Source organism: Burkholderia sp. HI2761 (genome assembly GCF_002223355.1).
In the GTDB taxonomy this organism is placed as follows: domain Bacteria; phylum Pseudomonadota; class Gammaproteobacteria; order Burkholderiales; family Burkholderiaceae; genus Burkholderia.
The window spans coordinates 1-113608 of sequence record NZ_NKFN01000002.1 but is presented as its reverse complement, the minus strand read 5'-3'; the positions used below and the strand labels follow the sequence as shown (position 1 = coordinate 113608).

At 66.6% G+C, this 113608-nt stretch carries 106 protein-coding genes, 1 tRNA gene and 1 rRNA gene (1 of these 108 cut by a window edge); 52 read left to right on the top strand and 56 right to left on the bottom strand.

Annotated features, from left to right (window positions below; genetic code table 11):
• Window positions 1-6 carry the start of a TetR/AcrR family transcriptional regulator gene (locus tag CFB46_RS04710; RefSeq protein ID WP_089499384.1) on the bottom strand. Its footprint begins 663 nt before the window's first position, so the window shows 6 of its 669 coding nt (coding positions 1-6); its start codon is at window positions 4-6; the stop codon falls past the left edge of the window.
• 119 nt (window positions 7-125) lie between these two features.
• On the opposite strand from CFB46_RS04710, the gene CFB46_RS04705 reads away from it, so the two are divergent.
• Together CFB46_RS04705 and CFB46_RS04700 are read left to right on the top strand one after the other, a co-directional pair.
• On the top strand, window positions 126-1778 hold the full coding sequence (locus CFB46_RS04705; RefSeq protein WP_089499383.1) for an acyl-CoA dehydrogenase family protein: 1653 nt from the start codon (window positions 126-128) through the stop codon (window positions 1776-1778).
• 52 nt (window positions 1779-1830) lie between these two features.
• The gene (locus CFB46_RS04700; protein ID WP_089499382.1) at window positions 1831-3339 is read left to right on the top strand and encodes a class I adenylate-forming enzyme family protein; all 1509 of its coding nucleotides are present in this window, start codon (window positions 1831-1833) and stop codon (window positions 3337-3339) included.
• 123 nt (window positions 3340-3462) lie between these two features.
• Here CFB46_RS04700 and CFB46_RS04695 read toward each other — a convergent pair whose 3' ends face one another.
• The 4 genes from CFB46_RS04695 to hemE form a co-directional block, all read right to left on the bottom strand.
• Window positions 3463-4602, bottom strand: a complete 1140-nt coding sequence (locus CFB46_RS04695; protein WP_027783174.1) for a branched-chain amino acid ABC transporter substrate-binding protein — start codon at window positions 4600-4602, stop codon at window positions 3463-3465.
• Window positions 4603-4686: 84 nt separating this feature from the next.
• Window positions 4687-8619 carry a trifunctional transcriptional regulator/proline dehydrogenase/L-glutamate gamma-semialdehyde dehydrogenase gene (gene putA / locus CFB46_RS04690; RefSeq protein WP_089499381.1) on the bottom strand — a complete coding sequence of 1311 codons (3933 nt, stop codon included), beginning with the start codon at window positions 8617-8619 and terminating at the stop codon, window positions 4687-4689.
• Between the two features lie 451 nt (window positions 8620-9070).
• Window positions 9071-11332 carry a primosomal protein N' gene (locus CFB46_RS04685; protein WP_089499458.1) on the bottom strand — a complete coding sequence of 754 codons (2262 nt, stop codon included), beginning with the start codon at window positions 11330-11332 and terminating at the stop codon, window positions 9071-9073.
• A gap of 452 nt (window positions 11333-11784) precedes the next feature.
• Window positions 11785-12879 carry a uroporphyrinogen decarboxylase gene (gene hemE / locus CFB46_RS04680; RefSeq protein WP_306427300.1) on the bottom strand — a complete coding sequence of 365 codons (1095 nt, stop codon included), beginning with the start codon at window positions 12877-12879 and terminating at the stop codon, window positions 11785-11787.
• A 149-nt stretch (window positions 12880-13028) separates the two neighbouring features.
• On the opposite strand from hemE, the gene CFB46_RS04675 reads away from it, so the two are divergent.
• Window positions 13029-13829 carry a transporter substrate-binding domain-containing protein gene (locus CFB46_RS04675; RefSeq protein WP_089499379.1) on the top strand — a complete coding sequence of 267 codons (801 nt, stop codon included), beginning with the start codon at window positions 13029-13031 and terminating at the stop codon, window positions 13827-13829.
• Window positions 13830-14560: 731 nt separating this feature from the next.
• Here the strand turns inward: CFB46_RS04675 and CFB46_RS04660 are convergent.
• The 26 genes from CFB46_RS04660 to CFB46_RS04530 form a co-directional block, all read right to left on the bottom strand.
• Window positions 14561-16288, bottom strand: a complete 1728-nt coding sequence (locus CFB46_RS04660) for an AMP-binding protein (protein WP_089499377.1) — start codon at window positions 16286-16288, stop codon at window positions 14561-14563.
• 255 nt (window positions 16289-16543) lie between these two features.
• On the bottom strand, window positions 16544-16969 hold the full coding sequence (locus tag CFB46_RS04655; RefSeq protein ID WP_027783168.1) for a F0F1 ATP synthase subunit epsilon: 426 nt from the start codon (window positions 16967-16969) through the stop codon (window positions 16544-16546).
• Between the two features lie 216 nt (window positions 16970-17185).
• Window positions 17186-18580 (bottom strand): F0F1 ATP synthase subunit beta, encoded by a 1395-nt coding sequence (gene atpD, locus CFB46_RS04650; RefSeq protein ID WP_027783167.1) that lies wholly within the window; start codon window positions 18578-18580, stop codon window positions 17186-17188.
• Window positions 18581-18655: 75 nt separating this feature from the next.
• Window positions 18656-19531, bottom strand: a complete 876-nt coding sequence (gene atpG, locus CFB46_RS04645) for a F0F1 ATP synthase subunit gamma (RefSeq protein WP_027783166.1) — start codon at window positions 19529-19531, stop codon at window positions 18656-18658.
• A 71-nt stretch (window positions 19532-19602) separates the two neighbouring features.
• On the bottom strand, window positions 19603-21144 hold the full coding sequence (atpA, locus tag CFB46_RS04640; protein ID WP_027783165.1) for a F0F1 ATP synthase subunit alpha: 1542 nt from the start codon (window positions 21142-21144) through the stop codon (window positions 19603-19605).
• Window positions 21145-21188: 44 nt separating this feature from the next.
• A complete protein-coding gene (locus CFB46_RS04635) occupies window positions 21189-21728 on the bottom strand; it encodes a F0F1 ATP synthase subunit delta (RefSeq protein WP_027783164.1) in 540 nt (179 codons plus the stop codon).
• A 2-nt stretch (window positions 21729-21730) separates the two neighbouring features.
• Window positions 21731-22201, bottom strand: a complete 471-nt coding sequence (locus tag CFB46_RS04630; RefSeq protein ID WP_027783163.1) for a F0F1 ATP synthase subunit B — start codon at window positions 22199-22201, stop codon at window positions 21731-21733.
• A gap of 127 nt (window positions 22202-22328) precedes the next feature.
• Entirely contained in the window at window positions 22329-22598 is a 270-nt protein-coding gene (atpE, locus tag CFB46_RS04625) for a F0F1 ATP synthase subunit C (protein ID WP_025990054.1), read from the bottom strand.
• Between the two features lie 75 nt (window positions 22599-22673).
• Window positions 22674-23525 (bottom strand): F0F1 ATP synthase subunit A, encoded by an 852-nt coding sequence (gene atpB / locus CFB46_RS04620; protein ID WP_027783162.1) that lies wholly within the window; start codon window positions 23523-23525, stop codon window positions 22674-22676.
• 111 nt (window positions 23526-23636) lie between these two features.
• Complete coding sequence (locus tag CFB46_RS04615; RefSeq protein ID WP_027783161.1) at window positions 23637-24164, bottom strand: ATP synthase subunit I; 528 nt, start codon at window positions 24162-24164, stop codon at window positions 23637-23639.
• 562 nt (window positions 24165-24726) lie between these two features.
• Window positions 24727-25857: an SLC13 family permease gene (locus CFB46_RS04605; RefSeq protein ID WP_027783160.1), complete on the bottom strand. Its 1131-nt coding sequence runs from the start codon at window positions 25855-25857 to the stop codon at window positions 24727-24729.
• Window positions 25858-25867: 10 nt separating this feature from the next.
• Window positions 25868-26761, bottom strand: a complete 894-nt coding sequence (locus CFB46_RS04600; RefSeq protein ID WP_027783159.1) for a ParB/RepB/Spo0J family partition protein — start codon at window positions 26759-26761, stop codon at window positions 25868-25870.
• A 31-nt stretch (window positions 26762-26792) separates the two neighbouring features.
• Window positions 26793-27572, bottom strand: a complete 780-nt coding sequence (locus tag CFB46_RS04595) for a ParA family protein (protein WP_027783158.1) — start codon at window positions 27570-27572, stop codon at window positions 26793-26795.
• Between the two features lie 51 nt (window positions 27573-27623).
• Complete coding sequence (rsmG, locus tag CFB46_RS04590; RefSeq protein ID WP_027783157.1) at window positions 27624-28310, bottom strand: 16S rRNA (guanine(527)-N(7))-methyltransferase RsmG; 687 nt, start codon at window positions 28308-28310, stop codon at window positions 27624-27626.
• Window positions 28307-30277: a tRNA uridine-5-carboxymethylaminomethyl(34) synthesis enzyme MnmG gene (mnmG, locus tag CFB46_RS04585; RefSeq protein WP_027783156.1), complete on the bottom strand. Its 1971-nt coding sequence runs from the start codon at window positions 30275-30277 to the stop codon at window positions 28307-28309. Before mnmG ends, rsmG begins: the two co-directional genes overlap by 4 nt.
• A gap of 537 nt (window positions 30278-30814) precedes the next feature.
• Window positions 30815-31570: an ABC transporter ATP-binding protein gene (locus CFB46_RS04580; RefSeq protein WP_089499376.1), complete on the bottom strand. Its 756-nt coding sequence runs from the start codon at window positions 31568-31570 to the stop codon at window positions 30815-30817.
• On the bottom strand, window positions 31570-33354 hold the full coding sequence (locus CFB46_RS04575; protein WP_051421375.1) for a branched-chain amino acid ABC transporter ATP-binding protein/permease: 1785 nt from the start codon (window positions 33352-33354) through the stop codon (window positions 31570-31572). The genes CFB46_RS04580 and CFB46_RS04575 overlap by 1 nt, the downstream gene beginning before the upstream one ends.
• Window positions 33355-33358: 4 nt before the next feature.
• Window positions 33359-34408, bottom strand: a complete 1050-nt coding sequence (locus CFB46_RS04570; protein ID WP_027783153.1) for a branched-chain amino acid ABC transporter permease — start codon at window positions 34406-34408, stop codon at window positions 33359-33361.
• 205 nt (window positions 34409-34613) lie between these two features.
• Window positions 34614-35771 carry an ABC transporter substrate-binding protein gene (locus tag CFB46_RS04565; protein ID WP_027783152.1) on the bottom strand — a complete coding sequence of 386 codons (1158 nt, stop codon included), beginning with the start codon at window positions 35769-35771 and terminating at the stop codon, window positions 34614-34616.
• Window positions 35772-35849: 78 nt separating this feature from the next.
• Window positions 35850-36419, bottom strand: coding sequence for a hypothetical protein (locus CFB46_RS35810; protein ID WP_152777878.1), 570 nt, complete (start codon window positions 36417-36419; stop codon window positions 35850-35852).
• Window positions 36420-36845: 426 nt separating this feature from the next.
• Window positions 36846-37823: a branched-chain amino acid ABC transporter permease gene (locus tag CFB46_RS04555; RefSeq protein WP_027783151.1), complete on the bottom strand. Its 978-nt coding sequence runs from the start codon at window positions 37821-37823 to the stop codon at window positions 36846-36848.
• On the bottom strand, window positions 37823-38707 hold the full coding sequence (locus CFB46_RS04550; protein ID WP_027783150.1) for a branched-chain amino acid ABC transporter permease: 885 nt from the start codon (window positions 38705-38707) through the stop codon (window positions 37823-37825). The genes CFB46_RS04555 and CFB46_RS04550 overlap by 1 nt, the downstream gene beginning before the upstream one ends.
• 128 nt (window positions 38708-38835) lie before the next feature.
• Window positions 38836-40035: an ABC transporter substrate-binding protein gene (locus CFB46_RS04545; RefSeq protein ID WP_027783149.1), complete on the bottom strand. Its 1200-nt coding sequence runs from the start codon at window positions 40033-40035 to the stop codon at window positions 38836-38838.
• Window positions 40036-40112: 77 nt separating this feature from the next.
• Complete coding sequence (locus CFB46_RS04540; RefSeq protein WP_027783148.1) at window positions 40113-40868, bottom strand: ABC transporter ATP-binding protein; 756 nt, start codon at window positions 40866-40868, stop codon at window positions 40113-40115.
• Window positions 40865-41644: an ABC transporter ATP-binding protein gene (locus CFB46_RS04535; protein ID WP_027783147.1), complete on the bottom strand. Its 780-nt coding sequence runs from the start codon at window positions 41642-41644 to the stop codon at window positions 40865-40867. Before CFB46_RS04535 ends, CFB46_RS04540 begins: the two co-directional genes overlap by 4 nt.
• A gap of 430 nt (window positions 41645-42074) precedes the next feature.
• Window positions 42075-43760 (bottom strand): GMC family oxidoreductase, encoded by a 1686-nt coding sequence (locus CFB46_RS04530; RefSeq protein WP_089499374.1) that lies wholly within the window; start codon window positions 43758-43760, stop codon window positions 42075-42077.
• 413 nt (window positions 43761-44173) lie between these two features.
• On the opposite strand from CFB46_RS04530, the gene CFB46_RS04525 reads away from it, so the two are divergent.
• Window positions 44174-45073: a LysR family transcriptional regulator gene (locus CFB46_RS04525; RefSeq protein ID WP_027783145.1), complete on the top strand. Its 900-nt coding sequence runs from the start codon at window positions 44174-44176 to the stop codon at window positions 45071-45073.
• A 196-nt stretch (window positions 45074-45269) separates the two neighbouring features.
• The gene (locus CFB46_RS04520) at window positions 45270-45803 is read left to right on the top strand and encodes a class IV adenylate cyclase (protein ID WP_027783144.1); all 534 of its coding nucleotides are present in this window, start codon (window positions 45270-45272) and stop codon (window positions 45801-45803) included.
• Between the two features lie 64 nt (window positions 45804-45867).
• Here the strand turns inward: CFB46_RS04520 and CFB46_RS04515 are convergent, their stop codons facing one another.
• A complete protein-coding gene (locus CFB46_RS04515) occupies window positions 45868-46353 on the bottom strand; it encodes an Lrp/AsnC family transcriptional regulator (protein WP_006408082.1) in 486 nt (161 codons plus the stop codon).
• Window positions 46354-46491: 138 nt separating this feature from the next.
• Here CFB46_RS04515 and phhA point away from each other — a divergent pair, with 138 nt between their 5' ends.
• Both phhA and CFB46_RS04505 read left to right on the top strand, forming a co-directional pair.
• On the top strand, window positions 46492-47382 hold the full coding sequence (gene phhA / locus CFB46_RS04510) for a phenylalanine 4-monooxygenase (protein ID WP_027783143.1): 891 nt from the start codon (window positions 46492-46494) through the stop codon (window positions 47380-47382).
• 61 nt (window positions 47383-47443) lie between these two features.
• Window positions 47444-47821 carry a 4a-hydroxytetrahydrobiopterin dehydratase gene (locus tag CFB46_RS04505; RefSeq protein ID WP_256980638.1) on the top strand — a complete coding sequence of 126 codons (378 nt, stop codon included), beginning with the start codon at window positions 47444-47446 and terminating at the stop codon, window positions 47819-47821.
• Window positions 47822-47914: 93 nt separating this feature from the next.
• Here CFB46_RS04505 and CFB46_RS04500 read toward each other — a convergent pair whose 3' ends face one another.
• Window positions 47915-48145, bottom strand: coding sequence for a DUF3717 domain-containing protein (locus CFB46_RS04500; RefSeq protein WP_027783141.1), 231 nt, complete (start codon window positions 48143-48145; stop codon window positions 47915-47917).
• A gap of 122 nt (window positions 48146-48267) precedes the next feature.
• Here CFB46_RS04500 and CFB46_RS04495 point away from each other — a divergent pair, with 122 nt between their 5' ends.
• Together CFB46_RS04495 and CFB46_RS04490 are read left to right on the top strand one after the other, a co-directional pair.
• Complete coding sequence (locus CFB46_RS04495; protein WP_006401494.1) at window positions 48268-48960, top strand: response regulator; 693 nt, start codon at window positions 48268-48270, stop codon at window positions 48958-48960.
• Between the two features lie 120 nt (window positions 48961-49080).
• Window positions 49081-50565 carry a sensor histidine kinase gene (locus CFB46_RS04490; protein WP_027783140.1) on the top strand — a complete coding sequence of 495 codons (1485 nt, stop codon included), beginning with the start codon at window positions 49081-49083 and terminating at the stop codon, window positions 50563-50565.
• Between the two features lie 135 nt (window positions 50566-50700).
• On the opposite strand, the gene CFB46_RS04485 is transcribed toward CFB46_RS04490, so the two are convergent.
• The 7 genes from CFB46_RS04485 to mnmC all read right to left on the bottom strand — a co-directional run bounded on the left by CFB46_RS04485 (window position 50701) and on the right by mnmC (window position 59574).
• Window positions 50701-51243 carry an SET domain-containing protein gene (locus tag CFB46_RS04485; RefSeq protein WP_027783139.1) on the bottom strand — a complete coding sequence of 181 codons (543 nt, stop codon included), beginning with the start codon at window positions 51241-51243 and terminating at the stop codon, window positions 50701-50703.
• A 177-nt stretch (window positions 51244-51420) separates the two neighbouring features.
• The gene (locus tag CFB46_RS04480; RefSeq protein ID WP_089499372.1) at window positions 51421-52533 is read right to left on the bottom strand and encodes an NADH:flavin oxidoreductase/NADH oxidase; all 1113 of its coding nucleotides are present in this window, start codon (window positions 52531-52533) and stop codon (window positions 51421-51423) included.
• 209 nt (window positions 52534-52742) lie between these two features.
• Window positions 52743-53453 carry a glutamine amidotransferase gene (locus CFB46_RS04475; RefSeq protein WP_027783137.1) on the bottom strand — a complete coding sequence of 237 codons (711 nt, stop codon included), beginning with the start codon at window positions 53451-53453 and terminating at the stop codon, window positions 52743-52745.
• A gap of 28 nt (window positions 53454-53481) precedes the next feature.
• The gene (locus CFB46_RS04470; RefSeq protein ID WP_027783136.1) at window positions 53482-54120 is read right to left on the bottom strand and encodes a MarR family winged helix-turn-helix transcriptional regulator; all 639 of its coding nucleotides are present in this window, start codon (window positions 54118-54120) and stop codon (window positions 53482-53484) included.
• A 507-nt stretch (window positions 54121-54627) separates the two neighbouring features.
• The gene (locus CFB46_RS04465; RefSeq protein WP_027783135.1) at window positions 54628-55743 is read right to left on the bottom strand and encodes a YbdK family carboxylate-amine ligase; all 1116 of its coding nucleotides are present in this window, start codon (window positions 55741-55743) and stop codon (window positions 54628-54630) included.
• A 14-nt stretch (window positions 55744-55757) separates the two neighbouring features.
• Complete coding sequence (locus tag CFB46_RS04460; RefSeq protein ID WP_027783134.1) at window positions 55758-56972, bottom strand: cation:proton antiporter; 1215 nt, start codon at window positions 56970-56972, stop codon at window positions 55758-55760.
• Window positions 56973-57642: 670 nt separating this feature from the next.
• Complete coding sequence (gene mnmC, locus CFB46_RS04445) at window positions 57643-59574, bottom strand: bifunctional tRNA (5-methylaminomethyl-2-thiouridine)(34)-methyltransferase MnmD/FAD-dependent 5-carboxymethylaminomethyl-2-thiouridine(34) oxidoreductase MnmC (protein ID WP_027783133.1); 1932 nt, start codon at window positions 59572-59574, stop codon at window positions 57643-57645.
• Window positions 59575-59962: 388 nt separating this feature from the next.
• Between mnmC and CFB46_RS04440 the strand changes: the two genes are divergently transcribed.
• Window positions 59963-60241 (top strand): HU family DNA-binding protein, encoded by a 279-nt coding sequence (locus CFB46_RS04440; RefSeq protein WP_006401505.1) that lies wholly within the window; start codon window positions 59963-59965, stop codon window positions 60239-60241.
• A gap of 129 nt (window positions 60242-60370) precedes the next feature.
• On the opposite strand, the gene CFB46_RS04435 is transcribed toward CFB46_RS04440, so the two are convergent.
• Entirely contained in the window at window positions 60371-61684 is a 1314-nt protein-coding gene (locus CFB46_RS04435) for a GTP-binding protein (RefSeq protein ID WP_027783132.1), read from the bottom strand.
• A gap of 154 nt (window positions 61685-61838) precedes the next feature.
• Complete coding sequence (locus tag CFB46_RS04430; RefSeq protein WP_027783131.1) at window positions 61839-62330, bottom strand: lytic transglycosylase domain-containing protein; 492 nt, start codon at window positions 62328-62330, stop codon at window positions 61839-61841.
• A gap of 382 nt (window positions 62331-62712) precedes the next feature.
• Here CFB46_RS04430 and gspD point away from each other — a divergent pair, with 382 nt between their 5' ends.
• From gspD to gspF, 3 genes are read left to right on the top strand one after another with little or no spacing between them, the layout of a single operon-like run.
• A complete protein-coding gene (gspD, locus tag CFB46_RS04425) occupies window positions 62713-65055 on the top strand; it encodes a type II secretion system secretin GspD (RefSeq protein ID WP_089499371.1) in 2343 nt (780 codons plus the stop codon).
• A 5-nt stretch (window positions 65056-65060) separates the two neighbouring features.
• The gene (gene gspE, locus CFB46_RS04420) at window positions 65061-66551 is read left to right on the top strand and encodes a type II secretion system ATPase GspE (protein WP_306427301.1); all 1491 of its coding nucleotides are present in this window, start codon (window positions 65061-65063) and stop codon (window positions 66549-66551) included.
• 4 nt (window positions 66552-66555) lie between these two features.
• Window positions 66556-67773, top strand: coding sequence for a type II secretion system inner membrane protein GspF (gene gspF / locus CFB46_RS04415; protein ID WP_027783128.1), 1218 nt, complete (start codon window positions 66556-66558; stop codon window positions 67771-67773).
• A gap of 31 nt (window positions 67774-67804) precedes the next feature.
• Here gspF and CFB46_RS04410 read toward each other — a convergent pair whose 3' ends face one another.
• The gene (locus tag CFB46_RS04410; protein WP_027783127.1) at window positions 67805-68215 is read right to left on the bottom strand and encodes a type II secretion system protein N; all 411 of its coding nucleotides are present in this window, start codon (window positions 68213-68215) and stop codon (window positions 67805-67807) included.
• Between the two features lie 175 nt (window positions 68216-68390).
• On the opposite strand from CFB46_RS04410, the gene gspG reads away from it, so the two are divergent.
• The 8 genes from gspG to CFB46_RS04370 are packed head-to-tail and all read left to right on the top strand — an operon-like array spanning window position 68391 to window position 74387.
• Window positions 68391-68843, top strand: coding sequence for a type II secretion system major pseudopilin GspG (gene gspG / locus CFB46_RS04405; protein WP_027783126.1), 453 nt, complete (start codon window positions 68391-68393; stop codon window positions 68841-68843).
• A 39-nt stretch (window positions 68844-68882) separates the two neighbouring features.
• Window positions 68883-69452, top strand: a complete 570-nt coding sequence (locus tag CFB46_RS04400) for a GspH/FimT family pseudopilin (RefSeq protein ID WP_089499370.1) — start codon at window positions 68883-68885, stop codon at window positions 69450-69452.
• Between the two features lie 2 nt (window positions 69453-69454).
• Complete coding sequence (gspI, locus tag CFB46_RS04395; RefSeq protein ID WP_027783124.1) at window positions 69455-69856, top strand: type II secretion system minor pseudopilin GspI; 402 nt, start codon at window positions 69455-69457, stop codon at window positions 69854-69856.
• 7 nt (window positions 69857-69863) lie between these two features.
• Complete coding sequence (locus CFB46_RS04390; RefSeq protein ID WP_027783123.1) at window positions 69864-70541, top strand: PulJ/GspJ family protein; 678 nt, start codon at window positions 69864-69866, stop codon at window positions 70539-70541.
• A gap of 2 nt (window positions 70542-70543) precedes the next feature.
• Window positions 70544-71653 (top strand): type II secretion system minor pseudopilin GspK, encoded by a 1110-nt coding sequence (gene gspK / locus CFB46_RS04385; RefSeq protein WP_027783122.1) that lies wholly within the window; start codon window positions 70544-70546, stop codon window positions 71651-71653.
• A 26-nt stretch (window positions 71654-71679) separates the two neighbouring features.
• Window positions 71680-73059: a type II secretion system protein GspL gene (gene gspL / locus CFB46_RS04380; protein WP_089499369.1), complete on the top strand. Its 1380-nt coding sequence runs from the start codon at window positions 71680-71682 to the stop codon at window positions 73057-73059.
• The gene (gene gspM / locus CFB46_RS04375) at window positions 73056-73562 is read left to right on the top strand and encodes a type II secretion system protein GspM (protein WP_027783121.1); all 507 of its coding nucleotides are present in this window, start codon (window positions 73056-73058) and stop codon (window positions 73560-73562) included. Before gspL ends, gspM begins: the two co-directional genes overlap by 4 nt.
• A gap of 36 nt (window positions 73563-73598) precedes the next feature.
• On the top strand, window positions 73599-74387 hold the full coding sequence (locus CFB46_RS04370; RefSeq protein ID WP_027783120.1) for a type II secretion system protein N: 789 nt from the start codon (window positions 73599-73601) through the stop codon (window positions 74385-74387).
• A 25-nt stretch (window positions 74388-74412) separates the two neighbouring features.
• Here the strand turns inward: CFB46_RS04370 and CFB46_RS04365 are convergent, their stop codons facing one another.
• A complete protein-coding gene (locus CFB46_RS04365; RefSeq protein WP_027783119.1) occupies window positions 74413-75984 on the bottom strand; it encodes an efflux transporter outer membrane subunit in 1572 nt (523 codons plus the stop codon).
• A 281-nt stretch (window positions 75985-76265) separates the two neighbouring features.
• The gene (locus tag CFB46_RS04360) at window positions 76266-76547 is read right to left on the bottom strand and encodes a multidrug ABC transporter ATPase (protein WP_089499457.1); all 282 of its coding nucleotides are present in this window, start codon (window positions 76545-76547) and stop codon (window positions 76266-76268) included.
• 174 nt (window positions 76548-76721) lie between these two features.
• Here CFB46_RS04360 and CFB46_RS04355 point away from each other — a divergent pair, with 174 nt between their 5' ends.
• The 4 genes from CFB46_RS04355 to CFB46_RS04340 all read left to right on the top strand — a co-directional run bounded on the left by CFB46_RS04355 (window position 76722) and on the right by CFB46_RS04340 (window position 79691).
• A complete protein-coding gene (locus CFB46_RS04355; RefSeq protein WP_089499368.1) occupies window positions 76722-77210 on the top strand; it encodes a MarR family winged helix-turn-helix transcriptional regulator in 489 nt (162 codons plus the stop codon).
• 179 nt (window positions 77211-77389) lie between these two features.
• On the top strand, window positions 77390-78952 hold the full coding sequence (locus CFB46_RS04350) for a DHA2 family efflux MFS transporter permease subunit (protein WP_027783116.1): 1563 nt from the start codon (window positions 77390-77392) through the stop codon (window positions 78950-78952).
• Between the two features lie 107 nt (window positions 78953-79059).
• Window positions 79060-79308 (top strand): type II toxin-antitoxin system Phd/YefM family antitoxin, encoded by a 249-nt coding sequence (locus CFB46_RS04345; protein WP_027783115.1) that lies wholly within the window; start codon window positions 79060-79062, stop codon window positions 79306-79308.
• Entirely contained in the window at window positions 79305-79691 is a 387-nt protein-coding gene (locus tag CFB46_RS04340) for a type II toxin-antitoxin system VapC family toxin (RefSeq protein ID WP_089499367.1), read from the top strand. Before CFB46_RS04345 ends, CFB46_RS04340 begins: the two co-directional genes overlap by 4 nt.
• 25 nt (window positions 79692-79716) lie before the next feature.
• On the opposite strand, the gene CFB46_RS04335 is transcribed toward CFB46_RS04340, so the two are convergent.
• The gene (locus CFB46_RS04335; protein WP_089499366.1) at window positions 79717-80643 is read right to left on the bottom strand and encodes a LysR family transcriptional regulator; all 927 of its coding nucleotides are present in this window, start codon (window positions 80641-80643) and stop codon (window positions 79717-79719) included.
• Between the two features lie 141 nt (window positions 80644-80784).
• Between CFB46_RS04335 and CFB46_RS04330 the strand changes: the two genes are divergently transcribed.
• The 17 genes from CFB46_RS04330 (at window position 80785) to CFB46_RS04250 (ending at window position 98658) form a co-directional block, all read left to right on the top strand.
• Window positions 80785-81258, top strand: coding sequence for a CidA/LrgA family protein (locus CFB46_RS04330; RefSeq protein WP_089499456.1), 474 nt, complete (start codon window positions 80785-80787; stop codon window positions 81256-81258).
• A 13-nt stretch (window positions 81259-81271) separates the two neighbouring features.
• Entirely contained in the window at window positions 81272-81994 is a 723-nt protein-coding gene (locus CFB46_RS04325; protein WP_179235040.1) for an LrgB family protein, read from the top strand.
• A 250-nt stretch (window positions 81995-82244) separates the two neighbouring features.
• Window positions 82245-82745 carry a flagellar basal body-associated protein FliL gene (fliL, locus tag CFB46_RS04320; protein ID WP_179235038.1) on the top strand — a complete coding sequence of 167 codons (501 nt, stop codon included), beginning with the start codon at window positions 82245-82247 and terminating at the stop codon, window positions 82743-82745.
• A gap of 22 nt (window positions 82746-82767) precedes the next feature.
• Window positions 82768-83766 carry a flagellar motor switch protein FliM gene (fliM, locus tag CFB46_RS04315; protein ID WP_027783109.1) on the top strand — a complete coding sequence of 333 codons (999 nt, stop codon included), beginning with the start codon at window positions 82768-82770 and terminating at the stop codon, window positions 83764-83766.
• Complete coding sequence (fliN, locus tag CFB46_RS04310) at window positions 83759-84247, top strand: flagellar motor switch protein FliN (protein ID WP_089499363.1); 489 nt, start codon at window positions 83759-83761, stop codon at window positions 84245-84247. The genes fliM and fliN overlap by 8 nt, the downstream gene beginning before the upstream one ends.
• Window positions 84244-84822, top strand: a complete 579-nt coding sequence (gene fliO, locus CFB46_RS04305; RefSeq protein ID WP_089499362.1) for a flagellar biosynthetic protein FliO — start codon at window positions 84244-84246, stop codon at window positions 84820-84822. The genes fliN and fliO overlap by 4 nt, the downstream gene beginning before the upstream one ends.
• A gap of 36 nt (window positions 84823-84858) precedes the next feature.
• Window positions 84859-85620 (top strand): flagellar type III secretion system pore protein FliP, encoded by a 762-nt coding sequence (gene fliP / locus CFB46_RS04300; RefSeq protein ID WP_027783106.1) that lies wholly within the window; start codon window positions 84859-84861, stop codon window positions 85618-85620.
• Window positions 85621-85637: 17 nt separating this feature from the next.
• Window positions 85638-85910: a flagellar biosynthesis protein FliQ gene (fliQ, locus tag CFB46_RS04295; RefSeq protein ID WP_006401718.1), complete on the top strand. Its 273-nt coding sequence runs from the start codon at window positions 85638-85640 to the stop codon at window positions 85908-85910.
• Between the two features lie 23 nt (window positions 85911-85933).
• Window positions 85934-86716, top strand: a complete 783-nt coding sequence (fliR, locus tag CFB46_RS04290; protein ID WP_089499361.1) for a flagellar biosynthetic protein FliR — start codon at window positions 85934-85936, stop codon at window positions 86714-86716.
• Between the two features lie 183 nt (window positions 86717-86899).
• Window positions 86900-87904 carry an ABC transporter substrate-binding protein gene (locus CFB46_RS04285; protein ID WP_027783103.1) on the top strand — a complete coding sequence of 335 codons (1005 nt, stop codon included), beginning with the start codon at window positions 86900-86902 and terminating at the stop codon, window positions 87902-87904.
• A 114-nt stretch (window positions 87905-88018) separates the two neighbouring features.
• Window positions 88019-88816 (top strand): ABC transporter ATP-binding protein, encoded by a 798-nt coding sequence (locus CFB46_RS04280; RefSeq protein ID WP_027783102.1) that lies wholly within the window; start codon window positions 88019-88021, stop codon window positions 88814-88816.
• 47 nt (window positions 88817-88863) lie between these two features.
• Window positions 88864-89712 (top strand): ABC transporter permease, encoded by an 849-nt coding sequence (locus tag CFB46_RS04275; protein ID WP_179235036.1) that lies wholly within the window; start codon window positions 88864-88866, stop codon window positions 89710-89712.
• 88 nt (window positions 89713-89800) lie between these two features.
• Entirely contained in the window at window positions 89801-91168 is a 1368-nt protein-coding gene (locus CFB46_RS04270) for a sensor histidine kinase (protein ID WP_089499359.1), read from the top strand.
• A gap of 13 nt (window positions 91169-91181) precedes the next feature.
• Entirely contained in the window at window positions 91182-91859 is a 678-nt protein-coding gene (locus CFB46_RS04265) for a response regulator (protein WP_089499358.1), read from the top strand.
• Between the two features lie 281 nt (window positions 91860-92140).
• Window positions 92141-93268 (top strand): porin, encoded by a 1128-nt coding sequence (locus CFB46_RS04260; protein ID WP_089499357.1) that lies wholly within the window; start codon window positions 92141-92143, stop codon window positions 93266-93268.
• A gap of 345 nt (window positions 93269-93613) precedes the next feature.
• Complete coding sequence (locus tag CFB46_RS04255; RefSeq protein WP_089499356.1) at window positions 93614-95632, top strand: site-specific DNA-methyltransferase; 2019 nt, start codon at window positions 93614-93616, stop codon at window positions 95630-95632.
• The gene (locus CFB46_RS04250; protein WP_089499355.1) at window positions 95632-98658 is read left to right on the top strand and encodes a type III restriction-modification system endonuclease; all 3027 of its coding nucleotides are present in this window, start codon (window positions 95632-95634) and stop codon (window positions 98656-98658) included. The genes CFB46_RS04255 and CFB46_RS04250 overlap by 1 nt, the downstream gene beginning before the upstream one ends.
• 246 nt (window positions 98659-98904) lie before the next feature.
• Here CFB46_RS04250 and CFB46_RS04245 read toward each other — a convergent pair whose 3' ends face one another.
• The 5 genes from CFB46_RS04245 to egtB form a co-directional block, all read right to left on the bottom strand.
• Window positions 98905-99273, bottom strand: a complete 369-nt coding sequence (locus CFB46_RS04245) for a hypothetical protein (protein ID WP_089499354.1) — start codon at window positions 99271-99273, stop codon at window positions 98905-98907.
• A 186-nt stretch (window positions 99274-99459) separates the two neighbouring features.
• Entirely contained in the window at window positions 99460-99714 is a 255-nt protein-coding gene (locus CFB46_RS04240; protein ID WP_089499353.1) for a hypothetical protein, read from the bottom strand.
• Window positions 99715-99750: 36 nt separating this feature from the next.
• Window positions 99751-100056 carry a hypothetical protein gene (locus tag CFB46_RS04235; RefSeq protein WP_089499352.1) on the bottom strand — a complete coding sequence of 102 codons (306 nt, stop codon included), beginning with the start codon at window positions 100054-100056 and terminating at the stop codon, window positions 99751-99753.
• A 292-nt stretch (window positions 100057-100348) separates the two neighbouring features.
• Window positions 100349-101362 carry an L-histidine N(alpha)-methyltransferase gene (egtD, locus tag CFB46_RS04230; protein WP_089499351.1) on the bottom strand — a complete coding sequence of 338 codons (1014 nt, stop codon included), beginning with the start codon at window positions 101360-101362 and terminating at the stop codon, window positions 100349-100351.
• Entirely contained in the window at window positions 101346-102572 is a 1227-nt protein-coding gene (egtB, locus tag CFB46_RS04225; RefSeq protein WP_089499350.1) for an ergothioneine biosynthesis protein EgtB, read from the bottom strand. Before egtB ends, egtD begins: the two co-directional genes overlap by 17 nt.
• A 580-nt stretch (window positions 102573-103152) precedes the next feature.
• On the opposite strand from egtB, the gene CFB46_RS04220 reads away from it, so the two are divergent.
• A complete protein-coding gene (locus CFB46_RS04220) occupies window positions 103153-103629 on the top strand; it encodes a carboxymuconolactone decarboxylase family protein (protein ID WP_089499349.1) in 477 nt (158 codons plus the stop codon).
• Window positions 103629-104510 carry a sigma-70 family RNA polymerase sigma factor gene (locus tag CFB46_RS04215; RefSeq protein WP_089499348.1) on the top strand — a complete coding sequence of 294 codons (882 nt, stop codon included), beginning with the start codon at window positions 103629-103631 and terminating at the stop codon, window positions 104508-104510. The genes CFB46_RS04220 and CFB46_RS04215 overlap by 1 nt, the downstream gene beginning before the upstream one ends.
• 102 nt (window positions 104511-104612) lie before the next feature.
• Here the strand turns inward: CFB46_RS04215 and CFB46_RS04210 are convergent, their stop codons facing one another.
• Together CFB46_RS04210 and CFB46_RS04205 are read right to left on the bottom strand one after the other, a co-directional pair.
• Complete coding sequence (locus tag CFB46_RS04210) at window positions 104613-105125, bottom strand: DUF2628 domain-containing protein (protein ID WP_089499347.1); 513 nt, start codon at window positions 105123-105125, stop codon at window positions 104613-104615.
• A gap of 309 nt (window positions 105126-105434) precedes the next feature.
• A tRNA-Val gene (locus CFB46_RS04205) sits at window positions 105435-105511 on the bottom strand.
• Window positions 105512-106097: 586 nt separating this feature from the next.
• Between CFB46_RS04205 and CFB46_RS36305 the strand changes: the two genes are divergently transcribed.
• Window positions 106098-106238 carry a hypothetical protein gene (locus tag CFB46_RS36305; RefSeq protein ID WP_227789693.1) on the top strand — a complete coding sequence of 47 codons (141 nt, stop codon included), beginning with the start codon at window positions 106098-106100 and terminating at the stop codon, window positions 106236-106238.
• Window positions 106239-106566: 328 nt separating this feature from the next.
• Here the strand turns inward: CFB46_RS36305 and CFB46_RS35080 are convergent, their stop codons facing one another.
• On the bottom strand, window positions 106567-106785 hold the full coding sequence (locus CFB46_RS35080; protein WP_143751584.1) for a hypothetical protein: 219 nt from the start codon (window positions 106783-106785) through the stop codon (window positions 106567-106569).
• Here CFB46_RS35080 and CFB46_RS04200 point away from each other — a divergent pair, their 5' ends adjacent.
• From CFB46_RS04200 to CFB46_RS04185, 4 genes are all read left to right on the top strand, one after another.
• Entirely contained in the window at window positions 106786-107289 is a 504-nt protein-coding gene (locus tag CFB46_RS04200; protein ID WP_143751583.1) for a hypothetical protein, read from the top strand.
• Window positions 107290-107305: 16 nt separating this feature from the next.
• The gene (locus CFB46_RS04195; protein ID WP_089499345.1) at window positions 107306-108205 is read left to right on the top strand and encodes an Imm72 family immunity protein; all 900 of its coding nucleotides are present in this window, start codon (window positions 107306-107308) and stop codon (window positions 108203-108205) included.
• Between the two features lie 15 nt (window positions 108206-108220).
• On the top strand, window positions 108221-108538 hold the full coding sequence (locus tag CFB46_RS04190) for a hypothetical protein (protein ID WP_089499344.1): 318 nt from the start codon (window positions 108221-108223) through the stop codon (window positions 108536-108538).
• Window positions 108539-108679: 141 nt separating this feature from the next.
• Window positions 108680-109267: a hypothetical protein gene (locus CFB46_RS04185; RefSeq protein WP_089499343.1), complete on the top strand. Its 588-nt coding sequence runs from the start codon at window positions 108680-108682 to the stop codon at window positions 109265-109267.
• A 403-nt stretch (window positions 109268-109670) separates the two neighbouring features.
• On the opposite strand, the gene CFB46_RS04175 is transcribed toward CFB46_RS04185, so the two are convergent.
• Both CFB46_RS04175 and CFB46_RS04170 read right to left on the bottom strand, forming a co-directional pair.
• Window positions 109671-110429, bottom strand: a complete 759-nt coding sequence (locus CFB46_RS04175; protein WP_089499341.1) for an anti-sigma factor family protein — start codon at window positions 110427-110429, stop codon at window positions 109671-109673.
• Entirely contained in the window at window positions 110426-110947 is a 522-nt protein-coding gene (locus CFB46_RS04170) for a sigma-70 family RNA polymerase sigma factor (protein WP_089499340.1), read from the bottom strand. Before CFB46_RS04170 ends, CFB46_RS04175 begins: the two co-directional genes overlap by 4 nt.
• A gap of 158 nt (window positions 110948-111105) precedes the next feature.
• On the opposite strand from CFB46_RS04170, the gene CFB46_RS04165 reads away from it, so the two are divergent.
• From CFB46_RS04165 to CFB46_RS04150, 3 genes are all read left to right on the top strand, one after another.
• Complete coding sequence (locus CFB46_RS04165) at window positions 111106-112194, top strand: catalase family peroxidase (protein WP_089499339.1); 1089 nt, start codon at window positions 111106-111108, stop codon at window positions 112192-112194.
• Window positions 112191-112724, top strand: coding sequence for a cytochrome b (locus CFB46_RS04160; protein ID WP_089499338.1), 534 nt, complete (start codon window positions 112191-112193; stop codon window positions 112722-112724). The genes CFB46_RS04165 and CFB46_RS04160 overlap by 4 nt, the downstream gene beginning before the upstream one ends.
• Window positions 112725-113296: 572 nt before the next feature.
• Window positions 113297-113608 (top strand): 16S ribosomal RNA (locus CFB46_RS04150); the annotation flags it as partial.

Here is a 113608-nt window from a genome sequence, read left to right as displayed (position 1 = left end):
CGGCATATTTGCTACTCTGAATTCAGCAGGGCATCCGTTTACCGGAAGCCGGAACCCGCGCCGAAGCGCTCTCCGCGCGGCACGACGCCGGCTGACCGCGAAGCATGAGACCGGAGACAACCGCGATGACCGACTCGACTCACGCCGTCACGAACCAGTTCGACGAACTCGTCGACTATAACCTCTTCGCGACGGATCTCGCGCTGCGCGGCGCGCTCGCCCGGGCGGGCGCCGACTGGGCCGTGCCGCAGCTCGACGCGTACGGCGCGCGGCTCGGGAGCGCCGACACCGCGCGGCTCGCCGACGAAGCGAACCGCCACACGCCCGAACTGAACGCGTTCGACCGGCGCGGCCGGCGCATCGACCGCGTCGACTTCCATCCCGCATGGCACGCACTGCTCGGCCAGTATCGCCACGAAGGCTTCGTGTCGCTCGCGTTCCGCGACGCGCGCCGCGGCCGCTGGGCCGCGACGGCCGCCGGCTTCTACCTGCACGGCCAGATCGAGGCCGGCACGCTGTGCCCCGCGACGATGACGCAGGCCGCGATTCCCGTGCTGCAGAAGGAGCCGGCGCTGTGGGACCTGCTGCGCGACAAGCTCTACAGCGACGACTACGACCCGCGCGACGTGCCGGTCGCCGACAAGCGCGCGATCTGGTTCGGCATGGGCATGACCGAGAAACAGGGCGGCTCCGACGTACGCGCGAACACGACGCTCGCCACGCCGGTCGGCGCGGGCGGGCGCGGCGGCGAATACCGGCTGCGCGGCCACAAGTGGTTCTTCTCCGCGCCGATGTGCGACGCGCACCTCGTCGTCGCGCACACCGAAGCCGGCGGCCCGTCGTGCTTCTACGTGCCGCGCTGGCGGCCGGACGGCACGAAGAACGCAGTCGAGATCCAGCGGCTGAAGAACAAGGTCGGCAACCGCAGCAACTCGAGCAGCGAGGTCGAGCTGAACGATGCGTGGGGGATCATGCTCGGCGACGAAGGCCGCGGCATTCCGACCATCATCGAGATGGCCACCACCACGCGGCTGAACTGCGTGCTCGGCAGCGCGGCGATGCTGCGCCAGGGCGTCGTGCAGGCGATCGCCTACACGCGCCAGCGCCATGCATTCGGCCGCGCGCTCGCCGAGCAGCCGCTGATGCGCACCGTGCTCGCCGATCTCGCGCTCGAAAGCGAGGCGGCGCTGTCGCTCGCGATGCGCCTTGCCGATGCGTTCGAACGCGACGACTCGCCGCGCGAACGCGCATGGAAGCGGATCGTCACGCCCGCCGCGAAATTCTGGATCTGCAAGCGCGCGGTCGAGCTGACCGGCGAGGTGATGGAAGTGTTCGGCGGCAACGGCTACGTCGACGACGGCCCGATCGCGCGCCTCTTCCGCGAGGCGCCCGTCAACTCGATCTGGGAAGGCTCGGGTAACGTGATGTGTCTCGACGTGCTGCGCGCCGTGTCGCGCGAGCCCGACGCGGCCGCCGCGCTGTTCGACGAATTGGCCGACCTCGGCGCGGGCGAACCGCGCATTCGCGCGGCGCTCGACGCGTTGCGCGCGATGCTCGCCGCCCCGGCCGACACGCTCGAGGCGTCGGGCCGCGTGTTCGCGCAGCGGCTCGCGATCGTCGCGCAGGCGTGCCTGCTGCGCCGCGATGCGCCGGCGGCCGTCGCCGACGCGTTCGTCGCGACGCGGCTCGCCGCGCCCGACTGGGGCCGCATCGCGGGCGGCTTCGAGCCGCACGCGATCGACGTCGCCGCACTGCTGCAGCGCGCGTACCCGGCCTGACGCCGGCCCGTTCACCCGAATTCGCAGTCGTTCGCCCCGCCCCGGAGCCTCGATGAACCTCGTCGCCGCCCTCGACCGCGCCGCCCGTGCGACGCCCGACAAGCCGTTCCTCGTCAACGAATCCGCGACGATCACGTATGCGGCCGCACGCGAGCGTTCGCACCGCGCGGCGGCCGTGCTGAGCGCGCTCGGCGTCGCGGCCGGCGACCGCGTCGCCGCGATGTGCCTCAACACGCCGGCCTTCGTCGACCTGATGTTCGGCGCATGGCGCCTCGGCGCGGCATTCGTGCCGGTCAACCACAAGCTGCAGGCGCCGGAGGTCGACTACGTGCTCGAACACAGCGGCAGCAAGGCGCTGCTGTTCGACGTGACGCTCGCGCCGGTGGTCGAGCGCATCGTGCATCCGGCGCGGCGGCTCGTCACCGAGGGGGAACTCGACGGCGTGCCGAACTTCGACGCGATGTGCGCGACGATGGACGGCCTCGCGGGCATCGAGCCGGCCGACGACGACATCGCGCAGATCCTCTACACGTCCGGCACGACCGGCCGCCCGAAGGGGTGCGTGCACAGTCATCGCACCGTGACGCTCGCGGCGATGCAGGCGGCGCTCGCGACCGGGATCGGCCGCGACGAGCGCACGCTGATGGCGATGCCGATCTGGCATTCGTCGCCGCTGAACAACTGGTTCGGCGGCACGCTGTACGCGGGCGGCACCGTCGTGCTGCTGCGCGAATACCATCCGCTGCGCTTTCTGCAGACCGTCGAGCGCGAGCGCGTGACGCTGTATTTCGGCGCGCCGGTATCGTATACGCTGCCGCTCGACACGATCGACGGCTTCGCGGCATTCGACCTGTCGAGCGTGCGCGCGTGGCTGTACGGCGGCGGCCCGATCGGCGCCGCGCAGGCCGAACGGCTCGCCCACGCGTACCGCAGCCACGCGTTCTTCCACGTGTACGGGATGACCGAAACCGGGCCGGCCGGCACGACGCTGTATCCGGACGAGCAGATCGCGAAGGCGGGCTCCATCGGCCGCCAGGGCGGCCCGGGCGTCGACCTGCGGGTCGTACGGATGGACGGCGTCGATGCGCGGCCGGGCGAAACCGGCGAGATCTGGCTGAAGGCCGACTGCATGATGCTCGGCTATCTCGACGACGCGGCCGCGACGCGCGCCGCGTTCGCGCCGCACGGCTGGTATCGCACCGGCGACCTCGCGCGGATCGATCAGGATGGCTACCTGTTCATCGTCGACCGGCTGAAGGACATGATCGTCACCGGCGGCGAGAACGTCTATTCGAAGGAAGTGGAGGACGTGCTCGGCGCGCACCCGGACATCGCCGAGGCGGCCGTCGTCGGCGTCCCGCATCCGGACTGGGGCGAGACGGTCGTCGCGCACGTCGTGACGCGGGCGAACGCGGCGCTCGATGCGGATGCGCTGCGCACGTTCTGCGGCGAGCGGCTCGCCGCGTACAAGATCCCGCGCGAATTCACGTTCGTGCAGGCGCTGCCGCGCACGCCGACCGGCAAGCTGCAGAAGTTCCTGCTGCGCGTGCGCGGGGAGTAGCCTCCGCTCACGCCGATAAAAAAAGCCACCGAGCTCGACGGCCCGGTGGCTTTTTTACATGCATGAGCGGCCGGGCAGCGACCTTCGCCGCCGCCCGCGCTTCAGAACATCACGACCGGCTGCTTACTTGCCGCCGATGCTCTTCAGCGGCTTCCACTCGCCCTTCTCGACCTTGTACATCGTGATGCCGCCGTTCTTCAGGTCGCCCTTCGCGTCATACGCGACGTGCGTCGACGTGACGCCGGCCATGTCGGTCTTCGCGAGCACCGGCAGGTACTTCGCCGGGTCGGTCGAATCGGCCTTCTTCATCGCGTTCAGCATCGCCATCGCGCCGTCGTACGCGTACGGCGAGTACGTCTGCACGTCTTCGCCGAAGCGCTTCTTGTACTTGTCGGCGTAACCCTTGCCGCCCGGCATTTCTTCCAGCGGGAGGCCGGCCAGCGACGCGATCGTGCCTTCGGCCGCGTTGCCCGCGATCTTCAGGAACGTCGGCGTCTTCACCATTTCGCCGCTCATCAGCGGTGCGGTGATGCCGAGCGTCTTCATCTGCTTGACCATCGGCGCTGCCTGCGAATCCGCGCCGCCGTAGTAGACGAGGTCCGGCTTCGCCGCCTTCAGCTTCGTGAGAATCGCCTTGAAGTCGACGGCCTTGTCGTTCGTGAATTCACGGTCGACGATCGTCGCGCCGCCGGCCTTCGCGGCCTTCTCGAACTGGTCGGCGAGACCCTGGCCGTAGGCCGTGCGGTCGTCGACGATCGCGATCTTCTTCATGCCGAGATCCTTCGACGCGAACGTGCCGGCCACCGAGCCCTGCTGCGTGTCGGACGTCATCATGCGGAAGGTCGTCTTGTAGCCCTGCTGCGTGTATTCCGGCGCCGTCGCCATCGCGATTTCCGGAATGCCGGCGTTCGCGTAGATGCGCGAGGCCGGAATCGTCGTGCCCGAGTTGAAGTGGCCGAGCATGCCCTTGATGCCGTCGTCGACCAGCTTCTGCGCGACCGTCGTACCCGTGCGCGGGTCAGCCTGGTCGTCCTGCGTGTCGAGCACGAACTTCACGGCCTTGCCGCCGATCTTCGGGTTCGTCGCGTTGAAGTCTTCCAGCGCGAGCACGATCCCGTTCTGCATATCCTTGCCGTAGTGCGCCTGCGCGCCCGTCATCGGCCCTGCGTAACCGATCTTCACGTCATCCGCATGGGCCGTCCCCGCCAGCGACATGACCGCGACGAACGTCGCGCCTGCCACCTTTTTCATCGTGTGTTGCATAGCATCTCCTTGGTACCAGGGTAAATGGAGCGGCTTCGGGATCGCCTTGCCGCTTCCTTTGTTTGATCCGAACGGCAAGGATGATCAGCCGATCGTCATCAAATTCGCATTGCCGCCCGCCGCGGCCGTGTTCACGCTCACCGAGCGCTCCGTCAGGAGCCGCTCGAGCGCGTAGTCTTCCGCATCGCCGTTCTCGAACGCGCCCACCGACACGCCCTGCACCGACACGATCGGGCCCGGCCGCTGCGCGACGTCCTTCACGAGCGTCTGCAGCTCGTCGCTGTCGCCTTCGAACAGCACCGCGTCGAACGGCGCGTCGGCCTGCTTGCGCACGGCCGCGTGCGCCTTCAGCGACGCCGGCAGCGCGGCGACCAGCGCCTCGCCCGCCGCGCCGGCGAACAACGCGCGGTTGCCCGTCGCCAGCACCGCCGCGAACTGCGCACGTGCGCCGCCCGGCGTGGCCGCGACACACAGCACCGTGCCGCGCGGGCCGAGTGTATACGTGTTTCGCTCGCCCGTCGGGCCGGTCAGCACGGCGGTCGCGCCGGCCGGCACCTGCGCGAGATAGCCGTCGCAACGCGCGGCCAGCGCCGGCTCGCGCTGCTCGATCAGCCAGTCGCGCAGCGTCGTGAGCGCCGCCGCCGGGTTGCCGCGCGCATCGCTTTCGGTCGCGCCGTCCGCCACCAGCGACTGCGCGAGCGAGCGCGGCAGGCCCGACGGACGCGTCGCGAGCAGGCGCTGCAGGTACAGCGCGCCGCCGGCCTTCGGGCCCGTGCCCGACAGCCCTTCGCCGCCGAACGGCTGCACGCCGACCACCGCGCCGATCACGTTGCGGTTCACGTAGATGTTGCCCACGTGCGCATTCGAGATCACGTGCGCGATCGTCTCGTCGATCCGCGTGTGGATGCCGAGCGTCAGCCCGTAACCGGTCGCGCGGATCTGCTCGAGCAGCTTGTCGAGCTGGTTGCGGCGGTAGCGCACCACGTGCAGCACGGGGCCGAACACTTCACGCTTCAACTCGTCGATGCTGCCGATCTCGATCAGCGTCGGCGGCACGAACGTGCCGTACGCGCAGGTCTCGGGCATCGGCAGTTGCGTGACCGCGTGGCCCTTGTCCTTCATCGCCGCGACGTGCGTGTCGATCGTCTGCTTCGCTTCGGCGTCGATCACCGGGCCGACGTCGGTCGACAGCCGGTCGGGGTTGCCGAGCGTCAGCTCGTGCATCGCGCCCTTGAGCATCGTCAGCGTGCGGTCCGCGACGTCGTCCTGCAGACACAGAACGCGCAGCGCCGAACACCGTTGACCGGCCGAGTCGAACGACGACTGCATCACGTCCGCGACGACCTGCTCCGCGAGCGCCGACGAGTCGACGATCATCGCGTTCTGGCCGCCCGTTTCGGCGATCAGCGGAATCGGCTTGCCGTCCGGATCGAGGCGCGCGGAGAGCGTCTTGTTGATCAGGCGCGCGACTTCGGTCGAACCCGTGAACATCACCGCACGCGTGCGCGGATCGGCGACCAGCGCCGCGCCGACGGTCTCGCCGGTGCCCGGCAGCAGTTGCACCGCGCCGGCCGGCACCCCGGCCTCGCGCAGCAGACGCACGGCTTGCGCGGCGATCAGCGGTGTCTGTTCGGCGGGCTTCGCGAGCACCGTGTTGCCGGCGGCCAGCGCCGCGGCCACCTGGCCCATGAAGATCGCGAGCGGGAAGTTCCACGGGCTGATGCAGACCACGGGGCCGAGCGGACGGTGCGTGTCGTTCGAGAATTCGCCGCGGATCTGCGCCGCGTAGTAGCGCAGGAAGTCGACCGCTTCGCGGATCTCGGCGATCGCGTTCGGCAGCGACTTGCCGGCTTCGCGCACGATCAGGCCCATCAGCGTGTGCATCTGCGCTTCGAGCAGATCGGCCGCGCGCACCAGGCAATCGGCGCGCGCGTCGACCGGCGTCGCCTGCCAGATCGGCGCGGCGGCCACCGCATGCGCGAGCGCCGCGCTCACGTGCTCGGCCGTCGCTTCGCTGACCGTGCCGACCACGTCGCGCTGGTCGGCCGGGTTGCGCACGTCGCGCGCCGGTGCGTCGGCGAGCGCGTCATCGGCGAGCATCGGCGCCGCGCGCCACGGATGATGCGCGCTCGCGAGCAGCGCGGACGACAGCGACGCGAGACGGTGTTCGTTCGACAGATCGAGGCCCATCGAGTTGGGGCGCTCGTCGCCATACAGGTTGCGCGGCAGCGGGATCTTCGCGTGCGGCGCGCCGAGCGGCACGACCTTCGATGCTTCGTCGACCGGATCGGCGACCAGTTCCTTCACCGACACCGTCTTGTCGGCGATACGGTTCACGAACGACGTGTTCGCGCCGTTTTCCAGCAGACGGCGCACGAGGTACGCGAGCAGCGTCTCGTGCGTGCCGACCGGTGCGTACACGCGGCACGGACGGTTCAGCTTGTCGCGGCCCGTGACTTCCTCGTACAGCGGCTCGCCCATCCCGTGCAGGCACTGGAATTCGTACTGGCCCGGGTAGTAGTTCTGGCCCGCGAGCTGGTAGATCGCGGCCAGCGTGTACGCGTTGTGCGTCGCAAATTGCGGGTAGACGGCGTCCGGCGCCGCGAGCAGCTTCTTCGCGCACGCGAGGTACGACACGTCGGTGTAGATCTTGCGCGTGTAGACCGGATAGCCTTCGAGGCCGTCGACCTGCGCCCGCTTGATTTCGGTATCCCAGTACGCGCCCTTCACGAGGCGGATCATCAGGCGGTGACGGCTGCGGCGCGCGAGATCGATCAGGTAGTCGATGACGAACGGGCAGCGCTTCTGGTAGCCCTGCACGACGAAGCCGATGCCGTTCCAGCCCGCGAGCTCCGGATCGAAACACAGCGCCTCGAGCAGATCGAGCGACAGTTCGAGGCGGTCGGCCTCTTCCGCGTCGATGTTCAGGCCGATGTCGTAGCGGCGCGCGAGCAGCGCGAGCGCGCGCACGCGCGGCAGCAGTTCGCTCATCGTGCGGTCCTGCTGCGAGCGCGAGTAGCGCGCGTGCAGCGCCGACAGCTTGATCGAGATGCCCGGGCCTTCGTAGATGCCGCGGCCGCCGGCCGCCTTGCCGATCGCATGGATCGCCTGTTCGTACGACGCGTAGTAGCGCAGCGCATCCTCTTCGGTCGTCGCCGCTTCGCCGAGCATGTCGTACGAGTAGCGGAAGCCGCGCGCTTCGTACTTGCGGCTGTTCGCGAGCGCTTCGGAAATCGTTTCGCCGGTGACGAACTGCTCGCCCATCAGGCGCATCGCCATGTCGACGCCCTTGCGGATCAGCGGCTCGCCGCCGCGGCCGATCAGGCGCGTGAGCGCCGACGACAGGCCCGCTTCGCTGTTGGTCGTCACGAGCTTGCCGGTGATCATCAGCCCCCAGGTCGCCGCGTTCACGAACAGCGACGGCGCGTGGCCGACGTGCGAGCGCCAGTCGCCCTTGCTGATCTTGTCGCGGATCAGCGCATCGCGCGTCGCGCGATCGGGAATGCGCAGCAGCGCTTCGGCGAGACACATCAGCGCAACGCCTTCCTGGCTCGACAGCGAGAACTCGTGGATCAGCCCTTCGACGCCGCCGCCCGAGCTCTTCTCGCGCAGCGTCTCGACCAGCTTCGTCGCGAGCGCCTGCGCGTCCGCCTGCAGGTTCGCGGGCAGACGCGCCTGGCCGAGCAGGAACGGCACGCATTCCGGTTCCGGGCGGCGGTACGCGGCCGTGATCGCCGCGCGCAGCACCGATTGCGGCTGCACGTTCTGCGCGAACTCGAGGAACGGATGCGACGAGTTGTCGTCGTCGCCGTCCGCCGTCTGTCCGTCGGCGAGCTCCGTCACGCCGCTGTGGCCCGACAGCTCGGCCGGCAACTGGCCGTGCTCGATCCGCTCGAGATACGCGAAGATCGCCTGCTTGATCAGCCAGTGGGGAGTGCGCTCCAGACGCGCGGCGGCGTCCTTGAGGCGCGAGCGGAGAAGGTCGTCGACTTTGACGCCGAGAGTCGTGCTTGCCATGGTGGGTTCGTGCGCCGGTGCGAGCCCGGCAATGTGGTGTAAGAGGATGCGCGAAATCCTACGGCACGCAATAAAAAGGTGCAACCAAATTGAGAGGCAGGTTGCACCCATAAGTTAGTCAATATAATCAGACACTTATCCGGTTGCAACCTAGGGGTTGCCCGTGGTCTCGGGATCGGTGTTTTCCCTGATCGAGCCGGTTCGACGGGCGTGTGCAACCCTCGGCATGCGCGAAAGCGACCGAAAACGGGTTGCACTGGGGTGATGTGGTGCGGTGCCGGCGTCGGGCACGCGACGGCGGAAGACGGGTCGGGGCGCCCGGCGGCCCTGGCTTCCTGGCTTCCTGGCTTCCTGGCTTCCTGGCTTCCTGGCTTCCTGGCTTCCTGGCTTCCTGGCTTCCTGGCTTCCTGGCTTCCGGCAGCGGCCCGCGCCATGCGGGCGGGTACGCCGCTCAGATATCCAGCGGATCGACCTCGACGCTCCACCGCAACACGCCCTTCAGCGCGCGCAGCTCCGGCAGCCATGCGCGCAGCGCATGCTGCAGCGCCGCCCGCGACGCGCTTTCGAGCAGCAGTTGCGCGCGGTGGACGTTCGCGACCTTCACGATCGTCATCGGCACCGCGTCGTACACGGTCACACGATCGGCGCCCGGCAGCCCCGGCAACGCGGTCGCGGCCTGCAGCAGGAACGCAAGCGCCGCGTCGAGCGTGCGGCCTTCGGCGCGCAGCAGCGCCTGGTAGACGAACGGCGGCAGGTGCGCGTCGCGACGCTCGCCGAGCGTCGAATTCGCGAAGCCCACGTAGTCCTGCCGCCCGAGCGCGTGGTACAGCGCGTGACGCGGGTAGCGCGTCTGCACCATCACCTCGCCCGGCAGCCCGGCACGCCCTGCACGACCGCTCACCTGCATCAGCTGCGCGAACAGCCGCTCGCTCGCGCGGAAGTCGTGCGAGAACAGCGCGGTATCGGCATTGAGCACGCCGACGAGCGACACGCGCTGGAAATCGTGCCCCTTCGCGATCATCTGCGTGCCGACCAGGATGTCGACTTCGCCCGCGTGCACGTCCGAGAACAGTGCCTGCGCACTGCCCTTGCGGCGTGTGCTGTCCGCGTCGATCCGCAGAATCCTGGCGCCCGGCACGGCCTCGGCGAGCGCCTCCTCGATGCGCTGCGTCCCGCGTCCGAGCGGCGCGATATCGACGTTCCCGCACTCGGGGCACGACCGCGGAATGCGCGCTTCCCAGCCGCAGTGATGGCAGCGCAGCGCGTGCTCGGGCTTGTGCAGCACGACGTAGGCGCTGCAGCGCGGACAGCCGGCCACCCAGCCGCATGCGTCGCACGCGAGCTGCGGCGCGTAACCGCGCCGGTTCAGGAACACGAGGCTCTGTTCGCCGCGTTCGAGCCGCGCCTTCAGCGCCGCGACGAGCGGCCCCGACAGCCCGCCCATCGACGCGCGCCCGCGCCGCCGCTCTTCTTCTAGGTCGATCAGCCGCACGGTCGGCAGCGTCGCGTCGGCCACCGCGCGGCGCGACAGCGTGAGCCGCGTGTAGCGCCCCTGCTCGGCCTGCCACCAGGTTTCGAGCGACGGCGTGGCCGAGCCGAGCACGACCGTGATGCCGAGCTGTTTCGCGCGCCACACGGCCAGGTCGCGCGCCGAATAGCGCAGCCCTTCCTGCTGTTTGTACGCGGGCTCGTGCTCTTCGTCGACGACGATCAACGCGAGCGTCGGCATCGACGCGAGCACCGCGAGGCGCGTGCCGAGCACGATCCGCGCACGGCCCGTGTGCGCGGCGAGCCAGTTGCGCGCCCGCTCGCCTTCGGCGAGCCCGCTGTGCAGCGTGACGATCGCATCGTCGGCGAGCGTGCCCGCGAAGCGTGCGCGAAACGCGGCCTCGAACTGCGGCGTCAGGTTGATTTCGGGCACGAGCACGAGCGCCTGCGCGTCCGGCCGCGCGTCGAGCAGCGACGCGAGCGCATGCAGATAGACCTCGGTCTTGCCGCTGCCCGTCACGCCGTGCAGCAGGAACGGCGCGAACCCCTGCGCGGCGCGGAGCGCGTCGAGCGCCTCGGCCTGCTGGTCCGTCAACGCCGGCGGCACAGCGCGTCCACCGTTTGTCGACAGGTTATCCACAGGTTTGGCCACAGGCGCATCGGCCCAGCCGATCTCCTCGACGTCCACCCAGCCGCGCGCCGCCCAGTCGTCGAGCGTCGCGGCCGCCTTCGGATGCAGCGCGCGCGCGTCGGGCAGCGCCAGCGAGCCGGTATCGACGAGCGCCTGCGCGAGCCGGCGCAGCGCGGCGCCGCGCGCGGGCAACGCATCGGGCAGCGCCGCGCGGCCGGCCTCGGTCGGCCGGTAGCGTACTTCCGGCGCGAGCAGCCGCCCCCAGCGCCCGGCGTCGCGCAACGCCTGCGGCAGCGCCGGCAACGCGACTTCGCCGCGCCCGCGCTGATAGTAGTCGGCGGCGAACGACACGAGCGCGAGCCAGTCGGCCGACAACGGCGGCAGGTCGGCGCAGATCGCATCGACCGCGCGCAGCCGCGACGGCGGCACATCGGTGTGAGTGGTGACTTCGCAAACGAGCCCGACGGCCTGCCGCTTGCCGAACGGCACCTGCACGAGCGTGCCGGGCACGGGCGCCGGCTGCACATCGCAGCGGTAGTCGAACAGGGTCGCGAGCGGATGGTCGAGCGCCACGCGCAGGTAGGTGCCGCTCATCGACATGCTCCGGCAGCGGCGGCATGCGGCGGACAGACGGCTTGCATCCTCGCCCGCACCGCGACGGCGAACTTAAAGTAAAACTTCAGATTCGGCGCTAAGTTTTGGATTCGCATTAGGAATCGCCGTATACCCTGCCACAGCCTGTGGATAACTTTGTTGAGAACTCGCCGCTCAACGGCCGCAACGCGCGCGGGGCCGCGCTTTCCGCTGTTTTTCGCCGCTTGCCGCCGGGCCCCGCGAAGCCTTATTCCATAAGGCTGCTATTCAAATTACCTAACCATAGCGAGATAAATTGACCGATACGGGGCTCTACCGCGCTGCAACGTGGAAAATGTGTATAAGTCAAGTCTTGACAAGCACCGAATCGGCAACGGGAGCGGGGTTGCGTCCTGTTTAGTTTCAGAAACGAAACACCGTCATTCCGCAACGCAGCATGACGGCGCTTGCGTTCAGCTCGCCGTTCCGCTACGGATCGCGCGGCTGTGGGTATGCACTTCGTCGACGAGTTCGGCGACGTGATCGGGCGACGTGAATTGCGAAATACCGTGCCCGAGGTTGAACACGTGGCCCGGATGGTTGCCGTAGCTGTCGAGCACCGCGCGCGCCTGTTCGCGCACCGCGGCCGGCGGCGCGAACAGGATCGTCGGATCGAGGTTGCCCTGCAGCGCCACGCGCCCCGCGACACGCTCGCGCGCGGCGCCGAGATTGACCGTCCAGTCGAGCCCGACCGCGTCGACGCCGGTCGCCGCGATCTCCTCGAGCCACAGCCCGCCGCCCTTCGTGAACGTGATCACCGGCACGCGCTCGCCGTCGTGCTCGCGCTTGAGCTGCGACACCACGCGGCGGATGTAATCGAGCGAGAAGCGCTGGTACGCGCCGTCGGCCAGCGCGCCGCCCCACGTATCGAAGATCATCACGGCCTGCGCGCCCGCTTCGATCTGTGCGTTCAGGTACGCGGCCACCGCCTGCGCGTTCACGTCGAGGATCCGGTGCATCAGGTCGGGGCGCGAATACGCCATCGACTTCACCGTGCGGAAATCGTCCGAACCGCCGCCTTCGACCATGTAGCACGCGAGCGTCCACGGGCTGCCCGAGAAACCGATCAGCGGCACGCGCTGACGGCCCTGGCCGTCGGTGAGCGCGCGGCGGATCTCGCGCACGGCGCCCGTCACGTAGCCGAGCGTCTCCTCGATGTCCGGCACCGCGAGCTTCGCGACGTCGGCCTCGGTACGCACCGGATGCGCGAACTTCGGCCCTTCGCCGACCTGGAAGTCGAGGCCGAGCCCCATCGCGTCGGGAATCGTCAGGATGTCCGAGAACAGGATCGCGGCGTCGAGCGGAAAGCGCTCGAGCGGCTGCAGCGTCACTTCGGTCGCGTAGTCGGGATTCTTCGCGAGGCCGAGGAAGCTGCCGGCGCGCGCGCGCGTCGCGTTGTATTCGGGCAGGTAGCGGCCGGCCTGGCGCATCAGCCAGATCGGCGTGTAGTCGGTCGGCTCGCGCAGAAGCGCACGCAGGAAGGTGTCGTTGAGCAGGTTATGGGCCACGGTAGGAGCGACGATGCGAAGGCAAAGCGGCATTTTACCGGACAGCCGCGATCGGACTGCGCATGCCGATGCGATGGCGGCCATATGACGCGCGCGATGGCTCCGTTATGATCGGACGCTCATATCGAACCGAACGAAGGAGGAGACCGATGAAGACATTCGCCACGCTCGCCGCAGCCGCGTTGCTGTGCTGCACCGCCGCGCACGCGCAGACCGCGGCCGGCACCGCCACGACCGCGCCGGCCGCCGGCTCGCGGCTCGACGACGTGCTCGCGCGCGGCGCGCTGCGCGTGTGCACGACGGGCGACTACAAGCCGTATTCGTACTACCGGGCGGACGGCCGCTTCGAGGGCATCGACATCGACATGGCGGAATCGCTCGCGAAATCGCTCGGCGTGAAGACCGACTACGTGAAGACGAGCTGGTCGAACCTCACCAACGACTTCGTCGCGAAGTGCGACATCGCGGTGGGCGGCGTGTCGACGACGCTCGAGCGCCAGAAGCGCGTGTTTTTCACGCAGCCGTACGTGGTCGACGGCAAGACGCCGATCGTGCGCTGCGCGGATGCCGACAAGTACCAGACCGTCGCGCAGATCGACCGGCCCGAGACGCGCGTGATCGTGAATCCGGGCGGCACCAACGAGCGCTTCGCGAAGCAGTTCTTCACGCATGCGAACCTGGCCGTCTATCCGGACAACGTGACGATCTTCAAGCAGATCCTCGCGGGCAAGGCCGACGTGATGGTGACGGATGCATCCGAGACGCTGTTGCAGCAAAAGCTGAATCCGGGCCTCTGCTCGGTGCATCCGGACAAACCGTTCCAGTTCGGCGAGAAGGCGTACATGGTGCCGCGCGGCGACGTCGTGTTCCAGCAGTACGTCGACCAATGGCTGCATCTCGCGCTGTCCACCGGTGAATATCAGGCAATTTCGGACAAGTGGCTGAAGTAAGCGGGCCGATCGCGGGCACCGACCCCGCGGCCGCCGGGCGCCGTTCGCTCACGTGCGGCGGCAGCCGGCATGCCGTCGTTACATCTTCCCTTCGCGCCGCGGCGCCCGCCCTCGGCGCAAAACCCGTCGGATTGGCCGAACGGCCGACTTTCGCGCGTACCGATCACGTTTCAAAATCTTTCTGACGAATGAATCGTCATGCGCGGTATCGATCGCGCCATGCACTTTCTCGCGTGAAAATCGGCAATTCATCGCGCCCGATACACGTGAAAAACGCATCGCGCGCATACCTTGAAAACGCGGCGGAAAATATGGGTAAAAATGACCTTTTTCAGGACCCCGAAAACAGCAAAAAATCCCGGAAAGCCTTATCTGGCGGGCGTTACAACCTGAAACACTTTGTTACCGCGACGGGTCATTAATTCGCCCACAATGGGCCTCAACGGTTTCAACACGGATGCGGTCTCGTGTGCCAAGTGTGAGCGGACGCGAAGCGCTGCGAGCCAGTCGGTCACGTACCGAAGCCCTTCCGAGGGGCATCCCTGTTGGAGTCGTTTCCGGCTCCCCGCCGGACACGGTTTCATCTTTGGTCTCCTCGCGCTAACCCCGTAGCGTGTGGTTTTTAGCGGGCTAATAAGCCCGCTTTTTTTCGTCCATCGAAAACGTAGCGACCTGCATGGGCGGCCCGCAGGCCGCCATGTTTCTCCCGCATTTTCGCGCATCGTCCCGCTTCAAGCGGTCTTCTGCACGTCGAGCTTCAGCTCCTCGATCATCCGGTCGCGCATCACGAACTTCTGCACCTTGCCCGTCACCGTCATCGGCAGTTCGTCGACGAAGCGGATATAGCGCGGAATCTTGTAGTGCGCGATCTGCCCGTTGCAGAACGCGCGCACGTCGTCCTCGGTCATCTGCTCGTCCGCGCGCAGCACGATCCACGCGCACAGCTCCTCGCCGTACTTCGCATCGGGCACACCGAATACCTGTGCGCTCTGGATCTTCGGATGCCGGAACAGGAATTCCTCGATCTCGCGCGGATAGACGTTCTCGCCGCCGCGAATCACCATGTCCTTCAGGCGGCCGACGATGTTGCAGTAGCCGTCCTCGTCGAGCGTCGCGAGGTCGCCCGTATGCATCCAGCCGTCGATCAGCACCTCGCGCGTCTTTGCGTCGTCGTCCCAGTAGCCGAGCATCACCGAATAGCCCTTCGTGCACAGCTCGCCCGTCGCGCCGACCGGCACGATGTCGCCGGCCGGATCGACGATCTTCACTTCGAGATGCGGCTGGATGCGGCCGACCGTCGTCGTGCGCTTTTCCAGCGGATCGTCGGTCGAGCTCTGGAACGACACGGGGCTCGTCTCCGTCATCCCGTACGCGATCGTGATTTCGGAAAGATGCATCTGCGACACGACGCGCTTCATCGTCTCGATCGGGCACGGCGAGCCCGCCATGATCCCGGTGCGCAGCGTCGACAGGTCGAATTTCGCGAATTCCGGATGATCGAGCTCCGCAATGAACATCGTCGGCACGCCGTGCAGCGCGGTGCAGCGTTCTTCGGCCACCGCTGCGAGCGTCGCGACCGGGTCGAACGCTTCGCCGGGGAACACCATCGCGGCGCCCTTCGACACGCATGCGAGCACGGCCAGCACCATCCCGAAGCAGTGATAGAGCGGCACCGGGATGCAGAGCGAATCCTGTTCGGTGAAACGCATCGCCATCGCGATCGAGCGCGCGTTGTTGACGACGTTGCGGTGCGTGAGCGTCGCGCCTTTCGGGCTGCCGGTCGTGCCGCTCGTGAACTGGATATTGATCGGATCGTGGGCCTCGAGCGTCGCGCCGATCGCATCGAGCAGCGCAGGATCGACGGCCTGGCGCCCGCGCGCCATCACGTCCGCGAAGCGGAACATGCCGGCAGGCGCCGCCTCGCCCATCGAAACGACCGTGCGCAGGCTCGGCACGCGCGCCGCGTGCAGGTCGCCCGGCGTCGCGGTCGCGAGCTCCCGCGCGATGGTCTGCAGCATCTCGACGTAGGCGGACGTCTTGAAGCGCTCGGCCGCGATCACGGCCTTGCAGCCGACCTTGTTCAGCGCGTATTCGAGTTCCGACAGGCGGTAGGCCGGATTGATGTTGACGAGCACCGCGCCGATCCGCGCGGTCGCGAACTGCGTGAGCAACCATTCGCTGCGGTTCGGCGACCAGATGCCGACGCGGTCGCCCTTCACGATCCCGAGCGCGGCGAGCCCCGCGGCCAGCACGTCGACCTCGTTCGCGAACTCGCGCCAGGTCCAGCGCACCTGCTGCTCGCGGAACACGACGGCCGGACGATCGGGAAAGCGGCCGGCCGTGTCGAGCAGGAACCGGCTGATCGTCGCTTCGGATAGCGGCACGTCGGTTGCGCCCCGCACGTACGACAGTCCGTTTTCGGGCGCGATCAGCGCCCCCTTGCCAAGGTCTGCTGCCATCGATGTCTCCGTCCGTTTTTGTCTGATCGGCCCGCGCGTGCGCCGCGCCCGTCTCCGCGGCGACGATCGCGACGGCCGGCCTCACCGCGGATGATGACGCGCTCCGCTGACGACACTCTGACATCGAATCGCGGCGGACGGGTGAAATAGCACGACCGGACGATACGATCCGGCCCGCAAAAAGACGGACGAAAACCGCAGACGAAAAAAAAGCAGCCCGAAGGCTGCTTTCTTTCGCGGGATACGCGGCGCGGCTCAGTGCCGGCTGCGAATCTTCGCCAGACGCTGGATCGCCTCGAGCTGCGCCATCGCGGTCGCGAGCTCGGATTGCGCTTTCGCGAGGTCGAGATCCGACTTCGCGTTCTGCAGCGTTTCCTCGGCGCGCTTGCGCGCTTCCTCGGCCTTCGCCGAGTCGAGATCCTTGCCGCGGATCGCGGTATCGGCGAGCACCGTCACGGCGCCCGGCTGCACTTCGAGAATGCCGCCCGCGACGAACACGAATTCGTCGTTGCCGCCCTCGACTTCGATGCGCACCGCACCCGGACGAATCCGCGTGATCAGCGGCGTGTGGCCCGGCAGGATGCCCAGCTCACCCGCTTCGCCCGGCAGCGCGACGAATTTCGCCACGCCCGAGAAGATCTGCTCTTCCGCGCTGACGACGTCTACTTTGATGGTTGCCATATCGACTCCTGTCGATCGGTGTCGGCGCTTCAGCGCTTACTCCGATCCCATGCCGTGGTTGGCGAGAGTTGGCGCTTCAGCGCTTACTCTCGGCCCGCGGCGCTCTCATGCACGGCGGGTTGAGCATGTTGCGGCCGGCGCGTGCCGGCCGGAACCTCAGTCAACGACGACTGACATCCCGGCCGACACGCGCCAGCATGCGACTCACTCAAGCCCTTACTGGATCTTCTTGGCCTTTTCGAAGGCTTCGTCGATCGTGCCGACCATGTAGAACGCCTGTTCCGGCAGGTGGTCGCACTCGCCTTCGACGATCATCTTGAAGCCACGGATCGTTTCCTTCAGCGGCACGTACTTGCCCGGCGAGCCCGTGAACACTTCTGCAACGTGGAACGGCTGCGACAGGAAACGCTGGATCTTACGTGCGCGCGCGACCGACAGCTTGTCTTCCGGCGACAGTTCGTCCATGCCCAGAATCGCGATGATGTCGCGCAGTTCCTTGTAGCGCTGCAGCGTCTGCTGCACGCCGCGCGTGATCGAGTAGTGCTCTTCGCCGATCACGTTCGGGTCGATCTGGCGCGACGTCGAGTCGAGCGGATCGACTGCCGGGTAGATACCCAGCGAAGCGATGTCACGCGACAGAACGACGGTTGCGTCCAGGTGGCCGAAGGTGGTGGCCGGCGACGGGTCGGTCAAGTCATCCGCAGGGACGTACACGGCCTGAACCGACGTGATCGAGCCCTTCTTGGTCGACGTGATGCGCTCTTGCAGCTTGCCCATTTCTTCAGCCAGCGTCGGCTGATAGCCCACTGCCGACGGCATACGGCCGAGCAGTGCCGACACTTCGGTACCGGCCAGCGTGAAACGGTAGATGTTGTCGACGAAGAACAGCACGTCGAGGCCTTCGTCACGGAAGTGCTCGGCCATCGTCAGGCCGGTCAGCGCGACGCGCAGACGGTTGCCCGGCGGCTCGTTCATCTGGCCGTACACGAGCGCGACCTTGTCGAGAACGTTCGAGTCCTTCATTTCGTGGTAGAAGTCGTTCCCTTCACGGGTACGCTCGCCCACGCCCGCGAACACGGAGTAACCGCCGTGCTCCTTCGCGATGTTGTTGATGAGCTCCATCATGTTGACGGTCTTGCCCACGCCTGCACCACCGAACAGACCGACCTTGCCGCCCTTTGCGAACGGGCAGATCAGGTCGATGACCTTGATGCCCGTTTCGAGCAGTTCGGTCGACGGCGACAGTTCGTCGAACGCCGGCGCCTTCTGGTGGATCGAACGCGTCACGTCGCTGGCGATCGGGCCAGCCTCGTCGATCGGACGGCCGAGCACGTCCATGATCCGGCCGAGGGTCGGCTTGCCGACCGGCACCGAGATCGGCTTGCCCGTGTTCTTCACGACCAGGCCGCGGCGCAGGCCGTCGGATGCACCCAGACAGATGGTGCGGACCACGCCGTCGCCCAGCTGCTGCTGGACTTCGAGCGTCAGTTCCGAGCCATCGAGCGTCAGCGCGTCGTAGATCTTCGGCATGGTTTCGCGCGGGAATTCCACGTCGATAACGGCGCCGATGCACTGTACGATCTTGCCTTCTACCAAAGCAGCAGTACTCATCGCTTTTCCTTTAAATACCTGATTCTTTACTCGCGCAAAGGCGCAGTTTCCCGAGCGTCAAATTCCCGCGCGCGCTTAAACAGCAGCAGCGCCGCCGACGATCTCCGACAGTTCTTTCGTGATCGCGGCCTGACGGCTCTTGTTGTAAACCAATTGCAGCTCGCTGATCACCGTCTTCGCGTTATCCGAAGCAGCCTTCATCGCGACCATTCGCGCCGATTGTTCCGACGCCATGTTTTCCGCCACGGCCTGGTACACCAGCGCCTCGACGTAACGCACGAGCAACTCGTCGACCACCGCGGGCGCATCCGGTTCGTAGATGTAGTCCCACGCCGTGGACGGCGTGTCGCTGTCGCCCTCGAGACGATCCGACGACAGCGGCAACAGCTGTTCGATCACCGCTTCCTGCTTCATCGTGTTGATGAAGCGCGTGTACCCGATATAGACAGCCGACAGCTTGCCTTCCGAGTACTGATCGAGTTGCGTCTTCACTGCGCCGATCAGCTTGTCGAGATGCGGCGTATCGCCGAGATGCACGACCTGCGAGATTACCTTCGCGCCGAAACGATTCAGGAACCCGAGGCCCTTGCCGCCGATCGCGGTGGCTTCGACCTTCTGGCCCTTCTCTTCCAGCTCCTTGAACTTCTGCAGCGTGGCGCGCAGCACGTTCGTGTTCAAGCCGCCGCACAGACCCTTGTCGGTCGTGACGAGGATGATGCCGGCCGTGTTCGCGCCGTCGTTCGCCACCATGAACGGGTGGCGGTACTCCGGGTTCGCGCGGCCCATGTGCGCGGCGATGGCGCGGACCTTCTCCGCATACGGGCGGGCAGCGCGCATGCGTTCCTGCGCGCGGCGCATCTTCGATGCGGCCACCATCTCCATCGCCTTCGTGATCTTGCGCGTGTTTTGCACGCTCTTGATCTTCCCGCGAATTTCCTTCATTCCAGCCATAGCTTGCTCCTTGACCGAAGCGGCGCGGGCGCGTTATGCGGCCCGCGCCGCTTCAAGGTGTCCCTCGCGGATCAATAGGCACCGGACTTCTTGAAGGCGTCGAGCGCGGCGCGCAGCGCGCCTTCGTCGTCCTTCGACAAGTCCTTGTTGTCTTCGATGCGCTTGATGAGGTCAGCGTGGCTCGTCTTCAGGAATTCGCGCATGCCCTTCTCGAACGGCAGCACGTCCTTGACGTCGATGTCGTCGAGGTAGCCATTGTTCGCAGCGAACAGCGACACGGCCAGCTCCCACACCTGCAGCGGCTGATACTGCGGCTGCTTCAGCAGTTCCGTCACGCGGCGGCCGCGCTCGAGCTGCTTGCGGGTCGCTTCGTCGAGGTCCGACGCGAACTGTGCGAACGCGGCGAGCTCACGGTACTGCGCGAGGTCGGTACGGATACCGCCCGACAGCTTCTTGACGACCTTCGTCTGCGCAGCGCCACCGACACGCGACACCGACACGCCGGCGTTGATTGCCGGGCGGATGCCTGCGTTGAACAGGTCGGTTTCCAGGAAGATCTGGCCGTCGGTAATCGAGATCACGTTCGTCGGAACGAACGCGGTCACGTCGCCGGCCTGCGTTTCGATGACCGGCAGTGCCGTCAGCGAACCGCTCTTGCCCTTCACTTCGCCGTTCGTGAACTTCTCGACGTAGTCTTCCGACACGCGAGCCGCGCGCTCGAGCAGACGCGAGTGCAGATAGAACACGTCGCCCGGGTACGCTTCACGGCCCGGCGGGCGGCGCAGCAGCAGCGAGATCTGGCGATATGCCCATGCCTGCTTGGTCAAGTCGTCATAAATGATCAGCGCGTCCTGGCCGCGATCGCGGAAGTATTCGCCCATCGTGCAGCCCGCATACGGTGCGAGGTACTGCATCGCGGCCGAATCCGACGCCGAAGCGGCGACCACGATGGTGTACTCCATCGCGCCCGTTTCTTCGAGCTTGCGCACCACGTTCATGATCGACGAAGCCTTCTGGCCGATCGCGACGTAGATACAGATGAGGTCCTTGCCCTTCTGGTTGATGATCGCGTCGATCGCCACCGCGGTCTTGCCGCACTGACGGTCGCCGATGATCAGCTCACGCTGGCCACGGCCGATCGGCACCATCGCGTCGATCGACTTGAGGCCCGTCTGCACCGGCTGCGACACCGACTTGCGCCAGATCACGCCCGGCGCGATCTTTTCGATTGCGTCGGTCAGCTTCGCGTTGACGGGACCCTTGCCGTCGATCGGGTTGCCGAGCGCATCGACCACGCGGCCGATGAGTTCCGGGCCGACCGGGACTTCGAGAATGCGGCCCGTCGTCTTGACGATGTCGCCTTCCGAGATGTGTTCGTATTCGCCGAGAATCACCGCGCCGACCGAGTCGCGCTCGAGGTTCAGCGCGAGACCGAACGTGTTGCCCGGAAACTCGAGCATTTCGCCCTGCATCACGTCCGACAGGCCGTGGATACGCACGATACCGTCGGTCACGGAGATCACGGTGCCCTGGTTGCGAACGTCCGCGTTCGCTTCAAGGCCCTGGATCCGGCTCTTGATCAGCTCGCTGATCTCAGAGGGATTGAGTTGCATTATTCGCTCCTGATAGTCAATTCTGTTGCGTGCCGGCGTGGCGCTCAGGCGGCCAGAGCGGCCTGCATCGAAGCAAGGCGCGCGCGAACCGAGGTGTCGAGCACTTCGTCGCCGACCGTCACGCGCACGCCGCCGATCAGCGACGAATCGACTTGGACCGTCGGCTTCAGCTTGCGCTTGAACTTGCGCTCGAGGCCGGAGACGAGCCCTTCGAGCTCGGTACCGTTCAGCGGATACGCGCTGACGATGGTGGCATCGGCGGCGCCTTCACGCGCATTTTTCAACTCGTCGAACTGCGTGGCGATTTCCGGCAGCAGCGCGATACGATGATTGTCGACCAGCATCTGCACGAAGTTCTTCGCCTCGGCGCTTGCCGCGAGCGGCGACTTCTGCGTGGCGAGCAACAGCTCCACCACTTGCGCACGGGTCACCTTCGGGCTCGACGCGACGGACAACACATCGGGCAGACGCGCAACCTGGGCCAGCTCTTGCACGAGCGAGGACCAGGCGGCGATGTCACCCGCCTCGGCCACGCGGAACAGCGCTTCAGCGTAAGGGCGGGCGATGGTTGCAAGTTCGGCCATGATCAGAGCTCGGCTTTCAGTTGATTCAGCAGTTGGGCGTGGGCCGTTTGATCGACTTCGCGCATCAGGATCTGCTCGGCGCCCTTGACGGCCAGGCTGGCGACTTCGCCGCGCAGCGTTTCACGCGCCTTCACGATTTGCTGGTCGGCGTCCGCCTTCGCTTGCGCGATGATGCGGGCGGCTTCGGCGTGTGCCTGGGCCTTGATTTCGTCGGCAACGGCCTGCGCGCGCTTTTCAGCGTCGGCAATGCGTTGTTGACCGTCGTTGCGGGCCTGCACGAGTTCCTGTTCGACGCGCTTGTGCGCCGCCACGAGTTCCGCCTGCCCCTTTTCCGCAGCCGAGAGGCCGTCGGCAATTTTCTTCGAGCGCTCGTCGAGGGCGTTGATCAACGGCGGCCACACGAACTTCATCGTGAACCACGCGAGGATCAGGAACACGACCATTTGCGCAAACAGGGTTGCGTTGAGATTCACGGTGTTTCCTTATCTGCTATTCCGGAAATTGAAACGAGGAGGAGCGCGTCGAAACTGAATTCGATTGGCGCTCGTCATCCGTTCCACCCTGCGCCGGCGATGCCTGGCGCAATGCTTCCGAGGAACCTTAGCCTGCGAGCTTCGACAGGAGCGGGTTCGCGAATGCAAACAGCATTGCCACGCCGACGCCAATCAGGAACGCCGCATCGATCAGGCCAGCCAGCAGGAACATCTTCGTTTGCAGCGGGTTGATCAGCTCGGGCTGACGTGCGCATGCTTCGATGTACTTGCCACCCATCAGGCCGATACCGATACAGGCGCCGATAGCACCCAGGCCGATGATGATGCCGATACCGATAGCGGTCAGACCCTGGATGTTGGCGATGAAAGCTTGCATGATCACTCCTTTGTGAAAAGACTTGGAACTGGAATTAAAAAAACTAAAAACAAACCTGCTTGATTGCCCCGCCGCTCAGTGCGACTCGTGTGCCTGACCGAGATACACCAGCGTGAGCATCATGAAAATGAACGCCTGCAGCAAAACGATCAGGATGTGGAAGATCGCCCAGATGCTGCCCGCGAGGATGTGGCCGATGAAGCCGAGCACCGACGCGTCCGCGCCGAAGCCCCACATGCTGCCCAGCAACGCGATCAGCAGGAACAGCAGTTCGCCCGCGTACATGTTGCCGAACAGCCGCATGCCGAGCGACACGGTCTTGGCGACGTATTCGACGATGTTCAGGCCGAGGTTCGGGATCCACAGCAGCGGATGCGCACCGAACGGAGCCGACACGAGCTCATGCACGAAGCCGCCCGCGCCCTTGATCTTGATGCTGTAGTAGATCATCAGCACGAACACGCCGAGCGCGATGCCGAGCGTACCGTTGAGGTCGGCCGTCGGGACGATGCGATGGTGCGAAATCACGTCCGACAGACCGAGCGCGCCGATGATGCGGCCCGGCAGGTCGACGGGGAGGAAGTCGAGGGAGTTCATCAGCGCGACCCAGATGAACACGGTCAGCGCGAGCGGCGCGATGAAGGTACGATTGCCGTGCACGACGGCCTTCGACTGGTCTTCCACCATCTCGACGATCATCTCGATCGCGCACTGGAAGCGACCCGGCACGCCCGGCGTTGCCTTGCGGGCAGCCATGTACAGGATCAGAATCGTAGCGAGACCGCAGACGATCGACCAGAACAGCGTGTCGAGATTCCAGACGTGGATATCGAAAATCGACGTCTGATGCGCGGTGGAGAAATTCTGCAAGTGGTGCGCAATGTACTCGGACGGATCCAGAGCACGCGAGCCTTCGCTGGTTGCCATATCGTTAGTGCCACCCAAATTGTCGAAAATCGGTCGTCCGCTTCGCCGCAACACTCTATTGCGGGAACGCGCCTGCGCAGGTTCCGGTCAAACCGCGCAAGACTTCAAAGCCTATCGCCAGGCCAGCGCTATCCAGTACGTTTTCAGCACGAGCAGGTACGTAATCAGCAGGGGCACCCAGTGCACACCGGGATACCACACGGCGATCGCCACGAACATCGCGATCGTCGCACCCATCTTGACTACTTCACCGACCACCCAGCCCATCACGGTGTCGGCACCGCCTCGCCTCAAACGCGCCGCGAACAATGCGCTCGGCAGCCAGCCAATCGCTCCGCCCATGAATGCCGATTGCGCAGCGGCGCCCGGCGGCTTCGAGGAAAACAGCCACCACGCCAGCGTTGCAACCAGGGACAAGACCACTTGCGCGATCACCACCCGGTAAGGCGTGACCCGTGAGGGTCGGCTCACGTCCGGGCCGAACAGCGTCTCCGCTTCTGCCCGCGTAAGCGGAACGATTGTATTGTCTTGCTGCTCGGCATCCCATTCGTCGTCGGCGGCATGCCGCCCGTCGACCACCGGTTGAGTGCGGCGCGCGCTGTGCTTGTCGTGACCTTCGATCGGCTCCTGACTCGCCATCGCAACCTTCCGCAAATTCCCAATCCGCCCCAAACTTTCCGAAAGCTTTCGGGGGTGCCTAGCTAACAAATCCGGGCGATTGTAAGCGATAGTTGCAAGTGATTCAAGGCTTTAGACGTGATAAAAACCGGCGTAAAACGACACGTCATCATGTGGAAAAACACGCGATTCGATGACGTACGATGACAGTTGTAAGGTCAGATTGGGCACCGGTAGTTCTTGCTCGAACAAATCCGGCGACGGGCAGCATGGCGGGAAGCGATGCCCGATGGGGACCAGGAGGAAGCGGCGCGACCGCCGCCGCGAATTCGCTGCAGTGCAGCGGTCGGGAACGGCCCGGCGCGACGCGGCGGAACAAGCGGAACACCGCGCCCGGACCACCGCGCGCGACCCGCGAGATTCGACCGGAGGTTCGCGCATCGATTCGTCCAGTCAGTTGTCGCGCCGCCACAGATGTTCGACTGTGGGTTGCGGCACTTATCAACAGCCCTGATCGCCGCGAACGCCGTGCGCCCCGCTCGTCACCCGAACGGCACACCTGTGCCGCACGCACCGGCCTCGCTCAACCGTGCATGAGCAGCCACGCGCCGAGCACCGCGCTCACCAGCGCGAACGGAATCGACACGAGGTGGAACGGCAGCCACATGCGCGGCTCCTTCGCGAGACGCACCGCGATCAGGTTCGCGAGCGAACCGATCGCAAAACCGAAGCCGCCGACCGATACGCCGAATGCAAGCGCGCGCCAGTCGTGCGTGAACTCCGACAGCAGGATCGCAGCCGGCACGTTGCTGATCGCCTGCGACAGCACGGCGCCGGCGGCATAGACACGCAGCGGCGAATCGAGTTGCGCGTGCGCGATCGCGTCGTGCACGACGGGCAGCGCAGCCGCACTGCGCAACACGACGAACATCAGCACGAAGATCAGCAGCAGCAGCCAGTCGATCTTCAGGACTGCGTCGCGTTTGACGGCGAGCAGCACGATCGCGACACCGACGAGGCCCGGCAGCGGATGGTGCGCATCCGCGAGCAGCACGAACGCGGCGAACAGCACCGCCGCGATCAGCGCATGCAACCGTTGTACGGGAAAGGCGGCAGCGTCGCCGGACAGGTCGAGCGGTTTCGCGCGAAACATCAGCGCAGTCAGCACGAGCAGCAGCGCCATCAGCGCGAGGGCGAGCGGCCCGAGCGTGACCACGAAGCGGCCGAACGACACGCCGCTCAATTGCCACAGGAAAAGATTCTGCGGATTGCCGAGCGGCGTCGCGACGGACCCCGCATTGACGGCCAGCGCAACGACGATCACGAGCCGCCGGAACGGCAGCGGTGTCAGCGCGCGTAGCGACACCATCAACGGCACGACCACGAACAGCGCGACGTCGTTGGTGAGCCACATCGACAACACCGCGGCGAAGCCGACGAGCAGCAACGCGAGCCCGCGTTCGGAATGCACGTGATGCACGATGCGATGCGCGAGCCACATCAGGCAGCCGGACAGCTCGAGCGCCTTGGTCAGCATCAGCAGGCCCGCGAGCGTCGCGACCGTCTGCCAGTCGACGCGATCGGCGAGTACCGAAAATGGTTGCGGGCGCACCCATTGCAGCACGATCAGGCCAAGCGCGAGCACCGACAGCACCGGTTCCTGCGCAAGCCAGCCGAGCCACCGGCGCGGCGCCGGTGTGCCCATCTGTTCCATGGGTTGCCCGTTACTCTTCGGTCGCGACGTTGCCGCGCAGTCGCGCGAGAATGCCCTCGAGCGCGTCGAGATTGCCGAAGTCGATCAGCACCTGCCCTCGCCCGCGACGGCCGAGCTTGATCTTCACCGTCGACGCGAGCAGGTCGGACAACTCCTCTTCAAGGCGACGCGTATCGCGGCCGCCATCGTCCTTCGCACGCGCCTTCACGGCCGGCGCTTCCCTGGTCGTGTGCGCGACGAGCTTCTCGGTCTCGCGCACCGACATGCGCTTGTTGACCACCTGATGCGCGAGCGTGATCTGCGTGGCCGCATCGACGGCGAGCAGCGCGCGCGCGTGCCCCATGTCGAGATCGCCGGCCAGCAGCATCGTCTGCACCGGTGACGCGAGGTTCAGCAGGCGCAGCAGGTTCGACACCGCGCTGCGCGAACGGCCGACCGATTCGGCGGCCTGTTCGTGCGTGAAACCGAACTCGTCGAGCAGGCGCTGGATACCGTGCGCCTCTTCAAGCGGGTTCAGGTCCTCGCGCTGGATGTTCTCGATCAGCGCCATCGCGGCGGCAGCCTGATCGGATACGTCCTTCACGAGCACCGGCACTTCATCGAGGCCGGCCAGACGCGCGGCACGGAAACGCCGTTCGCCCGCGATGATCTCGTATTTGTCTGATGAAATGGGCCGTACCAGGATCGGCTGCATCACGCCCTGCGCGCGAATGCTTGCCGCGAGCTCCTGCAGGCTGCCCTCGTCCATCCGCGTGCGCGGCTGGTACTTGCCGGCTTGCAGCTTGCCGAGCGCGAGCGTGTTCGGTGCGCCTTCGATCTTCACCGCTTCGGTGATATCGGCACTGCCGCCGAGCAGCGCTTCGAGGCCACGTCCCAAGCCCTTCTTCTTTGGTACCGCGTTCATGTCTTTCTTCCTCGCTTCGCTCATGTCCGGATCACGACACCTCGAACGCGCGCACGCGCTCGATCATCTCGGCACCGAACTGGATATACGCCTGCGCACCGCGCGAATTGCGGTCGAACACGACGCCCGGCAACCCGTAACTCGGCGCTTCCGCCAGGCGCACGTTGCGCGGAATCACCGCGTCGAACACCTTGTCGCCGAAGTGCGCTTTCAGTTGATCGGAGACTTGCTGCTGCAGCGTGATGCGCGGATCGAACATCACGCGCAGCAAGCCGATGATCTTCAGGTCGCGGTTCATGTTCGCGTGAACCTGCTTGATCGTGTTGACGAGATCCGACAGCCCTTCCAGTGCGAAGTACTCGCACTGCATCGGGATCACGACGCCATGCGCCGCGCACAGCCCGTTCAGCGTCAGCAGCGACAGCGTCGGCGGGCAATCGATCAGCACGAAATCGTAGTCGTCGGCCACGCGCTCGAGCGCGGCCTTCAGGCGGCGCTCGCGGTTGTCGATACCGATCAGTTCGATCTCGGCGCCGGACAGCTCGCGGTTCGCGGGAAGCACGTCGTAAGTCACGCCTTCCGGACGCACACGTGCGTCCGTCACCGACACGCCGTCGATCAGCACTTCATACACGGTCGCTTCGCACGCGGCCTTGTCGATCCCGCTGCCCATCGTCGCGTTGCCCTGCGGGTCGAGATCGATCAACAGGACTCGTTGCTCCTGCGCTGCAAGGCTTGCGGCGAGATTGACCGATGTCGTCGTCTTGCCGACGCCCCCCTTCTGGTTCGCAACGCAGAAGATCTTTGCCATCGTTGGTGTGTTCCCTTTACCTTCAAACAAACGGCGCGCTACTGCGCGCCTTCAATTCGCGTCGTCGACGGCCACTTCGAACAGATGCCGCTCTGCATCGAGCATCGGCACCGCCAGCCGGATCGTCTGCTTCACGCGGCTGCCTTCCGGCAACCGCGCAATCTCGTCATACGGGTGAACGCCCTTCATCGCCCAGATCGACCCGCCCGGTGCAACCAGATGTCGAGCAAGTTTAACGAAGTCGGACAGGTCAGCGAAAGCGCGGGATACGATCATGTCGAATTTTTCCGGCACTTCGACACCCGGCTGCAGCGATTCGACCCGCCCGGTGACGACTGACAGGTTCGCGAGCTTCAGCTCCGCGCGCATCTGCGTCTGGAAGGCAGACTTCTTCTGCACGATATCGTTCAGCGTGACCTGCCAACCCGGCTCGACGATCGCCAGCACGATACCGGGCAGCCCGCCGCCCGAGCCGACGTCGAGCACGCGCGCCGACGTACGGCCGCGCAGATGCGGGACGATGGAAAGCGAATCGAGGATGTGCTGGATCAGCATCTGCTTCGGGTCGCGGATCGCGGTCAGGTTGTAGACCGCGTTCCACTTGCCGAGCAGCGCAACATAGTCGAGCAGTTGGTTGCGTTGTGTATCCGTCAGCGTGAGGTCGAGTGCCGCCGTACCTTCGACGAGCATCTGTTCCAGTACGTCCCGATTAACCGCCGGCGCGCGACGCACCGTCATTGTTGCGTCGGGACGCTGCCGTCCCCCTGCTCCGCGGCCTCTGCGGCCGTGCCGTTACGGCGGCCCAGGCCGCGACGCTTCAGATGCACCATGAGCAGCGAGATGGCCGCCGGCGTGACGCCCGAGATGCGCGATGCCTGCCCGATCGTTTCCGGCCGGAACTCGTTGAGCTTCTGGCTCACCTCGAATGACAGCCCGCGGACTTCGCGGTAATCGATACCGTCCGGCAGGCGCGTGTTCTCGTTCGCGTCGTTGCGCTCGATCTCGGATGCCTGACGTTCGATATAGCCCTGATACTTGATGCCGATCTCGACCTGCTCCTTGATCTGCTCCAGCAGCACCGGATCGTCCGTCAGCGGCTCCGCAGGGCCGCACTCGCCGCCCTTCAGCCCGCACACGCCGTCGTAGCCCACACCCGGGCGGCGCAGCAGCTCGGCGAGGCTGTATTCGTGATCGATCGCCTTCCCCAGCAGCGCTGTCGCCTCTTCCGCCGGCAGCGTCTTCGGCGTAACCCACGTCGACTTCAGGCGTTCGGTTTCACGTGAAACAGCGTCGCGCTTCCGGCTGAAGGCGTCCCAGCGCGCGTCGTCGACCAACCCAAGCTCGCGGCCGACCTCGGTCAGGCGCATGTCGGCGTTGTCTTCGCGCAGGCTCAGGCGGTACTCGGCCCGGCTCGTGAACATCCGGTACGGTTCGGCCACGCCGCGCGTGACGAGATCGTCGACCAGCACGCCCAGATACGCCTGGTCGCGACGCGGGCACCATGCATCCTTCTCTTGCACGTAGCGGCCCGCATTGAGGCCGGCCAACAAACCCTGCGCAGCCGCTTCCTCGTAGCCGGTCGTGCCGTTGATCTGGCCCGCAAAGAACAGCCCGTTGATTGCCTTCGTCTCGAGCGACGCCTTCAGCGCGCGCGGGTCGAAATAGTCGTATTCGATCGCGTAGCCGGGGCGCAGGATATGCGCGTTCTCGAGGCCGCGCATCGAATGCACGAGCTCGAGCTGGACATCGAACGGCAGGCTCGTCGAGATCCCGTTCGGATAGAACTCGTTGGTCGTCAGCCCTTCCGGCTCGAGGAAGATCTGGTGCGATTCCTTCGACGCGAACCGGTGGATCTTGTCCTCGATCGACGGGCAATAGCGCGGCCCCACCCCTTCGATCACGCCTGTATACATGGGCGAACGATCGAGACCGCCGCGAATGATGTCGTGCGTGCGCTCGTTCGTGTGCGTGACCCAGCACGGCAGCTGCTGCGGATGCTGCTCCGCGCGGCCCAGGAACGAGAACACGGGGATCGGATCGAAGTCGCCCGGCTGCTCGTCGAGCTTCGAGAAGTCGATCGTGCGGCCATCGATACGCGGCGGCGTACCGGTCTTCAGCCGGCCCTGCGGCAGCTTCAGCTCCTTCAGGCGCGACGACAGCGACACGGCCGCCGGATCGCCTGCGCGACCGCCCGTGTAATTGTTCAGGCCCACGTGGATCTTGCCATCGAGGAACGTACCGGCCGTCAGCACCACCGCGCGAGCGCGGAAGCGGATGCCGATCTGCGTGACGGCGCCCACCACGCGGTCGCCTTCGACCATCAGATCGTCGACGGCCTGCTGGAACAGCCACAAGTTGTGCTGATTTTCGAGCCGGTGGCGGATCGCGGCCTTGTACAGGATCCGATCGGCCTGCGCACGCGTCGCGCGCACGGCCGGACCCTTCGACGAATTGAGGATCCGGAACTGAATACCGCTTTCGTCCGTCGCGGCCGCCATTGCGCCGCCCAGCGCGTCGACTTCCTTGACCAGATGGCCCTTGCCAATGCCGCCGATCGACGGATTGCAGCTCATCTGCCCAAGCGTTTCGATGTTGTGGGTCAGCAGCAGTGTCTTTGCGCCCATACGGGCGGACGCCAGCGCGGCTTCCGTGCCGGCATGACCGCCGCCGACGACGATGACGTCAAATTCTGTGGGAAAAAGCATGGTGGATTCCGTACGCGGAGCTGCGCACGAACCTATCTGAGAAATGTATGGGCCGAATTATAGCGGGTTCGCTTTTCACCCGAAGGCCGTCCGAATGGTAGGGTCTGTGCATTTCGGCGATTTTTTAGCTGTGGAGACGGGAATTTGCCGTATCGGGCAGCTTCGGCGGTACCTGCGAGCACGTCTACGCACATCGTCGCACCTGTGCAAAATCTGGTTGATCGTCACGCCAGCATGTGTGGAATCCCTGATCTGACCGATGTCTGTGCCCAACCGGCACTCCAGACACCACAACTCTGTGCCCTAACTCCACACAGCATTTCTGGCCGGAGTCCCGCGACTTGTCCACCGAAGTGCGACGCATCGCCGACGGTGGAACAAGCCTGCGCGGCACCGCACAGTACCTCCGACTATTCCGGAGCGACTTATCCCCCACCCCCAAACGCCGATGCATCGAGCCCCCGCGCGACCTCGCAAACAAAAACGGCGTGTTTCACGTGAAACACGCCGCCCGTTTCCTACCCACCGCACCACCAATCAAGCCGTCTTCTTCGCCAATCCAAGATAGGTCTCGATTACACGCGGATTCTGCGCAAGCTCGGCCGCCGGCCCCTCCAGTACAAACTCGCCCGTCTCGAGCACATAGCCGTAGTCGGAGATCTGCAGCGCCGCCCGTGCATTCTGCTCGATCAGCAGCGTCGCAACGCCGGTACCGCGCAACGCGTTGATGATATGAAAGATCTCCTTCACGATCAGCGGCGCCAGCCCGAGGCTCGGCTCGTCGAGCATCAGCAGGTCGGGCTTGCCCATCAGCGCACGACCGACCGCCAGCATTTGCCGCTCGCCGCCCGACAGCGTGCCGGCCGCCTGCCTACGGCGCTCCTTCAGTCGCGGAAACAGCGCGAACACGTGATCGAGTTGATCGAGGAAGTTCGTTTCCCCTGCCTGCTTGCGCCGATATGCGCCCAATATGAGGTTGTCCTCGACCGTCATCGTGCTGAACAGCTCGCGCTTTTCCGGTACAAGGCACATCCCGCGCGCGACGCGCTGCTCGACCGGCAACGCGCCGACATCGTTGCCGCGATACACGACCGCGCCCGACGCGTGCCCCGTTATTGGCAGCGCGCCCATGACCGCGTTCAGCAGCGTCGATTTACCGGCCCCGTTCGGGCCGATCACGCTGACGATCTGCCCCGCCCCGACCTTGATGGCAGCACCGTGCAGCGCCTCCACCTTCCCGTACCGCACCGCCAGCCCGCGTACCTCGAGAATCGGCATCGTCGTGTCCGTCATCACTCCACCCCGCCCAGATACGCTTCGAGCACGGCCGGATCCTGCTGCACATCCTGCGGCAGCCCTTCCGCGATCCGCGTACCGAACTCCATCACCACCAGCCGGTCGGTGAGGTTCATCACGAAATCCATGTCGTGTTCCACGAGCAACACGCTCATGCCTTCGGCCTTCAGCCGCCGCAGCAGGTCGGCGAGTTGCTGCTTCTCCTGGTAACGCAGGCCGGCGGCCGGCTCGTCGAGCAGCAGCAGCGTCGGATCGCAGCACAACGCCCGTGCGATTTCGAGAATCCGCTGCTGGCCGAGCGCGAGGCTGCCCGCTTCGTCGTACATGTGCTTCTCGAGCCCGACGCGGCGGATCTGGCGCGCGGCTTCGGCCAGCAACTGCGCTTCCTCGTGCGCATTGAGCCGCGCGATGCTGCGCCACACGCCCGTATGACCGCGCAGATGCGCGCCAATCGCGACGTTCTCGAGCACCGTCATCGCCGGCAACAGCTTCACGTGCTGGAACGTGCGACCGATGCCGCGGCGGACGATCTGACGCGACGTCAGCCCGTCGATGCGCTCGCCGCGAAACGTGATCGCACCGCCGGTCGGCTTCAGCACGCCGGTCACGAGGTTGAACGTGGTCGACTTGCCCGCGCCGTTCGGGCCGATCAGCCCGACGATCTGCCCCGCTTTCACGTCGAAGCTGACGTCGTTGACCGCCACGAGCCCGCCGAACTGCTTGCGCGCGGTGTCGACCACGAGCAGCGGCTCGCCGGCCACGGGCTTCGCGCGCTGCGGCAGCGGATCGGCCTGCTCCGGCACATGCGCGCGCGGCCCGCGCGGGAACAGTCTCGCGACGAACGGCCAGACGCCCTGGCGCGCGTACTGCAGCAGCAGCACCATCAGTACGCCGAACACGATGATCTCGAAGTTGCCCTCCGAACCGAGCAGCTTCGGCAGCAGCGTCTGCAGATAGTCCTGCAGCACGGTGAGAATCGCCGCGCCGAGCACCGCGCCCCATACGTGCGACACGCCGCCCACCACCGCCATGAACAGGAATTCGATCCCGTGGTTCAGGCCGAACGGGGTCGGGTTCACAGCACGTTGCAGGTGCGCGTACAGGAAGCCGGACACGGCAGCGAGCACGGCCGCATAGACGAAGATCACCACGCGCATCCACGCGGTGTTCACGCCCATCGCCTCGGCCATCACGCCGCCGCCGCGCAACGCGCGGATCGCGCGGCCGGGCCGGCTGTTGAGCAGGTTCTGCACCGACACGATCGCGGCCAGCACCACGGCCCAGATCAGGAAATACAGGCTGCGGCCGCTTTCGAGCTGGATGCCGAACAGGTTCAGCACCGGAATCCCGTTGATCCCGTCGTACTTGCCGAGCAGTTCGAGGTTGCCGAACAGATAGAACAGCGCGAGGCCCCACGCGATCGTGCCGAGCGGCAGAAAGTGCCCGGACAGCCGCATCGTCACGGCGCCGAGCATGAGCGCGACGAGCGCCGTCAGCACGACGCCGACGATCAGCGCGAGCCACGGCGACACGCCGTACCGCGTCGTCAGGAACGCGGTCGCATACGCGCCGATGCCGACGAACGCGGCCTGCCCGAAGCTCGTCATTCCGCCGACGCCCGTCAGCAGCACGAGCCCGATCGCGACGATCGCATACAGGCCGATGTAGTTCAGCAGCGTGATCCAGTACTCGGGCACCTGCAGCGCGCCGGGCAGCACCGGCAGCGCGAACAGCACCACGAGAAACAGCCAGAAGGTCTTGTTGCGTACCATCGTCTTCATCGCGTCACTCCTCTTCCGCATGCGGCGTCACGAAGCTCCGCCACAGCAGCACCGGAATGATCAGCGTGAACACGATCACCTCCTTGTATGCGCTCGCCCAGAACGACGAATACGATTCGAGCACGCCGACCAGCAGCGAGCCGGCGGCCGCGAGCGGGTAGCTGACGAGCCCGCCGATGATCGCGCCGACGAAGCCCTTCAGGCCGATCAGGAAACCCGAGTCGTAGTAGATCGTCGTCAGCGGGCCGACGAGGATCCCCGACAGCACGCCGAGCCCTGCCGCGAGCGTAAACGCGAGCCGTCCGGCTTCGGTCGTGCCGATGCCGACGAGCCGCGCACCGAGCCGATTCACCGACGTCGCGCGCAGCGCCTTGCCGGCGATCGTGCGGCCGAAGTACACGTAGAGCGCGCCGATCAGCACGAGCGCCGTGACGACGACCAGGATGCTCTGGGCCGATACCGTCATGCTGCCGATCGCGAACGACGCGTCCGAGAATCCGTTGGTGCGCGAGCCTTCCGCACCGAACATCACGAGGCCGAGGCCGACCATCGCGAAATGGACGGCGACCGACACGATCAGCAGCAGCAGCGTCGTGCCTTCGGCGATCGGCTGGTACACGAGCCGGTAGACGAACGGCCCCATCGGCACGACGATCGCGAGTGTCAGCGCGATCTGCGCGAGCATCGGCAACGGCTGCGCGGCAAAGCCGCGCGTGACCGCGAATACCGCGAGCGGCAGCAGCACGTAGCGGCTCGCCAGCGTCGCGAGCGTGCGGCCGAGCTGATGACGGCGTTCGCGATGGCGGATCAGGCCGCCGACTTCCAGCAGGAAGCACGCGATGCCCATCACGAACAGCAGCCAGCAGGTGGCGGGGAATTTCTGCGCCTGCAACGCGGCCAGCGTCAGCACACCGTAGGCGACGAATTCGCCCTGGGGAATGAAGATCACCCGCGTGACGGAAAACACCAGCACGAGCGCCAGCGACAACAATGCATAAATGGCGCCGGTCGTGATGCCGTCTTGCGCGAGGATCGCCGCAATCGAGAGATCCATACGTTTCGTGTATCGAGAGAGAGAATGCTGCGGAGAAACGAAAGGCGAAAACGCCCGGGGCGCGCGCGAAGCGATCGGCCCGTCGCGCGCCATGCGGCGGCCCCCGGTGGTTCCAGGCGGCACGGGTGCGGCCCGTGGGGCGCGCCACCCTGCCGACGGCACACGCGGCGCCGTTCGCGCCGCGCACGCCGGTTTCACGTGATGCTTACTCGGCCTGCAACTTCCACTTGCCGTCGACGATCTGCACCATCACGCGCGCACGCGTGTCGAAGCCGTTGTGATCGGTCGCCGTCGTGTTGATCACGCCGTGCGAGACGGGCAGATCCTTCACGCTTTCGAGCGACGCGCGCAGCGCTTCGCGGAACGCCTCGGTGCCCGGCTGGCCCTTCTTCAGCGCTTCCGGGATCGCCCTCTGCAGCAGCAGCCCCGCATCCCACGCATGGCCGCCGAACGTCGACAGCGAACCCGCGCCGTAGGCCTTCTCGTACGCGGCCTTGTAGCCGAGCGCCGGCTTCTTCACCGGATTCGAATCGGGCAATTGATCGGTCACGAGCACGGGGCCGGCCGGCAGGATCTCGCCTTCGCAATCCTTGCCGCACACGCGCAGGAAATCGTTGTTCGCGACGCCGTGCGTCTGGTACACCTTGCCCTTGTAGCCGCGCTCCTTCAGCGTCTTGGCCGGCAGCGCCGCCGGCGTGCCGGAGCCCGCGATCAGCACCGCATCGGGGTTCGAGCCCAGCAGCTTCAGCACCTGCCCCATCACCGACGAGTCGGTCCGGTTGTAGCGCTCGTTCGACACCAGCTTCAGCCCGTTCTTCGCGGCCGCCGCGTCGAACGTCTTGTACCAGCTGTCGCCGTACGCATCGGCGAAGCCGATGAAGCCGACCGTCTTCACGCCGTGCTTCGCCATGTAGCCGGCGATCGCGTCGGCCATCAGCTGATCGTTCTGCGGCACCTTGAACATCCACGCGCGCTTCGCGTCCATCGGCGCGATGATCTGCGCGCTCGCCGCAAGCGAGATCGTCGGCGTCTTGCCTTGCGACACGGGGTCGAGCATCGCGAGCGAGTTCGGCGTGACGGAGGAGCCGATGATCGCGTCGACGTGGTCCTCGTCGATCAGCTTGCGCACGTTCTGCACCGCGCGGCTCGTGTCGGAGGCGTCGTCGAGCACGATGTACTGCACGCTCTTGCCCGCGATTTCCTTCGGCAGCAGCGCGATCGTGTTCTTTTCCGGAATCCCGAGCGAGGCGGCCGGGCCGGTGGCCGACAGCGTCACGCCGATCTTGACCTGCGCCGACGCCGTGGCCGCCGCACACATGAGGCCCGCGGCAAGCAGGGCCTCCATCCATCGATTCATCTTCATTTACGTTGTCTCCAAACGCTGCTCGAAAAAACCACGGGTCGCTCGGGCGGCTCCCGATCCCCAAAACAAGTTAATATCTTAATTATCCAGATCATCCGCGCCCATGCTCGTTTTCCCGTGAAACGCCGCACCCATGCGCCGCATGCCGGCCGAAACGGTCATTCGGCCATCACGATGCGCAGCAGCAATGTCGTCAGGATGAAGAAGGCGAATAAATGCGGGATCGCGCGGAAAATCGGTGCGTGCGCAACGATGGCGGAAACGCACGCCATTCCGGGCCGGTGCAGCCCAGTACGCGCACGATGAAACGTCGGAAAACCGGCCGCTCATGAGGAGGATGCAGATACGGATGCGAGCGCAACGATCCGCGCGGGCGTCTGGACGCGCATCCAGGCCGCGGAGCGGCTCGGGAATGCCGCGACGACCCATCGCGCATCCGATGACGAACGAACGGCGCTCGCCGCCTCTCCTGCCCCGATCCACCGCGCTGCGCTGCTCATCCAACCGTACTCCCTCTTCTGCATTGTGCTTGTAGGAGAACTGCCGACCGATTTTCCCGACCGCACGGTCGGCGAAAGCCGAGTGTAACGGACGCATTTCGTGCACGCCAACCGGGTAAGCCCGGAGCGCCTGTGCAGGATTGCGCATCGTCTGCGAACGGATCGCGGGAAAGGGAAAACGGGGGGACGCGCGAAGCGCGGAAAGACGCGGTGCGAACGCAAACGCGGGAGGCGGCCGTCACGCGGGCCGATGCACCATCGATGGAATCCGTGCACACAAATGAAAAAGCGCTGTTGGATTCCGTCCAACAGCGCTTTGGGGTCCGGGCACTTTGTGCCTCGATTGTCTCCTCGTTCTCCACCTGCAAATTCGTTTCGCGGTGCATCAGAACTGAGGTGAATCTTAAAGAGGCTTAAGCACCACGACAACTTAGCATTTACCCCTATGGTGCATCGCCGCACGAAAATGGGGCAACAGCGTGCCGCGCGGCGTCGGCGCCAACCCGCTGCGACGCCGTTCCCGGGCGTGCCGGATGGTGCTTCGCATCAACGCGCGGCGACGCGCACGGCCGGCTCACGACGAGGCTCTCAACGGCTTGATCCGCGCGACCATCTCGCCGACGATGCCGCGCCGGAATGCCAGCACGCATGCGATGAAGATCAGGCCGGTAACGATCGTCGCCGATTCGCCGAGCGAATGAAACCACGCGACGCCCGTCGTCGACGCGAGCCATTCGCCGATGTCGCCGAGCCGGTCTTCGAGCGCCACGATCAACGCGGCACCCAGGAGCGGCCCGAACAGCGTGCCCATCCCGCCGACGAGCGTCATCAGCACGACGAGGCCCGACATCGTCCAGTACGCGTCCGACAGCGTCTCGAAGCCGAGCACCAGTACCTTCAGCGAGCCGGCCAGCCCCGCGAGCCCGGCCGACAGGATGAACGCGAGCAGCTTGAAGCGATCGGTGTCGTAGCCGAGCGAGATCGCGCGCGCTTCGTTCTCCTTGATGGCGACGAGCACCTGGCCGAACGGCGAATGGACGACCCGCACGATGAACGCGCACGCGGCCACGACCACCACCAGCACGACGTAGTACAGCGCGACGTCGTTCGACAGGTCGAGCAGCCCGAACAGGCGGCCGCGCGGCACGCCCTGCAGGCCGTCCTCGCCGTGCGTGAACGGCGCCTGCAGATAGATGAAGTAGACCATCTGCGCGAACGCGAGCGTGATCATCGCGAAGTAGATGCCTTGCCGGCGGATCGCGAACAGCCCGACGACGAGCCCGAGCAGCGTCGCGGCGACGGTGCCGACCAGCACGCCGAGCTCCGGCGTGAAACCGAGCGTCTGTATCGAATAGCCGGTCGCATAGCCGGCGGTCGCGAGGAACATCGCATGGCCGAACGACAGCAGCCCCGTATAGCCGATCAGCAGGTTGAACGCGGCCGCGAACAGCGCGAAGGTGAGCACCTTCATCACGAACACCGGATACGCGCCGATGAACGGCGCGGCGAGCAGTGCGGCGAGCAGCACGCCGTAGAGCACTTTTCTCTGCATCATTTTTCCTTGCCGAAGAGGCCCGCCGGGCGGAACAGCAGCACGATCGCCATGATCACGAACACGACGGTGGCCGACGCTTCGGGATAGAACACGCGCGTGAAGCCCTCGATCACGCCGAGCAGCAGGCCCGTGACGATCGAGCCGAGGATCGAGCCCATCCCGCCGATCACGACCACCGCGAACACGGTGATGATCATCGGCTGGCCCATCAGCGGCGACACCTGGATCACGGGCGCGGCCAGCACGCCAGCGAAAGCGGCGAGCGCGACGCCGAAGCCGTAGGTGAGCGTGATCATCATCGGCACGTTCACGCCGAACGCCTCGACGAGCTTCGGGTTCTCGGTGCCCGCGCGCAGGTACGCGCCGAGGCGCGTCTTCTCGATCACGAACCACGTCGCGAGGCACACCGCGAGCGACGCGACGACGACCCACGCGCGATAGTTCGGCAGGAACATGAAGCCGAGGTTGGTCGCGCCGGACAACTGCGACGGCACGTCGTACGGCTGGCCGGACGACCCGTAGATCGACCGGAACACGCCTTCGACGACCAGCGTGAGGCCGAACGTGAGCAGCAGCCCGTACAGGTGATCGAGCTTGTACAGCCAGCGCAGCATCGAGCGTTCGATCGCGATTCCGAACGCGCCGACGAGCACCGGCGCCAGCACGAGCATCGCCCAGTACGGCAGCCCGAAATACGACAGGCCCATCCACGCGAGCATCGCGCCCAGCATGAACAATGCGCCGTGCGCGAAGTTGATTACGTTGAGCAGCCCGAAGATCACCGCGAGCCCGAGGCTCAGGATCGCGTAGAACGAGCCGTTGACGAGCCCGAGCAGCAACTGGCTCAGCATCGCCGGCAACGGAATGCCAAAGATTTCCATCGACTTAGCCGTCAGAATGAGTTTCATTGCGTGCGCAACGTTCATGCATCGCGCACGCGGGCGGCGCAGCGGGCACATCGCTGCAGCCGCCACCGTGCGGCGCGCCCGTGCGCGCCGCTAGGCGATGCTTACTTCCACAACGCGCAGCGCGTTTCCTGCTTGGTGCCGAACGCCTGTTCGCCCGGAATCGTCGCGAGCACCTTGTAGTAGTCCCACGGCTCCTTCGATTCCGAGGGCTTCTTGACTTCCATCAGGTACATGTCGTGGATCATGCTGCCGTCCTGGCGGATATAGCCCTTCGCGTAGAAGTCGCTGATCTTGATCTTCTTCAGCTCGGCCATCACCTTGTCGGAGTCAGTCGTACCGGCAGCCTGCACGGCCTTCAGGTAGGTCGTCACCGACGAGTAGTCGGCCGCCTGCAGGCTCGACGGCATCTTCTTCATCTTGCCGAAGTAGCGCTGCGCCCACTGGCGCGACGCCGCGTCGCGGTTCCAGTACCAGCTGTCGGTCAGCACGAGGCCCTGCGTCGTTTCGAGGCCGAGGCTGTGCACGTCGTCGATGAACATCAGCAGCGCGGCGAGCTTCATCGTCTTCGTGATGCCGAACTCCTTCGCGGCCTTGATCGAGTTGATCGTGTCGCCGCCCGCGTTCGCGAGGCCGAGAATCTGCGCCTTCGACGCCTGCGCCTGCAGCAGGAACGACGAGAAATCCGACGCGGACAGCGGGTGACGCACCGCGCCGAGCACCTGGCCGCCGTTCGCCTTCACGACGTCCGAGGTGTTCTTCTCGAGCGCCTTGCCGAACGCGTAGTCGGCCGTCAGGAAGAACCACGTCTTGCCGCCCTGCTTCACCACCGCGGAACCGGTGCCCTTCGCGAGCGCCATCGTGTCGTACGCGTAGTGGACCGTGTACGGCGTGCACTGCTCGTTGGTCAGCGTGTCGGCGCCCGCGCCGATGTTGATGTAGACCTTCTTCTTCTCGGCCGCGACCTGGTTCATCGACAGCGCGGTCGCCGAGTTCGTGCCGCCGACCAGCAGGTCCAGCCCGCCGCGGTCCATCCATTCGCGCGCCTTCGACGCGGCGATGTCAGCCTTGTTCTGGTGATCGGCATAGACGACCTCGATCGGCTTGCCGAGCACCTTGCCGCCGAAGTCCGCGACCGCCATGCGGATCGCCTCGAGACCGCCCTGCCCGTCGATATCCGCGTAAAGCCCCGACATGTCGGTGATGAAGCCGATCTTCACGGTATCCGCCGCGTGGGCGGCGCCGGCGGTGAACGCGGCGGTCGCGAGCGCGAGACAGGCCTGTGCGAGGGTCTTCATTTTCATTGACGTCTCCTGTTGTTCTGATGCGTTGTGGTTGTTCGAGGGCCGCCACGGCTAGCGGCAAGGGAAACGGGGCGGCGTCACACCCCGAGCAGGTCGTGCAGGGTCGGCATCTTGCCTTCCAGTTCGGACGCGCGGAAATGCTCGACGATGCTGCCGTGCTCCATCACGTAGAAGCGGTCGGCGAGCGGCGCGGCGAAGCGGAAATTCTGTTCGACCATCACGATCGTGTAGCCGCGCGCCTTCAGCGCGACGATCATCCGTGCGAGCGTCTGCACGATCACCGGCGCGAGGCCTTCGGAGATCTCGTCGAGCAGCAGCAGGTTCGCGCCGGTGCGCAGGATCCGCGCGACCGCGAGCATCTGCTGCTCGCCGCCGGACAGCCGCGTGCCCTGGCTCTGCCGGCGCGACGCGAGGTTCGGGAACATCGCGTAGATCTCGTCGAGCGACATCGCATGCTCGCGCGGCCCGATCAGCGGCGGCAGCATCAGGTTCTCCTCGCACGACAGGCTCGAGAAGATCCCGCGCTCCTCCGGGCAGTAGCCGATGCCGTAATGCGCGATGCGGTGCGTCGCGAGGCCGATCGTCTCGTGGCCCGCGACCTTGATCGACCCGCTGCGGCGGCCCGTGAGGCCCATGATCGCGCGCAGCGTCGTCGTGCGGCCCGCGCCGTTGCGGCCGAGCAGCGTGACGACCTCGCCGCGATGCACGGTCAGGTCGACACCGTGCAATATGTGGGATTCCCCGTACCAGGCCTCCAGGCCCGTGATCTCCAGCGCAGGCGTACCGCTCTCGACGCCGCTCAATTCGCGTTCCTCCCGTTCGCTGTGCTTCATGCGTGCGCCCCCGCGAGCGCCGCGTCGGCACTGCCCATGTAGGCCTCGATCACGAGCGGATTCTTCGACACTTCCGCATACGAGCCTTCGGCCAGCACCTCGCCGCGTTGCAGGACGGTGATCGTGTCGGAGATCCCCGCGATCACGTTCATGTTGTGTTCCACCATCAGGATCGTGCGGCCGCTCGCGACCTTCTTGATCAGCGCGGTCACGCGGTCGACGTCCTCGTGGCCCATCCCCTGCGTGGGCTCGTCGAGCAGCATCAGTTCGGGCTCCATCGCCAGCGTCGTCGCGATCTCGAGCGCGCGCTTGCGGCCGTAGGCCAGCTCGACGGTGGGCACGTGCGCGAAATCGGTGAGGCCGACCTGCGTGAGCAGGTCCATCGCGCGATCGTCGAGCCGCTTCAGCGTGCGTTCGCTGCGCCAGAAATGGAATTCGGTGCCGAGTGCCCGCTGCAGGCCGATGCGCACGTTCTGCAGCGCGCTCAGATGCGGGAACACGGCCGAGATCTGGAACGAGCGGATGATGCCGCGCCGCGCGACCTGCGCGGGCCGCTCGTCGGTGATGTCGATGCCGTTGAAGACGATCTGGCCGGCCGTGGGCGTCAGAAATTTGGTGAGGAGGTTGAAACAGGTGGTCTTGCCCGCGCCGTTCGGCCCGATCAATGCATGGATCGCACCGCGCCGCACACGCAGGTTGACGCCGTTCACGGCGGTGAAGCCCCTGAATTCCTTCGTCAGTCCGCGTGTTTCCAGAATCGTGTCGCCGAGAATCATGTTCCCTTCCGTACGAAGTCAGGCGAAGCACCGGGAAGCCTGGCGCAAGCGGCCGCGAACAGGTCAGCGGATCAGCGGGCTGCCCCCGGGCGCCGTGGTACGCCTCGAGGGTGGTCTCCCGCGCCGACGCGTATGCACATTGCGCAACATTGTCGCGCCGTTGGTGCAGTGCAATCATCGGGATTTGCACTTATAGGGGTGGCCGCCATATCGGACGCGACTGCGTGCGGTTTTTCTCCACGCTTTTTTGATACGTGCATCATCACGCGTTGACCTGCTGCAGGACGCGGCACGCGCGCCGAAAAAAAGCCGCGCGACGGCGCGGCTTGCACGGATCTTGCCGTTCGAGCAGAAGCGACGTCAGCCATGCTTCGCATAGCGAATCAGCGGGTGTGCATGACGGCGCGCTGGCGCGCGTGTCAGCGGGCCGTCATGCAGCCGTCACCGCGGCCTCGGTTCGCACCGACGTCGTTTCGCGCGCCGCACGGCGGTCGGCACGAATCATGTCGCTCGCGCGCTCGGCGATCATCAACGTCGGCGAATTGGTGTTGCCCGACGTGATGAACGGCATCACCGACGCATCGACGATTCTCAGCCCGGCGATGCCGCGCACGCGCAGCCGGCTGTCGACCACCGCGCGCTCGTCGTCGGCGCGCCCCATCCGGCAGGTGCCGACCGGGTGGAAGATCGTCGTGCCGATGGCGCCGGCCGCATCGATCAGTTCGGCCTCGGTCCGGTACTGCGGGCCCGGCAGGATTTCCTCGGGACGATAGCGCGCGAGCGCCGGCGCGGACGCGATCCGGCGTGTGAGACGCAGCGCGTTCGCGGCGACGTGCCGATCGTGATCGGTCGACAGGTAGTTCGGCGCGATCGACGGTGCGCTGCCCGGATCGGCGCTCGTGACGTGCACGCTGCCGCGCGACGTCGGCCGCAAATGGCAGACCGACGCCGTAAAGGCGTTGAAGCCGTGCAGCGGCTCGCCGAAGCGTTCGAGCGACAGCGGCTGCACGTGGTATTCGAGATCGGGGCGCGTGAGTGCGGGATCGTCCGGGTCCGATTTCGCGAATGCGCCCAGTTGCGACGGCGCCATCGACATCGGCCCGCGCTGCAGCAGCGCATATTGGGCGCCGATCATCAGCTTGCCCCACCAGTGCGCGGACAGCGTGTTGAGCGTGCGCACGCCGTCGACGCGAAACGCCATCCGCAATTGCAGGTGATCCTGCAGGTTTTCGCCGACGCCCGGCAGATGCTGCACGACGTCGATGCCGAGCGCCTGCAGCCGCCGACCGTCGCCGATCCCCGACAGTTCGAGCAGTTGCGGCGAATTCACGGCGCCCGACGTCAGCAGCACCTCCGCCCGCGCCCGCGCGACGTAATCGGTGCCGCCGCCGTGGTACTCGACGCCGACCGCGCGCCGCCCGTCGAAGATCACGCGCTGCGCGTGCGCGCCGGTGATCACGGTCAGGTTCGGGCGCGCCATCGCGGGCCGCAGGAACGCCTTCGACGTATTCCAGCGCACGCCGCGCTTCTGGTTCACTTCGAAGTAGCCGACCCCGGCATTGTCGCCGCGGTTGAAATCGTCGGTGGCGGGGATGCCCGTCTGCTGCGCGGCCTGCGCGAACGATTCGAGAACCTCCCAGCGCAGCCGCTGCTTCTCGACGCGCCAGTAGCCGCCCGCCCCGTGCGCGTCGCTCGCGCCCGCATGGTGATCCTCGCTGCGCTTGAAGATCGGCAGCACGCTGTCCCACGACCAGCCGGCGTCGCCGGTTTCCCGCGCCCAGTCGTCATAGTCCTCGCGCTGGCCGCGCATGTAGATCATCCCGTTGATCGACGAGCAGCCGCCGAGCACGCGGCCGCGCGGATACGACAGCGCCCGGCCGTTGAGCGCCGCTTCGGGCTGCGTCTTGTACAGCCAGTCGGTGCGCGGGTTGCCGATGCAGTACAGATAGCCGACCGGGATATGAATCCAGTGATAGTCGTCCTTGCCGCCTGCTTCGAGCAGCAGCACGTGGATGTCGGGATCCTCGGTCAGGCGGTTCGCGAGCACGCAGCCCGCGGTGCCTGCGCCGACGATCACGTAGTCGAATTCGACCTCGAGCGTGCGTTGAGTAGTCACTGCTTGTCTCCTGTCGACCAGCGTTAGCGCTTTAGCGCTTACGCTGGTCCCATGGCGTGGCTGGATGGAGTTAGCGCTTCAGCGCTTACTCCATCCCCACGGCGGTCGATCCAAGTTGGCGCTTCAGCACTTACTCGGGTCCCATGGCGTGGCTGGACGGAGTTGCCGCTTCAGCGGCTTACTCCATCCCCACGGCGGTCGACCCAAGTTGGCGCTTCAGCGCTCACTCGGCTCCAAACCTCTTTGTTATTGCACCGCGCGGCGCGATGCCGCGCGCCTTTTCAGCATAGTGCGTCGCGTCGCACCGCGCCTGCTGCCCGCGCGCACGACCCGATGAAGCGTACTCCCGCGCCCGGCCGCCGATCCAATGAGTTATGCTGAACCGCGTTATAAGCTACGCTCATATCACGACGATGGATCTCACCCTGCTCCGCGCGTTCGCGACGGTCGCGCGCGAAGGCAACCTGACGCGCGCCGCGGCGCAGTTGCACCTCACGCAGCCGGCCGTCAGCCTGCAGATCAAGCATCTGCAGGAAACGCTCGGCGTCGTGCTGTTCACGCGCACGTCGCGCGGCCTTGCGCTCACGCGCGACGGCCAGACGCTGCTGCCGCACGCGGAACGCGCGCTCGCCGCGGCCGCCGACGTGCAGCGCGCCGCTGCCGCGCTGCGGCACGAGGTGCGCGGCCGGCTGCGGATCGGCACGATCCTCGACCCGGGGTTCCTGCGGCTCGGCGGCTTCCTGCGCGCGCTGGTCGAGACCCATCCGCAGATCGAGACCGCGCTGCGGCACGGGATGTCGGGCTGGGTGATCGAACAGGTGCGCGCGCGGGCGCTCGACGTCGGCTACTACATCGGCCGGCCGGGCGAGGACGATCCGCTCGACGGCGCGCTGTTCCACACCCTCACGCTCACGCATTTCCAGTACCGCGTGCTCGCGCCCGCCGGCTGGAAGGAGCGCGTACAGCGCGCGCACGACTGGCGCGCGCTCGCCGCGCTGCCGTGGATCTGGACGCCGCCGGCGTCCGCGCATCACCGGCTGCTGTCGCGGCGTTTCGCGGACGCCGGCGCACAGCCGGTGAAGGTCGCCGAGGTCGACCAGGAGCAATCGATGCTCGACCTCGTCAAATCGGGGATCGGGTTGACGCTCGCGCGCGATTCGACCGCGCTGGCCGAAGCGCACGCGCATGCGCTGACGATCGTGGAGCGCGTGACGGTGCCGACCGAACTGACGTTCGTGACGCTCGCCGAGCGGCGCGACGAACCGGCGATCGCGGCCGCGCTGCGGTTGATCGAAACGCAGTGGGCGATATGAGCGTTGCTGATGTCGATGCGGCCGGTTGTGCCTCGGGTTTCGCCGCCTGACGCATTCCGCGGATCGCCGTGACGGACCGGATCGCCCGCTCCCGCGTCGTGTCGCCGCGTCCCGTCCGGTCGTCACGCCATCGTTGCAGGCTTTTTGCTAGATTGTGCGTTCGCACACCGCGAGACCCCGATTGAAGGAGACCCGCATGGCCCGCAACATCGAGATCAAAGCCCGCGCCCGCGAATTCGACCGGCTGCGCGAACAGGCGGCTCAGCTCGCGACCGAAGCACCATTGTTCTACCGCCAGCAGGATTTCTTCTACGACGTGCCGCGCGGCCGGCTGAAGCTGCGCCGCTTCGAGGACGGCACGCCGGCCGAGCTGATCTTCTATCAGCGCGACGACCGCGATGGCCCGAAGGCGTCGTACTACACGCGCAGCCCGGTGACGAACCCCGACGCGATGCATTCGCTGCTCGCGACCGCACTGACCACGCGCGGGATCGTGACGAAGGAGCGGCACGTGTACCTCGCGGGCCGAACCCGCATCCACCTCGACCGCGTCGACGGCCTCGGTGACTTCATCGAGCTCGAAGTCGTGCTCGGCCCGGACGACGACGAAGCCGGCGGCGAAGCCGAAGCGCACGAGGTGTTCACGAAGCTCGGCGTGGCGCAGGACGATCTCGTCGCGGTCGCGTACGTCGATCTGCTGAACGCCGACACCCAACCCGAAACGGCCTGATCCGGCCCCACCGACGGCGCCCCGCACGGGACGCCCCCGGGGCCTGTGCCGCGGCTCCTCCCCGTCACGCGGCGCCGGGCGCCAGATGCGCGAGCGGCAGTGCGCCGTTGCGCTTGAAGGTCGTCAGCACGATGTTCGAGCGCACGCTGTCGACGCCCGGTACCCGCATCAGCTTCTTCATCACGAACTGCGACAGCGCGTTGAGATCCGGCGCGACGATCCGCAGCAGGTAGTCGGCATCGCCCACCACCGCATGGCATTCGAGCACTTCCGGCAGCACGTCGATCTGCTGCTGGAACTGCTCGATGATCGAATCGCCGTGATGCTTGAGCTTCAGGCTCGTGAACGCGGTCACGCCGAGCCCGAGCTTTTCGGGCCGCAGCATCACGCGGTAGCCTTCGATCACGCCGGCCGCCTCGAGCCGCTGCAGCCGCCGGCCGATCTGCGACGGCGACAGCGGCACCTCCTCGCCCAACTGCTGATGCGTCGCGCGACCGAAGCGCTGCAGCACGTCCAGCAGCGCGAGATCGAAGTGATCGAGTTCCAGCATGAACATTCTCCGCATTGATTCATGGTTTGATGCGAGATTATCGCATCATTGAGCGATTGAACGCCAACTATGCGCCCATTCCGCGCGCGGCCCGCTCTACACTTGCATGGTCCCAACCTCAGCGTGCAGAGCCTGATCATGTCCACCGTCGTCACCGCGAAACTGCAGGAGCAGTTCGATGCGGGCCTCGAAACCCGCGCCGATTTCACCATCGACCAGCCGCTGCAGCGCTACGGCCAGGTCGACCACGCGGTATGGACGCAGCTCTATGCGCGCCAGTCGGCCCTGCTGCGCGGCCGCGCGTGCGATGCATTCGTCGCCGGGCTCGGCAAGATCGACCTGCCGGTCGATCGCGTGCCGTCGTTCGCCGACGTGAACCGCCAGTTGAAGCCCGTGACCGGCTGGGAAATCGTCGCGGTGCCGGGCCTCGTGCCCGACCGCGTGTTCTTCGAGCACCTCGCGAACCGGCGTTTTCCGGTCACCTGGTGGATGCGCCGTCTCGATCAGCTCGACTACCTGCAGGAACCCGACTGCTTCCACGACCTGTTCGGCCACGTGCCGCTGCTGATCGATCCGGTGTTCGCCGACTACATGCAGGCGTATGGCCGCACCGCGCTCGCGGTCGCCGACGACGAAGCGGCGCTGGCGCGGCTCGCGCGCCTCTATTGGTATACGGTGGAATTCGGGCTGATCCGCGACCCGCGCGGGACCAACGGGCTGTCGATCTACGGCGCCGGGATCGTGTCGAGCAAGGGCGAAAGCCTGTACAGCCTCGAAAGCGCGGCGCCGAACCGGCTCGGGTTCGACCTCGAGCGCGTGATGCGCACGAAGTATCGGATCGACACGTTCCAGAAGACCTACTTCGTGATCGACGATTTCGCGCAGTTGTTCGCGCTCGCCGACGTCGACGGTCGCGCGCTGGCCGACCGGCTCGCGGCGCTGCCCGAATTCGCGGCCGGCGCGGTGCTCGAGACCGACCGCGTGCTGCATCGCGGCACGGGCGAAGGCTGGCCCGACGACGACGCGTGACGCATGACACGCCGGCGCCGCGGCGCCAGCCGCCCGTCACCCTTTGCACAACTATGAAACAATGAACGATGCCGGCTGCGCCGCGCGGCGCAGCCGTGCGCGGGCGCCGTTACCGAACGAGAGGTGCAAGATGATCCACAAGCTCACATCCGAAGAACGCAAGACCCGGCTCGAAGGCCTGCCGCTCTGGACGGCCGTGCCGGGCCGCGACGCGATCCAGCGCCGCCTGCGCTTCGCCGATTTCAACGAGGCATTCGGCTTCATGACGCGCGTCGCCATCAAGGCGCAGGAGATGAACCATCATCCGGAATGGTTCAACGTGTACAACCGCGTCGACGTCACGCTGTCGACCCACGACGCCGACGGCCTGACCGAGCGCGACATCGAACTCGCGCGGTTCATCGACGGCGCCGCCGCGCACGCGCAACCGGGCGCCTGAGTCCCGCCTCTACCGCCGCGCGTCTTTTCGATGCGCGGCGCGTCAACTTTTCATTTCGCTAAACGTTTTCTAGGATGTACTCAGCGAAAGCCTTCAGCTTTCCAAGCCATCCTTAAGGCGCGCGTAAGTCTCGTACGCTTTCCGCGCCTTGGGGTCCAAACCTTCCAGTTGCAGCGCGCTTTCGCGCTGTACAATCAGCAGCGCATACGGCTTGGAGAGCGCGCTGGCCTCTTCGCAGAGTTTGAGTTCGTCGCCGCTCGACGGCGAGCGGGCGCGCCAGAAATTGATCGCGGCTTCTAGGTCGTGGATCGAAATATCGGACATGATTGGATCTAATCGTTCGCTGGCCGCCATGCTTGATGTCAGGCGATGCGGCACCCCTGTGGAAACGGCTTCGTGCTGTCCGCGTGCCTGAACCGCCAACCCATTGTACTTGAGCGAACTTCATGCGACTCCTTCTGATCGAAGACGACCGCCCCATCGCACGCGGTATCCAGAGCAGCCTCGAGCAGGCTGGCTTCACCGTCGACATGGTGCATGACGGCATTTTTGCCGAACAGGCGCTGGCACAAAACCGCCACGAACTCGTGATCCTCGACCTCGGCCTGCCGGGCATCGACGGGATGACGCTGCTCACGCGCTTCCGCCAGACCAACCGCCACACGCCCGTGATCGTGCTGACCGCACGCGACGAGCTGAACGACCGGATCCAGGGCCTGAACTCCGGCGCCGACGACTACATGCTCAAGCCGTTCGAGCCGGCCGAGCTCGAAGCGCGCATCCGCGCGGTGATGCGCCGCAGCGGCCCGCACAGCGACATGCCGCGTCCGGAAGTGTCGCTCGGCGGCGTCCGGCTGTCGGGCGTCGACCGCCGCATCTTCAACGACGACAAGCCGCTCGAACTGTCGCCGCGCGAATTCGCGGTGCTCGAGATGCTGCTGCTGCGTCACGGCCGCGTCGTCAGCAAGGCCCAGTTGCAGGATCACCTCACGCATTTCGGCGGCGATCTCGGCGACACCGCGATCGAAGTCTACGTGCACCGCGTACGCAAGAAACTCGAACAGTGCCGAGTCGAAATCGTCACGGTGCGCGGTTTCGGCTACCTGCTGCAGGAAATCCGCCAGACGGCGAGCGTCTGAGCGACGCCGCGCGCCGGCCGGCCGCGTGCCGTCGGCGCATGCGTGCGGCTCCGCGTCGCCGCTCCCGGCGTACGACCGCGCCGCTCCCCGTGAGCGGCGCTTATCCATTTGCCCGTCGAAATGTCTCCTGATCCGGCTGTGACCACCAGCCTGCGCCGCTCGCTGCTCCGGCGCCTCGCCGCCCCGCTGTCGATGCTCGCGCTGATGAGCGGCCTGATCGCCTACTGGCTCGCGTGGCAATACACGCAGCACGTGATCGACCGTTCGCTCGCCGATCTCGCGACCGCCATCTCCAAACAGATCCAGATCGCCGGCCCCGACGCGCCGTTCACGGTGCCGCCGCTCGCGCAGGCGATGTTCTCCGATCCGGCCGAAGCGCTGATCTACCGGATCAGCGACGGCGAGCAGGAACTCGCCGGCGACCCGAAGCTGCCGCTGCAGGGCATCAACGTCCGCCGCATGCATCATGCGTACGTGTTCGAGGCCGAATACGACAACCGCGCGGTGCGGGTCGCGCAGGTGCGCGTCGACAACGTCGAAGGCGGCCGGCCGATGGTCGTCGAAGTCGCGCAGCCGGTACGGCACCGCTACCGGATCGCGGCCGAATTCCTCGTCGCGATCATGATGCCGCTGCTGCTGCTGCTGCTCGCGGGCTGGGGCATCGTGTGGCGCGTCGTGAACCAGCAACTGGGCCCGCTCACGCATCTCGCCGATTCGCTGAACCGGCAGACCCACACGTCGCTGGAACCGGTCGACGAAACCGACGTGCCGCTGGAGATCCGGCCGCTGACGAGCGCGATGAACGCGCTGCTCGGCCGCCTGAAGACCGCGCTCGACGCGCAGCGCAAGTTCATCGCCGATGCCGCCCACCAGTTGCGCACGCCGCTCACCGCGGTGAAGCTGCATGCCGAGCAGGCGGCCGTCGCGCGCGACCCGCACCAGACCTACGCCGCGGTGCGCGAGCTGCGCGCGGCCGCGGACCGCGCGGTGCGGCTGTCCAACCAGTTGCTGTCGCTCGCGCGTGCCGAGCCGGGCGAACAGGCCGCACGCTTCGTCGATGTCGATCTCGCGGCGATGGCGTTCGAGACGGGAGCCGAATGGGTGCCGCGCGCGCTCGCGTCGCACGTCGACCTCGGCTTCCAGCGCAGCGACGACGCAGGCGACGACGAGAAGCTGATCGTGCGCGGCAACCCCGTGCTGCTGCGCGAGGTGATCGCGAACTTGCTCGACAATGCGCTGAAGTACGTGCCGCTCGCGCGGCCGAACGGCGCGCGGATCACGGTGAACGTCGCGCGCGCCGCGCTCGAGGACAGCCAGCCTGCCGCCGAGATCGTCGTCGAGGACAACGGCCCCGGCGTGCCCGCCAACCAGCAGGCCGACCTGTTCAAGCGTTTCTTCCGCGGCGACGCGCAAAGCGGCAACGGCGTCGAAACGGGCGCCGGGCTGGGGCTCGCGATCGTGCACGACATCATTGCGATGCACGGCGGCACCGTGTCGTACGAGGACGCAGCGGAAGGCGGCTCGCGCTTCGTGGTGAGGGTGCCGCTCGCCGCGCATACGGAGAAACCGGCCAGCGAAACGCCGGCCGCGGCGCCGACGCACTGAGCGATTCGCGGCGGGCAGCCGCCGGCCCGTTGACCGGGTGGCCCGCCGGAAAAGGAAAGCGAACGACGGCCCGCTACGATGCGGCAACCGTCGGCTGAAACGACAGCGGCAGCGCGAGATGCGCTGCCGCCTGCATCACTTCCTGCTCTTCTTGTCCTTCGAACCGGACGCGGACTTGCCGTCCTTCTTGTCCTTGTCCTTGTCCTTCTTCTTTTTCTTCTTTCCGCCTTCGTCGGACGTCGCAAGCAACGTGCCGCGGCACGACTCCGCCCCGCAGTGGCACGCGTATTCGCGCTTGAGCTTCTTCGTCAGCTTCGCGTCGATCACGAGGCCGTAGTCGTAGAACAGCTCTTCTTCCGGCCCGATGTCGCGCAGCGCGTGGATGTACACGCGGCCCTTGACCTCCTCGGCTTCGCAGTTCGGCGCGCACGAATGGTTGATCCAGCGCGCGCTGTTGCCGTCGATCTTGCCGTCGATCACGCCGCCTTCGTCGAGTGCGAAGTAGAACGTATGATTCGGCTCGCTCGGGTCGTGCGGATGACGGCGCAGCGCTTCCTTCCACGAGATTCGCTCGCCCTTGTATTCCACTACGCGCTCGCCGGCCTTGATCGGCGCCACGGCGAACACGCCCTTGCCGTGTACTCCCGAGCGGCGCACCGCGATCCTGCGTGAACTCATCGAACGATCCCTTGTGAAGACGACTTGAATGGAAGCGGCCGCGATCGCGGCCGGGCGCCGCACCAAACGAAAACGCGGCACCGGTCGGTGCCGCGTCGGGGCATGCGGCGAATCACCCGCATCCTACACGTTCACGATTGCTTCGTTCAACATCGCGCGCAATATTGCGCGATGTGCTCAGCGCTGGCCGAATGCGACGTCGCCGAACAGCGCCTTGTGCTCGCGCGGCTGCGAGCGCCAGTATTGCGGCGGCGCCGTCACCTGCGCGCCGAGTTCGGCCGCCGCGTGCCACGGCCAGCGCGGGTCGTACAGCATCGCGCGCGCCATCGCGACGAGATCGGCGTCGCCGGCCTCGATCAGCCGGTCCGCGTGCCCGGGTTCGTTGATCAGGCCGACCGCGATCGTCGGCATGCCGACCGCCCGCTTCACGGCCTGCGCGAACGGCACCTGGTAGCCGGGCGCCAGCGGAATCTTCTGGAGCGGCGACACGCCGCCGGACGACACGTCGATCCAGTCGCAGCCGCGGCGCTTCAGTTCGTGCGCGAACGCGATCGTATCGTCGAGCTCCCAACCGCCTTCGACCCAGTCGGTCGCGGACACGCGCACGCCGACCGGCCGGTCTTCCGGAAACGCGGCGCGCACGATCTCGAAGATCTCGAGCGGAAACCGCATCCGGTTTTCGCGCGAGCCGCCGTATTCGTCGGTGCGCCGGTTCGCGAGCGGAGACAGGAACTGATGCAGCAGGTAGCCGTGCGCCGCGTGCACTTCGATCGCATCGATACCGAGCCGCGCGGCCCGCCGGGCCGACGCCGCGAAGGCGTCGCGGATGCGGTTCAGGCCCGCGGCATCGAGTGCGAGCGGCGGCGTCTCGCCGTCGTTGTGCGGCACGGCCGACGGCCCGTGGGCCAACCAGCCGCCGTCGGCGACCGGCACGAGCTGGCCGCCTTCCCACGGCGCCGCGCTCGACGCCTTGCGCCCCGCATGCGACAACTGCATCGCGACGCGGACCGGCGAATGCTTGCGGATCGCGGCCAGCACCGGCTTCAGCGCGGCTTCGGTCACGTCGTCCCACAGGCCGAGGTCGCCATGCGTGATGCGCCCGTCGGGTTCCACCGCGGTCGCTTCGATGCACAGCAGCCCCGCGCCCGACAGCGCGAGATGGCCGAGGTGAATCATGTGCCAGTCGGTCGCTTCGCCGCGTTCGGCCGAGTACTGGCACATCGGGGAAATCACGATCCGGTTCGGAAGGGTTACGCCGCGCAGCGTGAACGGAGAAAACAGCGCTGTCATGGAAGCCGCTCGTCAGGAAAGGGAAAGAGCGGACGAGCGTAGCACGCACGCCTGAAGCGTGCAGACGGCGCGATCGACAGTAAGCGGATGGTCAGGTACGGCCGGCCGGATGCCGGCGGTGCACGGAACGTGCGGTGTACGGCGATGCGCCGGCTCGCAACGGATGCAGACTGGACCCAAGCTTGGCAGCGGCGCGGCTGCCCGCGACGTCAGAGCCCGACGCTGTCGAGCCACTCCGCGAACATGCGCCGTGCGGCCGTCTCGAGCGCGGGGCCTTGCTGCGCGGTATCGGCGCGCAACTGGCGCGCGTCGACACCGGGCGTCGCGGCGATTTCGCCGGCGTTCGCGATCAGCCACGGTTCGAAGCGCTCGGTGCGGATCTCGGGATGACATTGCAGCGCCAGCACGTGCTGCCCCCATGCGAATGCCTGGTGGCGGCAGGCCGGCGTCGACGCGAGATGGATCGCACCGCCCGGCAGGTCGAACGTATCGCCATGCCAGTGCAGCATCGACGTCGTCGCGCCGTCGAGATGGCGCAACGGCGACGCACGACCGGCGTCGGTGAGCGTCAGTGGCGTCCAGCCGAGTTCGTGCCGTGCGGCCGGATAGACGTGCGCCCCGAGCGCCCGTGCGATGAACTGCGCGCCGAGGCAGATGCCGAGGATCGGCAGCCCCGCGTCGATGCGCTGGCGCACGAGCGCCAGGAGCGGCGCGATCGTCGGATACTGCGCATCGTCGTACACGCTGAGCGGCCCGCCGAGCACGACGAGCAGCGACGGCTCGAGCACATCGAGCACCTCGACCCGCGACGATCCGACATCGACGTAGCGCACCCGTCGACCGCGTTCGCCGAGCACCTGCTCGAAGCTCCCGAGATCCTCGAAATGCACGTGGCGGATCGCCACGACTTCAGCGTTCATCATCGGCCTCCCGGTCGATCGACGGACGTCAGCCTGCGAAAATCTTCCAGGTCTTCTTCTGCGTCGCCGCGTCGGCTTCTTCCTGCACCGAGCAGTCGAGACGCAGATCGCTGTCGGACATCGAGATGTCGAGCGCCGCGCAGTGATGCACGGTCTTCTTCGACAGCTTGCCCGGCTGGAAATGCGTGCACGTGAGGCACATGCGTTGCGGCGGCGTCGCCCCGGCCACCTGCAGCTCGCGCAGCGTCTTCAGCAGCGCGCGATACAGCGTGCCCTGCTCGTCCGCGCCGAGCTTGCCGACCGCTTTCGTCAGGAATTCAGGCCATTGCAGCGCCTTCTTCGCGGCCGTACGGCCACGCGCCGACAGGCGCACGGCCAGTGCCCGGCCGTCGTCCAGCGCACGGCGCTTCTCGACGAGCCCCTTCGTCTCGAGCGTGCTGACCGCATCGCTCGTGGTGGCTGCGGTGAGCTGCGTCTCGCGCGCGATCTCGCCGAGCCGCATCGGGCCCTTGCGCTGCAGCAGCAGCACGAGAATCTCGCCCTGCGTCGGCGTAAGGCCAGCGCCTTCCGCCCAATCCCATGCCTCGCTCCGCATGGCCGTGCTCAACCGCAGCAGGCTGTGGGTCACACGTCCCGCAGCCTGGTTCCCGTAAACGCCTTCGCTCATAGTCTTTTCGCTTTGCCGCCGCCCGGATGGCCGAGCGGCCGTAGTGTGGAGATCGAATCCATCTCAAAACAGACGCACTCTTTCGAGTGGCGTCAGCACGGCCGTCGCGAGGCACACGCGGCGGTCGCGTTCGCGGCGACCGGAGAGACACGCATCGTTTCCGGTGTCCGCAAAGCCGACATTCTAAGCGAGAGCGGAAAATCGCACAGCTAAGTTATCCCCTGCACTCTGTGGAAAATCGCTGGATAACCGGATTTTTTCGTTGTGCGTGCAATGTCGCGCGCCCGCGAAACGGGGCGCGCCGGTATTTTCCTGTTCGGATCGGCCATCGGCCGCACGCTGATGATCCACCGGGTTATCCCGCCCGCAGAGCATTGACTTTGCAGTGGAATATCGGGTTATCCACAGATTTTCAGGACGCCCGACGACGATTTCGGCCGGACATGGCAGCGAACGCCATTCAGTGAATCGCGCCGCGGTCGATCCCGCAATCTGCAAAACATTTTTTCACTCGCGCCAACGCAAGCACTGCTGCCGGACCGTCTCGTTCAGCGATTTTTCCTGTTTGAAAACGGTTCTCAACCACGATGCGTCGTTCACGCGCGCCTTCGCGAGCGCACCGATCTCGTCGAGCGCCGCGCGCGAACCCAGCGCGGCCGCATGCGGGGCGATCCGGTCGAGCGTGTCGAGGATGTCTTCCGCGATCGTGCGGCGCTCGCCCGTCTGAGGATTCACGCAGGTGCCTTCGAGCCCGAAGCGGCACGCTTCGAAACGGTTGAACGTGTAGACGAGGTAATCGTCCTCCGACAGCTTCAGCGGCCGGTCGGTCAGCAGGTAGCGTGCGAGCGTCTGGATGTAGCAGGCGATCGCCGCCGCGCGATCTACCGACAGCGGCGTGTCCATCACGCGCACCTCGATCGTGCCGTAGCCGGGCTTCGGCCGGATATCCCAGTAGAAGTCCTTCATCGAATTGACGACGCCCGTGTTCACCATCTTCGTGAAGTACTCCTCGAAGCTGTCCCAGGTCAGCACGAACGGCGCGCGGCCCGACAGCGGGAACGCGAACACCGAATTCAGGCGTGCCGAATGGAAGCCCGTGTCGACGTTCTGCACGAATGGCGACGACGCGGACAGCGCGATGAAGTGCGGGATGAAGCGCGACATCGAGTGCAGCAGGAACAGCGCGCTGTCGGGATCGGGGCAACCGATGTGCACGTGCTGGCCGAACACGGTGAACTGCTTCGCAAGATAGCCGTACAGCTCGGAGATGTACTGGAAGCGCGGCGCATCGTAGATCTGCCGGTCGCTCCATTGCTGGAACGCATGCGTGCCGCCGCCGGCCAGCCCGACGTTGAGCTGGTCGGCTGCCTTCACGAGCACGTCGCGGATCGCATGCAGTTCGCCGACGGCTTGCTCGTGCGAATGGCAGATGCCGGTCGACAGCTCGATCATGCTTTCGGTGATTTCCGGCGTGATGTTGCCCGGAAAGGTCTCGCCCTGGATCAGGCGCATCAGGTCGGATGCCGCTTTGGTCAGGTCGTAGTTGTGTGTGTTGACGACCTGGATCTCCAGTTCGACGCCGAACGTGAACGGTTCGGAATTGACGAAGGTTTCGAGTGCCATGGCAGGTTCCGGAATCAGTTGCCGTCGCTGCGTTCGCCGACCGCCGACAGGCAGCGGTAGACGACGAACGGGCTGACGAGCTGCAGGATCACGATCGAGCACATCACGATCGCGCGCAGGTGCGGGTCGAAATTCGGATAGAGCTGGTAGGTATCGTCGACGAGCAGGTACGACAGCGCGGACATCGGCGTGAGCGCGATGCCGAGCGCGATGCCCTGCTTCATCCCGATGCCGCTCGGCTTCGCGAACGCGACGACGCCGGCCAGCTTCGCGACGAGCCGCGTGACGATCAGCACGATCGCGAGCAGCCCGCCGAGCGCGATGTCGCCCCACGTGAACGACGTGAGCGTCAGCACGAACAGCACCACCGTCAGCAGCCATCCGGCCGTGCCGAAATGCTCGGGCCACAGCTGCGGCCGCGCTTCGAGGTTCTTCACGATGATGCCGGCGAGCAGCAGCGTGAGCAGCGTCGACAGTTTCAACGCCTGCGCGACGGCAATCGCGAGCATCACGAGCCCGAACAGCGCGACGAACGAATGCTCGTCGCGCATCGTCGCGGTCATGTGACGGAACAGGTAATTGCACGAACGCGCGACAAGATACGCGACGATGAAGGAACCGGCGAGCAGGTAGAGCGGTTGCAGGATCGTCGCGAAAACGTTGCCGTACGCTTCCTGATGCAGCCAGCTCGTCACGAGCTTGGTCAGCACGATCGCGTACACGCTGTTGAGCGCGGTGAGCGTGATGAGACGCTGCGACACCTGCCCTTCCGCGCGCAGTTCGGTCTTGAGCTGGATCACCATCGACGGCGACGTCGCGATCGCAATCGCCGACAGCACCAGCGCGACCATCCCCGATACGCCGAGCGCGAGCATCACGAACAGCACGAGCACGAACGTGAGCGTGGCTTCCGCGAGACTCGACGCGACGAGCCACGGATTGCGCCGGATCCAGCGCAGGTCGAGGCGGCTGCCGAGCTCGAACAGCAGCAGGCCGAGCGCGACGTCCATCAGCAGTCGCGAGGTTTCGTCGGTGCTCGCGTCGATCACGCCGAATCCGAATGAACCGGCGATCAGGCCGATCACGGCATAGCCGGTGATGCGCGGCAGGCGCCACGCGCGATAGCACAGCTCGCCGCACAGGCCGGCTGCGAAGAGCGCGAGCCCGGCCCAGAACACGGCATCCGGCGCAAGCGGCCAGTTGGGCAGGAATGAGAACGCCGACTTCATCGTGGTGACTTCTCCTTTGGAAGCAACCGCCAGCGACGCGGGGTCAAGCGTCAGGAATGGATGCGCGCCGGCTGGGTATCGCCCCGAATGTGATTGTTGTGCTCGACGATGGCGGTACATGGGGTCCGCCTGTTCCGCCACAAGGCGGAACGTCGTTCAGGTTGCCGATCTGGATTGTCGGCCTGGTGTGTGAACGGACAGCGCTGTCTCGAAGATTCAGATTCGAAATCGTGCCGACCGTTCCATTGAAGCATGTCCGGCGCCTGGCCGAACGAACGCGAAGGAAACCGATTGTGCCACAGCTTTTTCGCTCTGGAACCGATTGAATCGACTCGCGGCGCTGTGCGGCACCACAGGTCTTTGGTTTCAAAGGTTTACTTGTATATATACATAGTAGAAGTTAACAAAGGGCGCACAGTTCTGTGGATAACTCCGGTTTACGCTGCCATATCAAGGCGTTGGCGAAACCATAACCGATTGCACAGGCTGTTCGTGCACAGACGTTTGAGTTGAGCAACTTTCGGGCCGCTTCACAGCTGTGCCGAGTTACCCAGTTTACGTCCACTGTGATTACACACGAAGTGCGTGCGGATTTCGCGCGGTTATCCACAGCATGGCGTGGATAACCTTGCACGGGAAAATCGGAAAACTGTGAGAAAGGCGCGGCCGATCAGCCCGTCCAACCGACGCGGCGTGCGCGCAGCGCGCGGATCAGGAAGCGGGCGGGGTCGACCGCGTCGGCGAGTTCGCGCTCGAGCGGCCACGGCTCGCCTTCGAGTTGCGACGCGATCAGCTCGGCGCCGAGCGCAGCCCACACGAGGCCGCGCGAACCGAAGCCGAATGCGCCGTAGAGGCCGGGCATGCGCGGCAGGTCGCGCGCCTGCGCACCGCCCAGCGCGCGTGCGTTCGCGGTGGCCTGCGCTTCGTCGGCGAGCGGGCCGACGAGCGGCAGGCGGTCGCCGACGACCCAGCGGAACGCCACGCGCCCGCGCAGCGCGGCGGGGTCCGGCAGGTCGCCGATCAGGCCCGGCAGCAGATGCCGCACGCGCTCGAGGTTTTCGACGTGGCCGGCCGTCCGCATCGCGGGATCGGTATCGTCGGGTTCGAACGTGGCGCCGATCAGCAGCGTGCCGTCGTCGAGCGGGACCGCGTAACCGTCGCCGATCGCCGGGCACGGCAGCGGCGCCGTGGTGCCCGGCGGCAACAGCGTGAGCTGGCCGCGCACCGGTTGCAGCGCGATATGCCGCAGCCCGGCAAGACGCGCGGCGTCGCCCGCGTTCGCGAGCACGACGACGGGCGCATCGGCCAGCGTGGCGCCGGTATCGTCGAGCGCATGCCAGGTGTCGCCCCGCCGTTCGAGCCGCGCGACGCAGGTGGACGCAAGCAGGCGCACGCGCTCGCCGGCCGCCGCAAATTGCGCGGCGCACAGCCCGGCCGGCCAGACGGCGCCGCCGTGCGGAAACAGCAGGCCGCCATGCGCGACCGGCAGATTCAGGTGCGCACGCGCGGCCTCGGCATCGAGCAGGGTGACGTAGTCGGACGGTGCGCCGAACGCATCGAACGCGTCGCGCATCCGCGCAAAGTCGTCGGCCGATTCGGCGAGATGGATCATCCCGTGCGTGCTGCGTGCGAACGCATGCCCCGCGCGTTCGAGGGCGTGCCAGCGTGCGATCGCGTGCAGGAAGCCGCCGCGCGTGAGCCGGCTCGCGACGTTGTCGTCGCGCGTCATCAACGGATGGAAAACCCCGGCCGGGTTGCCCGACGCTTCGCTCGCGATCCGTTCATGCCGCTCGATCAGCGTGACGTCCCAGCCGCGCGCAGCCAGGCGTTCGACCACCGCGCAGCCGGCGAGGCCCGCGCCGATCACGATCGCGCGGCGCGCTGCAACGGGCAGTGCACGCGGCGGCTCGTGCCGGCGCGCGCGCCAGCGCGGCGCATATTCGCCGACGAGACGATCGTCGACTTCGCGGAACGTGAAACCTGTTTCGCCGAGCGCGTGTTTTACGTCGTCGGACTTTGCATGCGTCGCAAACGTCGCGTGTTCGCCGGCGATTTTCGCGAATGCGCGGATCCCGTCGTTCGATGCCGCGGCGCCATCGAGAAAAAACGCATCGGCGCGCGCGACGAGCTTCTTAGACAGATCGATCGCATTGCCGAACGCGAGCGTGAGCACCACGCGTCCTTCGTCGAATTCGAGCCGATGCAGGCCCGGCACGAGGATCGGCCATGCATCGATCAATGCGCCGACGTCTGCCGATATGGTTGTGCCTGCAACCATATGGGAAACCGCGCGGCGCAGGTCGTCGCGCGAGAACGGGTGCGGCTCGAGCGCGACGACATGCAGCCGTTCGCAGCGCGCAGGATCGTCGCGCCACGCGGCCCAGGCCGCGAGGAAGCCGGCGCCCGCGCCGAACTCGGTCGTGACGATCGTGAACGTTCTGCGCCGCTGCCAGCGGGCGGGCAGCCCGTTGCCCGCGACGAACGCGCGATGCGCGTGCGCGAGCGTGCCGGATGCGCCGCGATGAAGCTCGCCGAACTCGGGCGAGACGAGCGTGCCGTCGTCGCGAAGCGCGAGCGTGGCGTAAACAAGTCGGTCGGGCATGCGAAACAAAAAACGTGGCGGCCAAGCCTGGCAAGGGATTGCGGGAGGCCGTCCGACCGGCCGTTGGAAAAGGGCAACGGGGTGACGTACGGGCGGACCACGCTGCGTATCCTGTCCGGTTGGCGCAGGTCAAAAAACGGTCAATCGACGATTCATTCGGCGAAATACCGATGAAAATCTTTGAAACCCTTGTCGTTATTGGGTTTGCGCTGCGCTATCATAGCAACGCCGTACCGCGGGGTGGCCGCCGGCAAGCCGGAGGGCGCGTCGCGCGGGCCAGGATTCGGCGCTGTGTCGTCGGAGTCTGACTCTCGACGGCACGGTTCGCGCACGTATAATCGGCGCGTTCGCGCTGTTCGTGTCAACCTAACCTGATAAAGGAACCTTAATGAACAAACAGGAACTGATCGACGCCGTCGCCGCCCAAACGGGCGCCAGCAAGGCTCAAACCGGCGAAACGCTGGACACGCTGCTCGAAGTCATCAAGAAGGCCGTGTCGAAGGGTGATGCGGTTCAGCTGATCGGCTTCGGCAGCTTCGGTTCGGGCAAGCGCGCAGCACGTACGGGCCGCAACCCGAAGACGGGCGAAACCATCAAGATCCCGGCAGCCAAGACGGTCAAGTTCACGGCTGGCAAGGCGTTCAAGGACGCCGTCAACAAGCGTTAAACCCGCGCCTGTTCCAGAAAAAAACCCGCCTCTCGGCGGGTTTTTTGTTGGGCGCGCGCGGCATTTTCGCCACAGTCCGCACCGCTCTTGCAAAAGTTAACGGTTACTTTTACGAGCCGTTACACGCGATCACGCATGCACGATCTGCGTGTCGCCGTGATCGTCGTCGTCGTGCGAATCGACGTCCCACGCCGGGAACGGATCGTCGAACGCCGCCCATCCCGTCGCGCCGAGTGCGAACTCCGCATCGGTCAGCAGGCACGCGTCGAGTTTCGTGCGCCACGCATCGGCGTCGAGTGCGATGCCGATGAGCACGAGTTCCTGCCGGCGATCGCCGACCGTGCGATCGTCGAGATCGCCCAGCCATTCGGCGCGGATTTCAGCGAGCAGCTCGTCGTCGTCCGGCCATTCCGCGCGATCCTGCGCCGCCCACCACGAACCCGCCGGCCCGTGCCGGCATACGCCGCCCGCCTGCGACAGCGAACCCGCGATGTCGTTGCGCGTCGCGAGCCAGAAGAAACCCTTGCTGCGCAGCACGCCCGGCCACTCCTGATGCAGCAGCGCCCAGAGCCGTGCCGGGTGAAACGGCCGGCGCGCGCGGTAAACAAAATTGCCGATCCCGAATTCGTCTGCTTCGCCGTGCACGTGCGCATGATGGTCGTCATGGCAGTCGGGGTCGTCGCAATGCGTGTGATCGTGGTCGAGCGACGCGAGCCAGCCCGGCGCATTCGCGGCTTCGTCGAAATCGAAGCGGCCGGTGTTCAGTACTTCGTCGAGCGGCACGTTGCCGAACGTCGACACGACCTGGTGCGCGCGCGGATTGAGGCGTGCGAGGATATGCTGCAGGCGCGCGAGATCGTCCGCGGCGACCAGGTCGGCCTTGTTGATCACCAGCACGTCGCAGAATTCGATCTGCTCGATCAGCAGCTCGACGAGCGTGCGGTCGTCGTCTTCCGACGCGGCGATGCCGCGCGTCGCGAGCGCGTCGTCGGAGCCGTAGTCGCGCAGGAAGTTGTACGCGTCGACCACGGTCACGAGCGTGTCGAGCCGCGCGACGGCCGACAGCGACGCGCCGTCGTCGTCGACGAACGTGAACGTTTCGGCGATCGGCATCGGCTCCGCGATACCGGTCGATTCGATCATGATCGCATCGAAGCGGCCCTCGGACGCGAGCTTGCGGATCTCGATGAGCAGATCGTCGCGCAGCGTGCAGCAGATGCAGCCGTTCGACATTTCGACGAGGCGTTCCTCGACGTGCGACAGCGCCTGCGCGTCGCGCACGAGCGAGGCGTCGATGTTGACCGCCGCGAGATCGTTGACGATCACCGCGACTTTCAGGCCCGCGCGGTTCGCGAGGACGTGGTTGAGCAGCGTGGTCTTGCCGGCGCCGAGGAAGCCGGACAGCACGGTGACGGGCAACGGCTGTTTCATTGCCGGATTCATGATGATATGCACCAACGGAAAAGATGAAAAAGCGGCCGCGGCGCCCTGCCGGGGCGCGTTCGGCCCGCACGCGGGCGAAACGGCGGCGTCAGCCCGCATTGTGCATCAAACGCGCGCCGGCCGACCCGGCGTCAGCCGGCGATGCGGCGCGGCATCACTGCGCGGCCTGAGAGGCCGGAGTGGTTTGAGCAGTTTGAGCAGTCTGCGTGGGCAGCAACTTCCATTGCGTCAGGATGCCGGCGATCTGCCGCGCGTACTTGTCGCGCAGCGACGGCGTTTCCGAATGATAGGCGCCGACCGCCTGCCACGTGTTGCCGTAGCGGTTCATCTTCTGTCGGAGATGCCACGCGGCGATGTACACGTTCTTGCACGGTTCCATCAGCGTGTCGCGGCCGATCCCGTAGCGCGACAGCGTCGGCAGGTGGATCGAATTGATCTGCATCAGGCCGTAGTCGACCGAGCCGTTCGTATTCTTGTTCAGCGCACCGGGCCGGTTGCGCGACTCCTGCCACGCGATCGCGCGCAGGATCAGCGGATTGACCTGCTGGTATTTGGCCGCTTCGTCGAAACAGTCCGCGCGTGCGTTGCCGCTGGCGAACCACGCGCCGGCGGCGATCAACGCGATCGAAGCGAACCGTCTGTTCATCGTGCGGAAACGAAAAGGAATTGCGCGAAGCTCCGGGAAAACCCGTGCCTGTTTATTAGTGCGACGAGAAACGCGCCGCCCGTATCATACCGGCAGACCGCCGGATTGCGACAGGCAGGAATACGACAGCCCGGTTATACCGCATTTCCGTGTCGGTTCATCGCGAAATTGGGACGGCGGCGGGAGGCGACGGCCGGCATGCGGAGTATGACATCGATCCTTACATATTGCATACGGCTCGCCGGATACATGTCGTATGTGAGACAGTCTTCGGATCAATGTGATATTTCGGACATGAAAAACTGCTAATGTCGCCTCTTTCGGACCTGGATCCCAGCACTACCGCCGGAAGTGGCCTGAGCCGGCATCGACCCATTCATCCATGACAAGAAATCGCTTCGTTATGCGGCGTATCGCCACGACCCTGCTCGTGGCCGGCATCATCGTCTCGCAGGCCGCCTACGCTCAGGTCACGCTCAACTTCGTGAATGCGGATATCGACCAGGTCGCGAAGGCGATCGGCGCCGCGACCGGCAAGACCATCATCGTCGACCCCCGCGTGAAGGGGCAGCTCAATCTCGTGGCCGAACGGCCGGTGCCGGAAGACCAGGCGTTGAAGACGCTGCAGTCCGCGCTGCGCATGCAGGGCTTCGCGCTCGTGCAGGATCACGGCGTGCTGAAGGTCGTGCCGGAAGCCGACGCGAAGCTGCAGGGCGTGCCGACCTATGTCGGCAATGCGCCGCAGGCGCGCGGCGACCAGGTGATCACGCAGGTGTTCGAACTGCACAGCGAATCGGCGAACAACCTGCTGCCCGTGCTGCGGCCGCTGATCTCGCCGAACAACACGGTGACGGCCTACCCGGCGAACAACACGATCGTCGTGACCGACTATGCGGACAACGTGCGCCGCATCGCGCAGATCATCTCGGGCATCGACAGCGCCGCGGGCTCGCAGGTGCAGGTCGTGACGCTGCGCAACGCGAACGCGATCGACCTCGCCGCGCAGATGCAGAAGATGCTCGACCCGGGCGCGATCGGCAACAGCGACGCGACGCTGAAGGTATCGGTCACGGCCGACCCGCGCACCAACTCGCTGCTGCTGCGTGCGTCGAACGCGTCGCGCCTCGCGGCCGCGAAACGCCTCGCGCAGCAGCTCGATGCGCCGAGCGCGGTGCCCGGCAACATGCACGTCGTGCCGCTGCGCAACGCCGATGCGGTGAAGCTCGCGAAGACGCTGCGCGGGATGCTCGGCAAGGGCGGCAACGACAGCGGCTCGTCGGCGTCGTCCAACGATGCGAACAGCTTCAACCAGAGCGGCGGCTCGTCGTCGAGCGGCAACTTCTCGACCGGCACGTCGGGCACCCCGCCGCTGCCATCGGGCGGCCTTGGCGGTTCGTCGTCTTCGTCGGCGTACGGCAGCGGCTCGTCCAACGGTGGCGGCCTCGGCAGCGGCGGCCTGCTCGGCGGCGACAAGGAGAAGAACGACGACAACCAGCCGGGCGGGATGATCCAAGCCGACTCGGCGACCAACTCGCTGATCATCACCGCGTCCGATCCGGTTTACCGGAACCTGCGCTCGGTGATCGACCAGCTCGACGCGCGGCGCGCGCAGGTCTACATCGAAGCGCTGATCGTCGAGCTGAATTCGAATACGTCCGGCAACCTTGGCATCCAGTGGCAGGTGGCGAGTGGCCAGTTCCTCGGCGGCACGAACCTGAATCCGTCGGGCGGCCTGGGCAACAGCATCGTCAACCTGACGGCGGGCGGCTTGACCAACGCAGCCGGCGGGGTCACCGGTGGCGGGCTGGCCTCCAATCTCGGCCAGTTGGCCCAAGGGCTCAACATCGGCTGGCTGCACAACATGTTCGGCGTGCAAGGGCTCGGCGCGCTGCTGCAGTACTTTGCGGGCGTGAACGACGCGAACGTGCTGTCGACGCCGAACCTGATCACGCTCGACAACGAGGAAGCGAAGATCGTCGTCGGCCAGAACGTGCCGATCGCGACCGGCTCGTATTCGAACCTGACGAGCGGCACCACGAGCAATGCATTCAATACCTACGATCGTCGCGACGTCGGCCTGACGCTGCACGTGAAGCCGCAGATCACCGACGGCGGGATCCTGAAGCTGCAGCTCTATACCGAGGATTCCGCGGTCGTCGCCGGCACGACCAGCTCGCAGACCGGCCCGACCTTCACGAAGCGCTCGATCCAGTCGACGATCCTGGCCGACAACGGCGAGATCATCGTGCTCGGCGGCTTGATGCAGGACAACTACCAGGTATCGAACAGCAAGGTGCCGCTGCTCGGCGACATCCCGTGGATCGGCCAGCTGTTCCGTTCGGAATCGAAGGTGCGCGCGAAAACCAACCTGATGGTATTCCTGCGCCCGGTGATCATCTCCGATCGCAGTACCGCGCAGGAAGTGACGGCCAACCGCTACGACTACATCCAGGGCGTGACGGGCGCATACAAGTCGGACAACAACGTGATGCGCGACAAGGACGACCCGATCGTCCCGCCGATGCCGATCGGTCCGAGCCAGGGCGGCACGCCGGCCGGCAACCTGTTCGATCTCGACAAGATGCGTCGCCAGCAGTTGCAGCGCCAGGTGGCGCCGGTGCCGGCCCAGCCGTTGCCGGAGGCGACGCCCGCGCAGCCGCAGAGCGTGCCGCAGCAGGCGGTGCCGCAACAGCCGCTGACCACCGCGCCGGGAGCCTCGCAGTGAGCGACGTGCTCGCGTCTTCCACTCACGACGGCGCGCCGGGCGAACGCCAGCCGCCGTCGCCGCTCGCCGCTCGCCTGCTGCCGTACGGCTTCGCGAAGAACGGCCAGGTGCTGATCGCGCATCAGCTCGACGACACGCTCGAGGTGTGGATCAGCGAACGCACGAGCGATGCCGCGCTCGCGGAAATCGCGCGCAACTTCGGCTCGATCGCCGTGCATCGCGTGCCGGCCGACGAGCTCGCGCAGGCGATCAACCAGGCCTACGCGCGCCAGGACGGCAGCGCCGCGCAGGTGGTCGGCGAGGTCGAAGGCGAAGTCGACCTGTCGCGGCTGATGCAGGACATCCCCGAGGTCGAGGATCTGCTCGAATCGGAAGACGACGCGCCGATCATCCGGATGATCAACGCGCTGCTCACGCAAGCGGCGCGCGAACAGGCGTCGGACATTCACATCGAGCCGTTCGAGAATGCGTCGGTCGTGCGCTTTCGCGTCGACGGCACGCTGCGCGACGTCGTGCGCCCGAAGAAGGCGCTGCATGGCGCGCTGATCTCGCGGATCAAGATCATGGCGCAGCTCGACATCGCGGAGAAGCGCCTGCCGCAGGACGGCCGTATCACGCTGCGCGTCGGCGGCCGGCCGGTCGACGTGCGCGTGTCGACGCTGCCGACCGGGCACGGCGAGCGCGCGGTGCTGCGTCTGCTGGAAAAGGATGCGGCGCGCCTGAACCTCGAGGCGCTCGGGATGGGTCGCGACACGCTCGTCCAGTTCGACAAGCTGATCGCGCGCCCGCACGGCATCGTGCTCGTCACGGGCCCGACCGGTTCGGGCAAGACGACCACGCTGTACGCGTCGATGTCGCGGCTCGAAACCGCGACGACCAACATCATGACCGTCGAGGACCCGATCGAATACGACCTGTCCGGCATCGGCCAGACGCAGGTGAACGAGCGGATCGGGATGACCTTCGCCCGCGCGCTGCGCTCGATCCTGCGCCAGGACCCGGACGTGATCATGATCGGCGAAATCCGCGACCTCGAAACCGCGCAGATCGCGGTGCAGGCATCGCTGACGGGCCACCTCGTGCTCGCGACGCTGCACACGAACGATGCGGCGTCCGCCGTCACGCGTCTGACCGACATGGGCGTCGAGCCGTACCTGCTCGCGTCGTCGCTGCTCGGCGTGCTCGCGCAGCGCCTCGTGCGCCAGCTCTGCCCGGTCTGCAAGGAAGAGCGGCACGAGGAAGGCCGCACCGTGTGGCATCCGGTCGGCTGCGACAAGTGCGGGCATTCGGGCTACTCGGGCCGGCGCGGCGTCTACGAATTGCTGCTGGTCGACGATTCGATCCGCGCGCTGATTCACCGCAATGCGGCCGATGCCGAGATTCTGGCCGCCGGCCGCGCGGAAGGGATGCGCACGCTGCGCGACGACGCCGAGCGCTGGCTCGCGTCGGGGGCGACGTCGCTCGAGGAAGTGCTGCGCGTGACGGGAGGCGCATAGCGCGATGCCGGCATTCCGTTTCGAAGCCATCGATTCGGCGGGACGCGCGCAGAAAGGCGTGATCGATGCCGACAGCGCGCGCGCCGCGCGCGGCCAGCTGCGCACGCAGGGGCTCACCCCGCTCGCCGTCGAGCCGGCCGCGAGCGCGAAGCGCGGCGCGCGTTCGCAGCGGCTCGCGTTCGGCCGCAAGCTGTCGCAGCGCGAACAGGCGATCCTCACGCGCCAGCTCGCGAGCCTGCTGATCGCGGGGCTGCCGCTCGACGAGGCGCTCGGCGTGCTGACCGAGCAGGCCGAGCGCGACTACATCCGCGAACTGATGGCCGCGATCCGCGCGGAAGTGCTCGGCGGCCATTCGCTCGCGAATGCGCTGGGTCAGCATCCGCGCGATTTTCCGGAAATCTATCGCGCGCTGGTCGCGGCCGGCGAGCATACCGGCAAGCTCGGCATCGTGCTGTCGCGCCTCGCCGACTACATCGAGCAGAGCAATGCGCTGAAGCAGAAGATCCTGCTGGCGTTCACGTATCCGGGCATCGTCACGCTGATCGCGTTCGGCATCGTCACGTTCCTGCTGAGCTATGTCGTGCCGCAGGTCGTCAACGTGTTCGCGAGCACGAAGCAGCAGTTGCCGATCCTCACGGTCGTGATGATGGCGCTGTCGGAATTCGTGCGGCACTGGTGGTGGGCGATCCTGATCGCGGTCGCGCTCGTCGTGTGGTTCGTGAAGGCGACGCTGTCGCGCGCCGGGCCGCGGCTCGCATTCGATCGCTGGGTGCTGACCGCGCCGCTCGCGGGCAAGCTCGTGCGCGGCTACAACACGGTGCGCTTCGCGAGCACGCTCGGCATTCTCACCGCGGCCGGCGTGCCGATCCTGCGCGCGTTGCAGGCGGCCGGCGAGACGCTGTCGAACCGCGCGATGCGCGCGAACATCGACGACGCGATCGTGCGCGTGCGCGAGGGCTCCGCGCTGTCGCGCGCGCTGAACAACGTGAAGACGTTTCCGCCGGTGCTCGTGCACCTGATTCGTTCGGGCGAAGCGACGGGCGACGTGACGACGATGCTGGATCGCGCGGCTGAAGGCGAAGCGCGCGAGCTCGAACGCCGCACGATGTTCCTGACGAGCCTGCTGGAGCCGCTGTTGATCCTCGCGATGGGCGGCATCGTGCTCGTGATCGTGCTGGCCGTGATGCTGCCGATCATCGAGCTGAACAACATGGTGCAGTGACGCGACGGCCCGCGTGCCGGGCCGCCGCCGTTCAGCGCATGTAGATCGCGGGGGACGGCGTGTTGGCCGGGAGCTGGACTTCGGCGCGGGCGCCGTTGCGGTCGACGATGATCGAGCGCGGGCGTACTTCGGCGAGCTTCGCGCCGGGCGTGACGTCCGCGCCGAGCGACACGGCGCGCGGCGGTTCGCCGCCGACGCCGACGATCGCCGCGCCGCCGTGATCGAGCGCGAGAATGCCGAACAGGTGGATGTCCTGGACGGGACTCTTGTCGAGCTGACCGCCGAAGAGCGCGGCGGCGTCCTCGGTGCGGATCGGCAGCCGCGCGGCGGCGGCGGGCAGCGGCGCTTCGCGGGCCGACAGCGTGACGACCCAGTAGGTGGCCGTCGCGCACAAACCCGCGAAGAGGGCGAGGGAAAGGATCCGGATCGAGAGCGCGTTCATGCGCGCTATTGTACGGATGTATATGAAATTTGCGTTGGGTGAAAGCCCTCGGCGATGCGCGCCTTACAATGCGTGCTCCGCGCCCGCCGGTCCGGAAGGTTGCTGTCAGGCAATCGTCCGGTGCGCCGGGTGCGTCACTCAATCGACGACATTTTTTGGAAAGAGGTAGTCAGTCATGCAAACGTGGATCACTCGCCGCAACGCGGCCGTGCGTCGTCAGCGCGGTTTCACGCTGATCGAGATCATGGTGGTGGTCGCAATCCTCGGGATCCTGGCGGCGCTGATCGTGCCGAAGATCATGAGCCGCCCGGACGAGGCGCGCCGCATCGCCGCGAAGCAGGACATCGGCACGATCATGCAGGCGCTCAAGCTGTACCGTCTGGACAACGGCCGCTATCCGACCCAGGAGCAGGGCCTGAATGCGCTGATCCAGAAGCCGACCACCGACCCGATCCCGAACAACTGGAAGGATGGCGGCTATCTCGAGCGCCTGCCGAACGACCCGTGGGGCAACGGGTACAAGTACCTGAACCCGGGCGTGCACGGCGAGATCGACGTGTTCAGCTACGGCGCCGACGGCAAGGAAGGCGGAGAGAGCAACGACTCCGACATCGGCTCGTGGCAATAAGCCGACGCTGATCGCCCCGACGTTTCATTGCCGCTCTTCATGCTCGCCATGCGCACGACTTTCCGCTGCGGCCGCGACTGCCGTGTGCGTCGCGGTGCGGTGCCGTCCGTACCGGCCGGTGCCGATGGCGGCTTGACGAAGCGCGGCGCGGCGCGGCGTCGCGCGCGCGGCTTCACGCTGCTCGAAATGCTGGTCGTGCTCGTGATCGCGGGGCTGCTCGTGTCGCTCGCGTCGCTGTCGCTGACGCGCAATCCGCGCACCGACCTGCGCGAGGAAGCGCAGCGCATCGCGCTGCTGTTCGAGACGGCCGGCGACGAAGCGCAGGTGCGCGCGCGGCCGATCGCGTGGCAGCCGACCGCGCACGGTTTCCGTTTCGACGTGAGTTCGCCCGACGGCTGGCGCACGCTGTGCGACGACCTGCTGCGCCCGCGCGACTGGGACGGCGGCGTCACCGGCGCCGACATCGATTACCCGAGGTCGGACACGCACGCGAACCGCGTCGTGTTCGGCACCGAGAGCATCGACACGCCGGTGCGCGTGACGCTGCATTCGGCCGCCGGCAGCGCGACGATCGTCGGCACCGGCAACGGCCGCTACGAGGTGCAATGACGATGCGTCGTCGCCTGCCCTTCCCCGTTTCTTCATCCCGCGGCTTCACGATGATCGAGGTGCTGGTCGCGCTCGCGATCATCGCGGTTGCGCTCGCCGCGTCGATCCGCGCGGTCGGCACGATGGCGACCAACGCGTCCGACCTGCATCGCCGGCTGCTCGCCGGCTGGAGCGCCGACAACGCGCTCGCGCAGTTGCGCCTCACGCATGCGTGGCCGGAGGTCGGCGAGCAGAGTTTCGACTGCCCGCAAGGCAACGTGCAGCTCGTCTGCACGCAGCGCGTGAGCACGACACCGAACCCGGTGTTCCGGCGCGTGCGGATTTCGGTGAGCATGCCCGGCCACGCCGGCGTGCTCGCGCAGATGGTGACGGTGGTCGCGAATGAAACCAGCCGTCCGCTCTGACGCGCCGATGCGCCGCCCATCCGCCCCCCCGGCCCCCCCGGCCCGCCCGGCCCGCGGCTTCACGCTGATCGAGCTGATGATCGCGATCGCGATTCTCGCGGTGGTCGCGATCCTCGCGTGGCGCGGGCTCGACCAGATCATGCGCGGTCGCGACAAGGTCGCGTCCGCCATGGAAGACGAGCGCGTGTTCGCGCAGATGTTCGACCAGATGCGCATCGACGCGCGGCTCGCCGCGACCGACGACGAGGCCGGCCAGCCGGCGATCGGCGTCGCCGGCAATACGCTGCAGATCGTGCGCGAACTCGACGTGCCGGGCGTCGCGCCGCGGCTGCAGGTGGTCCGCTACCGGATCGCCGGCGGCCGCGTCGTGCGCTATGCATCGCCGCCGATCGACGACACGAACCGGCTGCGCACCCTGCTGAAGGACAGCAGCGTCGAAGGCTGGAGCTGGGTCGCGCTGATGGGCGGTGTCGGCGCGATCGACGCGAAGCTGTACGTGCCGCGCGTGGGCTGGACCACCAACCTGCAGACGGCCGACGAAGCGCTCGCGCAGAACAACGACGCGCTCAAGGTGCCGCAGATCGGCAACGCGCCGCCCGCGCGCGCGGTGACCGGGCTGCAGGTCAGCATCGGCGCGACGTCGCTGCGCGTGCCGGTCACGCGCATCTTCCTCGTCGGGGAATGACGATGCGTGCGCGCCCTGCCCGCCGAATGCCTGCACGCCGCCAGCGCGGCGCCGCGATCATCACCGCGCTGCTCGTGGTCGCGCTGTCGGCGATCCTGGTATCGGGGATGCTGTGGCGCCAGCAGGTGCAGATCCGCCGCATCGAGAACCAGCGCACGATCGCGCAGGCGCAGTGGGTTGCGCGCGGCGCGCTCGACTGGACCCGGATGATCCTGCGCTCCGAAGGCGACACGGCGCCCGGCATCACGTATCTCGGCGGGATCTGGGGCGTACCGATCGCGAAGACGAAACTGTCGGATTTCCTCGGCCGGATCGGCGCGCCCAACGACAGCGGCGGCGAAGACACCTATATCTCCGGCTCGATCGAGGACGCGCAGGCGAAGTTCAACCTGCGCAACCTCGTGTCGTCGCCGGCGCCCGGCGTGCTGCAGTTGAACGTCACGCAGATGCAGGCGTTCCAGCGCCTGCTGACGACGCTCGGCTACGACAGCGCGTTCGCGAAGCGCATCGCGCTGCAGGTGCGGGCGGGCCTGCTGCATTCGGCCACGCGGTTCCAGATGCCGAACCTGCCCGGCGGCGGCGGGACCGCCGCGAACGCCGCGACCGCCCCGGTGACGAGCGGCGACATGCAGGGCAGCGGCTTCACCGACGATCCCGGGATGTCCGGCGGGGACCGCGGGCCCGCGCCGCTGATGATGACGCGCGTCGACAGCCTGCTCGACGTCGACGGCGTGACGCCCGAGATGGTCGCGCGGCTGCGCCCGTTCGTCACCGTGCTGCCGACCACGACGCCCGTGAACATGAACACCGCGCCGGCCGAAGTGATCGCGGCGCTGGTGCCGGGGATGAGCGTGTCGTCCGCGCAGGCGCTCGTGTCGCGCCGCGAGACCGTGTTTTTCCGGAACGTCGGCGACGTGCAGCTCGCGCTGCGCGGCGCCGGCGCGCCGCCGAACGTGACGATCGACTCGAGCCTCGTCGACGTCAATTCGAGCTATTTCATCGTGCATGGCCGGATCCAGCACGAACGCGCGGAGGTCGACCGCACCTCGCTCGTGTATCGTGATCCGACCACGCACTCGACGCGGGTCGTGCGTATCCGCGACCAGCTATAACGACGCCAATCGGGAGAGGAGCTCTTGTGAGCACGTTGATTGTTTCTTTGCCGCCGCGCGAGCCTGCCGTGCCGTTGCAGGAATGGCAGTGGCCCGAGCTGCCGTTCACGCTCGTCGACAAGGCCGGCCAGGTGCAGCGCGCGGGCCGCGCGGCGCTGGCGCTGCTGCCGCGGGCGAGCGCGACGGTGCTGATCGTCGCCGCGCGCGACGTGCTGCTGCTGGCCGCGACCGTGCCGCCGCTGAAGGGGCCGAAGCTGCGCCAGGCGCTGCCCAACATCGTCGAGGATCAGCTGATCCAGGATCCGCTCGGCTGCCACATCGCGCTCGACCCGGCCGCGCTGCCCGACGGGCGCCGCGTGCTGGCCGTCGTCGATCGCGCGTGGTTCCGCACGATCTGCGATGCGTTCGCGGCGGCCGGCCACCGGCACCTGAGCGCGGTGCCCGCGACCCGCTGCCTGCCGGCGCCGCGCGCGCCGGCCGAAGCGGCATCCGCCGTGCTGGCCGACGGCGAGGCCATCGACGCCGCCCCGCTTGCCGCGGTCGCGGCCGTGGCCGCGCCGCCTGCCCGCCCGGCGACGGTCGCCGCGGTGCTCGGGCTTGCGACGGCGGTCGAACCGGTGCTCGTCGAAGCCGGCGCGCTGCCGGCGGCGGCCGGTGCGCCGCGCCTCGAGCTGGCGGTCGCGCGCGGCGCGCTCGGCGAAGGTTTCGCGGCGCCCGCGTCGCGCGCGGCCGGCACGCTGGCCGCGCTCGCCGGCGGCGGCGACATCGAACTGTACGAACTCGGCGAACCGGGCGCGGAGCCGCGGCTCGCGTCGGTCAGCCGCACCGACGGTCCGCTGCTGCCGGGCGCCGCGCCGCTGTCGTTCGACACGTTCGCGCGCCGGGCGCTGACCGAGCCATTCGATCTGTGCCAGTTCGAATTCGAATCGCAGCCGTGGCGCTTCGACCGCGCGACGGTGAAGCGTCTGCGCGTGCCGATCGCGCTTGCCGCGGCGACGCTCGGCGTCGCGGTGATCGGGATGAACCTGCACTGGTGGAAGCTGTCGCGCGAGCGCGATGCGCTGTCCGCGCAGATCACCGAGACGCTGCTGTCCGCGTTCCCGAAGACGACCACCGTGCTCGACCCGCCCGCGCAGATGCAGCGTCAGCTCGACCAGTTGCGCCTCGCGGCCGGCGAGCTGTCGCCGAACGATTTCCTCGCGCTGTCGAGCGGCTTGTCGCGCTCGATGGGCGCGCTGCCGCTGAACGGCATCGCATCGCTCGACTATCACGACCGGCGGCTCGACGTCGGCTTCAAGCCGGAGGTCAAGGTCGATCCCGATTTCACGCAGCGCCTCGCGCGTAACGGACTGTCCGGCGAAGTCGACAGCAACACGGGCAAATGGACGATCCGGAGCCGCTCATGAAAACCGAACAACTGAACCAGACGCTGGCCCAGTTCTGGGGCGAGCGCTCGCCGCGCGAGAAGACGCTGCTCGGCTGGGGCGGCGCCGTGCTGGCGGTCACGATCGCGTATTCGGTGCTGTGGTCGCCCGCTCAGGAAGGCCGCGCGCGGATCCAGCGCGAACTGCCGACGATGCGTCACGAACTCGCGCAGATGACCGCGCAGGCGAACGAGGCGAAGTCGCTGACGGCCGCCGCGCAGGGTGTCGCGCCGACCGGTCTCGCGCTGAAGGACGCGCTCACCGCGTCGCTGTCCGATCACGGGTTGCAGGGCGCGCAGGTGCAGATCGTCGGCAACGGCGTGCAGATCCAGATGAAGAACGTGTCGTTCCCGGCATGGACCCAGTGGCTCGACGATGCGCGCCGGCAGTTCAAGGTGCAGGTCGGCGAAGCGCACGCCACGGCGCTGAAGGACGACGGCCAGGTGGACCTGACGGCCGTGATGCAACCTTCCGTCCAGAAATAGATGACGGCAGTGGATGACGCAAACGAAGGCCGGCCGATGCGGCCGTGGGCAAGGTGGCTCGTCGCCGTGTTGCCGTGGGTGCTGGCGGGCGGCCTGGCGACGGCGGTGACGCTCGTCGCGCTCGCGCCGGCCGCATGGATCGCGCCGCAGTTCGCGCGGGCGACCGGCGGCCACGTGAACCTCGTCGATCCGGACGGGTCGCTGTGGCACGGCTCGGGCACGCTGATGCTCGCGCCCGGCGCCGATCAGAGCGCGGCGACGCTGCTGCCGGGCCGGGTCGAATGGACCACGCGCTTCTGGCCGCTGCTGACCGGACGCGTGCAGATGCGCATGCGGCAGACGGAAGCGATGCCCGATGCGGTCACGCTCGATGCGACGTGGCGCGGCGCGGTGCTGTCGGCGGGCACGATGGCCGTGCCCGCATCGCTGCTCGCGGGGCTCGGCACGCCGTTCAACACGCTCGACCTGCAGGGCGACGTGCGGCTCGGCTGGAGCGACTGGCGGCTGTTCGGCAACAACGCGTTCGGCCAGTTGACGGTGACGATCGATTCGATGAGTTCGCGCGTGTCGCGCGTGAAACCGCTCGGTTCGTACCGGGCGGTATTGCAGGCGAAGGGTGTGGGCGCCGATCTCGATCTATCGACGACGCAGGGCCCGCTGTTCCTCGACGGGCACGGCAGCTTCGGCCCTGGCCAGGGCGCATTCCGCGGGACCGCGCATGCGGCGCCCGAGCAGCAGGCGAACCTCGCCGGGCTGCTGAACCTGCTTGGGCACCCGATCGGCAACAACCAGGTGTCGCTGATCTTCGGCGACGCGCAGCGCTGAACGCGCGCGTCGCCCGCTTCCCTTCCTACTTCTGCGCGAGCTGCGCGGCGGCCGACGGTACGGTGGCCGCGGGCGCGGCCGCACCGGACGCCGGCAAAGGCGCCGGCGCGGCCATGTCGCCGTTCTCGCGCGCCATCTCCGATACGTTCCAGCCGCCGCCGAGTGCCTTCACGAGCCCGACCGACGACACCATCCGCTGGCCGGCGATCGTCGCGAGCTTCTGCTGGGCGGTGAACGCGGTGGTCTGCGCGGTCAGCACGTTCAGGTAGGCGACCGTGCCGGCCTTGTACTGGTTCGTGACGATCGCGAGCGAGTGCTCGGCGCTGTCGACGGCCTGCCGCTGCACGTCGATTTCCTGCGCGAGAATGCGCTGCGACGCGAGGTTGTCCTCGACGTCCTGGAACGCGGTGAGCACCGCGAGGCGATAGGCGGCGACGTCCTGATCGTAGGTCGCGCGCGCGGCGTCGGTCTGCGCGGCGCGCAGACCCGCGTCGAACAGCGTGGCCGCGAGCTGCGGGCCGACCGTCCAGAAGCGCGCCGGCAACGTGAACAGCTGCGACCACACCGAACTCTGGAAGCCGCCGGTGGCCGACAGCGTGAGCGTGGGGAAGAACGCGGCGATCGCGACGCCGATCTGCTCGTTCGCGGCCGCCGCGCGGCGCTCGGCCGCCGCGATGTCGGGCCGGCGCTCGAGGATCGCGGACGGCACGTCGACCGGCGTGATCGGCGGCTCGGCCGCGAGCGGGTTCGGCGGCAGCGAGAAGGTCGACGCCGGTTCGCCGATCAGCGTCGCGATCGCATGCTCGTACTGCGCGCGGGCGACGCCATTGTCGATCTGCGCGGCCTGCGCGCTCTGCAACTGCGTCTGCGCCTGGATCACGTCCGCACGCGCGGCGACGCCCTGCGCGTACTGGTTCTGCGTGAGCTGCAGCGACCGTTCGTACGACTTCACGGTGTCGTCGAGCAGCTTTTGCAGCGCATCGGACGTGCGCAACTGGAAATAGGTTTGCGCGAGCAGCGCCTGCTGCGACAGCCGCGCGTTCGCGAGATCGGCCGCGGCGGCCGCTTCGCCGGCGCGCTGCGCGCTGACGGTGCGGCTCACCTTGCCCCACAGATCGGGTTCCCAACTGGCGTCGAGGCCGACGCTGTAGCTGTTGTTGATCGACCCCGTCGACCCGCTGCCGAAATTCGACGACGAGCCCGACGACAGCGAGGTGCGCGGCGTCCGCGCGCGCGAGCCCGATGCGGTCAGCCCGACGGTCGGGAAATACGCGGCGCGCGCCTCGGTGACGAGCGCGCGCGCCTGCCGGTAGGCGGCCGCCGATTGCGCGATGGTCTGGTTCGACGCGTTGAGTTTGCCGATCAGCGCATCGAGCTGCGGGTCGCCGTAGACCGTCCACCACGCGCCGCGGTCGGCGCGATCGGCGGGCTGCGCGACTTTCCAGCCGGCCGGCGCTTCCTTGAAGGCGGCGGGGATCGACGTGTCGGGCCGGTGATAGTCGGGCCCGACGGCGCAGCCGGCGAGCAGCACGGCCGTCGCAATGGCGACGGCGGCGCTCAGCGGGCGAACGGCGCGCGGGAGTGAGGTGTACGGCATGGTGGTTTTCCTGTCTGGGCGCGGCGACCGGCGGGCGGCGCCGCGCGGTGCGGTCGTCATGCCGCTGGCGGACAAATGGTAACTGACGGCGGGAAAGCTGCGCAGCCCTAAGGGTACGGTGCGCGGCGGGCCGGATGTGTTACCGGCGCGACCGGCCGGTTTACCGGCCATTACGGCTTGCTTGCGGGAAAACGGGCGTGCGAACGGGGGGATGACGCCGGCCGCGCGTGACGCGGCCGGCGATCAGGCCGGATGGTGTGGCGCGCGCAGGCGGTGCGGCGTCAGTGGCAGCGCACGGGCGCCGCGACGGGTTCGGCGGCCCGCCATGTCGACGGCTCCGTCGCGGCCGGCTGGCTCGTGCGGCGGACGCCGCCCTTCGCGTTGCGCTGCCGGCGATGATCGAACCACGCGAACCCGAGCGCCGCGAGCGAGCCGCCAGGCACGACCAGCATCGTCACGTACAGCGCGATTTTCCAGCCGCGGTGCGGCCCGGAAAACACATGATGAGCGGTATCGCTCAGGTTGCGGCGCAGCGCGCCGGCGGCATTTTTCAGGAACAGCATCGCGAACATCCTCGGGTGCCCGGCAGCGCGGGCCAATCGGTCAGAACATAGTCTCCGGCAGTGCAACATGCACGTCGTAACTGGTTGACTCAAATAATATTGACTAAGCAATCATTTTTCAAGATACTGGACGCGTTTTAACCCGAAACGCACTATTGCTGCGCGCGCAATCGTATGACCGGCGGCCTCTACGATCCCGAGAACATCGCGCTGGAAACGAGCCTCGGCTATTACCTGTCGAAGGCGAAGCAGGCGCTCGTCGAGCGGATGGATCGCGCGCTCGAGCCGCTCGACCTCACCGCGCAGCAGATCGGCGTGATCCTGCTGCTGTCGCGCGGCTACGCACGCACGCCGTTCGAACTGTCGCGCAAGATGTCGTACGACAGCGGTTCGATGACGCGCATGCTCGACCGGCTCGAACGCAAGGGGCTGATCGCCCGCACGCGCAGCGAGCAGGATCGCCGGATGATCGAGCTGACGCTGACCGAGCGCGGCGTCGAAGCCGCCCGCGCGTTGCCGTCGCTGGTCGCGACCGTGCTCAATGCGCAGCTCGAAGGCTTCTCGGCCGACGAACTCGCGACGCTCACCGGCCTGCTGCAGCGCTTCATCGCCAACGGGCTCGGTTCGACCGGCTGCCCGAAGCCCGACGAACCCGACTGCTGATGCGCGCGGAGCCCCCTCATGTCCAAGTTAAACATTCGCTTATTTCTCTGTCTGGGCAGAAAATGACGAGGCACGCGCTCCGCTTTTTCCCTTTTTCATTCCACCCGGCCGGGCCGCGCTGCATCGCGCGTCCGTGCGTTGTGCCGGCGCGTCGCGCGCGCCGCGTCTAGGAGATTCCGATGTCCGCCACCACGGCATCCGCCCCCTCCCCCGCTGCCGAACCCGCGCCGCTGACCGGCGGCGCGCTCGCGCTGCTGACCGTCGGGCTTGCGCTCGGCACCTTCATGGAAGTGCTCGACACGTCGATCGCGAACGTCGCGGTGCCGACCATCTCGGGCAGCCTCGGCGTCGCGACGAGCGAAGGCACGTGGGTGATTTCGTCGTACTCGGTCGCGTCCGCGATCGCGGTGCCGCTGACCGGCTGGCTCGCGCGCCGGGTCGGCGAGGTGCGGCTGTTCACGATGTCGGTGCTCGCGTTCACGATCGCGTCGGCGCTGTGCGGCCTCGCGACCAATTTCGAGACGCTGATCGCGTTCCGGCTGCTGCAGGGCCTCGTGTCGGGGCCGATGGTGCCGCTGTCGCAGACGATCCTGATGCGCAGCTACCCGCCCGCGAAACGCGGGCTCGCGCTCGGGCTATGGGCGATGACGGTGATCGTCGCGCCGATCTTCGGTCCGTTACTGGGCGGCTGGATCAGCGACAACTACACGTGGCCGTGGATCTTCTACATCAACCTGCCGATCGGCGTGTTCTCGGCGACCTGCGCGTACTTCCTGCTGCGCGGTCGCGAAACGAAGACGTCGAAACAGCGGATCGACGCGATCGGCCTCGCGCTGCTCGTGATCGGCGTGTCGTGCCTGCAGATGATGCTCGACCTCGGCAAGGACCGCGACTGGTTCAACTCGTCGTTCATCGTCGCGCTCGCGCTGATCGCGGTCGTGTCGCTCGCGTTCATGCTCGTGTGGGAGGCGACCGAGAAGGAGCCGGTGGTCGACCTCACGCTCTTCAAGGACCGCAACTTCGCGCTCGGCGCGCTGATCATCTCGTTCGGCTTCATGGCGTTCTTCGGCTCGGTCGTGATCTTCCCGCTGTGGCTGCAGACCGTGATGGGCTACACGGCCGGCAAGGCCGGCCTCGCGACCGCGCCGGTCGGGCTGCTCGCGCTCGTGCTGTCGCCGCTGATCGGCCGCAACATGCACCGGCTCGACCTGCGGATGGTCGCGAGCTTCGCGTTCATCGTGTTCGCGGGCGTGTCGCTGTGGAACGCGACGTTCACGCTCGACGTGCCGTTCAACCACGTGATCCTGCCGCGGCTCGTGCAGGGCATCGGCGTCGCGTGCTTCTTCGTGCCGATGACGACGATCACGCTGTCGAGCATCTCCGACGAGCGGCTCGCGAGCGCGTCGGGGCTGTCGAATTTCCTGCGCACGCTGTCCGGCGCGATCGGCACCGCGGCCAGCTCGACGTTCTGGGAGAACGACGCGATCTACCATCATGCGCGGCTGTCGGAGTCGGTGAGCGTCTACGCGCAGAACACGACCGACTACCAGGGCGCGCTCGCGCAGCTCGGCATCGTCGGGCAGACGGCCAATGCGCAACTCAATCAGCTCGTCACGCAGCAGGGCTTCATGATGGCGACCAACGACTTCTTCCACCTGTCGGCGGTGATGTTCATCGCGCTCGCGGCGCTCGTGTGGATCACGAAGCCGAAGAAGGGCGCGGGGCCGGCGATGGGGCATTGACGGTCGGGCGCGGCCAGGCCTGTCGGCAGGCGACCGCGGTGTTGCGGACATGCACCATATGAACTAAGCTAATGTTGTATTAAACTTAGTTTATTTGAGGGATGGCCATGCAGACCTACAACATGCATGACGCGAAGACGAACCTGTCGCGTCTGATCGACGAGGCAGTTCACGCGGGTGAACCCTTCGTGATCGCGAAGGCCGGCAAGCCGCTCGTCAAGGTTGTGCCGATCGATGCGCCCGAGGCGACCCGGCCGCCCAGGATCGGCTTCATGAAGGGGCAGATCGTGGTGCCGGCCGACTTCGACACGATGGGTGACGAGGCCATCCGGAAGCTGTTCGAGGGCGACGCGTGAAACTGCTGCTCGACACGCACCTGATTCTTTGGGCGGCGGCGGACGCGACCGAATTGCCGGATGGTGCCCGTACGCTCATCGAGGATCCCGCCCATACCCTGTTGTTCAGCGTCGCCAGTCTCTGGGAGATCGTGATCAAGCGCGGGCTCGACCGCGACGATTTTCAGGTCGATCCGCACGTGCTGCGTCGCAATCTCCTCGACGCCGGCTACGTCGAATTGCCGATCGCGAGCGCGCATGTTCTCGCAGTCGAACAACTGCCGGCAGTGCATCGCGATCCGTTCGACCGGCTCCTGATTGCTCAGGCGATTTCGGAAGGCGTCACGTTGCTCACGCACGACCATACGGTTGCCCGGTATCCGGGCCCGATTCGGCACGTCTGATCGCGCCGAGCCAGGGCGCCACCCTTCATTCCCGCGCCCGCAATCCGCCAAACGCGAGATCGTCGCCCGGCGCGAGCGGCAGCGTCGCCCGCGCGACGTCGAGCCACGCCCGCGCCGCGTGCGACAGGTAGCCTTTCTTCAGCCAGCCGAGCGCGATCGCCCACGTGATTTCCGGCTCGACGATCGGCCGGCACGTGAACTGGCCCGCGTCGAGCCGCCGGCAATACGGCTCGGGCAACAGCGCGATGCCGACGCCCGCATGCACGAGCGCGGCCATGAAATCCCAGTGGCCGCTGCGGCTCACGATCGACGGCGTGAAGCCGGTCTGCCGGCACGCATCGAGCACCGCATCGTGCAGCGCGAGGCTTTCTGCATAGAACACGAACGATTCGCGCGCGAGATCCGCGAGCGGCACGGCCGCGTGCTCCTCCCAGCGCGACTCGCGCGGCGCGACGAGCCACAGCGGCGCACGCACCATCGGCAGCCGCTCGAACGTGCCGGGATCGACGGGCTCGAGCAGCCCGCCGAGCTCCAGCTCGCCCGACATCAGCGCGGCCTCGATCATCCGCGCGCCCTGCTCGAACAGCTTCAGCTCGATGTTCGGATAGCGCTGCTTGTAGGCGGCGATGATCGGCGTGAACAGCGAACCGCCGAGCGGCGGAACGCCGATGGTCAGCTCGCCGCGTCCGAGCGTGCCGAGATCGTTCAGCTCCGATTGCAGCTGCGCCTGCGCGGCGAGCACGTCCTGGCCGCGCTGGAACACGATCCGCCCGGCGTCGGTCAGCACCATCTGCCGGCCGTCGCGCAGCAGGAGCGGCGAGCCGATCTCGTCTTCCAGCGCCTTCACCATCTTGCTGATGGTCGGCTGCGTGACGAACAGCTTGTCGGCCGCCGCGGTGAAGCTCTGCTGGCGAACCACCTCGACGAAGTACCGCAGCGCGCGCAATTCCATCGATCACTCCCCACATTGGTGCGGCAACATCAAAACGAATTCCGAATTGGAATGACAAGGATAGAGACAAGTCATTTTATTTATGGTTAGGGGAAACCCTATACTGACGCCATCGACCGAAACATCTGGATGGAGCCCGTCATGAACAAGCCGACCGCCACTGCCGCCGCCCGCCCTGCCGCGTCGGGCAACCTCGCGCACACGGGCCGGATCGTGCTGCAGGCCACCGCGCTCGGCGTGCTGTGGATGGCGGTCGACTGGGCCGTGCGCAAGATGGGGCTGCCGATTCCGTCCGGCGTGATCGGCCTCGCGGTGCTGCTCGCGCTGCTGTTCTCGGGCCGCGTCGCACCGGCATGGGTGAAGGACGGCGCAAACTGGCTGCTGTCCGACATGCTGCTGTTCTTCGTGCCGGCCGCCGTCGCGGCCGTGCAGTACGGCGGGCTGTTCCGCGAGGACGGCTGGCGCATCGCGCTGGTGATGCTCGCCGGCACCGCGTTCGTGATGGTCGCGGTGGCCGTGGCGGTCGATCTCGCCGCGAAGCTCGAACGTCGGCTCGCCGCGCAGCGCGTCTTCGCCGAGCGCCGCCGTACGCGCCTGAGCGCCGTCGCTCACTGAGCTGGAGCCGCCCATGCTCGCCGCGCTTTCGACCCTGCCCGCCGACCGCGTGAATACCGCGATCTCCGTCGGCTGTTTCGTGCTGACGGTCGTGCTCTATTTCGCGTCGAAGCGGCTCTATGCGTACAAGAAGACGCTGCTGTTCTCGCCGCTCGTGTTCGTGCCGGGCGTGCTGGTGCTGCTCGTGCTGCTGACCGGCATCCCGTATTCGGTCTATTTCCGCGACACGCGCTGGCTGATGTGGCTGCTCGGCCCGGCGACGATCGCGTTCGCGGTGCCGATCTACGAGTATCGCGAGCTGATCCGCCGCCACTGGCTGTCGCTGTCGGTCGGCGTCGCGGTCGGGATCTCCGCGGGCGTATGCGGGTCGCTGCTGCTCGCGAAGCTGTTGCACCTGTCGCCCGAGCTTCAGCGCTCGCTGATGACGCGCTCGGTGTCGACGCCGTTCGCGCTCGCCGTGTCGGACAAGATCCACGCGCCGAAGGATCTCACGGCGCTCTTCGTGATCGCGACCGGCATCTGCGGGATGCTGCTCGGCGAACTGGTGCTGGCGCTCGTGCCGATGCGCACGCGGCTCGCGCGCGGCGCGCTGTTCGGGGCGGCCGCCCACGGCGTGGGCACGGCGAAGGCGCGCGAGATCGGCAGCGAGGAAGGCGTCGTGTCGAGCCTGACGATGATGAGCGCGGGCGTCGCGATGGTGCTGATCGCGCCGCTGCTGTCGCTATTGCCGATCTGACGATGCACGGGGCGGCGGCAACCGCCCGCCCAGCCGTTCTGCCCGCTCGCTCCGTCTGACGGCCCACTCCCGCCGGCGCTCCGCCCCACCTCTCGTTTTCCCCGCCGTTGCTGCCCGGCATCGAGCCGACACCCGGCCGAGCATCGGGACAATCGGCTGAGATAGCCGCAATTCCCCCCTCTTTTCCGCCCATCGGCCTCGGCCCGGATGCCGAACAATGCATGCTACGAGACATCACGCACGCATTCACATGGCCACGACCGCAACCCCGACCGCCGACAAGCCGGCTTCATCCGGCAAGTTCAAGCGCATCGCGCTCATCGCCGTCATCGCGCTGGGCGCGGCCGCCGCCGCCGCCGGCGGCATGTACGTGTTCCTGGGCAAGGCAGGCGTCGGCCATGCGAGCACGCCCGCCGAGCCGGCGCCGCTTGCCGCGCCGGCGTTTTTCGCGCTCGACCCGCTGACCGTGAACCTGCAGTCCGACGACGGCGCGCAGCACTACCTGCGCGTCGGCCTGTCGCTGAAGCTCACCGACCCGAAGGCGCAGGAACAACTGACCGCGCGGATGCCGGAAATCCGCAGCCGGATCCTGCTCGCGCTGTCGAACAAGCATCCAGAGGAACTCGCGACGCCGGACGGCAAACGTTCGCTCGCGAACGAGCTGCGGGACCTGATCGAGCAGCCGACGCAGCCGGGCAACCAGCGCGCGAAGGTCGACGACGTCCTGTTCACCGAGTTCGTCGTCCAGTAACGCGGCCGAGAAAGGAGCGCGTATGGGTCACCAGGAGTTCATGTCCCAGGAGGAGGTCGATGCCCTCCTCAAGGGCGTCACGGGCGAAACCGATGCGGTCGACGAGCAGCGCGACACATCGGGCGTCCGCCCCTACAACATCGCGACGCAGGAGCGAATCGTCCGCGGCCGGATGCCCGGCCTCGAGATCATCAACGACCGCTTCGCGCGCCTGTTGCGGATCGGCATCTTCAACTTCATGCGGCGTACGGCGGAAATCTCCGTGAGCCAGGTGAAGGTGCAGAAGTACAGCGAGTTCACCCGCAACCTGCCGATCCCGACGAACCTGAACCTCGTGCACGTGAAGCCGCTGCGCGGCACGTCGCTGTTCGTGTTCGACCCGAACCTCGTGTTCTTCGTCGTCGACAACCTGTTCGGCGGCGACGGGCGCTTCCACACGCGCGTCGAGGGCCGCGATTTCACGGCCACCGAGCAGCGGATCATCGGCAAGCTGCTGAACCTCGTGTTCGAGCACTACGCGAGCGCGTGGAAGAGCGTGCGGCCGCTGCAGTTCGAATTCGTGCGCTCGGAAATGCACACGCAGTTCGCGAACGTCGCGACGCCGAACGAGATCGTGATCGTCACGCAGTTCTCGATCGAATTCGGGCCGACGGGCGGCACGCTGCACATCTGCATGCCGTACTCGATGATCGAGCCGATCCGCGACGTGCTCAGCTCGCCGATCCAGGGCGAGGCGCTCGAAGTCGACCGCCGCTGGGTGCGCGTGCTGTCGCAGCAGGTGCAGGCCGCCGAGGTCGAGCTGACCGCGAATCTGGCCGAGATCTCGTCGACGTTCGAGAAGATCCTGAACCTGCGCGCGGGCGACGTGCTGCCGCTGGAGATCGAGGACACGATCACCGCGAAGGTCGACGGCGTGCCGGTGATGGAATGCGGCTACGGAATTTTCAATGGTCAATATGCGTTGCGCGTGCAGAAGATGATCGGCGCGAGCGATTCGATGAAGGAAGGTGGATATGAGTGAGCTGAACCAGACGCCCGACGACGACATGCAGGCGATGGCCGATGCAGCCCTCGCGGCGTCGGTCGCCGACGCGCAGGCGCCGGCCGCGGCAGAGGAAGATCCGGGCATGGACGACTGGGCGGCCGCGCTCGCCGAGCAGAACGAGCAGCCGGTGCAGGCGGGTGCGACGGGCGCCGGCGTGTTCCAGCCGCTGTCGAAGGCCGCGGCGAGCTCGACGCACAACGACATCGAGATGATCCTCGACATCCCGGTCAAGATGACCGTGGAGCTCGGCCGCACGAAGATCGCGATCCGCAACCTGCTGCAGCTCGCGCAGGGGTCGGTCGTCGAACTCGACGGCATGGCCGGCGAGCCGATGGACGTGCTCGTGAACGGCTGCCTGATCGCGCAGGGCGAGGTCGTGGTCGTCAACGACAAGTTCGGCATTCGCCTGACCGACATCATCACGCCGGCCGAACGCATCCGGAAGCTGAATCGTTGAACATCGTGATGCCCGTCCAGCGCGCATGCGGCGCGATCTCCGCGACGGCGCTTGCCGTCGCCGCGGCGATCGCGTGCGCGCCGGCCGGCGCCGCCGACATGAACGCGGTCAACCACGCCGGTTCGATCGCGTCGAACGTGACGGTCGGTTCGGCCGCGCCGTCGCTCGGCATCGGCGCGGTGCTGCAGACGCTCGTCGGGCTCGCGGTCGTGATCGGCCTCGTGTTCGCGTGCGCATGGCTCGCGCGCCGCTTCGGCTTCCAGCCCGCGCGGCGCGGCGGCCCGCTGAAGGTCGTGTCGAGCGTCGGGCTCGGCGCGAAGGAAAGCGCGACGATCGTCGAGATCGGCGACACCTGGCTCGTGCTCGGCGTCGCGCCGGGCAACGTGCGCCTGCTGCATACGCTGCCGGCCGGTTCGGCGGCGGCGGCCGCCGCGACCGCGGGTTCGACCTCGGCCGACGCGTCCGCCGGCGGCAATACGTCCGACGCCGGCCTGCCCGGCACCTTCGGCTCGCGGTTTCGCGACGCGCTCGCGAGCGAAGCCGCGAAACGCCTCGGTCGCGGCAAGGACCGCTGACATGGCGCCGCGCCCTTTTTCAGACCTCGCATTCCGATGAAACACGCAATCCTGCGGCGCGCGGCGCGCATCGCGCCCGTGCTGATCCTCTGTCTCGCCCCCGCGCTTGTCTACGCGCAGGCGAACGGCCTGCCCGCGTTCAACGCGAGCCCGGGCCCGCACGGCGGCACCACCTATTCGCTGAGCGTGCAGACGATGCTGCTGCTCACGATGCTGTCGTTCCTGCCGGCGATGCTGCTGATGATGACGAGCTTCACGCGCATCATCATCGTGTTGTCGCTGCTGCGCCAGGCGCTCGGCACCGCGACGACGCCGCCGAACCAGGTGCTCGTCGGCCTCGCGATGTTCCTCACCTTCTTCGTGATGTCGCCGGTGCTCGACCGTGCGTACAACGACGGCTACAAGCCGTTCTCCGACGGCTCGATGCCGATGGAGCAGGCCGTGCAGCGCGGCGTCGCGCCGTTCAAGACCTTCATGCTGAAGCAGACCCGCGAGACCGATCTCGCGCTGTTCGCGAAGATCTCGAAGGCCGCACCGATGCAGGGCCCCGAGGACGTGCCGCTGTCGCTGCTGGTGCCCGCGTTCGTCACGAGCGAGCTGAAGACCGGCTTCCAGATCGGCTTCACGGTGTTCATCCCGTTCCTGATCATCGACATGGTTGTCGCGAGCGTGCTGATGTCGATGGGGATGATGATGGTGTCGCCGTCCACCGTGTCGCTGCCGTTCAAGCTGATGCTGTTCGTGCTGGTCGACGGCTGGCAGCTGCTGATCGGCTCGCTCGCGCAGAGCTTCACGTAAGCGGAGGAACACGCGCGATGACGCCCGAACAAGTGATGACGCTGGCGCACCAGGCGATGATGGTCGGCCTGCTGCTCGCGGCCCCGCTGCTGCTGGTCGCGCTCGCGGTCGGCCTCGTCGTGAGTCTGTTCCAGGCCGCGACGCAGATCAACGAAGCGACGCTGTCGTTCATCCCGAAGCTGCTCGCGGTTGCCGCGACGCTCGTGATCGCCGGCCCGTGGATGCTGACGACGATGCTCGACTACCTGCGGCAGACGCTGCTGCACGTCGCGACGCTCGGCGCCGGCTGAGCGGCGCGCAGCACCCGGCGGCGATGTTCTCGGTTACCTACGCGCAGCTCAACGGCTGGCTCACGGCGTTCCTGTGGCCGTTCGTGCGGATGCTCGCGCTCGTCGCGACCGCGCCCGTGGTCGGCCACGCGGCGGTGCCCGTGCGCGTGAAGATCGGTCTGGCCGCGTTCATGGCGCTGGTCGTCGCGCCGACGCTCGGCGCGATGCCGGACGTCACCGTGTTCTCCGCGCCGGGGATCTGGATCCTCGTCACGCAGTTCCTGATCGGCGTCGCGATGGGCTTCACGATGCAGCTCGTGTTCGCGGCCGTCGAGGCGGCCGGCGACTTCATCGGGCTGTCGATGGGCCTCGGCTTCGCGACCTTCTTCGATCCGCATACGAGCGGCGCGACGCCGGTGATGGGCCGCTTTTTGAACGCGGTCGCGATGCTCGCGTTCCTCGCGGTGGACGGCCACCTGCAAGTGTTCGCGGCGCTCGCCGCGTCGTTCCAGTCGCTGCCGGTGTCGGGCGACCTGCTGCACGCGCCGGGCTGGCGCACGCTCGCCGCGTTCGGCGCGACCGTGTTCGAGATGGGGCTGCTGCTCGCGCTGCCGGTGGTGGCGGCGCTGCTGATCGCGAACCTCGCGCTCGGCATCCTGAACCGCGCGGCGCCGCAGATCGGCGTGTTCCAGGTCGGTTTTCCGGTGACGATGCTGGTCGGGCTGCTGCTCGTGCAGCTGATGGTGCCGAACCTGGTGCCGTTCGTGTCGCATCTGTTCGACATGGGGCTCGATGCGATGGGGCGTGTGCTGATCGGGTGGCGCTAGGCGTCTGGCCGGCCCCTTTCACCCTCCCTCGGCGTCTGTCACCCCGTTCCGGCCCTCCGTTGCTGGAAAACCCCTAAAGGTTCAGCCAACCCGCGAAAGGTTGCAGAAGGTTTCTCCTCCCTATACTCGTCGTGACGATGCAGCAAGCATCGCGCCATGAATACAACGAACGGAGACGACCCCATGCGACCCATCCTGCGCACCCTCGCCGTTGCAGCCAGCCTGAGCTGCGCGCTCGCCGCTCACCCTGCTCTCGCCGACGACGGCGGCAAGATCACGATCATGGTCGGCGGGATCGCGAAGCTGATCTATCTGCCCGCGCGGCTCACGCAGGAGCTCGGCAACTTCAAGGCCGAAGGGCTCGACGTCGAGCTGCTGTCGCAGCCGGCCGGCGTCGACGCCGAGAACGAACTGCTCGCGGGCGCCGTGCAAGGCGTCGTCGGCTTCTACGACCACACGGTCGACCTGCAGAGCAAGGGCAAGGACGTGAAGGCGATCGCCGTGTTGTGCCAGGTGCCGGGCGAAGTCGAGATGGTGTCGACCAAGGCCGCGCCGACGTTCAAGTCGATGGGCGACGCGAAAGGCAAGACGCTCGGCGTGACGGGCCTCGGCTCGTCGACGAGCTTCCTCACCCAATACCTCGCGCTGGCGCACGGCGTGCCGTCGACGCAGTACACGATGCTGCCGGTCGGCGCCGACGCGAGCTTCATCGCCGCGATCAAGCAGAGCCGCATCGACGCCGGGATGACGACCGAGCCGACGGTGTCCGCGCTCGAGAAGATGGGCGATGCGAAGGTGCTGGTCGACATGCGCACCGTCGACGGCACGCGCGCCGCGCTCGGCGGCACCTACCCGGCCGCGAGCCTGTACGTGCAGTCGGCCTGGGCCGACGCGCACAAGGCGGAGGCGACCAAGCTCGCGCACGCGTTCGCGAAGACGATGCAGTTCATCCACACGCACAGCGCCGAGGAAATCGCCGCGAAGATGCCGGCCGACTACCAGAAGGACAAGGCGCTGTACGTGGCCGCGCTGAAGGCGTCGCTGCCGATGTACACCGCCGACGCGAAGATGCCGGCCGACGGCCCGGCGACGGTGCTGAAGGTGCTGTCGGCGTTCAATCCGTCGGTGAAGGGCAAGCACATCGACCTGGCGCGCACGTACACGAACGACTTCGTGAACGCGAAGTAAGCAGCGACGCCGGCGGCGGCGATCCCGCCGCCGTGCGTTCCCCGTTCCGGCCCGGTTGACCGGCCCGGCGCCGCCGCAGCACGCGGCGCTCTCCTCACCCGCAGGACGAATGCGATGAATCAGGCAGTTTCTCCGAGCACACCGGCGATCGAGTTTCGCAATGTGTCGTGCCGCTTCATTTCGCCGGAAGGCAAGGCCACCGTCGCGTTGCGCGACTTCAGCATGAGCGTCGCGCGCGGCGAATTCGTCGCGATCGTCGGCCCGACCGGCTGCGGCAAGTCGACGACGCTGAACCTGATCACCGGGCTGCTCAAGCCCGTGTCGGGCGACGTCCGCGTGATGGGCCGCCCGGTCGACGGGATCGACCCGCGCATCGGCTTCGTGTTCCAGGCCGACGCGGTGTTCCCGTGGCGCAACGTGATCGACAACGTCGCGGCCGGCCCGCTGTTCCGCGGCCGCTCGAAGGACGTCGCGTATGCGCAGGCCGAGGAATGGATCCGCAAGGTCGGCCTCGACAAGTTCACGAAGCACTACCCGCACCAGCTCTCCGGCGGGATGAGAAAGCGCGTCGCGCTCGCGCAGACCTTCATCAACCAGCCGGAAATCCTGCTGATGGACGAGCCGTTCTCCGCGCTCGACATGCAGACGCGCACGCTGATGCAGGACGAGCTACTGCAGCTATGGTCAGCGAACAAGGGCTCGGTCGTGTTCGTCACGCACGATCTCGAGGAAGCGATCGCGCTCGCCGACCGCGTATTCGTGCTGACCGCACGCCCCGCGACGCTCAAGCGCGTGTACGAAATCGATCTGCCGCGCCCGCGCGTCATGTCGGAAGTGCGCTACGACGCGCGCTTCATCGAAATTTCCAAGGACATCTGGCACGACCTGCGCGAAGAAGTGCAGATCGGCTGACGCATACGCCGTACGGCAAGAACAGCAAGGACAGGAGCATGACCGACATGACGCTTCCCACCACCGCCCTTCCGGCGACCACGCTCGAGGACGACGAGCGCGCCGCGCAACGCCGGCTGCGCCGCCGGCGCAACCTGATCGTCACGCTGCGGATCGCCGTGCTCGTGATCGTGCTGGGCGGGTGGGAACTCGCCGCACGGCTGAAGTGGATCGATCCGTTCTTCTTCTCGATGCCGTCGCTGATCTTCGAGCAGATCCAGGACTGGTTCGTGAACGGCACGTCGCAGGGCCCGCTGCTCACGCAGGTGTGGGTCACGCTCGAGGAAACCGGGATCGGCTTCATCATCGGCTCGGTTGCCGGCGTGATCTGCGGGATCGTGCTCGGCCGCAACAAGCTGATGGCCGACGTGTTCGGCCTCTATATCCAGATCGCGAACTCGATTCCGCGCGTCGTGCTCGGCTCGATCTTCGTGATCGCGCTCGGCCTCGGGATGGCGTCGAAGATCGCGCTGGCCGTCGTGATGGTGTTCTTCGTCGTGTTCGGCAACGCGTTCCAGGGCGTGCGCGAAGCCGACCGCTACCTGATCGCGAACGCGCAGATCCTCGGCGCATCGCGCCGGCAGATCACCACGGCGGTCGTGATCCCGTCCGCGCTGAGCTGGATTCTCGCGAGCCTGCACGTGAGCTTCGGCTTCGCGCTGGTCGGTGCGGTGGTCGGCGAATTCCTGGGTTCCAAGCAAGGGATCGGGCTGTTAATCTCCACCGCCCAGGGCGCGTTCAACGCGAGCGGCGTGTTCGCGGCGATGATCGTGCTGGCCGTGGTCGCGCTGGCCGCCGACTATCTGCTGACGCGAATCGAGAAGCGGCTGCTGAAGTGGCGCCCCGCGGCGTTCTGAACGCTGGCGGCCGACGCCTGACATGACACCTCCGACCGCGCCGGCGACCCCGGCGCGGTTCGGCATTTCCGAGAAGGAGCGCAACAGGATGGCGCACAGCCTGCGCGGGCGGCTGCTGTGGTGGCTGCTGCTGCCGCTCGCGGTGTTCGTGCTGATCGCGGGCGCGATGTCGTACGACACCGCGCGGACCACGGCCGGGCTCGTGCAGGACAGCGCGCTCGTCGCGTCCGCACGCACGATCGGCGAGGACGTCGAATGGCGCAACGGGCGGCCGGCGGCCGACGTGCCGCCGGCTGCGCTGGAGATTTTCGAATCGCCGTCGGGAGACTCGGTGTTCTACAAGGTGATCGACGGCCACGGCCGCCTGCTCGCCGGCAATCCGGTGCTCGACGTGCCCGCGCGGCACGGCGTCGAACCGACGCCGTACGACACGTCGCTCGACGGCGTACCGCTGCGCGCGGTGGCCTACGACCGCCAGCTGTACGACGAGGGGCAGGTCGAGACGGTCACCGTGGTCGTCGCGAAGACGACGCGTTCGTACGGCGCGATGGTCGCCACGATCTGGCGGCCGCAGCTCGTGCGCCTGTCGCTGATGCTGGTGCTCGCGGTGGTGCTCGTCTATCTCGGCCTCACCCTCGAGCTGCGCCCGCTGATGAAGCTGAAGGACGACGTGGCCGATCGCGGGCCGATGGAACTGGAGCCGATCCGCCCCGAGCGGCTGCAGCACGAACTGCGGCCGATCGTCGACGCGATCAACCAGTGCATCGCGCGGCTCAACACGCATACGGCCACGCAGCGCCGCTTCATCGCGGATGCCGCGCACCAGTTGCGCACGCCGATCGCGGTGCTCGATACGCAGATCCAGTACGCGCAGCAGCGCGGCAACGACGATCGTGAGCTCGCGTCGGTGCTCGACAGCATGCAGCGCAGCAGCCGCAAGATGGCCGACGTGACCGACAAGCTGCTGCTGCTCGCGCACGCGGAGGCGACGCCGCCGACGCTGCTGACCCACCGCGTCGACCTGGCCGCCGTGGTGTCGAGCGTGCTGGAGGAGACGATCGTGCTCGCGCAGCGGCGCGACATCGACCTCGGCGCCGATCTCGGCGAGCGGCTCGACGTCGCGGGCAGCGACAGCCTGCTCACCGCGCTGGTGATGAATCTCGTCGACAACGCGGTGCGCTACACGCAGCCGGGCGGCTGCGTGACGGTCGCCGCGCGGCGCGAGAGCGACGCGATCGTGCTCGACGTGGTCGACGACGGCCCCGGCATCCCGGCCGAAGCGCGGCCGCACGTGTTCAAGCGGTTCTACCGCGTATCGGCCGACACCGAAGGCTCGGGCCTCGGGCTCGCGATCGTGCGCGAGATCGCGCAGGCGCACGGCGGCAGCGCGTCGCTCGCGCCGGGGCCCGGCAATCGCGGTATCGTCGTGACCGTGCGGTTGCCCGCTTTCGATTGAAGAGAACACCGTCATGAAACTTTTGCTGGTCGAAGACAACGCCGAGCTCGCCCACTGGATCGTGAACCTGCTGCGCGGCGAGGATTTCGCGGTCGACTGCGTCGGCGACGGCGAACGGGCCGACACGGTGCTCAAGACCGAACGCTACGACGCGGTGTTGCTCGACATGCGCCTGCCCGGCATCAGCGGCAAGGAAGTGCTCGCGCGGCTGCGGCGCCGTAACGACAACGTGCCGGTGCTGATGCTGACCGCGCACGGCTCGGTCGACGACAAGGTCGACTGCTTCGGCGCGGGCGCCGACGATTACGTCGTGAAGCCGTTCGAGTCGCGCGAGCTGGTGGCGCGGATTCGCGCGCTGATCCGCCGGCAGGCTGGCGTCGGCACGACGCAGCTCGTGTGCGGCGATCTCGTCTATGCGTTCGGTACGCGCGAATTCCGCTGCGGCGACGCCGTGCTCGCACTGCGGCGCCGCGAGCACGCGATCCTCGAAACGCTGATGCTGCAGCAGAACAAGACGGTGTCGAAGTCGCGGCTGATGGACAGCGTGTTCGCGCTCGACGACGAGCCCAGCGCCGACGCGATCGACATCTATATCCACCGGCTGCGCAAGCATCTCGCGGCCAGCACCGCCGAGATCATCACGCTGCGCGGGCTCGGTTACATCCTGCGCATGAAGAGCGCGCACGATTGACGGGCGCGCTCGCGCGGCTCATCACATCAATTCGTATCACGAATCGTCATCGAAGTCGGCGAGGTGTTCGCCGCAATCGCTTCCGCACGCCTGCCCGATCCACGATTATTGCGCGTTCGGTGTTTTCACCGATCCGATTCTTGCGTCGGGGAAAGCGTCGTGAAGGATTGCACCCTCTACGATGCTATGCGTCGGCCCTCTCGCTGTGGCCGGCAAGAGTCGGCATACATTACGTACTGCCAACGACCAGATTTCAATGCGGCAGCTCGGAGGAGACGATCTTGAAACAAAAAACCCTTGCACTTTCCATCGCGGCGGCAGGCCTGTGCGCCGGCCACGCGCATGCGCAGTCGAGCGTGCAGCTTTACGGCCTGATGGACCTGAGCTTTCCGACCTACCGGACCCACGCCGACGCAAACGGCAAGCACGTGATCGGCATGGGCAACGATGGCGAGCCGTGGTTCAGCGGCAGCCGCTGGGGCCTGAAAGGCGCTGAAGACATCGGGGGCGGCACGAAGATCATCTTCCGCCTCGAAAGCGAATTCGTGGTCGCGAACGGCCAGATGGAAGACGAAGGCCAGATCTTCGACCGCGACGCGTGGGTCGGCGTGGAGGACGAGCGCTTCGGCAAGCTGACGGCCGGCTTCCAGAACACGATCGCGCGCGACGCGTCGGCAATCTACGGCGACGCGTACGGCTCCGCGAAGCTGTCGACCGAAGAAGGCGGCTGGACCAACTCGAACAACTTCAAGCAGATGATCTTCTACGCGGCCGGCCCGACCGGCACGCGTTACAACAACGGCATCGCGTGGAAGAAGCTGTTCAGCAACGGCATCTTCGCGAGCGCGGGCTATCAGTTCAGCAACTCGACGCAGTTCGCGACCGGCTCCGCGTACCAGGCCGCGCTCGGCTACAACGGCGGGCCGTTCAACGTGTCGGGTTTCTACAACCACGTGAACCACGGCGGCTTCCGGAACCAGACGTTCTCGGTCGGCGGCAACTACACGTTCGACATCGTGCGCCTGAATGCCGGCTATTTCCGCTACAACGGCGACCAGGGCGCGCTCGGCCAGCGTCACGACGATTCGTGGACGGTGTCGATGAAGATCGCGCCGAAGGGCGCGCTCGACTACGAGCTCGGCTACCAGCAGATGCGCATCAAGAACGCCGCGAACAACGCGGACGGCTTCACGCCGAATGCCAACCTCGGCGCGTTCAGCCTGACCAACGGCGTCGCCAACGGCTTCAAGGAGACGATCTACGGGTCGGTGTTCTACCACCTGAGCAAGCGCACCGAGGTGTACCTGGCCGGCGACTACATGAAGCTGCACGGCGGCTACACGGCGGCGTCGACGTTCGGCGCGAAGAACCAGCTCGAACTGACGTCGGGCATCCGGACGCGCTTCTGACCTGAGGCGGCTACCCGGGCGGGGCCGTCGGGCCCCGCCGCACCCTCCATCCGGGATTCTCCATGCGGGCACGCCGGCGCTTTGCGTCGACCGTGCCCTTTTTTCGTCCTCTTCGGACTGCCGCCGGACACCTGTGCGGCGCCCACCGGCCGGCTGTGCGACAACCGGCCCGAACCCGCTCGCGGCCCGTCCGGCGGGCGATCGCGGGGGATGCACGCATGCTCGCCCCACATCGGCGCTTGACCTGCGCCGACCGACTCGCTAGCGTTTCGGGTTTGCCCGGGCGGCCATTGCCGCCGGTGCCGTGAGCGCGCCCGACGTCCTGGCGCGCGCGGCCGGGCTCCGATGGAAAAGACGATGCAGAAACTCGATGCGGCCAGCCCGCAGGCGATGTCGACGGATTTCACCGCCGACAACGTCGCGCGCCTGAAGGCGCTGTTCCCCGAACTCGTGACCGAAGGCCCCGACGGCGCGTCGGTCGACATCGACGTGCTGAAGGCGCTGATCGGCGAACGCACGGTCGGCGACGCCGACGAGCGCTACGGCTTCCACTGGCACGGCAAGCGCGGCGCGCGCCAGGCCGCGCTGACGCCGTCGACGGGCACGCTGCGCCCCTGCCCCGACGACAGCGTCGCATGGGACGACACGCGCCATCTCGTGATCGAGGGCGACAACCTCGACGTGATGAAGCTGCTGCACAAGAGCTACGCGGGCAAGGTGAAGCTCGTCTACATCGACCCGCCGTACAACACCGGCAGCGATTTCGTCTATCCGGACGACTTCAGCGACAGCATCCGCCACTACCTGGCGATGACCGGCCAGACCGACGGCGGCGTGAAGCGCAGCACCAATACCGAGGCGAACGGCCGGTTCCATACCGACTGGCTGAACATGATGTATCCGCGCCTGAAGCTCGCGCACGCGCTGCTGTCCGACGAAGGGCTGATCGCCGTGCACATCGACGAGCACGAAGTGCATGCGCTGGTGCTGATGCTGCGCGAGATCTTCGGCGAGGAAAACGAGCTCGGCGTGGCCGTGTGGGACAAGCGCAACCCGAAGGGCGACGCGCGCGGCGTCGCGTACCAGCACGAATCGCTGGTGCTGTTCGCGCGCAACGCCGAGACGCTGCTCGAACAGGCGCCGCTCAAGCGCCCGAAGCGCAATGCGCAGCGCATGCTCGACGCCGCGCACGACGCGGTATACCGCAGCGGCAACCCGAAGGACGCACAGAAGGCGTACCGCGCGTGGATGAAGGCGCAGACCAATCTGTCCGGCGGCGAGGTGATGTACGACCGGCTGTCGGCGGAAGGCCGCGTGTACCGCCTCGTGTCGATGGCCTGGCCGAACAAGAAGAAGGCGCCGGACGAATACTTCACGCCGCTGATCCACCCGGTCACCGGCAAGCCGTGCGCGATGCCGGCGCGCGGCTGGCGCAACCCGCCCGCGACGATGCAGGCCTTGCTCGAGCGCGGCCAGATCGAATTCGGCCCGGATGAAACCACGCAGCCGCAGCGGATCTACTACCTCGACGAGAACATGTACGAGAACGTGCCGTCGGTGCTGCCCTTCGCCGGCTCCGACGACGCGCTGCTGAAGACGCTCGGCATCCCGTTCGACCTGCCGAAGCCGGTCGACTTCGCGGCGGCCGTGATCGGCTGGTGCACGCGCGGCGACGACATCGTGCTCGACTGTTTCGCCGGCTCCGGCTCGACCGGCCACGCGGTGATGCAGGTGAATGCGACCGACGGCGGCGCGCGCCGCTACGTCCTCGTGCAACTGCCCGAGACGCTCGACCGCCGCGACAAGACGCAGCAGGCGGCCGCCGATTTCTGCGCGAAGCTGAAGAAGCCGCCGACGCTGGCGGAAATCACGAAGGAACGCTTGCGCCGCGCCGCGCAGCAGGTCGCGCGCGACTATCCGGAAAGCTATGGCGACCTCGGCTTCCGCGTGTACCGGCTCGATACGACCAACGTGATCGAGTGGGACCCGCGCCGCGACGACTTCGACCATGCGCTGTTCGCATCCGTCGAGCACGTGAAGACCGGCCGCACCGAGGACGACCTGCTCGCCGAGCTGACGCTGAAGCTCGGCCTCGACCTGTGCACGCCGGTCGAGCATCACCCGGTGGCCGGCAAGACGGTGCACCTGATCGGCCGTGCGATCGTCGCGTGCTTCGACGCGCGCATCTCGCGCGACGACGCGGGCCCGCTCGCCGACGGCATCGTCGATCTGCTCGACGCGACCGGCGCATCGCGCGACGTCACGTGCCTGTTCCGCGACAGCGGCTTCGTCGACGACGTCGCGAAGCTCAATCTCGCCGCGCTGCTCGAACAGCACGGCGTGAAGCGCGTGCGGAGCCTGTGATGCGGCTGCATTTCGAAGCGGATCTCGACTACCAGCGCGAGGCGATCGACGCCGTCTGCGACCTGTTTCGCGGGCAGGAATCGTATCGCGGCGACTTCAGCGTGCTCGCGAACGCCGCGCCCGGCACGACGGCCGCGGCGCAAGGCTCGCTCGGCTTCGCGGTATCGGAGCAGGGCGTCGGCAATCGGCTGTCGCTGACCGACGACGCGCTCGCGCGCAATCTCGCCGACGTGCAGCTGCGCGGCGGGCTGCCGCCGTCGGGCCTGCCCGGCTCGCGCGACTTCACCGTCGAGATGGAGACGGGCACCGGCAAGACCTATGTATACCTGCGCACGATCTTCGAGCTGAACCGCCGCTACGGCTTCACGAAATTCGTGATCGTCGTGCCGTCGATCGCGATCAAGGAAGGCGTGCACAAGACACTGTCGATCACCGAGGATCACTTCCGCGCGCTGTACGCGGGCGTGCCGTACGACTACTTCCTGTACGACTCCGCGAAGCTCGGCCAGGTGCGCCACTTCGCGGCGAGCGCGGCGATCCAGATCATGGTGATGACGGTCGCCGCGATCAACAAGAAAGAGATCAACAACCTCTACAAGGACAGCGAGAAGACCGGCGGCGAGAAGCCGATCGACCTGATCCGCGCGACGCGGCCGATCGTGATCGTCGACGAGCCGCAAAGCGTCGACGGCGGCCTCGAGGGGCGCGGCCGCGAAGCGCTCGCCGCGATGGCGCCGCTCTGCACGCTGCGCTATTCGGCCACGCACGTCGACCGCCACCACATGGTGTACCGGCTCGACGCGGTCGACGCGTACGAGCGCAAGCTCGTCAAGCAGATCGAGATCGCGTCGGCGATCGTCGAGGATGCGCACAACAAGCCGTATGTGCGGCTCGTCGGCGTGTCGAACCGGCGCGGCGCGATCAGCGCGCGCGTCGAGCTCGACATTGCGACGGCCGCGGGCGTGAAACGCCAGATCGTGTCGGCCACCGACGGCGACGATCTCGAGCGCCTGACCAAGCGCGCGCTGTACGCAGGGCTGCGGATCGGCGAAGTGCATGCGGTCAAGGGCGCCGAGTACGTCGAGCTGCGCCATCCGGAGGGCGAGGCGTTCCTGTCGCTCGGCGAGGCGTTCGGCGACATCGACACGCTTGCCGTGCAGCGCGAGATGATCCGCCGCACGATCCGCGAGCATCTCGACAAGGAGCTGCGCCTCGCCGAGCGCGGCGTGAAGGTGCTGTCGCTGTTCTTCGTCGATTCGGTCGAGCGCTATCGCCGCTATGACGAGAACGGGATGCCCGTGAAAGGCGACTACGCGTTGATCTTCGAAGAGGAATATGCGCGCGCGGCGCGCGTGCCGGCTTACCGTGCGCTGTTCGACGGCGTCGACGTGGCCCTCGAAGTCGAGCGTGCGCACAACGGCTACTTCTCGATCGACCGCAAGGGCGGCTGGACCGACACGAGCGAGAGCAGCGCCGCAGCCCGCGAGAACGCGGAGCGCGCGTACGGCCTCATCATGCGCGAGAAGGAAGCGCTGCTGTCGTTCGACACGCCGCTGAAGTTCATCTTCTCGCACTCGGCGCTGAAGGAAGGCTGGGACAACCCGAACGTGTTCCAGATCTGCACGCTGCGCGACATCCAGACCGAGCGCGAGCGCCGCCAGACGCTCGGCCGCGGGCTGCGCCTCGCCGTCGACCAGGACGGCGAACGCGTGCGCGACGCGGGCGTGAACACGCTCACCGTGATCGCGACCGAGCGCTACGAGTCGTTCGCGGAGAACCTGCAGAAGGAAATCGAGGCCGATACCGGCATTCGTTTCGGGATCGTCGAGGAGCACCAGTTCGCGGCGCTGCCGGTGCAGGAAGACGGCGGCCCCGCGCATGCGCTCGGCATCGAGCTGTCGCGCGTGCTGTGGAACCATCTGCACGAACAGGGCTACGTCGACGCGCAAGGCAAGGTGCTCGACCGGCTGAAGGATGCGCTGCGCCAGAGCGCACTCGTGCTGCCCGATGCGTTCGAGCGGCTGCGCGCGCCGATCGTCGCGACGCTGCGCAAGCTGTCGGGCCGCTTCGCGGTTCGCAACGCCGACGAGCGCCGTGCGATCGCGTTGCGGCGCGATGCGTCGGGCAAGGCCGTCGTGTTCGGCGAGGATTTCCGGGCGCTGTGGGATCGCATCCGCCATCGCACCGTGTACCGCGTCGAGTTCGACAACGCAAAGCTGGTGCACGACTGCACGGCCGCGTTGCGCGCCGCGCCGGACATCGCGCGTGCGCGGCTGCAGTGGCGCAAGGCCGAGATCGACATCGGCCAGGCCGGCATCGAGGCGATCGAGGTGGCCGGCGCCGGCACGGTGCTGCTCGACGAAGGCGAGTTGCCGCTGCCCGACCTGCTCACCGAGTTGCAGGACCGTACGCAGCTCACGCGCCGTTCGCTCGCGACGATCCTGGCGGACAGCGGCCGGCTCGACGATTTCCGCGTGAATCCGCAGCAGTTCATTTCGGTGGCGGCCGACGCGATCAACCGCTGCAAGCGGCTCGCGCTCGTCGCGGGCATCGCGTACCGCAAGCTCGGCGAGCGCCACGTGCATGCGCTCGAATCGTTCGAGAGCGAAGCGCTGACCGGCTACCTGCGCAATCTGCGGCCGGACGCGCGCAAGTCGATCCACGAAGCGGTCGTGTGCGAGACGGACGCCGAGCGCGCGTTCGCCGATGCGCTCGAAGCGCACGACGGCGTGAAGCTGTACGCGAGGCTGCCGGCATGGTTCCGCGTGCAGACGCCGCTCGGCAGCTACCATCCCGACTGGGCCGTGCTCGCCGAACAGGACGGCGGCGAGCGGCTGTACTTCGTCGTCGATACGCCGAATGCGGACGGCCACGTGCCGAGCGAGCACGAGCGCGCGAAGCTCGCGTGCGGCGAAGCGCATTTCCGTGCGCTGACCGATGGCGACGGCGCGGCGCGCTTCGTGCGCGTCAGGCAGGCGGAGGCGCTGTTCGAACCCGCGGCGGCGCCGGCGGGCGCGCGGCGGTGACACGAAGGGCGGCGACGAGCCGCCCTTTTTATCGGCGTGGCCCGGCCTTTATCGAGCGTGCCGGGAGCCGCTCTTCGCCCGTTCCGTCATCCGCGTGAAAGCAATCCGCATTCTCGCATGCGGGCGACGCCGTTACGGCTGGTTGCAAATCGGGTCGGCACGATGTTTTTCGCGGGGCGGACACGTTGCGTTTTCACCATGAAAAAGGGCGCCGAAGCGCCCTTCTCGTGCCTTCACAGGCTACGCTTACAGCGTGCGGCCGAATGCATTGCGCTGCGAATGATGCGTGGACGTCGACGCATGCGCGGTATGGCCATGCGCGTGCGAGTGGCCACGGCCCGGCTGCGTGCCGGCGCGATCGGCAATCGTGTCGGAACGGTCGGCCGCGCGCGACAGGCCCTTGTCGCGGTCGCCCGCGTGCATGCCGTTCGAGTTGCTCAGCGCCTGGCCGCTCATGTGGCCGCCCGACATGCCGCCTGCGTTGCCGCCCGAGCCGCCTGCGCCATGACCGCCGCCGTTGCCCCCGCCATTGCCGCCGGCCGCCGCATGGGCCGACACCGAGCCGAGCGCGAGCAGCGCGGCCGTCAGGACGGACAGATATCGTTGCTGTTTCATCTTGTGCTCCCATGAGCGCGTTTGCGTGACTGCATTTTATGAACGCGCAAAATTCGCGCAGTACAACGTTGTAAAGGATCGTAACGACGCGTGCGGCACGCATTCGTCGGATCAATCCGGGGCGTGCATGAACGCGGGAGCGAAGCACCGGTGCGACGCTGTGGCGTCGCACCGGTGACGAGGCGCTCATTGCGCCGGCTGCATGCCTTGCGCGGCGGCCTTGTGCTGCGCGGCCTGCTCTTGCGCCTGCTTCTTCGCCATGTGATGGCCGACGATACAGCCGCCGACGGCGCCGACCACGGCGTGGTGCCCCGCATAGTGTCCGGCCACACCGCCGACCACCGCGCCCTTCATGCAGCCCGCCGCATGCGCGCTGCCAATCGTTGCGAGCGCAACGACAGTGGCGGCGGCACACAGCCTGATGTAGCGAACGGGCATCATGTTTTCACTCTCCTCTTGGGTGATCGATCGGGCCGCTTAGTCCCAGCGGCCGCCACGCCAGCCGCCGCGATCGCGCCACTCGTGCTCGCGCCATTCATGGCGGCGCCACTCGTGTTCGCGCCATTCGCGCTGACGCCAGCCGTCGCCGCGCCAACCGTCATCGCGATAGCCGACCGGCGCGTACATCACCGGCGGAGGCGGCGCCACGTAGACGGGCGCCGGCGCCGCGTAGACGCCCGGCACGCCGATGCCGACCGACAGGTCGACGTGGGCCGATGCGACGCCCGAGGCTGCCAGCGCCGCTACACCGAGAACTGCACCGAGAATAAGTTTCTTGCTCATTTCGCGACTCCCTGCACGTGTCGTGCGTCGTATGGACTACGGTTCGGAGTCTAGGCACGGGGCGCTGACACAGGTGAAACGGGTATGCGAGACAGGTAACGGACGTTTACAGGTGTCCGCAAAGCCTTATAGGGCAAGGGAGAGGCGGCATTCCAGACACCGTTGCAGCGAGGCATCGGGTCGGTAAAAAGGGAATTTTTCGGCACGAAACCGGCGATCGGATCGAATACGCCGGTGCATGGGGAAGCGAACCGCCCTCACCTGCGGCGCGAGCGGTTCGCGGCAGCGCGCGTCACGCGCGGATATCGTCGACGCTGCGCAGCCAGTGCACGCTGAACAGGTTGTCCGCGTCGGTCCACACGGTATCGGGTTCGAACCCGGCGCGGCGCGCGATCGCATGGAAGCCGTCGATCGTGAACTTGTGCGAGTTCTCCGTGTGGATGCGCTCGCCGGCTTCGAAGCTGAACGCGTGGCCGCGCACGTGCACGGTCTGCGCGACGTCGCTGACGAGATGCATCTCGATGCGCTGCCGCTCGCGGTCGTAGAACGCGCAGTGCGAGAACGCATCGACGTCGAAATCCGCGCCGAGTTCGGCGTTCGCGCGCACCAGCAGGTTCAGGTTGAACTGCGCGGTCACGCCCTGCGCGTCGTTGTACGCGTGATGCAGCGTGCGCTCGTTCTTCACGAGATCCGCGCCGACCAGCAGGCCGCCGCCGCGCAGCAGCCGCGCCGCGTCGCGCAGGAACGTGTCGGCCTCTTCCGGCGAGAAGTTGCCGATCGTCGAACCGGGAAAGAAACCGATGCGCCGCCGCGGCGTTGCGGTCAGCTCGGCCAGTTGCTCGGCCTTCGTGTAGTCCGCCGCGAGCGGCGCGACGTCGAGCCACGGATAGGCCGAGCGCAGCCGCGCGGCCGCGACGTGCAGGTAGTCGGCGGAGATGTCGACCGGCACGTAGCGCGCCGGCGCGTTCGCGTAGTTGCCCGCGAACGCGTCGAGCAGCACGCGGATCTTCTCGAGCGAACCCGCGCCGAATTCGACGATGTCCGCATGCGGGCCGACGCGCCGCACGATCTCGGCCGCGCGGTCGCGCAGGATGCCGAGCTCGGTGCGCGTCGGGTAGTACTCCGGCAGTTCGCAAATGCGGTCGAACAGCGCGGAGCCGGCCGCATCGTAGAAGTATTTCGGCGAAATGCTGCGCGGCGTGCGCGACAGTCCGTCGATCAGGTCGCGCTCGAACGCGCTCGGCCGCGCATCGCGGGCGGGTTGCAGGCCACCGCTCGTGGCCGTCAGGTCAGACGTCTCGCGCAAGTCGCACTCCCGTGAATTGCCAGCGTGCCGCCGGCGGAAAGAAATTGCGGTACGTCGGCCGCTCGTGCCCGGGCGGCGTCGCGATGCTGCTGCCGCGCAGGACCTGCTGGCCGACCATGAACTTGCCGTTGTATTCGGCCGCCACACCCGCGAGCGGCCGAAAACCCGGATACGGCTCGTAGGACGAACGCGTCCACTGCCATACATGCCCGAGCATCTGGCGGATGCCGTCGGCCGCGAATGCGGTTTCCCATTCGAATTCGGTCGGCAGCCGCGCGCCGGCCCATTCCGCATACGCGGCCGCCTCGTAGAAGCTCACGTGGCACACCGGCGCGTCAGGCGCGAGCGGTTCGACGCCGTGCAGGCCGAAGGTGCGCCGCACGCGCGTGGCGGCCGCATCGTCGTCGTCCGGCATCCAGTACGCGGGCCCTTGCCACCCTTCCCGCTGCACCGTGGCCCAGCCGTCGGACAGCCAGAATTCGGGACGCGTGTAGCCGCCGTCCGCGACGAACGCCGCGAATTCCGCGTTCGTCACGAGGCGGTTCGCGATCTCGTACGGCCGCACGAGCGCCGTGTGACGCGGCCGTTCGTTGTCGAACGAGAACGTGTCGCCCTCGTGGCCGATCTCGACGAGCCCGCCCGGCTGGGGCAGCCAGCGCAGCGGGCCGGCGTCGCCCGCGGCGAGCGCGCATTCGGTCTCGGCGCCGGTGCGGGGCCGGAATGCCGGCCGCAACGGGTTGCACGAGAACGCATGCAGCATGTCGGTGACGATCAACTCCTGGTGCTGCTGCTCGTGATGCAGGCCGAGCACCAGCTCGGGCGCGATCGCATCGAGCCGCGCCGCATCGGCTTCGGCCAGCGTGCGCAGCATCGCGTCGTCGACGTGTTGCCGGTACGCATGCACCTCGTCGAGCGACGGACGCGTGAGCAGCCCGCGCTGCGGTCGCGGATGGCGCGGGCCGAGCGCTTCGTAATAGGAATTGAAGAGGAACTGGAATGCGTCGTCGAACGGCGCGTAGCCGGGCACGCGGCGCATCAGCACGACGGTTTCGAAGAACCAGGTCGTATGCGCGAGGTGCCATTTCGTCGGGCTCGCGTCGGGCATCGACTGCACGGCCTGGTCTTCGGCGGACAGCGTCGCGGTCAACGCGAGGCTGTGGGCGCGCACGTCCTGGTAACGGCGCTGAAGCTGTGATGCAAGGAGGCTCATCGGTTTACCGTTCACGTCGCGATTCGCTGCGTTGCGTTGCCGGAAAAGGGAAAGCCTTGCGCTGGGGTGCGCGCGGCTGACGTGCGATCTGCTGCTGCGTCGTCGGGCAGCCGGCGCGCGCGCCGGGCCGCGGATGCGGCTTCACTTCATCTGCCCGTGCAGAACAGTATGGTCCAGAAATGTGAACGTCGCGAATCGGATTTCGGATGAAACAAAGGCGAAAGAAAAATGAAAGCATTCTCGATGGGGGCGTCGCGCGTGTAACGAACCGCCGGCGCCCGTTGTGTGGCCGGGTTTGGCCGATGGTGCAATACACGTGCCCGCGATGGCGCACTGCTGACGTCCGGTGACAACCGCACGGCGTGCGTGAAAGGTCGATGGCGCGCGTTCGGCGGAGGAACGGCGCCCTGCGCCCCATTCGTACCTCGATATAGCATCCTTTGGCGCGCTGCTCAACGGCTCCGCCCTTCGCGTGCCGCTGCCCGCTTCGACGGTTCCGAAAATTTTTTTGCATCGATGTCACACACGCGGGGGGCTCGCTCGTCATATCAGCGGAACCCACACGAAAGGAGAAGCCACCATGACTGCGAAACTCAATCCGTTTGCCGCCGCCCCCGCGCTGATGAAGAACTGGATGACCGTGTCGGTCGCCGCCGCCGGGAGCCTCGAACCGACGCTGATCGAGCTGGTCAAGATCCGCGCGTCGCAGATCAATGCGTGCGCGAACTGCATTAACATGCACACCGCCGAGGCGCGCGAACAAGGCGAGACCGAGCAGCGCATCTACCTGCTGTCCGCGTGGCGCGAAGCGCCCTGCTACACCGACCGCGAACGCGCGGCGCTCGGCTGGACCGAGGCGCTCACGCGGCTGTCGGAGGGCCACGCCGCGCACGACGCGGCCTATGCGGCGCTGAACGACCATTTCAGCGAGGAGGAACAGGTGAAACTCGCGGTGATGATCAACGTGATCAACGGCTGGAACCGGCTCGCCGTCGGCTTCGGGCTGTGGGTCGACCCGGCCGAAGCGAAGGCCGCCGCCGCGAAGATGGTGGCCTGATGTCGAACCTCGACCCGGGCAACGGCAGCGCCGACGAACGCGCCGACGCGGCGGCGAGCTTCGATCCGCTGCGCCGCACGCTGATCCGCGTCGCGTACCGGATGCTCGGTTCCGTCGCGGATGCCGAGGACATGGTGCAGGAGGCGTTCATCCGCTGGATGGACGTCGACCGCAGCGACGTGCGCGTGCCGGAGGCGTTCCTGCGCCGCATGGTGATGCGCATGTGCCTCGACCAGTTGAAGTCCGCGCGGCACCAGCGCGAGACCTATATCGGCCCGTGGCTGCCCGAGCCGGTCGTCGAGGAAGACCAGCAGGACGACGTCACGCTGCCGCTGCTGCTCGCGCTCGAACGGCTCTCGCCGCTCGAACGCGCGGCGTTCCTGCTGCACGATGTGTTCGGCCTCGAATTCGACGAAGTCGCCGCGACGATCCAGCGCGATCCGGCCGCGTGCCGGCAGCTCGCCGCGCGGGCACGCACGCACGTGCGCGAGGCGCGGCCGCGTTTTCATGTCGAGACGCAGCGCGGGATCGAACTGGCCGAAGCGTTCTTCGCGGCGTCACGCAGCGGCGACATGCGCGCGCTCGGCGCGATGCTCGCCGAGGACGTGAGCCTGCATTCGGACGGCGGCGGCAAGCGTACTGCGGCGGGCAAGCCGGTGTTCGGCTTCGAACTCGTGATGCGGGTGCACGCGTACCTGGCCGAGCTGTTCGCGACGCATGCGTCGAAGCTCGTGCGGGCCGGGTTCATCAACGGGCTGCCGGGTTTCGTCACGCTGGAAGCAGACGGCGAGCTGCAGACGACTGCGCTCGAGATCGACGACGGGAAGATCGTCGCGATCTATGTCGTGCGTAATCCTGACAAATTGAAGCATCTGCATTGAGGGCGGCACGGGCATACGCCGTATGCGATATGCCGATGCATGCCGACGGCGCCGTCCGCCCGCTTCTTTCCGCCCTGCGTCAATGCTCGCCGGCTACCACGATCAGTACATCGCGCCTCCGTGGCCCATCATGAACATCAGTACGCCGAGCAGCGGCGTCGCGACGGCGAAACCGGCCGCCGCCAGCCAGTTCGTGCCGCCTTGCGCCTCGAGCAGCGCGAGAAACGATTCGCGGGACGTCGCGGTCGGGCGCAGTTTTTCGATCCTGCGTGCGATGTGCGTCCTGTAGAGGCCGTTCCCGTACCAGCCGAGCGATACCGCGATCGCAATCGTGGCCGGGTCGAGCACGCTCGATTCGAAGTATCCGGGGAAGTACAGCAACTCGACCATCGTGATGCCGAGCGTGACGGCAAGCACGGCGGCCGCCTGCCAGTACATGCATCGATACGCCAACCAGACCGGGCCCAGGACGCACGCGGCCCAGTTCCACGACTGCCGGCTCTTGCGCGATTCGGCGATCGCCCACTTTCGTTGGTACCAGGCGGCTTTCGTGCCGACGTAAGCGGCGATTTCGTCATTGCTTGCGGACGATTCGGCGGTCGTGACCTCGGACATGATGTGTGCTCTCGGCTGCGCGGATCGCGCGTCGTTGTTCTGATGGGTGGAAATCGGGCGACGGGCGAAGCCGCCGCGTCGATGCGCACACGATTCTACGCGCCGTGCGGCGGCAGTTGTGTGGCGGATCGGATGGTCGATGACGATGCGATGCCGGGCCGTGTATCACGCAACGCATCGGGGCTTCATGCGTTGTTTCGGACCGGAAAAGAAAAACGCCACGCGAAGTTGCCGCGTGGCGTTCGTATGTTTGGCGAGCCGCGTTGCCTGTAGGCAAGTTGTGCTGCCGGACCCCTTCATTTTGTTCGTTGGTAGGCTCGATTGGATTCGAACCAACGACCCCCACCATGTCAAGGTGGTGCTCTAACCAACTGAGCTACGAGCCTAAGAAGCCGCGAATTATAGAGAGGGTTTTGGGGGAGCACAAGCCCCTTCGTGAAAATTTTTTGAAACGGCCGCACGAGGGCTGACGATTGATGTTGCGTGGCGATGCCGCCAGCGTCGACTTCATCTGTTCGCATCACAGCAAAACGCGTCGATGTGCTGTGGTGTTATCCACATTGCCCTCTGGATAACCGTCCGGGAAGTCTCTGGATTCACAGTGGAACGATTGAGGATATGTCGGCGCAGTCGTGGATCGACGAAAAGTTGTTCTGTGCTGCCGATCGTTGTTCACGTCGCGCGCCCACGGTTATGCATTTCGCTTCGCGCTGAGAATTCAGTACGTTACGGAGGTTATCCACTGTGAGGCACAGCGCTTGTTAACTACCACTACGTATATATACGAACCCTGTTAACACCTTTGGATAAGCACAGTCCGTCGACTGTGATCCGCTCAAGATATGCACTGCGTGCAGCGGCCGGATGAACGAAGCGGAACGCTGTGAAGCGCATCGAGCGATGCGTGAGCCGTCATGTCTGTAGAATCGCCGGCATCCAGGATGCAAACCCCGACGGGCAGGCTCACGGCACATGACCGATTCTTCGTTGACCCGGCTTGACGCGCTCGATATCGACTACGGTGTTTCTGTCGATCGGGACGCGCAACTTTCCGACGAAGACATCGCGGCGATCGCTGGATGGCTCGCCACGGGGGGGAGCCGGGTGAACTGACAGGCACAGGTGTCCATGACCGATTCTTTGACTGCGCTGCAGCGCTGGTAACAATCTCACTGCGATGGCGTGTGGGAACACGCGCACGGCATCGAGAGCGTCACGAGTCGGACTGGGTATCGGTTCGCGCCACCCGCGCCGAATTTGCCGGCTACGGTGGCCCGGGCAATTTGCCGGAGCTGCTGGCGCTTACAGTCGAATGGATTGACTCGGACGATCGCGACGCATGACGGTCGATTTCGAACTTTGAGCCGTCGATGACGATAAAGGACGCGATGAAACCGAAGCAGGACAAGGGCGCCACGAGCGCTGACCGCAACCGGAGCCGCTAATGGGGCCGATTGTCTGTCATCGGCACGGATTCGATAACGGGATCACGACGTCGACGGGCATTGCCGCGCGCATCCGGCAGCGCGGGCAGTTCTTGTCCGGCGAACTCGTGAAGGTTTCGCTCGACCGGCCGAAATACAGCCGTGAAATGTGGATGCGGCGTGCCGAACTCGACGAACACGAGGTCGATGCGACTTTCATCGACAACGTTGCGCACGTGAAGGCGTTTCCGAAGATTGCGGCGCTGGAGCGTTTGCGCGTCCATCTGTGTTCGGCATGCCTCGACGAACTGCTCGTGCGCTCCGGCGAGACACCGCATAAGCCGACGACGAAGGAACAGGCGTTCGATACGTCCGTTGTCGCGGCGAATGCGAAATGGCCTTCGGATCATGCGCGATGCGAGCTTCACGGACTGATCCTGCCGACGCGGGCATCGCCGGATATCGAAACGGCGATCCTGTCGATCGACGTGCTCCGCGACGATTGCCATGTCGTTCAGGTGACGAATGGCAGCATGAAGCACGAACCGAAGCACTGGTTCGACGAAGCATTTCTGCGCAAGGTGCTCGGGCCGGATATCGACATCGTTGAATCGACGTTCCGCATCGACGATCGGGCGACGTTCGTGAGGCTGTGGGACGCCGGTGAGCGTGTGTGTCCGGTATGCCTGCGGGAGGTGTTGAAGCGCAGCGGCCTGGACCGCGACGACACGCCGACATGAGCGCGACGGAGCAATCGTGACGGACATGATCGTGCAGTACGACATGACTGGCGACGCCACCCGGCGCAAGATTTTCTGGCTGCTTCAACGCGTGACGAGCCTGTCGCTCTGGACGCGCAAGCGCGAGGCGTTCGCGCGATTCGCGAACGCGTATGAGCATGCGGTGAACACGTGGCCCGACGACGATCCGGAGCCGCTCCATCCCGGCCATCTGCCGATCATCACCGAAATGCTCGCGGCCTACGATCGCGGGCTGATCGAACTCGCCCGAGGAAACCGGCTCGTGTGGCTGCGCCGCGGGCCGCTGCAGCACGCGTCGAGCCGGTATGACCATTTGAACGCGTATTTCTTCCCGCATCCCGATTACTGGGACCGCGGTGCGCAAGTTGCCCCGTATCCGCCGAAGATCGACACGCTGGCCCGGTTGCTGCACGCATCGGAATACCAGATGGAGCATGCACCGTTCGAGCCGGGATATACCGACCTCGCGCATCTAGGCTCGGCGGCGCTGCTGCTGTCTCCGAATGCGTATGAGCACAATTTCTACACGCTTCCGTACCCTGTGTTTCCGGAAGCGTTGCCCGAGGTGCCGGAAGCCGTGGGCCCGGTGATCAGGTCTGGCGAGAAGGTGCCTTGCGACGGTATCTGGGAGCCCGTCGCAGTCGAGCAATTGAAGTGGCTGGGCATCGTGCCGGTCGGCGCGCGCAGTATGCGCAACGCTGGTTGCTTCAATTATTTAGTGCGAGGTGTTCGTGCGCCGTACTTCAGGAACCATGACACGGGATGGAACATCCGCGTGCGCTGGCAATTGCTATGGGAGGACCGGCGGTATACGGATGGCATCGTTCCCGACGAATCGCAGTATTTCCTCGAGTCACCACAGGCGTTGCACGCAGACCAGGCCCAGACCCGGTGATATTCGGAGAACACGATGAGCACGTTGAATTGCGGCACGATCGACCGGTGTTCGGTCACGCTCAACACCGCGACGTTGCTGGGCCTGAAGGCTGCCTACGAAGACTTTGCGACGACCGAGCAGGATCTGCGCAACTTCGAGATCTGCATCACGGATAAAAGGGCATCCACGGTGGCTCCGGGGCCCGACGACGATGTCATTACCGTCATGTTCGTGGCGAAGCTGATTCCGGGTATGCGCACGCTGGGCAACGCAAACCGGCTCGGGAAGTCAATTCACTATGTCATCGCGCCGGAAACCGGCGAGATTCTCGGGATATTCGGGACGAAGTGATCTGGAGCGCGGCGGTGTGTGGATAACCGGCGCACGAAACAGATCGGAACACTGTGCGCTCGATCGGTGAGCGGTGATGCGAATCATGCAGATACATCTTCTTTCCCCATGCTAGAACGTCGCACTTCGCAGGGATTTTCCATGTCGATCACGTCTTCGGTCATCTGGTGGACCTTCTGCATCGCGGCCGTTGCGACCGCCGCAACGGCATTCGCGGCAGTCGACGCGCCCGCATCGGTCCGGCTCTCGAACGGACGTGAACTGCAGCAATACGAAAAGCGGTTGGTCGAGGTCGACGCCGGGCGTCACCGCACGAGCGCGGTACGGCTGCCGGTCGCCCTGCGTCGGGCCGTCGCGTCTGCGTCGAGCATCGGCTTCCCGTCGGCGAGTTCGAGAACCATCGACGGCAAGGAGTTCGTGCTGATCGTCGTGAACCAGTCGTCGAGTCGCAACCCGATGGGCTATTGCGGCGCGGGCGAGGAAAGTACGCTGTACGTCCTGCAGATCAATGGCGACGCGGCGGCGTCGAGCTATGCAATGCCGGTGCAGAGCTGTCTGGATAGCGTGTCGCTCGACACCGACGGGGATAATCGATCGCCTTACCTGGCGATCGAATGGATCGACGATCCCATGGGCTTCAAGGTCTCGTGGACCAACATCGACGATGCAGGTCCAGCAACACGTGAGTATCGCTACGACGGTCGTGCGTTCGTGGAGCGCAAGAGATAGGCGTATGTGGACAACCGGCGCACGATCCAGTTGAAACCCTGTGCATCCGACCGGTGAGCATCCCCGTTTCGATGGGCTCGTTGGCCTGAATGCATTGCTCGGCAAGGCTTTGCCGACAATGAAAGAGGGCAACGAACGAATCGCCGGTGACGTCCGGGAGTCGAATGCCTTGTGGATATCGTCCACTCGAGGCCACTCGAAACCCTGTGTACTCGACGGGTGAGCGCAGTCGAACCTGGCAAAGATGGCCGATCAGTCACCCCGGTTGTGGATATCGACGCCCAAAACAACCCGAAACGCTGTGCATTCGAGCGGTGAGCGTGCACCCGTTAGGCCGGCCAAGCCGCGCCACAAAGGCGCTGGCGGCCACCACCAACCGCCAACCGGGCGCGCATCCTACCACTCAAGTCTGCTGATCGAGCGCCTGCACGACTGCCTTCTCGCCAAGACTCCCCGCCGGCCCGACCACCGCATAGTTGAGCCCGTTCACCGACCCATACCGCGCGAGCAGCGCGCCATCCACGCGTTGCCCGCTCGGCAGCAGCCGATGTTCCGATTCCGCCGGCCGCAGATAGAAGCTCAGCGTCCGTCCTGCCTCGTCCTCATAGAGCACCATCGCAGCAGTAGCCCCGCTGTCCGTCGTGAACAACCGCCCGCCGACCGGCGTGAACCCCGCCGAGCTCAAATCCGGCAGCTTCGCCGACGCCCCGACGCGCCTGGTGAGCCACCCCTGCAAATCGCCCGCACCGTTCGGCCGATAGTCGACCTTGGCCGTCCGATCGACCACCATCATCCGGTAAGCCTCGACCGCATCGCTCATCGGCGCGACGGGCGGCGGTGCGTTCCAGCCGCGCGCCTGCCATCCGCCGAACGTCCCGAGCCCGACGCAGAACACGAACGAAGCCGCCATTGCGAACCGCATGCGCGCGCGCTCCGCCCGCCGGCCACGAATCGCCGCCGGATCCAGCGCGGGGTTGTCCGCCGGCATCCGCACGCTCTCCAGCGCGGCCCGCAACCGCTGCGCGTCCTGCTGCCATTGCTTCACCTGTTCGGCACGCGCCGGATGCAGCGCGAGATAGCGCTCGACCGCGGCACGCGCATCATCGTCGAGCTGGCCGTCGACATAGGCCTGAAGGTCGTGTTCGTTCGGAGGCATGTTCATTTCTTCATCAGCCGCAAGGAGGGAGCGGGAAGTTCGCCGTCGCCGAGCTGGCGCAGCGCTTGGCGCGCGCGGGACAGCCGCGACATCACGGTGCCGATCGGCACGTCGAGCAGGTCCGCGACTTCCTGGTAGGTGAAGCCTTCGACCGCGACGAGCAGCAGCAGGCTGCGCTGTTCGTCGGGGAGCCGGCCGAATGCTTCGAGCGTCGCGCGCGCGGCGAATTCGCGTTCGGCGGACGGCCAGTGCGCTTCGTCGTCGTCGCGGATGCGGCCGAGCAACCACGCGTAGCGCTTCGCGCTGCGTTTGCCGTCGAGAAACTGCCGGTACAGGATCGTGAAGAGCCAGCTGCGCAGCGACGCGTCGTCGCGACGGCTCGCCCAGCGCGACAGCGCGCGCTCGAGCGTCGACTGGACGAGGTCGTCGGCCGCGTGGACGTCGCGCGCCAGCCAGAGCGCGAAGCGCCGCAGCCTCGGGATGAGTTCGCGCAATGCTTCGTCGTCGAGGGCGGTGGAGGGCATGGCCGGGCCGGTTGCCGAAAGGGTCGTGGATGCCGCGTAGGACGCCGGTCGGCACCGATTATTCCCTCCAGCATACGAAAAAACTTTTCGTGGAATAAAGCGGCGCGGGCGGCGTCCTACGCGCGTTCGACAATGATCTGACGATCGGGAGCGCATTCATGAAGCAATCTTCCTCTTCTTCGCCGCAGCGCGAGCCCGGGCGCGCCTGGTGGCGCTGGGCCGTGATCGGCGGCGCGGTGGCCGGCGTGGCCGCGGCGTTCGGCTATGCCGGCGGGTGGCTCGCGCCGGCGCGCCTGACCCCGCACCGGCTCGTCGACGCGCTGCAGACCAACAGCGGCGTCCATCCCGGCTTCCGGCGCAATCACGCGAAGGGCGTGTGCGTGACCGGCTACTTCGAAGGCAACGGCGCCGCGAGCGCGTATTCGGTCGCGCCGTTCTTCAAGGCGGTGCGCACGCCGGTGGTCGGGCGCTTCGCGTTGCCCGGCGGGAATCCGTACGCGCCCGACAGCAGCGTGCCGATCCGCAGCCTCGCGCTGAAGCTCACCGCGCCGGACGGTGAGCAATGGCGGACCGGGATGAATGCGATGCCGGTGTTTCCGGTGGCGACGCCGCAGGCGTTCTATCAGCAGACGCTCGCGACCCGGCCCGATCCGAAGACGGGCAAGCCGGACCCGGCGAAGGTGAAGGCGTTTTTCAGCGCGCATCCGGAGGCGGGCGCCTTCCTGCAATGGGTGAAGGGTGCGAAACCGAGCGCGAGTTACGTCACCGAAAGCTATTACGGGTTGAACGCGTTCTACTTCGTCGACGCGGCCGGCAAGCGCCAGGCGGTGCGGTGGCGCGTCGTGCCGGAGCAGACGGCCGGCGCCGGCGATGTCGCGACGGCCGCGGATCCGAACGTGCTGCAGCAGGACGTGACGCAGCGCATCGCGGCCGGCGCGCAGAAGTGGAAGTTGCTGGTCACGCTGGCGGAGCCCGGCGACCCGGTGGACGACGCGACGAAGATCTGGCCCGCGCAGCGCACGACGATCGATGCGGGAACGCTCGTGCTCGATCGCGTGGAGGCGCAGGACAGCGGCCCGTGCCGCGACGTGAATTACGACCCGACGGTGCTGCCGCAGGGAATCCAGGTGTCGGGCGATCCGTTGCTGGCGGCGCGCTCGGCCGCGTATGCGGATTCGTATCTGCGTCGCACGAGTGAAGAGGCCGGCGTGGCGGGCGTGGCGCGATTGAGTGGGGAGGGACGATGATGAAGGCTTCGACGACGTTTAGCTTGCCGGCGCGGGTGCTGCATTGGGTGATGGCCGCGATGATCCTCGCGATGCTGTTCATCGGGGTGGGGATGGTGGCGTCGGTTTCCGCGCGGCACGAGATCCTGGTGGCGATTCACAAGCCGCTGGGTGTGGCGGTGCTGGTGCTGGTGTGTGTACGGATCGTGGTGCGGATGCTGTCGAAGCCGCCGGCGTTGCCCGACGATTTGCCGGGGTGGCAGAAGGTGGCCGCGCACGGGTCGCATCTCGTGCTGTATGCGCTGATGGTGGCGATGCCGCTGATCGGGTGGGCGATGCTGTCCGCGGGCGGATATCCGGTGACGCTGGGCGGCGGAGTGCAGCTCCCGGCGCTGGTGTCGGCTGATCCGGTGACGTTTGCGTGGCTCAGGGTCGCCCATCGGGTGCTGGCGTATCTGTTCTTCCTGACGTTCCTCGCGCACTTTGCCGCGGCGCTGTATCACGGGCTGATTCGGCGGGACGGCGTGGTGAGGGCGATGGTGGGGGGGTAATCGACGGAAGATTGCGTTCGATACGGCGGGGCTGTTCAAGGGCGGCCGAGGCCGCGCTGCCGTGTCGCCTATATATGAGCACTTGGAAGGCTCAGCGGTCCCCGGCACGGCTCGTCAAAAATATTTCACAAAGGGGGTTGCGGAGACCGGGGCAGATGCATAGAATCACGCCTCTTTCGCGCTAACGGAAACGCGGCGCGGGGGAAGAAGGGAAGCGGTGCTGTTGAAGTCGGTTTTATCGATTCCAGTGCACACGAAATTAAACCGCAGTCGTCGCAACGAAGTAGTTAAAAAAGTTGTTGACGAGTTTTAAAAAACGGTTAATAATCTCGCTTCTCTGCTGCTGAAAACGCAGCGCTGCTGGGAAACTTCAGGTTTCTCGCAGAAATGCTCTTTAAAAATTAACAGCCGATAAGTGTGGGCGCTTGATGGAAGCGAGCTGATCCTCGGATCAGAAAGCGAAAGTATCAAGAGTCTCACACTAAAGTAAGTCAGGTTTATGAAGTGATTCATATTCCTGTCAGCTTTGAGTGAGCGACCGGTTCTACGGAACCGAAAACAGTAACAGGTTTGAACTGAAGAGTTTGATCCTGGCTCAGATTGAACGCTGGCGGCATGCCTTACACATGCAAGTCGAACGGCAGCACGGGTGCTTGCACCTGGTGGCGAGTGGCGAACGGGTGAGTAATACATCGGAACATGTCCTGTAGTGGGGGATAGCCCGGCGAAAGCCGGATTAATACCGCATACGATCCATGGATGAAAGCGGGGGACCTTCGGGCCTCGCGCTATAGGGTTGGCCGATGGCTGATTAGCTAGTTGGTGGGGTAAAGGCCTACCAAGGCGACGATCAGTAGCTGGTCTGAGAGGACGACCAGCCACAC

Excerpts from the sequence above, each read along its gene's own strand:
- CFB46_RS36305 (WP_227789693.1), top strand. The coding sequence starts at position 106,098 with ATGACCGATTCTTCGTTGACCCGGCTTGACGCGCTCGATATCGACTAC.
- CFB46_RS04250 (WP_089499355.1), top strand. The coding sequence starts at position 95,632 with ATGCGGCTGCATTTCGAAGCGGATCTCGACTACCAGCGCGAGGCGATC.
- mnmG (WP_027783156.1), bottom strand. The coding sequence starts at position 30,277 with ATGCTTTTTCCCACAGAATTTGACGTCATCGTCGTCGGCGGCGGTCAT.
- CFB46_RS04275 (WP_179235036.1), top strand. The coding sequence starts at position 88,864 with ATGACGCTTCCCACCACCGCCCTTCCGGCGACCACGCTCGAGGACGAC.
- CFB46_RS04365 (WP_027783119.1), bottom strand. The coding sequence starts at position 75,984 with ATGCCGTACACCTCACTCCCGCGCGCCGTTCGCCCGCTGAGCGCCGCC.
- CFB46_RS04470 (WP_027783136.1), bottom strand. The coding sequence starts at position 54,120 with ATGAGCGAAGGCGTTTACGGGAACCAGGCTGCGGGACGTGTGACCCAC.
- CFB46_RS04600 (WP_027783159.1), bottom strand. The coding sequence starts at position 26,761 with ATGAACGCGGTACCAAAGAAGAAGGGCTTGGGACGTGGCCTCGAAGCG.
- atpG (WP_027783166.1), bottom strand. The coding sequence starts at position 19,531 with ATGGCTGGAATGAAGGAAATTCGCGGGAAGATCAAGAGCGTGCAAAAC.
- CFB46_RS04565 (WP_027783152.1), bottom strand. The coding sequence starts at position 35,771 with ATGAAGATGAATCGATGGATGGAGGCCCTGCTTGCCGCGGGCCTCATG.
- CFB46_RS04675 (WP_089499379.1), top strand. The coding sequence starts at position 13,029 with ATGAAGACATTCGCCACGCTCGCCGCAGCCGCGTTGCTGTGCTGCACC.
- CFB46_RS04255 (WP_089499356.1), top strand. The coding sequence starts at position 93,614 with ATGGAAAAGACGATGCAGAAACTCGATGCGGCCAGCCCGCAGGCGATG.
- CFB46_RS04460 (WP_027783134.1), bottom strand. The coding sequence starts at position 56,972 with ATGAAGTCGGCGTTCTCATTCCTGCCCAACTGGCCGCTTGCGCCGGAT.
- CFB46_RS04165 (WP_089499339.1), top strand. The coding sequence starts at position 111,106 with ATGAAGCAATCTTCCTCTTCTTCGCCGCAGCGCGAGCCCGGGCGCGCC.
- CFB46_RS04500 (WP_027783141.1), bottom strand. The coding sequence starts at position 48,145 with ATGTCCGATATTTCGATCCACGACCTAGAAGCCGCGATCAATTTCTGG.
- fliP (WP_027783106.1), top strand. The coding sequence starts at position 84,859 with ATGAAACACGCAATCCTGCGGCGCGCGGCGCGCATCGCGCCCGTGCTG.
- fliR (WP_089499361.1), top strand. The coding sequence starts at position 85,934 with ATGTTCTCGGTTACCTACGCGCAGCTCAACGGCTGGCTCACGGCGTTC.
- CFB46_RS04270 (WP_089499359.1), top strand. The coding sequence starts at position 89,801 with ATGGCGCACAGCCTGCGCGGGCGGCTGCTGTGGTGGCTGCTGCTGCCG.
- CFB46_RS04545 (WP_027783149.1), bottom strand. The coding sequence starts at position 40,035 with ATGAAAATGAAGACCCTCGCACAGGCCTGTCTCGCGCTCGCGACCGCC.
- CFB46_RS04570 (WP_027783153.1), bottom strand. The coding sequence starts at position 34,408 with ATGGATCTCTCGATTGCGGCGATCCTCGCGCAAGACGGCATCACGACC.
- CFB46_RS04555 (WP_027783151.1), bottom strand. The coding sequence starts at position 37,823 with ATGCAGAGAAAAGTGCTCTACGGCGTGCTGCTCGCCGCACTGCTCGCC.
- CFB46_RS04215 (WP_089499348.1), top strand. The coding sequence starts at position 103,629 with ATGTCGAACCTCGACCCGGGCAACGGCAGCGCCGACGAACGCGCCGAC.
- CFB46_RS04550 (WP_027783150.1), bottom strand. The coding sequence starts at position 38,707 with ATGGAAATCTTTGGCATTCCGTTGCCGGCGATGCTGAGCCAGTTGCTG.
- CFB46_RS04335 (WP_089499366.1), bottom strand. The coding sequence starts at position 80,643 with ATGGAATTGCGCGCGCTGCGGTACTTCGTCGAGGTGGTTCGCCAGCAG.
- CFB46_RS04505 (WP_256980638.1), top strand. The coding sequence starts at position 47,444 with ATGAACGATGCCGGCTGCGCCGCGCGGCGCAGCCGTGCGCGGGCGCCG.
- CFB46_RS04595 (WP_027783158.1), bottom strand. The coding sequence starts at position 27,572 with ATGGCAAAGATCTTCTGCGTTGCGAACCAGAAGGGGGGCGTCGGCAAG.
- CFB46_RS04705 (WP_089499383.1), top strand. The coding sequence starts at position 126 with ATGACCGACTCGACTCACGCCGTCACGAACCAGTTCGACGAACTCGTC.
- CFB46_RS04245 (WP_089499354.1), bottom strand. The coding sequence starts at position 99,273 with ATGAAACAGCAACGATATCTGTCCGTCCTGACGGCCGCGCTGCTCGCG.
- CFB46_RS04475 (WP_027783137.1), bottom strand. The coding sequence starts at position 53,453 with ATGAACGCTGAAGTCGTGGCGATCCGCCACGTGCATTTCGAGGATCTC.
- CFB46_RS04390 (WP_027783123.1), top strand. The coding sequence starts at position 69,864 with ATGCGCCGCCCATCCGCCCCCCCGGCCCCCCCGGCCCGCCCGGCCCGC.
- CFB46_RS04605 (WP_027783160.1), bottom strand. The coding sequence starts at position 25,857 with ATGGAACAGATGGGCACACCGGCGCCGCGCCGGTGGCTCGGCTGGCTT.
- CFB46_RS04210 (WP_089499347.1), bottom strand. The coding sequence starts at position 105,125 with ATGTCCGAGGTCACGACCGCCGAATCGTCCGCAAGCAATGACGAAATC.
- CFB46_RS04635 (WP_027783164.1), bottom strand. The coding sequence starts at position 21,728 with ATGGCCGAACTTGCAACCATCGCCCGCCCTTACGCTGAAGCGCTGTTC.
- CFB46_RS04520 (WP_027783144.1), top strand. The coding sequence starts at position 45,270 with ATGGCCCGCAACATCGAGATCAAAGCCCGCGCCCGCGAATTCGACCGG.
- mnmC (WP_027783133.1), bottom strand. The coding sequence starts at position 59,574 with ATGCCCGACCGACTTGTTTACGCCACGCTCGCGCTTCGCGACGACGGC.
- gspG (WP_027783126.1), top strand. The coding sequence starts at position 68,391 with ATGCAAACGTGGATCACTCGCCGCAACGCGGCCGTGCGTCGTCAGCGC.
- gspD (WP_089499371.1), top strand. The coding sequence starts at position 62,713 with ATGACAAGAAATCGCTTCGTTATGCGGCGTATCGCCACGACCCTGCTC.
- CFB46_RS04160 (WP_089499338.1), top strand. The coding sequence starts at position 112,191 with ATGATGAAGGCTTCGACGACGTTTAGCTTGCCGGCGCGGGTGCTGCAT.
- fliM (WP_027783109.1), top strand. The coding sequence starts at position 82,768 with ATGGGTCACCAGGAGTTCATGTCCCAGGAGGAGGTCGATGCCCTCCTC.
- CFB46_RS04655 (WP_027783168.1), bottom strand. The coding sequence starts at position 16,969 with ATGGCAACCATCAAAGTAGACGTCGTCAGCGCGGAAGAGCAGATCTTC.
- CFB46_RS04480 (WP_089499372.1), bottom strand. The coding sequence starts at position 52,533 with ATGACAGCGCTGTTTTCTCCGTTCACGCTGCGCGGCGTAACCCTTCCG.
- CFB46_RS04175 (WP_089499341.1), bottom strand. The coding sequence starts at position 110,429 with ATGAACATGCCTCCGAACGAACACGACCTTCAGGCCTATGTCGACGGC.
- CFB46_RS04400 (WP_089499370.1), top strand. The coding sequence starts at position 68,883 with ATGCTCGCCATGCGCACGACTTTCCGCTGCGGCCGCGACTGCCGTGTG.
- CFB46_RS04350 (WP_027783116.1), top strand. The coding sequence starts at position 77,390 with ATGTCCGCCACCACGGCATCCGCCCCCTCCCCCGCTGCCGAACCCGCG.
- phhA (WP_027783143.1), top strand. The coding sequence starts at position 46,492 with ATGTCCACCGTCGTCACCGCGAAACTGCAGGAGCAGTTCGATGCGGGC.
- CFB46_RS04700 (WP_089499382.1), top strand. The coding sequence starts at position 1,831 with ATGAACCTCGTCGCCGCCCTCGACCGCGCCGCCCGTGCGACGCCCGAC.
- CFB46_RS04685 (WP_089499458.1), bottom strand. The coding sequence starts at position 11,332 with ATGAGCGGCACCTACCTGCGCGTGGCGCTCGACCATCCGCTCGCGACC.
- gspF (WP_027783128.1), top strand. The coding sequence starts at position 66,556 with ATGCCGGCATTCCGTTTCGAAGCCATCGATTCGGCGGGACGCGCGCAG.
- CFB46_RS04535 (WP_027783147.1), bottom strand. The coding sequence starts at position 41,644 with ATGATTCTCGGCGACACGATTCTGGAAACACGCGGACTGACGAAGGAA.
- CFB46_RS04370 (WP_027783120.1), top strand. The coding sequence starts at position 73,599 with ATGCGGCCGTGGGCAAGGTGGCTCGTCGCCGTGTTGCCGTGGGTGCTG.
- CFB46_RS04495 (WP_006401494.1), top strand. The coding sequence starts at position 48,268 with ATGCGACTCCTTCTGATCGAAGACGACCGCCCCATCGCACGCGGTATC.
- CFB46_RS04525 (WP_027783145.1), top strand. The coding sequence starts at position 44,174 with ATGGATCTCACCCTGCTCCGCGCGTTCGCGACGGTCGCGCGCGAAGGC.
- CFB46_RS04190 (WP_089499344.1), top strand. The coding sequence starts at position 108,221 with ATGAGCACGTTGAATTGCGGCACGATCGACCGGTGTTCGGTCACGCTC.
- gspI (WP_027783124.1), top strand. The coding sequence starts at position 69,455 with ATGCGTCGTCGCCTGCCCTTCCCCGTTTCTTCATCCCGCGGCTTCACG.
- CFB46_RS04485 (WP_027783139.1), bottom strand. The coding sequence starts at position 51,243 with ATGAGTTCACGCAGGATCGCGGTGCGCCGCTCGGGAGTACACGGCAAG.
- putA (WP_089499381.1), bottom strand. The coding sequence starts at position 8,619 with ATGGCAAGCACGACTCTCGGCGTCAAAGTCGACGACCTTCTCCGCTCG.
- CFB46_RS04540 (WP_027783148.1), bottom strand. The coding sequence starts at position 40,868 with ATGAAGCACAGCGAACGGGAGGAACGCGAATTGAGCGGCGTCGAGAGC.
- CFB46_RS35810 (WP_152777878.1), bottom strand. The coding sequence starts at position 36,419 with ATGCGCAATCCTGCACAGGCGCTCCGGGCTTACCCGGTTGGCGTGCAC.
- CFB46_RS04360 (WP_089499457.1), bottom strand. The coding sequence starts at position 76,547 with ATGCTGTTCCTGAAAAATGCCGCCGGCGCGCTGCGCCGCAACCTGAGC.
- CFB46_RS04575 (WP_051421375.1), bottom strand. The coding sequence starts at position 33,354 with ATGAAGACGATGGTACGCAACAAGACCTTCTGGCTGTTTCTCGTGGTG.
- CFB46_RS04285 (WP_027783103.1), top strand. The coding sequence starts at position 86,900 with ATGCGACCCATCCTGCGCACCCTCGCCGTTGCAGCCAGCCTGAGCTGC.
- gspM (WP_027783121.1), top strand. The coding sequence starts at position 73,056 with ATGAAAACCGAACAACTGAACCAGACGCTGGCCCAGTTCTGGGGCGAG.
- CFB46_RS04330 (WP_089499456.1), top strand. The coding sequence starts at position 80,785 with ATGAACAAGCCGACCGCCACTGCCGCCGCCCGCCCTGCCGCGTCGGGC.
- fliL (WP_179235038.1), top strand. The coding sequence starts at position 82,245 with ATGGCCACGACCGCAACCCCGACCGCCGACAAGCCGGCTTCATCCGGC.
- atpE (WP_025990054.1), bottom strand. The coding sequence starts at position 22,598 with ATGCAAGCTTTCATCGCCAACATCCAGGGTCTGACCGCTATCGGTATC.
- CFB46_RS04580 (WP_089499376.1), bottom strand. The coding sequence starts at position 31,570 with ATGACGGACACGACGATGCCGATTCTCGAGGTACGCGGGCTGGCGGTG.
- CFB46_RS04325 (WP_179235040.1), top strand. The coding sequence starts at position 81,272 with ATGCTCGCCGCGCTTTCGACCCTGCCCGCCGACCGCGTGAATACCGCG.
- CFB46_RS04220 (WP_089499349.1), top strand. The coding sequence starts at position 103,153 with ATGACTGCGAAACTCAATCCGTTTGCCGCCGCCCCCGCGCTGATGAAG.
- egtB (WP_089499350.1), bottom strand. The coding sequence starts at position 102,572 with ATGAGCCTCCTTGCATCACAGCTTCAGCGCCGTTACCAGGACGTGCGC.
- CFB46_RS04695 (WP_027783174.1), bottom strand. The coding sequence starts at position 4,602 with ATGCAACACACGATGAAAAAGGTGGCAGGCGCGACGTTCGTCGCGGTC.
- CFB46_RS04185 (WP_089499343.1), top strand. The coding sequence starts at position 108,680 with ATGTCGATCACGTCTTCGGTCATCTGGTGGACCTTCTGCATCGCGGCC.
- CFB46_RS04515 (WP_006408082.1), bottom strand. The coding sequence starts at position 46,353 with ATGCTGGAACTCGATCACTTCGATCTCGCGCTGCTGGACGTGCTGCAG.
- CFB46_RS04280 (WP_027783102.1), top strand. The coding sequence starts at position 88,019 with ATGAATCAGGCAGTTTCTCCGAGCACACCGGCGATCGAGTTTCGCAAT.
- atpA (WP_027783165.1), bottom strand. The coding sequence starts at position 21,144 with ATGCAACTCAATCCCTCTGAGATCAGCGAGCTGATCAAGAGCCGGATC.
- atpB (WP_027783162.1), bottom strand. The coding sequence starts at position 23,525 with ATGGCAACCAGCGAAGGCTCGCGTGCTCTGGATCCGTCCGAGTACATT.
- CFB46_RS04410 (WP_027783127.1), bottom strand. The coding sequence starts at position 68,215 with ATGAACGCGCTCTCGATCCGGATCCTTTCCCTCGCCCTCTTCGCGGGT.
- fliN (WP_089499363.1), top strand. The coding sequence starts at position 83,759 with ATGAGTGAGCTGAACCAGACGCCCGACGACGACATGCAGGCGATGGCC.
- CFB46_RS04355 (WP_089499368.1), top strand. The coding sequence starts at position 76,722 with ATGACCGGCGGCCTCTACGATCCCGAGAACATCGCGCTGGAAACGAGC.
- CFB46_RS04265 (WP_089499358.1), top strand. The coding sequence starts at position 91,182 with ATGAAACTTTTGCTGGTCGAAGACAACGCCGAGCTCGCCCACTGGATC.
- gspK (WP_027783122.1), top strand. The coding sequence starts at position 70,544 with ATGCGTGCGCGCCCTGCCCGCCGAATGCCTGCACGCCGCCAGCGCGGC.
- fliQ (WP_006401718.1), top strand. The coding sequence starts at position 85,638 with ATGACGCCCGAACAAGTGATGACGCTGGCGCACCAGGCGATGATGGTC.
- CFB46_RS04240 (WP_089499353.1), bottom strand. The coding sequence starts at position 99,714 with ATGATGCCCGTTCGCTACATCAGGCTGTGTGCCGCCGCCACTGTCGTT.
- CFB46_RS04430 (WP_027783131.1), bottom strand. The coding sequence starts at position 62,330 with ATGAACAGACGGTTCGCTTCGATCGCGTTGATCGCCGCCGGCGCGTGG.
- rsmG (WP_027783157.1), bottom strand. The coding sequence starts at position 28,310 with ATGACGGTGCGTCGCGCGCCGGCGGTTAATCGGGACGTACTGGAACAG.
- CFB46_RS04465 (WP_027783135.1), bottom strand. The coding sequence starts at position 55,743 with ATGGCACTCGAAACCTTCGTCAATTCCGAACCGTTCACGTTCGGCGTC.
- atpD (WP_027783167.1), bottom strand. The coding sequence starts at position 18,580 with ATGAGTACTGCTGCTTTGGTAGAAGGCAAGATCGTACAGTGCATCGGC.
- CFB46_RS04440 (WP_006401505.1), top strand. The coding sequence starts at position 59,963 with ATGAACAAACAGGAACTGATCGACGCCGTCGCCGCCCAAACGGGCGCC.
- CFB46_RS04235 (WP_089499352.1), bottom strand. The coding sequence starts at position 100,056 with ATGAGCAAGAAACTTATTCTCGGTGCAGTTCTCGGTGTAGCGGCGCTG.
- CFB46_RS04345 (WP_027783115.1), top strand. The coding sequence starts at position 79,060 with ATGCAGACCTACAACATGCATGACGCGAAGACGAACCTGTCGCGTCTG.
- CFB46_RS04660 (WP_089499377.1), bottom strand. The coding sequence starts at position 16,288 with ATGGCAGCAGACCTTGGCAAGGGGGCGCTGATCGCGCCCGAAAACGGA.
- CFB46_RS04435 (WP_027783132.1), bottom strand. The coding sequence starts at position 61,684 with ATGAATCCGGCAATGAAACAGCCGTTGCCCGTCACCGTGCTGTCCGGC.
- CFB46_RS04170 (WP_089499340.1), bottom strand. The coding sequence starts at position 110,947 with ATGCCCTCCACCGCCCTCGACGACGAAGCATTGCGCGAACTCATCCCG.
- CFB46_RS04615 (WP_027783161.1), bottom strand. The coding sequence starts at position 24,164 with ATGGCGAGTCAGGAGCCGATCGAAGGTCACGACAAGCACAGCGCGCGC.
- CFB46_RS04490 (WP_027783140.1), top strand. The coding sequence starts at position 49,081 with ATGTCTCCTGATCCGGCTGTGACCACCAGCCTGCGCCGCTCGCTGCTC.